Genomic DNA, 112435 nt, shown 5'->3' on the forward strand with positions numbered 1-112435 from the left:
TTCGGAAGCCCCCAGGCCATGACGTGCATATAAACGATAGCGAACCGAGCCCCCCGAGAGCATCGACAGACCGATGGCATTGCCGATGGCGAATGCCGTGAATCCGCCGAGGGCAAGAATTCGCGGCGCCAGCGTTACGCCGGCATAGCGGCTGGCCGACCATTCATAGCCGAGCAATATGATGAAGCCCACGACCGTCGCTGCCAGTGCGCCCAACAGTGCAGGTTTCGGTACTTCAAGAATCGAGTCGTGCAGAGCGTACAGATCGAGTTCGCTCAGCAGATGGCGACAGGCAATCAGCGCGATCGCGAACAACAGCAGGGTGACCGCCAGGCCGATGGGCTGGCGATACTTGCTGACCTGATCAAGCAAGCGCAAACGCTCGGGCTTGATGGGTTGTGTCGCTGTGACAGTGTCTTGTGGATCAGACGAGTTGGCGCGCATCAATCACCTCTTGGATTGTGCGCGACAGGATGGGGGTATCCAGCCAAGTTACCAATCCCTGTAGAAAAAAATAATCACAAATATTAACGCCTCTCGCCGGGTGTCGGCGATGGCAGGTCATCCGTCGTGGAGGATTCCGTCTGCGATCCAGCATAGTCTGATCTCAGCGCTTCAGTGATCCCGAACACTTCCCCACAGAGTGACAGGTCATTGTTGCGAAAGGACTTTTTCAACAGATACAAAAAAGGCCACTCTTTCGAGTAGCCTTTTTTGATGTTTGGTTGCGGGAGCCGGATTTGAACCGACGACCTTCGGGTTATGAGCCCGACGAGCTACCAGACTGCTCCATCCCGCGTCTGTGTGGCGGCATTCTATAGAGATACGCCTGTGTGTCAACCGTTAATCCGGAACCGGGTCAAATAAGCGTGAATAAGCGGCGAACGGTCGCAGGGGAGCGCTAAGTTTCGGAAGCAGAACGATTTCTCGGTTCCGGTGAAAAGAGGGGGCAAAAACAGGCGCGCACAAAAAAGGCCACTCTTTCGAGTAGCCTTTTTTGATGTTTGGTTGCGGGAGCCGGATTTGAACCGACGACCTTCGGGTTATGAGCCCGACGAGCTACCAGACTGCTCCATCCCGCGTCTGTGTGTCGGCATTCTACAGAGGATCGCCGGGCTGTCAACCTTCAATCTGGATAAAACCTGTTCTGGTTCAATCGGTTAGCTTGAAAGAACGCCAGTGTAATCGGCTGGGAGTCAGGCGTGGCAAGGCTTCCAGCTCTATCGCAGGCGGTCTTTCGATTGAGAAAATAAATTCATCTGCGACTTTTCCTACGGGCAGGAAAGAACATTCAGACTACTGGTGCTATATACAGGTGTCAGTGAGATACTGCCAACCCGGCCTGCCATGTCTCCTTTTCTACGCCATGAACACCGCTTTCATATGACCCAGCGAAAAATCATCCACGTCGATTGTGACTGCTTCTACGCTGCCATCGAGATGCGTGACGACCCGCGCCTGGCCGGAAAACCGCTGGCGGTGGGCGGGTCGGCGGATCGGCGCGGAGTGATTGCCACCTGCAACTATGAAGCGCGAGCGTATGGCGTGCGTTCGGCGATGTCTTCCGGGCACGCCTTGAAGTTGTGCCCGGACCTGACCATCGTCAAGCCGCGCATGGACGCCTATCGAGAAGCCTCGAAGGAAATTCACACGATCTTTCGCGATTACACCGACCTGATCGAGCCGCTTTCCCTCGATGAGGCCTACCTCGATGTGTCGGACAGTGCGCACTTCGGCGGCAGCGCCACACGAATTGCCCAGGACATCCGCCGACGGGTGTCCAATCAGTTGCACATCACGGTTTCGGCCGGCGTGGCGCCGAACAAATTCCTGGCCAAGATTGCCAGCGACTGGAAGAAACCCAATGGTTTGTTCGTCATTACGCCGGATCAGGTCGAGGACTTTGTCAGTGGCTTGCCCGTGAGCAAGTTGCACGGCGTGGGCAAAGTGACGGCCGACAAACTGGGCAGGCTCGGCATTGTCGATTGCTCGCATTTGCGCGAGTGGGACAAGTTGGCGCTGGTGCGTGAATTCGGCAGCTTTGGCGAACGACTTTGGAGTCTGGCCCGTGGGATCGATGAGCGGCTGGTGCACAACGACAGTCGGCGGCAATCGATCAGTGTCGAAAACACGTATGACGTGGATCTGCCGGATCTGGTGAGCTGCCTGGATAAATTACCGGAGTTGCTGGAAACCCTGGCGGGCCGCATGGCTCGGATTGACGACAGTTATCGACCGGGCAAGCCGTTCGTCAAAGTGAAGTTTCATGATTTTACCCAGACCACCCTTGAGCAGGCCGGGGCAGGGCGGGACCTGGGGAGTTATCAGTTGTTGCTGACCCAGGCGTTCAATCGCGGCGGAAAGCCGGTGCGGTTGTTGGGGATTGGGGTCAGGCTGGAGGATTTGCGCGGCGGGTTTGAGCAGATGGAGTTGTTTGAGCGATAACCTCTAAAAACAAAAGATCGCAGCCTTCGGCAGCTCCTGCGGAGGAAAAATACCGCGTAGGAGCTGCCGAAGGCTGCGATCTTTTAGGAGACTTAATTCGGTCCCGGATCCGCCACCAATCGCCCGGCATCCTTGGTCAATGACTTGAGGAATTCAGTCTGCAACTCCGGATCGTTGCGAGTCAGCTCGATCAGGCTCTGTTCCAGCTCGCTGGCTTCTTCTTCCAGGCCCAGCTCCGACAGACGTTTGACCCGGTGGACCCACTGGCTCACTTCGTCGTCTTCAAGATCGTCGTAAATCAGCCCATGGGCTTCAAGCAGTTTGCCGCGCAACGAGCTGCTGACCGCCAGGGTTGAGTCGGTATGCACATCGTCCTGACCATCTTCGACCTTGATCAGCAGCCGGCTCAGATGGTTGATGTCATGTTCGGCGAACGGGCTGTCCAGCAGGTTCAGGCGCAACACGCCATTTTTGTCAGTGCTCAGCTCGAACGTTTCCTTGCCGGCCTTGACCTCCACCGGGCGCTCACTCCACGGCAGGCTCGAGTATTCCGTGCGCTTGTCGAGCTGGACCTCATCGATACCCGCCAGGTTCTGCTGCGCACGACCGTGCGACGGCGCGTTCATGAACGGATTTAGCCCGGCAAAACCGTAACTGAACCAGTCCTTGGTCACGCTATCCGGCAAATTGCCGAGGGTGAACACGTTGACCACGTTCGCGCCGACACCAGCCACCACGGCCACCGCGCCCAGCGGGATCTCATAGATCTCCCGCCAGGGTTGGTAAGGCGTGTAGCGGTCGTAATGCCGCGTGACTTCGAACTCGGTGACTTCGAAGGTCTTCTGCTCGTGGATTTTCACCCGGCGTTGCGGCAGCTCAAGCACCTTGGGCTCACCGACATCGATCTGCAGGCTGTGGTCGAGCAATTTGCGCTCGACACGTTCCTCGTGCTCGCTGCGTTGCGACATGTGATTGGCACAGCCGCTGACCAGCAGGGTGCCGCACAGGGCGGCACCACCGAGGCCTAAGGTGTTTCGCTTGAACATGACTTCTCTATCTGGTGTCAGCGGCGGATACGGGCCTGGAGGAAGGACAGCACGTCAGCGACCGGCAGCGCTTGCGCCTCGGGCTCGGTGCGGCTCTTGTATTCCAGATTGCCTTCGGCGAGGCCGCGGTCACTGACCACGATCCGGTGAGGAATGCCGATCAGCTCCATGTCCGCGAACTTGATGCCCGGGCTGGTTTTCTTGTCGCGATCGTCCAGCAGCACTTCGAAGCCGGCCGCAGTCAGTTCTGCATACAGCTTGTCGGTGGCTTCGCGAACCTGCTCGGTTTCGTAGCGCAGCGGCACCAGGGCAACCTGGAATGGCGCCAGTGTGTCGCTCCAGATGATCCCGTTCTCGTCGTTGTTCTGCTCGATGGCGGCGGCCACCACGCGGGAAACGCCGATGCCGTAGCAACCCATTTCCAGGGTGACCGGCTTGCCGTTCTCGCCCAGCACTTCGCACTTCATCGCCTTGCTGTACTTGTTGCCCAGCTGGAAGATGTGCCCGACTTCGATGCCGCGCTTGATTTCCAGGGTGCCTTTGCCGTCAGGGCTAGGGTCGCCCGCCACGACGTTGCGCAGGTCGGCAACGGTCGGAACCGGCAGGTCACGCTCCCAGTTCACGCCGAAGTAGTGCTTGTCATCGATGTTCGCACCGATACCGAAGTCGCTCATCAGCTCGACGGAACGGTCGATGATGATTGGCAGCGGCAGGTTCAACGGGCCGAGCGAGCCGGCACCGGCGCCAATCGCGTCACGCAATTCGCTTTCCGACGCCATGACCAGCGGGCTGGCAACGCCTGGCTGGTTGGCGGCCTTGATTTCGTTCAGCTCGTGGTCGCCACGGATGATCAAGGCAATCAGCTTGCCTTTCTCTTCGGCGTGCACCACCAGGGTCTTGATGGTCTTTTCGATCGGCAGGTTGAATTTTTCCACCAGCGCGGCGATGGTTTTGGTCTCTGGTGTGTCGACCAGGCGCAGCTCTTCAGCCGGCGCCGGACGGGAGGTTTCCCGTGGCACGGCTTCGGCCTTCTCGATGTTCGCGGCGTAGTCGGAACCGTTGCTGAAGACGATGTCGTCTTCGCCGGATTCGGCCAGTACGTGGAACTCGTGGGAGCCGGCGCCGCCGATGGAGCCGTTGTCGGCTTCAACAGGGCGGAATTTCAGGCCCAGACGGGTGAACACGTTGCAGTACGCCTGGTGCATGCGGTCGTACGTGACCTGCAGCGAAGGCTGGTCAGCGTGGAACGAGTAGGCGTCCTTCATGATGAATTCGCGGCCGCGCATCAAACCGAAGCGGGGGCGGATTTCGTCACGGAATTTGGTCTGGATCTGATACAGGTTGATCGGCAGCTGTTTGTAGCTGCTCAGCTCGTTGCGCATCAGGTCGGTGATGACCTCTTCGTGGGTCGGGCCGGCGCAGAAGTCGCGACCGTGGCGATCCTTGAAGCGCAGCAACTCAGGGCCGTATTCTTCCCAGCGACCGGATTCCTGCCACAACTCAGCCGGTTGAGTACTCGGCATCAACACTTCGAGAGAGCCCGCGGCGTTCATTTCTTCACGAACGATGGCTTCGACCTTGCGCATCACTCGCAAGCCCATCGGCAGCCAGGTGTATAGGCCCGAGGCGAGTTTGCGGATCATGCCGGCGCGCAGCATCAGCTGATGGCTGATCACGACCGCATCGGAAGGCGTTTCTTTCTGTGTGGCGAGCAAAAATTGACTGGTGCGCATGGTTGGCCGTTGTCGGTTGCTGATGACGAGAAATGACGGAGCATTGTACGGGCGAGATCTGCTGGCGTACAGGCGTGCGGTCGGTGGTGTGGCTCGAGGGCAGGATTCTCCACGCCCTCGGCGAAGCGTCCTACGATTCTTCCGCGACCTGGGTCGGCACCGGTTCTGGCGTCGGTGTCGGGCCTTCGCGGCGGTTCTCCTGGAACCAGTGCAGGGCGATCAACAGCAGTGTCGGAACACCCAGCAACGCGGTGATCAGGAAGAAATTGTGATAGCCGAACTTTTCCACCATGACCCCGGAATAGCCGCCGATCAGGCGTGGCAGCAGGAGCATGATCGAGCTGAGCAGGGCGTATTGGGTGGCCGAGAACTTGAGGTTGGTCAGGCTCGACAGATAGGCGACGAACGCCGAGGTCGCCAGGCCCGAGCTGAAGTTGTCGAGGGAAATGGTCAGGATCAGCATGTTCAGGTTGGCGCCCATGTCGGCGAGCATCAGGAACAGGATGTTGGTGCCCGCTGACGCCACGCCGCCGATGAACAGGATCGGCAGGATGCCGAAACGCACGATCAGCAGTCCGCCCATGCCGGCGCCGACCAGGGTCATGATCAGGCCGAAGATTTTGCTGACGCTGGCAATCTGATCCTTGGTGAAGCCTTGGTCGATATAGAACACGTTGGCCATCACGCCCATTACCGTATCCGACATCCGATACGTGGCGATCAGTCCGAGTAGCAGCAGTGCCTGCCAGCGGTAACGCAGAATGAAGTCGTTGATCGGGGTGAGTACGGGCGCGAGGCCTCGGCGGCCTATGGCCGAAAGGCACAGCGCGGTGAGCGTGGTGTAGAGAATCGCCCGCAGGAACGCGCGATCTTCCAGCAGCAGGTCGAGCAGGCTCGTGCCTTGGAACAGCACGCTGGCGAAGTCGGTGTTGTAGAGCTGGGTAAACATGGCCGGCACGGACACCAGCAGCACGATCAGCACGAACACCGAGGCCAGTTGATGCGCAAAGCTGTAGCGCCCGGCCTGGAGTTGCGTGCGTAACGGCACTGGCGGTTCACGCATGAAAAACGAGGTGAGCAGCGCCGGAACCATCAGGGCACCGAACAGCAGGTAAGTGCCGGCCCATGCCGAATGCTTGTAGTTGAAACCGGTGGAGCCGAAGCCTTCGGCAAAGAACAGGGCGCCGGCAGTGGCCAGCAGCGCCGCGATCCGGTAGCCGGACATGTAGCTGGCGGCGAGGGCGGCCTGACGGGTGTCGTCGGCGATTTCCAGGCGATAGGCGTCGACCGCGATGTCCTGCGTCGCCGAAGCGAAGGCTACGACCACGGCGATTGCGATCAGCCAGGACAGATGTTTTTGCGGGTCGCAGAAACCCATCCCGATCAGGCCGAGGATTACCAGTGCCTGGGACAGCACCAACCACGAGCGACGGCGACCGAGCTTGCCAAGCAAGGGCAGGCGCCATTGGTCGAGCAGCGGCGACCAGACCCATTTAAAGGCGTAGGCCAGGCCGATCAGGCTTGCATAGCCGATGGTTTCGCGAGCCACACCGGCTTCACGCAACCAGACCGACAGTGTCGAAAACACCAGCATGTAGGGCAGGCCGGCGGCGAAACCAAGCAACAACAGCACAAGTGTTGAAGGGCTGGCATAGGCGGCGAGCGCGGCGCGCCAGGTTTTACGGGGCATGGGCTGAAGTCTGCCTCAAGATTACGGAAACAAAGCGCGCACTCTAACCGCTGTGCTCTACCGGGCGCCAGCCATGGCGCTGAATATCAACACGATTGTTCAGGACACTGATCCCTTCGGAGCGTAATCGCGCGCGCTGCTCATCCCCTGAGGGACTGCCCACCGGCAGGCTGATTCGACCGCCGGCGCCGAGCACGCGGTGCCAGGGCAGTTTGGTGTCGCCGGGCAACTGGCTCAGGGTACGACCGACCCAGCGCGCCGCGCGGCCGAGTCCTGCCAGTTCGGCCAGCTGACCATAACTCACGACTTTGCCCTCGGGCACCTGCGCCAGGGTCAGATAGAGCGCCGTGCGTCGGATTTGCGCGGCACTTTCTGTTTCGAGGGTGGGGTCAGTCACGTTCGGGCTTCCTGAAGAGGTTCGCATTACCGTCTGTAGAGTAAATCCTTGATCGCTTACTGAGAAATGAACTCGGTGGGAATAGTCGTGTCAGTCCAAGCTAGGGCCTTGTTCCTTGGGATAATGCCGACTTTTTTCGCAAACTTGAGCCTGTATTTGCTTATGGTGTCCAGAACCCTGCTGTGCCTCGCTGTCTTGAGCGCTTCCTCGTCCGTGCTCGCCGATACCGTCTGGTTGAAGAACGGTGACAAACTGAGCGGCAAGATCACGCTGTTTGACGGCGGCAAACTGTTGATTCAGACCGAGTACGCCGGCTCGGTGCCTATCGACTGGAAGCAGGTCAAAACCCTGGAAAGCGATCAGGAGTTGCTGGTCAAGCAGGAAACCTACAAAGGCGAGAAGGCCAAGTCGCTGCACGCGGCAGACGACGGCAAGGTGACGCTGGAAAACGGCGAGGCACCGAAGACGGTCGAGCTGGCGAGTATCCAGCAGATTCTCAAACCCAAGCCGGTCGTCGAAGATCTGGTCTGGAAAGGCAATATCGATGCGGCGCTGGATTACCAGCGGGCGGAAAAAGACACCGACGATTACGACATCGACTTCAAGACCACTGCGCGTCATGGCAGATGGCGGCATATCGCGGAAGGCGAGTACAACCGTGAATTCCAGGATGACGTGGTTACCACCGACAACTGGCGGGGCGAGTACTCCCTCGACCGCTTCCTGACCGAGAAATGGTTCTGGCAGGGCCGCGCGGTCTATAAGCGCGACAAGGTTGAAGAGCTCTCCCGTCAGCGCACCGTCGGTACCGGGCCGGGTTACCAGTTCTGGGATGACGAGCTGGGCGCATTCTCGCTGGGCTCGCTGGTCAACCGCACGGACTACCAGTTTGACGACGGCAGGAAAGAAAACTTCTATTCCCTGGCGATGAAGTGGGATTACAACCGCTACCTGATCGGCAAGAAGGTGGAGTTCTTCACCAATGGCGAAGTGGGCAAGCCGTTGTCGGGCGTGGCAGATTATGCGCTCGATGCGGAAGTGGGCCTGCGCTACAAAGTGACCGAGTGGGCGTCACTTAACCTGAAGGCCGAACGAGACATCATCAGCGGTACCGATGACGATGCCGATCTGGACAAGACCCGCTACACCGCAGGATTCGGTGTGGCCTGGTAAGCCACAAAAAATCGCAGCCCACGGGCTGCGATTTTTTTTGCCTGCAAAACACACAGGCACAAAAAAGCCCCGCTTTTAAGGGCGGGGCTTTTTACTAAAGCAAGTACAAGTTAGATAACTTGAACTTCTTCAGCTTGCATGCCTTTCTGACCGCGGGTAGCGATGAAAGAAACCTGTTGGCCTTCTTTCAGGCTTTTGAAGCCGTCGGATTGGATAGCTTTGAAGTGAACGAACAGGTCGTCACCGGATTGTGGAGTGATGAAGCCGAAGCCTTTTTCATCGTTGAACCACTTAACGGTACCAGTTTGGCGATTAGACATGGTGTAACTCCTTGAACAAAGATAACTGCGACACAGGAAGAACCCTGGCCGAGACTGAGTGCAAAGAGCAGGAAAAATTCTTGTAGATGGTTGGATCGAAATTCAACATATCGTGTAGAGATTCTCAGTGACACAAGCAGCACAGTGGCGCCACCTTAACCCTTTTTCCGGGACGTGCCAATGCTTCCTGCGAAGGTTTCTCTGTTTTCGTGACTGACGGTGCATCGTATTGCGGCGAAGCGCCGGAATTTACGGGGGATCGGCGAGAATTGCGCCACGGTCTTTGAACCCGAAGCGCGCGCCCGGTAAGATGCCGGACAGATTTTTTCCACCTCGCTATTCAGGACACCCGCCATGAGCATCAAATCGGACAAGTGGATTCGCCGCATGGCGCAAGAGCACGGCATGATCGAACCGTTCGTCGAGCGCCAGGTGCGCGGCAGCGACGATAGCCGTGTGATCTCCTACGGCGTGTCGAGTTACGGCTACGACGTTCGTTGCACTAATCATTTCAAGGTGTTCACCAACATTAACTCGGCTATCGTCGACCCGAAAAATTTCGATGCTGGCAGTTTCGTCGACATCCACAGCGATGTCTGCATCATCCCGCCGAACTCTTTCGCCCTGGCGAGCACCGTCGAGTACTTCCGTATTCCGCGCAACGTATTGACCATCTGCCTGGGCAAAAGCACCTACGCCCGCTGCGGCATCATCGTCAACGTGACCCCGCTCGAGCCTGAGTGGGAGGGGCACGTGACCCTGGAATTCTCCAACACCACCAACCTGCCGGCGAAAATCTACGCCAACGAAGGCGTGGCACAGATGCTGTTCCTTGAATCCGACGAAGAGTGCGAAGTTTCCTACAAGGACCGTGGCGGCAAGTATCAGGGCCAACGCGGCGTGACCCTGCCACGTACCTGATCGATTCATCTGGCAGCTAGCGGGAATTCTTGAGCGGGTAGACACTCTACTGGGTGTACTGCCCGGTTCGCGCACAGCGGACCAGGCCTTTGCTCAGGAGTGCTTTATGAAGATCGATCCGCGAATAAGTGCCGAACTGGCAAGGCTTGAGCCCAATCAGGTTGGCGTCTTGGCCTGGTCCTTGTTGGCACATCCGCCAATCAGCATGGCGGGGGGCATCCCCGGCCAGCCTGATCCCGATACCCCTAACGAACAACCCACCGAACCCGGCGAGCCGACCCTGCCGGATGAGCCGCCTCCCGCGCCGGTTGCCTGATTGACAGGTTGTAGACGAATGGCCAGTCAGCTGATGTCCTTGAAGACTTCAGCTGACTGGCCATATTTCGTTATCACCGATGACGAAAATCCTACAGCTGTCGTCCCTTTCGACCTGATACCCACCGGTGAACGCACCGAAGGCCGGAAGCAGGCTGATTTCCCCGGCAAATCTGAAGCACGCCAGCCGCAGGCTTTGCCGACCTCGACCGTTCAACCGATAGACCGGATGCACATGGCCAGCGAGCACGTGCCGCTGCGGATGCGGTTGAGGTTCGTGCTGCAACGCAAACGGCCCCAGTAGCAAAGGCTCAGGCACCACGCGAATGTTCAGCGACGCCGGTGGATCCCCGGCACGCTTGTCGTGATTTCCCCGAATCAGTGTCATGGGCAACTGGCAGTGTCGCGCTCTCCAGTCGGCCAAGGCCTTCAGCGTCTCGGTGGCATGGGAGCCGGGTCCGTGAAGAAAATCACCGAGGAAAATCAGCTGGCGGCAGGGCAGGGCCGCCAGCAATCCGTCGAGCACGGCGATATTGCTGGAGGTGGTGCCCCGGGGCACCGGCTGGCCGAGCGTTCGGTAGGCGGCGGCCTTGCCGAAATGCACGTCGGCAATCAGCAGGGCTTGTTGCGCAGGCCAGTAGAGGGCCTTTTCCGGCAACAACCATAGTTCTTCACCAGCCAGGCTTACGGGATAGGGCGTACTCATCAGACTTTTCCGGTTTCGGCAGTGTTCTCAAGGTCGCTGACCATGCGCCTGATGCGATCGGCGAGTTTTTCCGAACTCATGCTTTCGCGCATGCGTTCTACCAGCAGTGGAAACCCGAGGGGCGTAGGACGTTTGACCGGATGCACGTCGAGCCTGAGTCGACTGATGTGCTCCAGCGTCTTTTCCAGACGATGAATATCCAGCTCGTTGCGCAGGACTTCTTCCCCGGCCTGGGCCAGGAGCAGGTTCCCGGCGTCGTATTGCTTGAACACTTCGTAAAACAAACCACTGGAGGCCTGAACCTGGCGCGTACTTTTCGGGGCGCCGGGATACCCGGCGAACACGAGCCCGGCAATCCGTGCGATTTCCCGAAAGCGCCGCAGCGCCAGTTCGCCAGCGTTCAAGCTGGCGAGCACATCGTTCAATAACTGCTCGGGACTCAGCAGTCCGGGGTTCAGGACACTGGACCACTCCACACAGGTGGCGCTGAGCAATTCCAGCCCGTAATCGTTGACCGCAATGGAAAACGTCACCGCCTGTTGCTGACTGACACGCCATGCCAGCAGACTCGCCAGCCCCAAATGCACCTGGCGCCCGGCGAAGGGGTAGAGGAAAAGGTGCCAACCCTCACGGGATTTCAGCGTTTCAGCCAGCAGACTGTTCTCGGTTGGCAATCCCGACCAGCGCTGTTGCACCTCCAGTAACGGACGCAAGGCCTGCATTTCAGGACCGATGAACTCGCCCAGCGCCGCTGCACCGAAACGCTCGACTACCGCCCGGGCCAACTCGCTGGAAAGCGGCATGCGCCCACCGTTCCATCGTGGCACCGCGGCTTTTTTTACCGTGCTGCGTTTGACGTAAGCGGTCATGTTTTCCACGCGCACCAATTCGAGCAGTCGGCCGGCAAACAGAAAGCCATCGCCCGGTTTGAGACGTGCGATAAATCCTTCCTCGACGCTGCCCAGTTGCTTGCCCCCGCCGCCCTTGCTCCAGAACTTCAGCTGGATGCTTGCGTCGCTGACAATCGTGCCGATGCTCATGCGATGGCGCCGGGCCAAGCGCGCATCCGGCACGCGCCAGACACCCTGTTGATCCGGTTCAACGCGGCGATAATCCGGATACGCCGTCAGGGAAAGCCCTCCGTGGCGTACGAAAGCCAGCGCCCAGGTCCAGTCTTCCAGCGTGAGATCACGATAAGCCCAGGCCCCGCGGACTTCTTCATACAACTCATCGGGCAAAAAACCACCGCCCAAGGCCATGCTGACCAGATGCTGAACCAGCACATCCAGCGGTTTATGCGGCGATTCTCGGGGTTCGATCCGGCGCTGCGCCACGGCGTCCTGAGCGGCGGCGGCTTCGATCAACTCCAGGCTGTGCGTTGGCACGAGCGTCACCCGCGACACGCGTCCCGGTGCATGGCCGGACCGCCCGGCACGCTGCATCAGTCGCGCCACTCCTTTGGCCGAGCCGATCTGTAGCACCCGCTCCACCGGCAGGAAGTCTACGCCGAGGTCCAGGCTGGAAGTGCAGACCACCGCTTTGAGCTGACCGTCCTTGAGTGCGCGTTCGACCCAGTCGCGGGTGTCGCGTGACAGTGAGCTGTGATGCAAGGCAATCAAGCCGGCCCAGTCGGGGCGTGCTTCCAGCAGCGCCTGATACCAGATTTCGGACTGGGCACGGGTGTTGGTGAAGACCAGGCTTGCGGGGCTCGCATCCAGTTCCGCGACCACCTGCGGCAACATCTTCAACCCGATATGCCCGGCCCATGGAAAACGCTCGATGGCTGGCGGCAACAGCGTGTCGACGAGCAGCGCCTTGCGGGTTTCGCCCTGAACGCTAATGCCACCGCCTTGTGGGATTAGGACTTGTTCGGCGTGGGCCTGATTACCCAGCGTTGCGGAAACACCCCACACGATTAGTTCGGGATTCCACCGACGCAGGCGAGCGAGGGCGAGTTGCAGTTGTATGCCGCGTTTGTTGCCGAGCAATTCGTGCCATTCGTCCACCACCACCATACGCAAGGTCGACAGCGCGGTTTGCGCGTCGGCACGGGCGAGCATCAGGGTGAGGCTTTCCGGCGTGGTGATCAGCGCGGAGGGCAGCCGCCGGGTCTGCCGCGCGCGTTCGCTGCTGCTGGTGTCGCCGGTGCGCAGGCCAACACTCCACGGGAGCTGCAAGTCGCGCAACGGCGCTTCCAGTGCGCGGGCGGTGTCCGCGGCCAAGGCGCGCATGGGCGTTATCCACAGAACCGTCAGTGGTTCGGCAAGCGGTTTTCGTTTGCGGGATTTTTCAACAGGGGCGGCAGAGGCGAAGCGGTTGAGGGCGGCAAACCAGACGGCGTAGGTTTTGCCGGCACCCGTGCTGGCGTGCAGCAACCCCGATTGCCCTTGTTTGACCGCGGCCCACACCTGTTTCTGAAAGGCGAACGGTTTCCAGCCGCGAGTGGTGAACCAGTGCTTTGCGAAGTCGGAGGAGGTTCCCATGCCGGCGGTGTGCGCTCTGAACGTGTTCTTTCAGTGACCGCGGGGGGATGCGACAAGTTTAATTGCTTTGCTGTCGTGTCAGCGATTGACACGTTACCCCGTGGTAGCGAGCTTGCTCGCGATAGCGGTGTGTCAGTCACCTCATGTGGCGGATGACATGGCCTCACGCAAGCAAGCTGGCTCCCACAGGTTTATCGGCGACGTTTACTTGAGATTACCGCTGAGGAATTGCTTCAACCGCTCGCTCTTCGGGTTGCCCAGCACGTCTTCCGGCGCGCCTTCTTCCTCGACCAGTCCCTGATGCAGAAAAAGCACCTGGCTCGACACCTTGCGGGCGAAGCTCATTTCGTGGGTGACCATGATCATGGTCCGCCCTTCTTCGGCCAGCCCCTGGATCACCCTGAGCACTTCACCCACCAGCTCGGGGTCGAGCGCCGAGGTCGGTTCGTCGAACAGCATGACTTCCGGTTCCATGGCCAACGCTCGCGCAATGGCCACACGTTGTTGCTGACCCCCGGAAAGAAACGCTGGGTACTGGTCTGCCACGCGTGCAGCCAGGCCAACCTTGTCGAGATAACGACGGGCGCGGTCTTCGGCTTCCTGCTTGCTGCAGCCCAGCACCCGGCGCGGGGCCATGGTGATGTTTTCCAGCACCGTCATGTGGCTCCACAGGTTGAAGTGCTGGAACACCATGGCCAGGCGCGTGCGGATTTTTTGCAGTTCATCGGCGTCGGCCACGTGCATGCCGTGGCGGTCCTTGATCATGCGGATGTTCTGACCGTCCAGGGTCATGGTGCCGTCGTTGGGTTGTTCAAGAAAGTTGATGCAGCGCAGAAAGGTACTTTTACCCGAGCCGCTGGCGCCGATCAGGCTGATGACGTCGCCGGTGTTGGCCTTGAGTGAAACGCCTTTGAGCACATGATGATCGCCATAGCTTTTATGCAGGCCTTCGATGGTCAGTTTGTACATGGGGCATGCATCCTCAAGGCGAAAGTAGGTAACCGCTGCGATAGGCTTCGGTGCCCGCGACGTGGGCGATCACCATGCCGGCAGTGGCCATGCGCCGCAGCGAGCGGGCGTACATCAGCCCGGCGACGGTGCAGTGAACGGGGGTGACGCGGTCATTGACCGGGTCGATGATTTCGGCGACCCGTTGCCCGGCTTCGAGGTATTCCCCCGGCAGCGCTGTGAACACCAGCAAGCCGCCCACGGGCGTAGCCACCGGTTCGACGGCGGCCAGCGGCGTGGCGGGATACGGCAGCTCCGGCAGGGGCGCCGGTTCGCCGGCAATGGCGCCGTGGTGAATCAGGTAATCAAGCAACGCCTGGCAGTCGAGGCTGGCCAATGGATGATTGACGTCACCCTGGCCGCGCAATTCGACGGTCACCGAAAAACTCCCCAGCGGAATATCGAAATGCTCGCCGAAGCGCTCCTTCAACTGCCACCAGAGCAGGGTGAAGCACTCGTCGAACGACTGGCCGCCGGAATCGGTGGCCAGCAGACTCGCTTCGGCACCGATGTAACGGGCCAGCGGCTCGACCTGCGGCCAGGCTTCGGGCGTGGTGTAGAGGTGCGCGACCGCTTCGAAATCGCAATGCAGGTCCAGCACCACGTCCGCATCACAGGCCAGGCGTTGCAGGATCAGGCGCTGGGATTGCAGTTGAGTGCTGGCGGTCTGTCGCGCCAGCGCCTGACGCAGGCTGCTGCGGATCAGTTCGAGGTTGCGCTGCGGATCGTCGCCCAGTTGGCCTTCGATTTCGTTGCCGACTTCTTCGCTCAGATCGACGAACCAGCGGTTGAAGTTCTGGCCGCTTTCGAGCTCGTAGCGCCCCAGCGGCACATCCATCAGCACTTGTTCGAGGCCGACCGGGTTGGCCACCGGCACCAGCACGATTTCGCTGCGCAGGCGACCGGAGGCTTCGAGTTCCGCCAGGCGCTGCTTGAGGTGCCAGGCGACCAGCATGCCGGGCATTTCATCGGCGTGCAGGGACGCCTGGATATAGATCTTGCCCTGGGCCGTCGTCGGGCCGAAGTGGAAACTGTGAATCTGTCGTGCGGTCCCCGGCAGCGGGGCCAGCAGGTCATGTATCTGGTGGCGCATTTGCAAGAAGTCCTAGTGGGTCGGCCCGAGGAACGCCAGCCATCGGCGTTCGGCGAGGCGGAACAGTCCGACCAGCGCAAAGGTAACGGTCAGGTAGATCAGCGCGGCGATGCCGAACGACTGGAAGGTCAGGAAGGTCGCCGAGTTGGCGTCCCGCGCGACTTTCAGGATGTCCGGGACGGTCGCGGTGAACGCCACCGTGGTCGAGTGCAGCATCAGGATCACTTCGTTGCTGTAATACGGCAACGAGCGACGCAGCGCCGACGGCATGATCACGTAGGCATACAGCTTCCAGCCGGTCAGACCGTAGGCCTTGGCCGCTTCGACTTCACCATGGGCCATGCTGCGGATCGCCCCGGCGAAAATCTCCGTGGTGTAGGCGCAGGTGTTCAGGGCGAACGCCAGGATGGTGCAGTTCATCGCGTCGCGAAAGAACGCATCGAGTATCGGCTGCTCGCGCACGGCGGCCAGGCTGTAAATGCCGGTGTAGCAAATCAGCAGCTGGATATACAGCGGCGTCCCGCGGAACAGGTAAGTGTAGAACTGCACCGGCCAGCGAATGTAGAAATGCGGTGACACCCGGGCGATGGACAACGGGATCGACACCAGGAACCCGATGAAGATCGACGCGCTGAGCAGCCACAGGGTCATGGCCAGGCCTGTGATGTTGTAGCCATCGGTATAGAGGAAAGGTTTCCAGTATTCCTGCAGGAGTTCGATCATCGTACGGCCTCCCGGGAGCCGGCGGAGTAGCGGCGTTCAAGCCAGCGCAGGATGAAGTTGGAGGCGCTGGTGATCAGCAGGTAGATCAACGCGGCCAGCACCAGGAAGTAAAACAGCTGATAACTGCTTTTGCCGGCGTCCTGCGCGGCCTTGACCAGGTCGGCGAGGCCGATGATCGATACCAGCGCGGTGGCCTTGAGCATCACCATCCAGTTGTTACCGATGCCCGGCAGGGCAAAGCGCATCATCTGTGGAAACACCACGATCCAGAACCGCTGGCCACGCTTGAGGCCATAGGCGGTCGCCGCTTCGACCTGGCCCCGTGGCACCGCGAGAATCGCGCCACGAAAGGTTTCGGTGAAGTACGCGCCATAAATGAAGCCCAGGGTGATGACCCCGGCGCTGAACGGGTTGATCTCGATGTATTCCCATTCCATGAAGTCGGTGAGCGACGTCAACCAGGTTTGCAGGCTGTAAAAGATCAGCAGCATCAGCACCAGGTCTGGCACGCCGCGAATCAGCGTGGTGTAGATCTGTGCCGGAACGCGCACCAGTTTGACTTTTGACAGTTTGGCACTGGCGCCGAGCAGGCCGAGCAACACGGCCACCAGCAGCGACAACGCCGATAATTTGATGGTCATCCAGGTGCCTTCCATCAGCAACGGGCCGAAGCCCTTGAGGCTGAAGGCAGAGAGCCCCAGATTTTGTAAGAGGTTTTCGAACATAAATCAGCAACCTGATCGGATGAAAAAAGCGCCCATCGCGAGATGGGCGCCGGGCATTATTTGCCGCTGTACAGATTCAGATCGCCAAAGTGTTTCTTCTGAATGGTGGCGTAGGTGCCATCGTCGTGTAACGCTTTGATACCTTTATCCAAAAGTGCCTTGAGGTCTTTGTTACCTTTAGAGATACCGATAGCTGTTTTGGCTGGCAGCAATTCGCTGTCGACCGGCTTGCTGACTTCGTAGCCTTCGCCTTTAGGCGACTTCAAGAAGCCCAGTTCGGCTTGCAGCATGTCCTGGATTGCCGCATCGAGGCGACCGGACATCAGGTCCGAATACACCTGGTCCTGGTTCTGGTAAGCCTGGGTTTTCACGCCAGCCTTGTCCAGCACGGCCTTGGCGTAGGCTTCCTGGATGGTGCCTTGCTCGTAGCCTACGGTCTTGCCCTTCAGGGACGCGACGTCTTCGCTCAGGCCGGAACCTTTCTTGAACACGTAAGCGGTTGGGCCGGAGAACAGCTCGCTGGAGAAGTCGATGACTTTTTCGCGGGCCGGGGTGACGGTCATCGAAGAGATCACACCGTCGAATTTATTGGCCTTCAGGCCCGGAATCATGCCGTCGAAATCGCTTTCGACCCACTTGCACTTGACCTTCAGCTCGGCGCAGATCGCGTTCCCCAAATCGATGTCGAAGCCCACCAGGCTACCGTCGGCCGCTTTCGACTCGAACGGTGCATAGGAAGGGTCAACGCCGAAACGCAGTTCTTTGTATTCCTTGGCCAGCGCGGAGCCGGCAGCCATGCACAACGCCAGTGCAGAAAGGGTCAGCAATGCTTTTTTCATTATTCAATCCCTAAGAACCAATATGAGCGCTTGTGGCGCAGAATTATTGTTACTGGAAAGCGTAAGACCCATTGAAAGTAGCAATTTCCGAACCAGAGTGCCGAACAAGCGTTTTAAAAGGTGATACGAGAAATGGCAAGGCGGGATTTTTGCACGAAAACGGGCGTCGCAAACAGGTTGCACCAAATCAGGTCGGTCGGACGCAATCCTGTGGCGAGGGAGCTTACTCCCGCTCGACTGCGCAGCCGTCGTAAATCTCTGTAAACCGGGACCGCTTTGCGTTCCAGCGGGCGCAATCTCCCTCGCCACAAGGCCTCTTTCAGCCCAACAAATCCTGCAATGTGGCCAGGTTGTCAGCCTCTTCAACGGATTTATCCTGCCGCCACCGCAACATCCGCGGAAATCGCACCGCTATCCCGCTCTTGTGCCGCTTGGACAGGGCAATCCCTTCAAACCCCAGCTCAAACACGAGGCTCGGTTTCACGCTGCTGACCGGTCCAAATTTTTCGACGGTAGTCTTGCGCACAATGCTGTCGACCTGGCGCATCTCTGCGTCGGTGAGCCCCGAATAGGCCTTGGCGAACGGCACCAGAGTGCGTTCGCTGGCGTCCGGCGGGCCGTCCCACACGGCGAAGGTGTAGTCGCTGTAGAGACTGGCCCGACGGCCATGCCCGCGTTGCGCGTAGATCAGCACCGCGTCGACGCTGAACGGGTCGACTTTCCATTTCCACCAGACGCCCATGTCCTTGGTGCGGCCGACGCCATACAACGCATCGCGGGCCTTGAGCATCATGCCTTCGACGCCGAGGCGGCGGGAGGCTTCGCGTTGGCGGGCGAGGTCGAACCAGTCTTCCCCGGTGAGCACGGGGGAGGGCAGTAACACCGGGTTGCTGCAGTCAGCGATGACGTGCTCCAGTTGGGTGCGACGCCTGGCTTGAGGCTGGTTGCGCCAGTCTTCGCCCGCCCATTCCAGCAAGTCGTAGGCGAGCACAACCACCGGGACTTCTTCGAGGATTTTCTTGCCCAGGGTTTTACGGCCGATCCGCTGTTGCAGCAGGGCGAACGGTTGGACCGCGGGCGGCGTTGGCGCCAGTGGATCGAAGGCATCCTCGGTGTCCGGTGGCGCGGTTTTCCAGGCAACGATTTCACCGTCGATCACCGTGCCGTCGGGCAGGCCGTGGACCAGGCTGTCGAGTTCGGGAAAGCGTTCGGTGACCAACTCTTCACCGCGGGACCAGATCCACAGTCGGCCGTCGCGCTTGACCACTTGGGCACGGATACCATCCCACTTCCATTCCACTTGCCAGTGGCTGGCCGGGCCGAGCAACCCGTCGAACTGTTCGACCGGTTGGGATAGCGCATGCGCCAGAAAAAACGGATAGGGCTGACCGCCACGCTGAGCATGTTCATCCGACGATTCGGCCGCAATCAGCTTCAGGTAACTGGCCGCGCTCGGGCGATTGGACAGGTCGGTGTAACCCACCAAACGCTGGGCCACGCGTTTGCTGTCGAGCTGTGCCATCGCCGCCAGGGCGCGGGTCACCAACAACTTTGAGACGCCGACGCGGAAACTGCCGGTGATCAGTTTGATGCAGAGCATCAGGCTGGGGCGGTCCAGTTGCGACCAGAGTTTTGGCAACTGTTCGGCGAGCACTTCGGGAGATTCGCCGCGCAACGGCAGCAGTTTTTCTTCGATCCACACCGCCAATCCGTCGGTGGAGCTGTGGGGCGTTTCAGGCAGTACCAGCGAGATGGTTTCCGCCAGATCGCCGACCGCCTGATAACTCTCTTCGAACAACCACGGCGACAGGCCGGAGTACGCTACGGCGAGTTCTCGCAGGATGCGCACTGGCACCAGTTGGCGAGGGCGTCCGCCGGACAGAAAATACACCGCCCATGCCGCGTCTTCCGGCGCGGCCTGGGCGAAGTAATGTTGCATGGCCGCCAATTTGGCGTTGCTCGAGGTCGTGGCATCAAGTTCCGCATACAACTCGGCGAAGGCCTTCATGGCAGCACCTCGGTGCTCTCGGGGTCGGTGGTTGTAATGTCTTCTTCATCGTCGCCGTACTCGGTGGTGAACCCTTGGGCGTCGAGACCTTGTTCGCGCAGATGGCGCACCAGGACCGCCACCGAACCATGGGTGACCATGACGCGCTCGGCGCCGGTCTGCTCGATGGCCCAGAGCAGGCCTGGCCAGTCGGCGTGGTCGGACAACACGAAGCCACGGTCGACACCGCGCCGGCGCCGTGTGCCGCGTAAACGCATCCAGCCGCTGGCAAAGCCATCGCTGTAGTCACCGAAGCGGCGCATCCAGGTGCTGCCGCCAGCGGAAGGCGGGGCCAGAATGAGCGCGTTGCGCATCATCGGGTCGCTCTTTTTGACATCGCCGGCGTAGATCGTTGGCGGTAAATACACGCCGCTCTCGCGATACACCCGGTTGAGCGGCTCGACGGCACCGTGCACCAGAATGGGGCCGAGGCTGGCGTCGATGCCGTGGAGAATCCGCTGTGCCTTGCCGAAGGAATAGCAAAACAGCACGCTGGCCTTGTCTTCGACGGCGTTGGCTTGCCACCACTGATTGATCTCTGCAAACACCTGCGCCTGGGGTTGCCAGCGGTAGATCGGCAGGCCAAATGTCGATTCGGTGATGAAGGTGTGGCAGCGCACCGGTTCGAAAGGCGCGCAAGTGCCGTCGGGCTCGACTTTGTAATCTCCTGAAGCGACCCAGATCTCGCCGCCGTATTCCAGGCGCACCTGTGCCGAGCCGAGCACATGGCCGGCGGGATGAAAACTCAGGGTGACGCCGTGGTGCAGCAGCCGTTCGCCATAGGCCAGGGTTTGCAGGTTGATGTCCTGGCCCAGTCGCGCGCGCAATATCCCTTCGCCGGGGGCGGCCGCCAGATAGTGCTGGTTGCCGCCTCGGGCATGATCGCCGTGGGCGTGGGTGATAACCGAACGCTCGACCGGCCGCCACGGGTCGATATAGAAATCGCCGGCGGGGCAATACAAGCCTTCGGGACGCGCGATAACAAGATCCATGTTGTTACCAAAATGGAGGGACTTGTTAGCTATGAGGTTTGGCCGAGGTCAGAAGTTCTATGGATTTTTTGCAACGATCAAAAGCAAAAGATCGCAGCCTTCGGCAGCTCCTGCAGATGAACGCGAATCCACTGTAGGAGCTGCCGAAGGCTGCGATCTTTTGATCTTTTCTTTGCTCTTATTTTCCGGGTGTCAGCGTCAATCGCTTGGTCCCGTACACCTTGTCGTAGTTCTGCGGTTGCATCGGCAGACTCACGTATTGCCCCTTGAGCCACGGCTGCACGCTGTCGAGGTAATGGGGGCTGGCCGGATTACCGGACTGACCCGTGCCGTTCTGGCCCATCAGCGGTTCGGCCTGGCCGAAGTCGACGATGAAGCGCATGGCCGGCGCCAGCGTGGTGTTGAAATCCTGGCCCCAGGCGAACGCCGCGGTGTTCAGCGTAGTGTGATCGCCGCCGGCCGCGAGCGGGCCGCGCACGGTCTGGCCACTGGCGTTTTTCCACTCATAACGGTGCAATTTGCCCCACTGCCAGGCTTTGTGGTCGCCACCCAACTGGCTGTCGCCGGCGGTGATGGCGGCTGCAAGGCTGCGGGCGAGGATCGCCGGTTTGTCTTCTTTCTGCGGCGTGCGCGCGTCATCCCAGAACGGGCTGTCTTCACGGCCCAGCAGGTGATCGGCCTGGGCCGCGTAGGACAACTTGCCGTTGGCGATAAAGGCTTTCCATGCGGGGCTACTTTCCGGGCCCAATTCGTCGAGGAAAATTTGCTGGGCGCTTTGCTGCAGGAACAACTCGTAAATCGCCGCATCGGCGGAGGTCGGCGCGAGTTTTCCGTCGAACGCCATCAGGCGGGTCAGCGCTTCATGAGCCTTGCCGCGATCAGCGACCGGCAGCGCCTCGATAGCCTGTTTCAGCGGTTGGGCCATACCCGGCGCTGCAAACATCTTCTTCAGTTTGGCGGCGAAGGTGGTGGTCTGATCGTATTGCATGGCGATCACACTGCGCGTGTCGTGTTTGCCCGCGCCGGCCAGTTCGGCCATGCGTTCGCCGCGCTCCGGCGCCGACCACGAGTTGGACAGCTGCATGCCGTAGCCATGGGGAATGACCCGCTGGTTGGCGGTGCCGAGCCAGCCTTGCGCCGGATCCTGATCGTACGGGTGCAGCATCGGGTCAGCGTAACCGTCCCAGTCGTAACGACCTTCCCAGCCCGGCGACGGTAGCAGGCCTTCGCCTTCGCGGCGGTTCGGGTAACGGCCGGTGACTTGCCAGCCGATGTTGCTGGCGTCGGCGAAGACCAGGTTCAGCGTGATCGCGCGGATTTCACGGCTGGCGTCCGAGGCTTTCTCGACGTTCTGCGCCCGGGACAGGTCGAAAAACGCGTCCAGGGATTTGTCATCGGTGAAGTTCGGCGTCTGCAATGCCAGACCCAGGCCGTTATCCAACGCTGTGCCTTTGGCACTGTTGAGCAGCGGTCCGTGGCGGGTTTCGTACACCGCTTCGCGAATCGGCCGCTGGCCTTTGACGAAGTAGGTTTCGTTGCGAACGATGGCCGGCTGCCATTTGCCGCCGACTTCGTAGGAAAGTCCGTTGCCCTGGCGTTTGATTTTTTCCAGGAACAGGTCCTGGTTGTCGCCCATGACCGACGCCATGCTCCACGCCACTTTGCCGTTGAAACCGCCCAGCACCATCGGCAAACCGGCGATGGTCACGCCGGACGCCTGATATTTCGGCGTACGAATCTGCACGTAACTGAGCAACGACGGCACGCCCAGCGGCCCATGGCTGTCGCTGGCCAGCAGGCTTTTGCCGCTGCGGCTGCGTTGCGGGGCGATCGCCCAGTTGTTCGATGACGTGGCGCCCAGCAGATTCAGGTCGGACAGTTGAGCTGTGGCCTTGCTGATGCCGGCGAGCCCCGCAATTGCCCCGTTCAGCTTGAGGCCCTGAAGTTTTTCGGCTTCGGCCACGGGCAGTTTTTCGTCGGGAGCGGACGGTGTCAGCCAGGCGAGTTTGTCGGTGGTGACCGTTTGGGCCAGCACCAGCGAGGAAATTTCCTCGGGCAGGTTCGCCGATTGACTGAAGTTCAGCAGGCAGAAAATCAGCGCCGAGTCTTCCGGTTTCCAGTACTCGGGCTTGTAGCCGGTGGCCGCGAGGTCTGCCGGGAGCTTGTCGCGGTAGCGGAACAGGTAGGCGTTGACCCCGCGGGCATAGACTTCGAAGAAGCGTTTAAGGCGCGGCGACGAGGCCTTGTACAACTCACCGGCGCTTTTCTTCAGGTTGATGGCGCGCATGTAACGGTCGGCATCCAGCAGGTCCGAGCCGGACATCTCCGACAAACGGCCCTGGGCCAGCAGGCGCAGGGTGACCATTTGCGTGATGCGGTCGCTCGCGTGCACGTAACCGAGGGTGAACAGCGCGTCGTGGAACGTGCTGCTTTCGATCAACGGCATGCCCATGGCATTGCGGCGCACTGAAACGTTCTGCGCCAGACCCTTGAGCGGCTGCACGCCAGTCGTCGGCGGGAGGGTGTCCTGGGTGTTCCAGGTCTGACAACCGGTCAGGCTCAAAACACCGGCCACTGCTGCGGCAACGCCGAACCGGGGAAGAAAATGTGTGAGGGCTGGCGAGGCCATGGCAAAGCTCCTGCGGGGGTAGAGGCGCAATAAAGGCGCTACGTTAGAGAGCAGGAGGTGGCCGCGCAAGCGGGGTATAGGGTTATTTCAGGATTTGTCTGATAAACCGAGGTCAGCGATGTCCCTGTGGCGAGGGAGCTTGCTCCCGCTGGAGTGCGCAGCGCTCCCAAACCGGGCTCATCGGAAACAGAGGTGTCTGGATTGAGTCTGCTGCGCAGCCGGGCGGGAGCAAGCTCCCTCGCCACAGGGGTTGTGAACACGCTGAGGGGCTGTGGTGCTCCTCAGGGCTTGGGTGGGTTGATTTTCGCTGCAAGGGCATACGCCTTCATCGTCGCCGGCCGATCCTGGATGTGGTTGAACCAACGCAGAACATTCGGGAAATCCTCCAGATTCTGGCTCTGCCATTTGTGGGAAACGGTCCAGGGGTAGATCGCCATGTCGGCAATGCTGTATTCGTTGCCGGCGACAAACTCGTTGTTCGCCAGTTGCTTGTCGAGTACGCCGTAAAGGCGCGCCGTCTCATCGATGTAGCGCTTGATCGCGTAAGGGATTTTCTCCGGCGCGAACTGGCTGAAGTGATGATTCTGCCCGGCCATCGGCCCCAGCCCGCCCATCTGCCAGAACAACCATTGCAGCGCCTGCTGGCGACCGCGCAGGTCCTTGGGCAGGAACTTGCCGGTCTTTTCCGCCAGGTACAGCAGAATCGCCCCGGACTCGAACAGCGACAGAGGTTCCCCGCCATCGGCTGGCTCATGATCGACGATCGCTGGAATTCTGTTGTTCGGAGAGATTTTCAGGAAATGCGGCTGGAACTGTTCGTTCTGGCTGATGTTGATCGGGTGCACGTTGTAAGGCAGGCCGGCTTCTTCCAGGAAAATCGAGATTTTGTGGCCGTTGGGGGTGGTCCAGTAATACAGGTCGATCATGAAGTACTCCACATCAAGAGACATTGTCAGGAATGGACAGCAACCGCGGGCATCAGGTCGTCCTGTTTGCGATCGAAGGCTTGTCTGCAGGAGGAGGTGATGCTGAAGTGCGTGAAATTCAATGACCTTGCGTGAGAATAGTCGGCATGGAGCTCAAGACCAACGCGGCACTGATCATCATCGATCAACAAAAAGGCATCCTGGAGCCCCGGCTCGGCCGGCGAAACAATCCTCAGGCTGAGGCGCGGATTCTGGAAGTCCTGGGTTATTGGCGTGAAACCGGGCGCCCGGTGATTCACGTCCAGCATCTGTCGCGTTCGCCGGACTCGGTGTTCTGGCCGCAGCAGTCGGGCGTGGAATTTCAGGAGCGGTTCCAGCCATTGGCCGGCGAGCAGTTGATTCAGAAACAGGTACCGGATGCGTTTTGTGCAACGGGGTTGGAGTCGGGATTGCGCGAGGCGGGGATCGATCAGTTGGTCATCGTTGGCGTAGCGACCCACAATTCGGTGGAGTCCACGGCGCGAACGGCCGGGAATCTGGGGTTCGAGACATGGGTGGCGGAGGATGCGTGCTTCACGTTCGACAAGGCGGATTACTTTGGTAATGCCCGTTCTGCCGAGGACGTGCATGCCATGTCGCTGGGGAATCTGCAGGGGGAGTATGCGACGGTTGTCAGCACGGCGCAGTTATTGAACGCAAACTGAAAAGCCTGTGCGTTAACTGACAAATTGAAGGTGAACAGTACGGCTGCCATCGCGGGCAAGCCCGCGATAGCGATTCAAGAGGCGAAGAATTTTTTCGCCTGAAACATCAAGCGCCGTGGCACTTCTTGAATTTCTTGCCATTGCCGCACGGGCAAGGATCGTTACGGCCGACGTCTTTCAAGGCGTTGCGTACCGGTTCCTGGTGCGCGTGGCCGCAGTTCGGGCCGTGAACATGGCCATGGTCGTGATCATGGTGGTCGTGATGGTCATGATCGTGGTTGCAGTCAGGGCCATGGACGTGGGGTTGCTGGGTCATCGGGTGTGCTCCGGAATTAAATCGGCGGGGATTATCACGCCTTTGCGCGCCAGGTGCACGTAGTGCGCGATGAACACACCGGTTTCCAGCTCACCTTCAAGACGATAGGGGATGGGTTGCTCGGGTTTTTTCAACAGTTTCACCAGATCCCGCACCTTCGGCCACAGGTTGGTGCGGATCGGCACTTTGAAATACGCGCTGCGCCTGGGGCTGACCGTAAACCAGTGTTCATGCTCGCCTTCGGTCAGCAGCATGTCGCCCAGGTGAATCCGGTATTCGAGGCCGCGTACCGTCAGGTCGCTGTCTCGAGGGTTGTCGACGCGAAAGAACAACAGGAAGCGTTGCTCCATCAGCTTCGCCCGGACTACTTCGACCTTGACCAGATGCACTTGAGGTTCCGGCTCATCGTCGCTGAACCAGGACGCACAGCCGCCAAGCCCGAGAAACAGGAGCAGGGTGAGCAGAAAAAGTGCGAATCGCCTGGTGATCATGGTTGTGTTTCTCCCTTGACCCCCAGTCTAGCCCTTCACGGATCACTTCAGCTCGCGAAATACCCCGCACAACACTTCTTGAACTTCTGCCCGCTGGCGCAAGGGCAGGCATCGTTGCGCCCGGCCTTGAGGGGCACGGTGGGGTCGATGAAGTACCAGTGGCCGGCGTTCTGTACGAACGACGAACGCTCGCGGTGGCTGTGTTCGCCGCTGCCGTCGTGCCAGCGTGCGGTGAACGTCACGAACGCGTGTTCCGGCTGACCGCCGAACACCTCGGAGCTTTCCACCTCCAGGCCCAGCCAGGTGCTCTTGGCGCTCCAGTCACTGATGGACTGACGATCGAGGCCGGTCTGTTGTGCCGGCAGGGTGGTCGCCACCAGATAGTCAATCAGCCCCAGCACATAAGCGCTGTAGCGCGACCGCATCAAGGCTTCGGCGCAGGGCGCCGGGTGACCGGCATGGTAATGACCGCAGCAGGCGTCGAGCAGGGTGCCGCTGCCGCAAGGGCAAATGGATGTACTCATTGCGTTACCACCAATATTTCCCGAAGTTTTCCGGATTGGCCCAGAACCGTGAGTTGAGCCAGTCGGGCACTTGTTTGTAGTCAAGCAGATCGTAGGTGAACAGGGTCAGCACCTGATCGTCGCGCTGGAAACGTTCACTGGCTTGCAGGGCCAGGGAGAAAAAGTCCGTCTCCTGCCAGCCGCTGGCCGGCAAGTCCGCCAGCACCGCAATGCGACTGGCATTGAGGTTGCGGATTCCGCCGAGCAAATTCAGACCCTCGCGTTTGGGCAAGTGTTCGAGGCAGTCGACCACCAGCGCCAGATCGAAGCGGCGCGCCGCCAGCTCGACCGGCAACGGCCCGGGCGCGGCATGGGCGACGCAGGTGTCCGGGTGCGCGAGCTTGAACGCTTCAAGCGCGGGAAACTCACTGGCGCCGATCAGCAACAGGCGCGGCGGGGCGTAGCGATCGAGCAAAGCGGCCAGCGCCTGCTGCGGCGTGCGCGAAGAAATACCTGAAATCATCAAAGATCCTCAATCAGAGCGCCAAGACTAGCCTGCCCAAACGCCCAGATATAGAGCGGCTTAGCGCCAAAAGTGCCGATCACCCGTGAACACGGGACAAAACAGGCATGGCCTATTGCTGGCGGAGATTAAAACTCGGGTCTTTACTCCCTGAATCGGTTCTAAGCCGATCCCTCAGGAGAAAACTAGATGAGCATAGTTCGGACAGCATTACCCTTGGTTCTGCTAACCAGTGTGTTGACTGGTTGCGCAGGTTTGCAGAAAACCGACTGGCCGACCTGTGCGGCAGTCGGCGGTGTAGTCGGTGCAGGTCTCGGCGCGACCGAGAGTTCGGCATGGGCGGGGTATGGCGCGCTGGCAATCGGCGGTATGGCCGCAGCCTATTGCTGGGTTCACGGTGATGGCGACGAAGACGGCGACGGCGTGCCGGACAGCCGCGACAAGTGTCCGGGTACGCCTAAAGGCGTGCAGGTCGATGCCGATGGCTGCCCACCACCAGTCCCTGCGCCAGTGGTTGAAGAGGTGGTTGTGGTCAAGGAAGAAACCATCGTCATCCGCGATGTTCACTTCCAGTTCGACAAAGCCACACTCACTCCTTCCGACAAGCTGGTACTCGACAAAGTCGCCACTCGCCTGAAACAGGAATCTACCACCGCACGCCTGACCGTCACTGGCCATACCGACAGCGTGGGCAGCGATGCCTACAACCAGAAACTGTCTGATCGTCGCGCGCACTCGGTGGTTGATTACCTCGTCAAGGATGGCGTGCCGCGCAGTAGCTTCGTGTCTGTGACCGGTGCCGGTGAAAGCCAGCCTGTTGCCGATAACAAAACCGCTGACGGCCGTGCGTTGAACCGTCGTACCGAAATCAAGATCGAGCGTTGAGTCCCTTCCGCTCCGCGGCTTGTGCAGTCGCGGATGCGGGTCTTTACTCCTGTGTGACCGGCATCTGCCGGTAACACAGGAGCTTTCAACCATGAGCCTTCTCCCCAGAACCCTCTTGCCGGTGCTGCTGCTTGGCGGCGTATTGACCGGTTGCGCGACTCACAGCGATGGCACTGCCCCCCTCAATCAACGTACCTGGCCTGTCTGCAGCGTTATCGGCGGTCTGGTCGGTGGAGGCCTGGGCGCTCTGGAGAGTAGCGGCTGGGCGGCGGGCGGAGCGGCACTGGGGATCTTGACCGGGGGCTTGATCTGTTATGCCCAGGACGGCGATGAAGACGACGATGGTGTATTCGATCGACGCGATCGCTGCCCTGATACCCCGGCCAATACCCCGGTTGAACATCATGGTTGTCCGTTGCCGCAATACCCGGCCAGCGTGAAACCTGTGCAAACCGAAGTCATCACTCTGAGCGATGCGGGCGACGTGCTGTTTGCCTTCAATAATTCCGACCTGACGCCCTCGATGCAAAGTCAGCTGGACGCGCTGATGCCCACACTGCAAAGCGCCGATGTGGTGAGCATTAAAGTGATCGGCCATACCGACAGCGTAGGTTCGGACACTTATAACCAGGCGCTTTCAGAACGACGCGCCAGCAGCGTGGCGGCTTACTTGTTGGGCATGGGCCTGGCGCCGAACAAACTCACCAGCGAAGGCCGGGGCGAAAGTCAGCCCGTGGCTGATAACGAAACAGACGAAGGCCGCGCGAAAAACCGTCGCGTGGAATTGCACATCAATCGCTGAGCCACGTGATAGAGCCGTCGGACAGCCATTTCGGTTGTTCCGATGGCCATTCGGCGGCCTTCATGAAGAATTTTCCGTTGCCCTCTGGCTTATCCCGCGTGGAAGCCGTTACTGTGCGCGCAAAGAATAATTCTCAACGGGGGCGCGTATGAAGGTGTTTTGGGGGCTGGGGAAGCTGTTGACCCTGCTGTTCTGGCTGGTGGTCCTGGTCAATCTGATGACGCCGTTTGTCAATCCGCTGCACCTGTTGGTCAATCTGGCCGGCGGTCTGTTGGCGTTCCTGCATCTTCTCGAGGCGGTGTTCTGTTTCCGCAGCCTCAGAGGTCGTGCCCACCCTTGGCGCGATCGCTTGAAGATTGTCTTTTTCGGTGTTTTCCACCTGCAAACCCTTCCGGCTCCCGCCGTCTCTAAGGCATCCCATGCGTAAACTCTGTCTGCTCGCCGCTTTCATCAGCCCGCTCGCCTGCGCCCAAGTGATCAGCGTCGAAACCAACTCGCTGATGCGCCTGCCCAACACTGTCAGCACCATGCAGCTGGAACGCCTGGAAGTGGCCGATTACGGCACGCTGCTGATTCCCTCGAACGTGACCGAAGTCACCGTGGGCGAATTGCACCTGGGGCGTGAAGCGCGGATCGCCATCGTGCCGAGCGAAAATGCCCTGGAGTTGAAGATCAACCGTGCCGAACTCTCCGAAGGCAGCCAGATCACCGCTCGCGGCGCGCCGGGCACTTACCTCAAGGCAGCCCGCTCGGGGCGCAATCTGAACGTGCAGATCAAGGCACTGAACGCACCGCAGTTGTCGCTCGATGCACGCGGCGGCGCAGGGGCGCCGGGTTTTGTCGGTCTCGATGGCGCCAACGGTCAGGCGCCGGGGTGCACTTGGGGCCAGGCTGGCCGCGGAGCGGATGGCAGTAATGGCAGCGATGGTCAGCCAGGTGCGCCGGGCGCGCTGGTCAGGCTGGAAGTGCCGCGGGACTATCCGGCGGAGCAGATCAAGGTTCAAGTGGCGGGCGGCGCGGGTGGTCTGGCCGGTCCTGGCGGCAAGCCGGGGGCGGGCGGCAAGGCCAAGGGATGCCTGGTGTACAAGGCCGATGGCGGCAAGAGCGGCAAACCTGGCGTGGACGGCCAGCCGGGGCCTGCGGGTGCGGCGGGCTCGGTAACTGTTCAGCGGTTGTAAGAACCACCGAGAACCCTTGTGGCGAGGGAGCTTTGTGGCGAGGGGATTTATCCCCGTTGGGCTGCGAAGCGGCCCCAATCCGGACTCCGCGTTGCCTGGTTTTACGACTGCTTCGCAGCCGAACGGGGATAAATCCCCTCGCCACGGAGTCCCTTACCACAAAGTTGGCGAAGCCTTAGAACATCGGCCGCGCCGCGGCAATGGCTACCAACACCAACCCAACGATCAGATTGATCCCCACCAGCTTGCGAATCCGCCCCAGCACCGCAGCTCCCGTCGGCCAGTCCTGCGCCGCCACCGCCGTGCGCAACTCGGGCAACAGCAACGCCTGAATCCGGATAAACAGCGCCGTCATCACCACGTACAAGCCCATCATCACCTGCACATAACGTGGCGCGGCCTCAAAACCGGCGTATTGCAGATGGATCATGCCCACCCCGCTGATCGGCAACAGCACCACCGCCACCCAGACCCAGCGGAAAAAACCTTGAAACACTTCCACCCACAGTTTCAAGCGGGCAGGGCCTTCCAGCGCCTTCATCGCCGCAGGACGCAAGACCATCCACGCGAAAAACATGCCGCCGACCCACACCAGGGCGGACAGGAGATGCAGGGTGTAAACGATGCCAAAAGGTGTCATTGAGGTACTCCGTTCTGCGCGGGATTAATTAGCGGGGTATGATAGCCGCCGAACCGAACCACTGAAAATTTATCCAGCGTTTTTTGCGCCCGACAATCCATGATCAGCACCGAACTCAAAACCACGATCCAGGGCGCCTACTCGCGTTTTCTCGAAGCCAAGAGCCTCAAGCCGCGCTACGGCCAACGCCTGATGATCGCCGAAATTGCCAAAGTCCTCGGTGACATCGACACCGACGACGAAGGCCGGCGCAGTGGCGACCCCGCGATTGTCGCGGTGGAAGCCGGCACCGGTACCGGCAAGACCGTGGCCTACAGCCTGGCGGCGATCCCGACCGCGAAGGCTGCAGGCAAACGCCTGGTGATCGCCACGGCCACCGTGGCCCTGCAAGAACAGATCGTCTACAAGGATCTGCCCGACCTGATGCGCAACAGCGGGCTGAATTTCAGCTTCGCCCTGGCCAAGGGCCGTGGGCGCTACATGTGCCTGTCCAAGCTCGACATGTTGCTCCAGGAAGGTCACGCACAAACCGCCACGGCGCAGCTGTTCGAGGAAGAAGGCTTCAAGATCGAGGTCGATGAGGCCAGTCAGAAGCTGTTCACCAGCATGATCGAGAAACTCGCCGGCAATAAATGGGACGGCGACCGCGACAGTTGGTCCACCGCTCTGGAAGACGCCGACTGGGCGCGCCTGACCACCGACCACAGCCAGTGCACCAACCGTCATTGCCCGAACTTCGGCCAGTGCGCCTTCTACAAGGCCCGCGAAGGCATGGGCAAGGTCGATGTCATCGTCACCAACCACGACATGGTCCTGGCCGATCTGGCATTGGGCGGCGGTGCGGTTCTGCCGGACCCGCGCGACACCATCTACGTGTTCGACGAAGGTCACCACCTGCCGGACAAGGCCATCGGCCACTTCGCTCACTACACGCGTCTGCGTTCCACCGCCGACTGGCTGGAAACCACCGCCAAGAACCTCACCAAATTGCTTGCCCAGCACCCGCTGCCGGGCGATCTGGGCAAGCTGATCGAGCAGGTGCCGGAACTGGCCCGTGAGATCAAGACCCAGCAACAGTTCATGTTTTCTGCCTGCGAACAGGTCGCCGATTTCAAACCCGGCGAAGACGTCGAAGGTCGTGAACGGCCGCGTCACCGCTTCGTCGGTGGGGTGATTCCCGAGCACATGCGCGAAATGGGCGTTGAGCTGAAGAAAGGCTTCGCCCGTCTCACCGACCTGTTTACCCGGCTCACCGAATTGCTCAAGGAAGGCATGGACGGCGAGGTCAACATCGGCATCGCCAGCAACCAGGCCGAAGAATGGTATCCGCTGTTCGGCAGCCTGTTGTCGCGTTCTTCGGGCAACTGGGAATTGTGGGTCGCGTTCACCGCAGAAGACCCGGAAGACAACCCGCCCATGGCGCGCTGGCTGACCCTGGCCGAAAGCGGTTCGCTGTTCGACATTGAGGTCAACGCCAGCCCGATCCTCGCGGCGGAAATGCTCCGGCGCAACCTGTGGAACGTCGCTTATGGGGCCCTGGTGACCTCGGCAACGCTGACCGCGCTGGGCACTTTCGACCGTTTCCGCATGCGTGCCGGCCTGCCGAAAAAGGCCGTGACCGCCGTGGTCCCGAGCCCGTTCCATCACGCCGACGCGGGTGTGTTGCGGGTGCCCGACCTGAAAGCCGACCCGCGTGATGCGCCGGCGCACACCGCCGCCATCATCCGAGACCTACCGCAACTGGTCGAAGGTTCGCGCGGCACGCTGGTGCTGTTCTCCTCGCGCAAGCAGATGCAGGACGTGTTCGACGGCCTCGACCGCGACTGGCGCAAGCAAGTGTTCATTCAAGGCAACCTGTCGAAACAGGAAACCCTGAACAAGCACAAGGCGCGGGTCGATGGTGGCGATTCCAGCGTGCTGTTCGGCCTGGCGAGTTTCGCTGAAGGGGTCGACTTGCCTGGTGCTTACTGCGAACACGTGGTGATCGCGAAGATTCCGTTCTCGGTGCCGGATGATCCGGTCGAAGCGGCACTGGCCGAATGGATCGAAGCACGGGGCGGCAATCCGTTCATGGAGATCTCCGTCCCGGACGCCTCGCTGAAACTGGTCCAGGCCTGCGGTCGCTTGCTGCGGACCGAAGAAGACCGCGGCACCATCACGTTGCTCGACCGACGCCTGGTCACCCAGCGTTACGGCAAAGCGATCCTCAATGCGTTGCCGCCATTCCGTCGAGAAATTTCCTGATACAGCGGTGGGCAAATCTGCCTGCCGCGTTGTCTATCTCTCTGCCACCGCTTTTCCATTGGCCCATTGAGGTCGTTAGGGAGAATTTCGTTCTCATGATTCGCCGTTCCTTGCCCGCCGTATTTGCCCTGTTGTTCGCAACGCCCTTGTTGGCCGCTCCGGCAGGCCAGCAGACGCTGTTCAACTTTGTGCGCCCCGCCGACGTGGTCCAGGTGGCGACTCAGGACGCCAGCCTGCCGCAATCCAATGCCGAGCAAACAGCCGAAGGCGAAGTGCTGCGTCGGGTGACGTTCAACCCTGTGGCACAGCCAACCCTGCGTTTGACTCCGCAAACCGGTGCCTGGGACTGGTCGCAGTCGGCCATGATGAGCCTGCGGATACAGAGCGCGATGAATTGGGCCGTGACCCTCTATGTGAAAATCCAGAGCAACGATGGCAAGACGCTGATCAGTCGCGTCGACCTGCCGGCCGGTCCTGCGCAGACGCTGCTGGTGCCATTGGTCGCCACTTCACCGCTGAGCCTGGGCATGAAGGCCGGGCCGCCGATGCCGATGACCGTCGACGGTCAACGTATCCTGCTGGCCAGCAGCGCCGGCGAGCTGGAGCGCAGCCAGGTGGTGTCGGTGACCTTGTCGATGGATCAGCCGAAAGTCGCCCAAAGCATCCTGCTGGAACGCTTTGGCGTGCAGGACGGCGAGGCTGTGACTCAGGCCGTTTACGGCGGTCTGGTGGACGCTTTCGGGCAATCTACCCGGGCCAAATGGCCGGAGAAGGTCGGCAGCGACGAGCAACTCAAAAGCGCCGCCGCCAAGGAACAGCAACAAACCAAAAACTGGTTGGCCGAGCGCGAGAAGGCGTCGCTGGACAAATTCGGTGGCTGGATAAAAGGCCCGTCGTTCAAGGCCAGCGGCTTTTTCCGCACCGAGAAACGTGACGGTCGCTGGTACCTCGTGACGCCGGAAGGCCATCCGTTCTACTCGCTCGGGGTCAACACCGTTACCCCGGACGTCAACCAGACCTACATCGCCGGCCGCGAGTGGATGTTCGAGGCGTTGCCAAAACCCGACGAGCCGCTGGCCAGTCACTTTGGCGAAGGCGACAACCGTGGCGGCAATGGCGTCGATCAGGGCCGTGCCTATAACGCCGGTCGCTGGTACGACTTCTATGGCGCCAACCTGCAGCGTTTGTATGGCGCCCCTTGCGCACTGGGCAGCGACACCAAGGCCGGTGTCGCCGAAGCGGCCAAGGCCGACGCAGTTGAGGCGACGGTCGAAAAAGCCGCTGAGCAACCCGTCGTGCCTGCCACCGCCGAATCCGGTGTTGCCGAAGCCGCCAAGACTGGCGCAGAGGAAGCAAAGGTCGCGAAAGCGGTCGAGCAGAAACCCGCCGAGCCCTGCACCGCGGTGATTGATGAACAACGCTGGGCCAGCCACACCCTGGATCGCCTGCAAGCCTGGGGGTTCAACACCATCGGCAACTGGAGTGCCCCGGCACTGGCCAACGCTGATCGCCTGCCCTACACCTTGCCGCTGTCAATCGTCGGCGATTACGCCAGTATCAGCACGGGCACCGACTGGTGGGGCGGCATGCCCGATCCGTTCGACCCGCGTTTCGCCATGGCCACCGAGCGTGCCGTGGCCATCGCCGCCCGCGATCATCGCGATGATCCGTGGCTGATCGGTTACTTTGCCGACAACGAACTGGCCTGGGCCGGTCCCGGCGACGACCCGAAAGCCCGCTATGCGCTGGCCTACGGCACTTTGAAAATGACCACCGACGTGCCGGCCAAGCGCGCGTTCCTCAAGCAATTGCGCGACAAATACCGCAATCAGGCAGGCCTTTCCAAAGCCTGGGGCATCGACTTGCCGGCGTGGGAATTGATGGAAGATCCGGGCTTCGTACCGCCGCTGCCAAGCGCCGAGCATCCGGAAATCGAAGCCGACTTCAAATACTTCCAGAAGGTCTTTGCCGACACGTACTTCAAAACCATTTCCGACTCGCTCAAGTGGCACGCGCCGAACCAGCTGTTGCTGGGCGGTCGCTTTGCCATTAGCACGCCGGAAGCCGTGGAATCCTGCGCGCAGTATTGCGACGTGCTGAGCTTCAACATGTACACCCTGCAACCGCAGGACGGTTACGACTTCGCGACATTGCGCAGCCTGGATAAGCCGGTGCTGATTACCGAGTTCAACTTCGGCTCCGCCGATCGTGGCCCGTTCTGGGGTGGCGTGACGCAACTGGCCAAGGAAGAAGACCGTGGCCCGGCTTACGCCAACTTCCTGAAACAGGCGCTCGGTGAACCGTCGATTGTTGGCGTGCACTGGTTCCAGTACCTCGATCAACCGGTGACCGGCCGTCTGCTGGACGGTGAAAACGGCCACTTCGGTTTGGTGGGCGTTACCGATCTGCCGTTCCAGGGCTTTGTCGACAGTGTGCGCAAGAGCAACCTGGCGGCCGTTGATCAGCTGGGCAAAGAGGCCGAGAAGGCCAGGGCTGAGGCGGATAAAGCCAGTCACGATGCCGTGGGTGGGCGAAAAGCCGAAGCCGGCAAGGGCCCGGGGCAGGGCGCCGGGCAGGCGGGCGGGCATTCAGGCAAAGGCCATTAATCGCTGAGATCCCTGTGGCGAGGGAGCTTGCTCCCGCTGGACTGCGCAGCAGGCCTTTTTTGGGGCAGCTGCGCAGCCTAGCGGGAGCAAGCTCCCTTGCCACAAAGGGTTCTGATCATTTCCATGGGCAAACCGACCGCCCAGCCCGCCCCTGTTCCCAAAACCGCCAATGGCTGGAACAATGCGGGCCACTTTGTAGAGCTTTGTCCGAGGGAGTAGCGGGTGCAGATTCAGGGTCATTACGAACTCAGGTTCGAAGCGGTGCGTGAGGCGTTCGCCGCGTTGTTCGACGATCCCCAGGAACGTGGCGCAGCGCTGTGCATCCAGGTCGGTGGCGATACCGTTGTCGATCTCTGGTCCGGCACCGCCGACAAGGATGGCCATGAGGCCTGGCACAGCGACACCATCGCCAACCTGTTCTCCTGCACCAAGACCTTCACCGCCGTCACAGCCCTGCAACTGGTGGCCGAAGGCAAGCTGCAACTGGACGCCCCGGTTGCCCGCTACTGGCCCGAATTCGCCGCCGCCGGCAAGGAATCCGTCACCCTGCGTCAATTGCTCTGCCATCAGGCCGGTCTGCCGGCGCTGCGTGAATTGCTGGCCCCCGAGGCGCTTTACGACTGGCAGGCCATGGTCGATGCCCTGGCGGCCGAATCGCCGTGGTGGACGCCGGGCACCGCGCACGGTTATGCCGCGATCACCTATGGCTGGCTGGTCGGCGAGTTGCTGCGGCGGGCTGACGGTCGTGGGCCTGGCGAGTCGATTGTTGCCCGCGTCGCCAAACCGCTGGGGCTGGATTTCCATGTCGGTCTGGCGGATGAAGAATTCCAGCGCGTGGCGCACATCGCCCGCGGCAAGGGCAACGTCGGTGATGCCGCGGCCCAGCGCTTGCTGCAAGTGACGATGCGCGAACCGACGGCCATGACCACGCGGGCCTTCACCAACCCACCGTCGGTCCTGACCAGCACCAACAAACCCGAGTGGCGGCGCATGCAGCAACCGGCGGCCAATGGCCACGGCAATGCCCGCAGCCTGGCCGGGTTCTACGCCGGCCTGCTCGACGGCAGCCTGCTGGAAAGCGAAATGCTCGACGAGCTGACCCGCGAACACAGCCTCGGCGAAGACAAGACTTTACTGACCCGGACCCGTTTCGGCCTGGGTTGCATGCTCGATCAACCGGACGTCCCCAACGCCACTTACGGCCTCGGCCCACGTGCGTTCGGCCATCCGGGGGCGGGCGGTTCCATCGGTTTTGCTGACCCGGAGCACGATGTTGCCTTCGGTTTTGTGACAAATACACTGGGGCCTTACGTCTTGATGGATCCGCGCGCGCAAAACCTTGCGCGGGTACTGGCCACTTGTCTGTAAAACGCGCTCACGGGTTCCAGGGCCGGAACCTGAAGGCCTTTATGTTTTCCAAGCGTCTGTTTATCCGGGTCAAGCCGGCCTGATTTTTTATGACTTCATTTTTGTGGATATCCAATGTCATTCAATAAAACCACCCTCGCTTTGGCCCTGTGTGTCGCTGTTACCGGTTGTGCGCAGACTCCACAAAATGATTCGGATGGCAGCAGCTGGTGGCCGTTCGGTTCCTCCGACAAAGTTGCGGCAAAAGAGCCGGCGCCGGCGCCAGCACCTGTGAAACCAGTCGCTGCGGCTCCGGTGGCCAAGGCTGAAAGCTCCAGTCCCTGGTACTGGCCGTTTGGCTCTGAGGAAGTTCTGGACAAGAAGCCAGAGGTGAAACCTGAAGCCAAACCGGTCGAAGTGGCCAAGGCTGAGGCGCAAGCAGGTGGCAAATGGTGGTGGCCGTTCGGCGGCAAGGATCAGAGCACCGCTAAAGCTGTACCGATGCCGGATCCGAAAGTCACCCAGGCCTGGCTCGACGACTACGAACCGCGCCTGCGCGAGGCGATCAAGGACAGCAACCTGCAACTCGAGCGCCGTGAAAACGTGCTGGTGGTGACCGCGCCGGTAGAAGGCTCGTTCAACCCCGACCGCCCGGCCATGTTGCTGCCGGTCACCTTGGGGCCGTTCACTCGCGTGGCGAAAATCCTCGAAGTCGATCCGAAGACTGCCGTGCTGGTACTCGGTCACAGCGATACCTCGGGCGCCGCACCGGCCAACGTAAAACTGAGTCAGGAGCGGGCACAAGCGGTGGCGGCAATCTTCCGTCTCAGCGGCTTGCAGCGTGATCGTCTGATGTTGCGCGGCATGGGCGGCGAAGCCCCGCGTGCAGCGAACGACAGCACTGAAGGCCGTGCCTTGAACCGTCGCGTTGAACTGTTGGTGACCCCGCAAAACACCATGGTCGCGCTGCTGAGCAAATACAACATGCCAGCCCCGGCGCCGGTCAAACTGGTCGCAGCCCAGGACGTGAAGCCAGTGGTCAAGCCGGTCACTCCCGCACCTGCCGCGAAGAAAGCCGCTGTGCCTGCCGCGAAAAAAGCGCCGGCCAAGAAAGCTGCCGCCAAGAAGGCTCCAGCCAAAACAGCGACGCCGGCTAAAAAGACCGCGCCGGCCAAAGCCGCAGCAACTGACAAGAAAGTCGCTGCCGCCGATGCTGTGAAAAAGTGATTCGTTAACCAAAAGGAATGCGCCATGACCCAGGGCCTGGCTGATATGCGTCGCGACTACACCCGAGATGGCCTGACCGAGGCACAAGCCCCGAGCGAGCCGTTCGCGCTGTTTCACCACTGGTTCGCCGACGCGGTGAAAACCGAGCAGGCGCCGGTGGAAGCCAACGCCATGACCCTGGCCACCGTCGACCCGGACGGTCGGCCGCATTGCCGCATTCTGCTGCTCAAGGGCCTTGATGAACACGGCTTCACGTTCTTCACCAACTACGACAGCGCCAAGGGCCAGCACCTGGCCGCGAATCCGTTCGCAGCCATGACTTTTTTCTGGCCGGCCCTGGAGCGTCAGGTGCGCATCGAAGGTCGGGTGGTGAAAGTCACGCCTGAAGAGTCCGACGCCTATTTTCAGGTCCGGCCGTTGGGTAGCCGGCTTGGCGCCTGGGCTTCACCGCAAAGCCGCGTGATCGCCGATCGCGCCGAACTGGAAGCGCTGCTCAAGAACACCGAGCAACGTTTCAGCGATACACAGCCCCATTGCCCCGAGCACTGGGGCGGTTATCGCCTGCTGCCTGAGCGCATCGAATTCTGGCAGGGCCGTTCGAGCCGCCTGCACGATCGCCTCAACTACCGCCTACAGGGCGCCGACTGGATTCTTGAACGTCTGGCACCCTGAGCAGTCTACCGACCGGGATAGCCTGCTGCCGCGGCCTCCAGCCACTGCGGCAGGTCCCGACGCTTGATTTTCTGCGCTTGAGCGTTCGCCAGTTGCTGGAGCATGAAGACTTTCTTATGCTCGTCGTCACCAGCCAAGGCTAACGCGAGGTCGCGGTCCATCCAGCGTTTGATCCGTACGTACAACCACCCATGGAAGTACAGACCGGCGACAGTGGTGACGACAATGATGAAGTAATCCATGACAATTCCTGGTTCAGCGGCGCAGATACCATCATTTGCCGCTACTGTGTGCTGAGTTCGTGGAGGCGCCTGTACCTGGCCTGAATCAAACCAATTTTATCCGGGCGACGTCGTGACAGGCGTCAAGCAGCGGAGTTTAATGGCTACCTGTCCTTTGGAGTTGATGCTATGCGTAAGTCTGTTCTGCTGGTTGCTTCCTTTTCCACCATGGCGATGTTGCTCACTGGTTGCCAATCGAGCCTGACCGGTGACTCCTATTCCCGTGACGAAGCGCGTCGTGTGCAGACCGTTCGCATGGGCACCATCGAATCCTTGCGTCCGGTGAAAATCGAAGGCACCAAGACCCCGATCGGCGGCCTGGCCGGTGCGGCGGTTGGTGGTGTCGGCGGCAGCGCCATTGGCGGCGGTCGCGGCAGTATCGTTGCAGCGGTCATCGGCGCCGTTGCCGGCGGCTTGATCGGCTCGGCCACTGAAGAAGGCCTGACCCGCGCCCAGGGCGTGGAAATCACCGTTCGCGAAGACGACGGCAGCATGCGCGCCTATGTTCAGCAGGTTCAGGAGAATGAAGTGTTCCGTGTGGGTGAGCGGGTACGGATTGCTACTGTTGATGGGACTAGCCGCGTTTCGCACTAAGCGGAGTGGTTACAAAGAAAACCCCGATCAGGTGACTGGTCGGGGTTTTTATTTGGTTTTTCATGGCATCCCGGAGCAATACAGAAACGCCGATTTTGATTGGGGGCATATCCGTTTCTGCGGTTGCGGCTGCTGGCGGTTCCGCTTTTACAGCGGGTCACTTGGAGACGCGCCGATGGAGGCACTCACAAGTTGACGGACAGGCTCAGGGCGTGAGGGGGGCGACTACCGCCACAGCCCACCGAGGCGGCCTACCGGCCTGGCTGATCGTGGCGGTAGGACGCGTCTCGAATGACGCCAGGAGTCGTCTCTGTCGATCAGGCTGGCAGCGCGGCGTTCTTGCGACTCGACGCCGCCGTCACCGCGTAACCGATCAGTGCCGCCAGTATCGAACCGGTCAAGATCCCCATTCGGTCCATGCCGGCGTAGTCACTGACGCCCGGTTCAAACGCCAGAGAGCCGACAAAAAGACTCATGGTGAAGCCGATCCCGCAGAGGATCGCCACCCCCAGCACCTGACCCCAGTTGGCGCCTTGGGGCAGGGCGGCGATGCCGATTTTCACTGCCAGCCAGGTCAGGCCGAACACGCCGAGGGTCTTGCCCAGCAGCAGGCCGACCGCAATGCCCATCGGCACGTGGTGGGTGAAGCTTTCGACGGTCACGCCGCTCAGGGACAGGCCGGCGTTGGCGAAGGCGAACAGCGGGAGGATGCCGTAGGCCACCCATGGGTGCAGGGCATGTTCCAGGGTCAGCAGCGGTGAAGGTTCGGCGTTTTTCGTGCGCAGCGGGATGCAGAAGGCCAGGGTTACACCGGCCAGCGTTGCATGCACACCACTCTTGAGCACGCACACCCACAGGATCAAACCGATGATCATGTACGGCCCGAGCTTGACCACGCCGAACCGGTTCATCGCGATCAGCGCCACGATGCAGGCCGCCGCGAGCGCGAGTGACAGGGTCGACAGGGTGCCGGAATAGAAGATCGCGATGACAATGATGGCGCCGAGGTCGTCGATGATCGCCAGGGTCATCAGGAACAGCTTCAGTGACACCGGCACCCGTTTGCCCAGCAGGGCGAGGACACCGAGGGCGAAGGCGATGTCGGTGGCCATCGGGATGGCCCAGCCACCCAGCGCTGCGGGATTGTCGCGGTTCAGGAACCAGTAGAGCAGCGCCGGCACGACCATGCCGCCGATCGCGGCCGCGCCTGGCAGCACGATCTGCGAAGGTTTCGACAGCTGACCATCAAGGACTTCGCGTTTCACTTCCAGGCCGATCAGCAGGAAGAACAGTGCCATCAGCCCGTCGTTGATCCATAGCAACAATGGCTTGGCGATTTTAAGCGCGCCGATCTGGGCGACCACGGGGGTGTCCAGCAGACCGTTGTAGAGCCACGACAACGATGAGTTGTTAATGATCAGTGCCAAGGCTGCAGCGGCGATCAACAACAGACCGCTGGCAGCTTCCAACTGAAAGAAACGCGTGAAAGTGCTACGCAGAGGCAAGGTCGCTCTCCATCGAATTATCAAAAAGGTGGCACACCCTAACCCGTACCGTTGGTTGTTAAAACAAAAGTTATATTCTTTTTTGTTATATGCCGTTGCAGCCGAAAGATCGACACGGACCTGAGCCTAGCAGTTGTCGGACGTATTGAAGCTCAGCTGTATCTGTGCGGGATGTCGGATTTTTCCTAAGCTTCAGGGCTGAGCCTTGTGACAAGGCCGACTCAACGAGAAAACCACCATGAGCGACAGTCGACAGTGGGCCCGCGAAGCCATCCGCATCATCGAAGCCGACTTCCAGCGCAGCGCCGACACCCACCTCATCCCGTTAGCCCTGCCGGGTTTGCCGGGCATCGAGTTGTATTTCAAGGATGAGTCGAGCCATCCCACCGGCAGCCTGAAGCATCGGCTGGCGCGTTCGTTATTCCTCTATGCGCTGTGTAACGGCTGGCTCAAACCCGATGCGCCGGTGATCGAGGCGTCCAGCGGTTCGACGGCGATTTCCGAGGCGTACTTCGCCCGGTTGCTGGGCCTGCCGTTTATTGCGGTCATGCCGGCGACCACCTCAAAAGAGAAGATCGCGCAGATCGCTTTCTACGGCGGCAAGAGTCATCTGGTGGACGACCCGACGCAGATCTACGCTGAGTCCGAGCGCCTGGCGCGCGAGCACGACGGGCACTTCATCGATCAGTTCACCTACGCCGAACGCGCCACCGACTGGCGGGCAAACAACAACATTGCCGAATCGATCTTCCATCAGATGCGCTTCGAGCAGTACCCCGAGCCGAGCTGGCTGATTTCCAGCCCCGGCACCGGCGGCACCACCGCGACCCTCGGCCGTTACGTGCGCTATCGCCAGCATTGCACCCGCGTGCTATGCGCCGATGCCGAGCGTTCAGTGTTTTTCGATTACTACCTGACCGGCGATGCCAGCCTGCGCCTGGATCACGGTTCGCGGATAGAAGGCATCGGACGGCCACGGGTCGAGGCATCGTTCCTGCCGAAGGTGATCGATGCGATGGTCAAGGTACCGGACGATCTGTCACTGGCCGCCATGCATTACCTGGCGCAGCGCCTGGGGCGGCGTGTCGGCGGTTCGAGCGGGACCAACCTGATCGGCGCGTTGATGGCGGCCCAACAGATGGTAGCGGCGGGGGAGTCGGGGTCGATCGTGGCGATTCTGTGCGACGGCGGCGAGCGATATGAGACCAGTTACTACGATCAGGATTGGCTCAAGGCCCAAGGGTATGAGCTGAGTGGATTGATGGATATCGTGGCGGCGAGTGTCGAGCGGGGCGAGCCGCTGCCGGACACCGTGTTGCGCGCCAATATCTAAAAAAGCAAAAGATCGAAACCTCCGGCAGCTCCTACATAGAAATGCATGCTCATGCAGGAGCTGCCGAAGGCTGCGATCTTTTGATGTTAAGGCTTAAGCCTCCAGGCCAAGGATGTCGCGAGCCACTGCTTCGGCGATGCGGATCCCGTCCACACCTGCCGACAGAATCCCGCCCGCATAACCTGCACCTTCACCCGCCGGGAACAGGCCCTTCACGTTCAGACTCTGCATCGACTCGTTACGGGTAATGCGCAGCGGCGACGATGTACGCGTTTCGATTCCGGTCAACACCGCGTCATGCAGCGAGTAGCCACGAATCTGCTTCTCGAACGCCGGCAGGGCTTCGCGAATGGCTTCGATGGCGAAAGCCGGCAAGGCCAGCGCCAGATCACCCAGTGCAACACCTGGCTTGTAGGACGGTTCAACACTGCCCAGCTCGGTGGACGGTTTGCCCGCAATGAAATCGCCCACCAGTTGCGCCGGCGCTTCATAGTTGCTGCCACCCAGCACAAAGGCGTGGGATTCCAGGCGTTCCTGCAACTCGATACCGGCCAGCGGGCCGCCCGGATAATCGACTTCCGGAGTGATGCCGACGACGATCCCGGAGTTGGCGTTGCGTTCGTTACGCGAGTACTGGCTCATGCCGTTGGTCACGACGCGATTCGGCTCGGACGTCGCCGCGACCACGGTGCCGCCCGGGCACATGCAGAAGCTGTAGACCGAACGACCGTTCTTGGCGTGGTGCACCAGTTTGTAGTCGGCGGCCCCCAGCTTCGGGTGGCCGGCGTATTTGCCCAGGCGCGCGCGGTCGATCAGCGACTGCGGGTGTTCGATACGGAAACCCACCGAGAACGGCTTGGCTTCCATGAACACGCCACGACCGTGAAGCATGCGGAAGGTATCGCGGGCGCTGTGGCCGAGGGCCAGAATCACGTGTTTCGAATGGATCTGCTCGCCGCCGTTGAGCTCGACGCCCACCATTTGGCCGTCTTCGATCAACACGTCGGTGACGCGCTGCTGGAAGCGCACTTCGCCGCCCAGGGCGCGAATCTGCTCACGCATGTTTTCCACAACGCCGGTCAGACGGAACGTACCGATGTGCGGCTTGCTGACGTAGAGGATTTCTTCCGGCGCACCGGCTTTGACGAATTCATGCAGGACTTTGCGACCGATGAATTTCGGGTCCTTGATCTGGCTGTAAAGTTTACCGTCGGAGAATGTCCCCGCGCCGCCTTCACCAAACTGTACGTTGGACTCGGGGTTGAGCACGCTTTTACGCCACAGGCCCCAAGTGTCCTTGGTGCGCTGGCGAACTTCGGTACCGCGTTCGAGGATGATCGGCTTGAAGCCCATCTGCGCCAGCAGCAGCCCGGCGAAAATCCCGCACGGACCGAAACCGACCACGACCGGACGTTGCTCGAGATCGGCCGGCGCCTGGCCGACCACTTTGTAGCTGACATCCGGCGCCACGTTGACGTTTCGGTCATCGGCGAACTTGTGCAGCAACGCCGCCTCATCTTTCGCAGTGAGGTCGATGGTGTAGATGAAGCACAGTTCGGAGGACTTTTTGCGCGCATCGTAGCTGCGCTTGAACAAGGTGTAATCGAGCAGGTCATCACTGGCGATGCCCAGGCGCTGCACGATGGCAGGGCGCAGGTCTTCATCGGGATGGTCGATCGGCAGCTTGAGTTCGGTGATTCGTAACATGACAGGATCCGGTTCGCGGGGCGCACAACTGCGCCAAGGCGTTTGAAGCCCGCGATTATAAGCCTCAAAGAATGAATCCCGTGAGGCCTAAACGATCAGTCGTCGCGCGATCCGCCGAAATACCCGCAGCCACGTTGTACCTGGCCATCGATGCGCAATTCGGCGCTCATGTGCTGGACGCTGCCGGTGCTGCTGTCGACGCACCGTTGCGGCGCGACCCACAGTTCGATGTGCTGGTTGTTGGCTTCAGTGCTGAGGTTGAAGCGTCCATCACCCAGTTGTTCTTCAACATAAGGGACGGCCAATGGCGGTTGGCCCGCACGGTCGATGACCATGCCTTTGCCGCTGACTTTTACGTTCCACTCCGGACCGTGGCCGGCGGCACGCAGGATCAGCAATTTGAAATTCGGATCGTCGCACGCTGTGCCCGAGCGTTCGACGCGGTACAACTGCGCAAGATCCAGGCGGCTGCCCTCGACCCGGCCACGCACGTCGGCGAACAGTTTGCCCCGGTCATCGGCCAGGCTCGCGGCCTCCTGCAGGACGCTGGTGCCGCCGGTGTCGTTGACCACGAAACTGCGCTGCTCATTGCATGGCTGGAACAACAGCTTGCCGTCGGCTGCCGTCAGTTGACCCTGCATTCGGGTCTGGCCCACGTGGGAAGCACTTTCACGCGGGCCATCCAGCAACTGGCAGGCGGCGAACAGCGGAAGCAGGGCAACAAGGACTAAGGAACGGGCAACACGCATCTTTGGCTCTCCAGACAAGTGCCGCCACGTTACTCAGCCTGACCGTTCATCACAAGGGCTCAGCCCACATGAAAGGTCTGGCCCGTTTGCAGGCCTTCCACGCTTTTGGCGTAGGCCAGTGCCACATCGGCTGCGGGAACCGGTTTGTAGCCGCGGAAGTACGGTGCGTATTTGCCCATCGCTTCGAGCAGAACGTTAGGGCTTACCGAGTTCACCCGCAGACCGCGCGGCAGTTCAATCGCGGCGGCACGCACGAAGCTGTCGAGGGCGCCGTTGACCAGTGCAGCCGAGGCGCCGCTGCGAATCGGATCGTGGCTGAGCACGCCGGTGGTGAAGGTGAACGATGCACCGTCATTGGCGAACTCGCGGCCGATCAGCAGCAGGTTGACCTGGCCCATCAGCTTGTCTTTCAGACCCAGGGAGAAACTGTCTTCGGTCATTTCACCCAGCGGTGCAAAGGTCACGTTTCCCGCCGCGCAGACCAGCGCGTCGAACTTGCCGGTCTGTTCGAACAGTTTGCGAATCGAGGCGCTGTCGCTGATATCCACCTGCAGATCGCCGCTATTGCGACCGATGCGGATGATTTCGTGACGCTCGGACAATTCCTTGTCGATCGCCGAACCGATGGTGCCGCCTGCGCCAATCAAAAGAATCTTCATGCTGTTTATCCTCATGTGTGTTGAAAGTGGCTTCAGTCTAGAGTGGTTTTTTCTGCGGATAAGCGCGCTAATAGGCAACCTTTGGTTTTCAAATGGAAACAATCCATGAGCGAGATGGATGATCTGGCGGCGTTTGCGGTGTTGATCGAAGCGGGCAGTTTCACCCTGGCGGCGCGGCAACTGGGTTGCAGCAAAGGCCAGTTGTCCAAGCGCATCAGCCTGCTGGAGACGCGGTTTTCGGTGGTGCTGTTGCAACGCACCACCCGCCGCTTGAGTCTGACGGCGGCAGGGGCGGCGCTGTTGCCGCAGGCTCAGGCCTTGGTGGTGCAAGTGGAAAGGGCGCGCCAGGCATTGGCACGGTTGAAGGACGACATGGCCGGGCCGGTGCGGATGACGGTTCCGGTCTCGTTGGGGGAAACCTTCTTCGATGGCTTGTTGCTGGAGTTTTCCCACCAGTACCCCGAAGTGCAGATCGAACTCGACCTCGACAACAACTACCGTGATTTGTCCCGGGACGGTTTTGATCTGGCGGTGCGTTCCGATGTGGGCAATGACGAGCGTCTGGTGGCGCGGCCGCTGTTGGCCTGGCACGAACTGACCTGCGCCAGCCCGGCCTACCTTGAGCAGCACGGCGAACCGCTGACGCCGCAGGCACTCGCCGAACATCAGTGTTTACTCAACAGTCACTACAGCGGCCGTGAAGAATGGTTGTATCACCAGCAGCACGAGTTATTGCGCGTGCGGGTGTCGGGACCGTTCGCCAGCAACTACTACAGCCTGTTGAAGAAAGCCGCATTGGGTGGCGCGGGTATTGCGCGTCTGCCGTCCTACCTGCTGCAAAAGGAATTGGCTGACGGGCGTTTGCGCTGGCTCCTGCGTGACTATCAGACTCGTCGCATGCCAATGTACCTGGTGCATCCGTATCAGGGTGGGTTGCCCAAGCGCACGCAAGTGCTGGCGGATTATTTGATTGGGTGGTTCAAGCGCAGTGGGGAGGCACTGGACAGGCTTTAACGATAATGTCTGCCTCCCACAAGGGGCTTCATTGTTGGTGAGATTGTGCCAGGCATAAAAAAACGGCCCGCAGGCCGTTTTTTGTTTACCGCAAACGCTTAACCACCAAGGTACGCTTCGCGCACTTTCGGGTCGGTCAGCAGCGCTTCGCCGGTGCCTTGCATCACCACCCGGCCATTCTCCAGAACGTACGCGCGGTCAGCGATTTTCAGCGCCTGGTTAGCGTTCTGCTCCACCAGGAACACCGTCACGCCATCCTTGCGCAGTTGCTCGATGATGTCGAAGATCTGCTGGATGATGATCGGTGCCAGGCCCAACGATGGCTCGTCGAGCAGCAACAGCTTGGGCTTGCTCATCAGCGCACGGCCGATGGCGAGCATTTGCTGTTCGCCGCCGGACATGGTGCCGCCGCGCTGGGCAAAGCGTTCTTTCAGACGTGGGAAAAGTCCGAGAACCTTTTCCATCTGTTCCTGATAATCGCCCTTGTTGGTGAAGAATCCGCCCATGGACAGATTCTCTTCCACGGTCAGACGGGCAAACACCCGACGACCTTCCGGTACGACCGCAATGCTTTTACGCATGATCTGCGACGAGTCCTGGCCGACGAGCTCTTCGCCCATGTAGCGGATGCTGCCGCTGTGGGCTTGCGGCGAACCGCAGAGGGTCATCAGCAGGGTCGACTTGCCGGCGCCGTTGGCACCGATCAGCGTCACGATCTCGCCCTGACGGACTTCGACGTTGACGCTGTGCAGGGCCTGGATCTTGCCGTAGAAGGTGGAAACGTTTTCGAATTGCAGCATTTACGCTTCCCCCAGGTAGGCTTTGATCACTTCAGGATTGTCGCGGATCTGTTCCGGCGTGCCGTCGGCCAGAGGCGTGCCCTGGTTGATCACGACGATGTGGTCGGAAATGCTCATGACCAGTTTCATGTCGTGTTCGATCAGCAGCACGGTGACGTTGTGCTCTTCACGCAACATGCTGATCAGCGCCTTGAGGTCCTCGGTTTCCTTCGGGTTCAGGCCGGCGGCCGGTTCGTCGAGCATGAGGATCCGCGGACGGGTCATCATGCAACGGGCGATTTCCAGGCGGCGTTGCTGACCGTAGGCCAGGGTGCCGGCCGGGCGGTTGGCGAACGCCGTGAGGTTGACCTTGTCCAGCCAGAACTCGGCGAATTCCATCGCCTCGCGTTCGCTCTTGCGGAACCCCGGCGTCTTGAACAGACCGGACAGGAAGTTGGTGTTCAGGTGACGGTGCTGCGCGATCAAGAGGTTCTCGACCGCGGTCATGTCCTTGAACAACCGCACGTTCTGGAAGGTACGCACCACGCCTTTGAGGGCGATCTTGTGGCCGGGCAGGCCTTCGATCGGCTCGCCGTCCAGCAGGATGCTGCCGCCGCTCGGTTTGTAGAAACCGGTCAGGCAGTTGAACACGGTGGTCTTGCCGGCGCCGTTGGGGCCGATCAGCGCAACCACCTGTTTTTCCTTCACGGTCAGGGCTACGCCGTTGACCGCCAGCAAGCCGCCGAAGCGCATGCTCAGATTTTCGACTTTAAGGATCTCGCGGCTCATTTGCGCAGCTCCATGTGAGGACGTTGCATGGGCAGCAGGCCTTGAGGTCGCCAGATCATCATCAGCACCATCAAGGCGCCGAACATCAACATGCGGTACTCACTGAACTCACGCATCATTTCAGGCAGCAGGATCATCACCACGGCCGCGAGGATCACGCCCAGTTGCGAGCCCATGCCGCCCAACACGACGATGGCGAGGATGATCGCCGATTCGATGAAGGTGAAGGACTCCGGCGTCACCAGACCCTGACGGGCGGCGAAGAAGCTGCCGGCGAAACCGGCGAAGCTGGCGCCCAGGGTAAAGGCCGACAACTTGATGACCGTAGGATTGAGACCCAGTGCACGGCAGGCGATTTCGTCTTCACGCAACGCTTCCCATGCGCGACCGATCGGCATGCGCAGCAAACGATTGATGACGAACAGGGCGCCGAGGGCCAGCAACAGCGCAACCAGGTAGAGGAAAATCACCTTGTTGATCGAGTTGTATTCCAGGCCGAAGTACTCGTGGAACGTCTGCATGCCTTCGGCTGCTTTACGTTCGAAGGTCAGGCCGAAGAACGTTGGTTTCTCGATGTTGCTGATGCCGTTCGGGCCACCGGTGAGGCCGGTGAGGTTACGCAGGAACAGACGGATGATTTCACCGAATCCCAGGGTCACGATCGCCAGGTAGTCACCGCGCAGACGCAGGACCGGGAAGCCGAGCAGGAAGCCGAAGGTGGCCGCCATCAGGCCGGCGATCGGCAGGCAGATCCAGAAGCTCAAGCCGTAGTAATGCGACAGCAGTGCATAACTGTAGGCACCGACGGCGTAGAAACCGACGTAACCGAGGTCGAGCAGGCCGGCCAGACCGACCACGATGTTCAGGCCGAGGCCGAGCATCACGTAGATCAGCACCAGGGTGGCGATGTCCACCGCGCCGCGAGAGCCGAAGAACGGCCAGACCAGGGCACCGGCGATCAACGCAATGATGATCCAGCGCTGGGTGGTCGGCAGGGTCAGGAAGTTACTGGCCTTGGCCGGCATCAACGGCATGTTTGGCGAAGAGCGCCAGGCTGAGCTGATCTGTTGATCGAACAACACCCGCAGGAACATCAGCACCGAGCACACGGCGATGGTGATCAGCGTTGCAGTGCTGGTGCCGTGGACTTCCAGGTTGATACCGACGATGGTCAGTTTCAGACCGAGTACCGGGTAGGCAACCGCCCACACCAGCAAGGCGCTGAACAACGCCTGTTTAAGATTCCTAGTCATACTTTCTCAACCTCCGGACGGCCCAGCAGGCCGGTTGGCCGGAACAACAACACCAGAACCAATAGACCGAACGCCACGACGTCCTTGTACTGGTCGCCGAAGATATCGGCACCGAAGGCTTCCGCGACCCCAAGCACCAGCCCGCCGAGCATGGCGCCCGGGATGCTGCCGATACCGCCCAGTACCGCTGCGGTGAAGGCCTTGAGGCCGACGAGGAAACCGGCGTTCGGGTTGATCACGCCGTATTGCATGCTCAGCAGCACGGCGGCGATGGCGGCCAGTGCGGCACCGATGACAAAGGTCAGGGCGATGATGTTGTTGGTGTTGATACCCAGCAGGTTGGCCATCTTGATGTCTTCGGCGCAGGCGCGGCAGGCGCGACCCAGGCGAGAGCGGGAGATGAACAGCGTCAGGCCGACCATGGCGACCAGCGTCACCACGAACACCACGATTTGCATGTAGGAAATCAGCACTTCATGTGCGCCACCTGGCCCGATGGTGAAGTTGCCGGGGATCAGGTTGGGGATGGATTTGTCCTTGGAGTCTTGCGCCAGCAGAACCGTGTTCTGCAGGAAAATCGACATGCCGATGGCGGAAATCAGCGGGATCAGACGGTTGCTGCCGCGCAAGGGGCGGTAGGCGATCCGTTCGATGCTGTAACCGTAGGCACTGGTCACGACAATGGTCGCGAGGAAAGCGGCGGTCATCAACAGCGGAACACTGTCGAGTCCCATCATGGCCAGCCCGGCGATGGCGATGAACGCCACGTAGGAGCCGATCATGTACACCTCGCCGTGGGCGAAGTTGATCATTCCAATGATGCCGTAAACCATCGTATAGCCGATGGCGATCAGGGCATACGTGCTGCCAATGGTCAGACCATTAACCAGCTGTTGGAAGAAGTGATAGATGTCAGGCATTACAGCGCTCCTAAAAACCTGATACGCATTTCACTGGTGGAGTCATTTTCCCGCTCGAGCCCCGTGGATCTGCATCCACTTCGAACGCGAGGTTTGCCAGCGAACCGCTGATGACGGTTTTGAGATTTTCAGGTGGGGAGACTGGCGGATCACGCCAGCGCGGCCCAATACGTTCGTAAAACAAAGCCCACGGCACGCCGTGGGCTTTATTGGCAGTCAGTCAGGCAACGCCTTACTGAGGCTTGGCTTCAGTTTTTGGTTTGCCGAAGTGCCACTCGTAAACCACAAATTTGAAGTCTTTCAGGTCGCCCTTGTCGTCGAAGCTCAGGTCGCCGGTAGGCGTCTTGAAGGTGCCTGCGTGGATGGCAGCAGCCACTTTGGCGGTGTCTTCGGACTTGGCAGCCTTGATGCCTTCAGCGATCACTTCCACAGCCGAGTAGGCCGGGAATACGAACGGACCGCTCGGGTCTTCTTTCTTCGCTTTGAAGGCGTCAGCCAGGGCAACGTTGGCCGGATCCTGGTCGAAGGATTTCGGCAGGGTGACCAACAGACCTTCGGAAGCATCCTTGGCGATCTGCGAAATGGAGTCGTTACCCACGCCTTCCGGACCCATGAACTTGGCTTTCAGGCCTTTTTCCTGGGATTGACGCAGGATCAGGCCCAGCTCAGGGTGGTAGCCGCCGTAGTAGACGAAGTCGACGTTGGCTTGCTTGAGCTTGGCGATGATCGAGGAGAAGTCCTTGTCGCCGGCGTTTATGCCTTCGAACACGGCGACCTTGGTGCCTTTCTTCTCGAGGGTCTGTTTAACGGCGGTGGCGATGCCTTCACCGTATTGCTGTTTGTCGTGCAGGACAGCAACGATTTTCGGTTTTACGTGATCGGCAATGTAGTTACCGGCGGCAGGGCCCTGGGCGCTGTCCAGACCGATGGTGCGGAACACCATTTTGTAACCACGGTTGGTGATGTCCGGGCTGGTGGCAGCCGGGGTGATCATGATCACGCCTTCGTCTTCGTAGATGTCCGAAGCCGGTTGAGTGGAGCTGGAGCACAGGTGACCGACCACGAACTTGACGCCGTCGTTGACGACCTTGTTCGCGACAGCCACAGCTTGTTTTGGATCACAGGCGTCATCGTACTCAACGGCTTCGAGTTTCTTGCCGTCTACGCCGCCCTTGGCGTTGATTTGTTCGATGGCCATTTTGGCGCCACTGAACTGCATGTCGCCGTATTGGGCTACAGGACCGGTCTTAGGGCCGGCGATGCCGATCTTGATGGTGTCAGCTGCGAACGAATGGCTGGCAACCCCGGCCAGAACCATAGCGGCAAACAGTTTGGAAATCTGCTTAGTAGCCTTAGTCATAGTGCTCCACTCTTACTGTTGTAGTTTTTATAGTCCTGGCGCCGTAGCAGCAGAACCGGGTCAGATATCTTCGACATCCTCCGGAAAATGCCCCCGGCAACTGTACCGGTACAGTGTAGAGCGCCGATTGTTAGCCTGGGAAGCTGGCGCCAGGGGGCAAAATCAGGGGGTGTCGCTTTTTTGAAAGAAAAAGACAGAATTGCGGCGGGGGCTTCAGCTGAAATATCAGCAATCCTTGGCTTTCCTGCAGTTTTCAATCGGCGACTCAATTGCTTCCGGGTTTTTCTGTCAGACCACCAACGTTATCATCCACGTCGATTTCTTTTACGGACAGGACCCATGACTCAAGAACCTAGCACCCTCTATGCCAAGCTGCTTGGTGAAACCGCATCTATTACCTGGAAAGAGCTGGAGCCGTTCTTCGCCAAGGGTGCCCTATTGTGGGTCAGTCCTGAGCTGGATTTGATTGCGGCGGCGGAGGCTGTAGCGACCGATGACGGTGAGAAAGTGGCTGCCTGGCTGGCCGCCGACGAGGTCGCCAAGCTGTCTGAAACGCGGGCGCTGGATCTTTTTGAACGTGACCCGGAGCTGTGGGCAGTGGTGGTTTCGCCGTGGATTATGATCCAGGAAAGGGCGACGAAGTGAATCTCTGCACCGAATGAGTGCGCGAGTTCGCCGAACAAAAGTGTGTAGCCGAGTAGCGTGATGGCATGTTGCCGTAGAGAAAGGCCACAGGCGTGGCCAGCATCACGGTGACGTAAACGTAACGGGAACAGTTTATTGAGCAGCCGATGGGCTGCTTAATTGTTTCTGGATGTTGGATTTCGCGGTGAATGTGCCGCCGCCATCGCGAGCAGGCTCGCTCCCACAGTTAACCGCGTTTCTTCAGAAGAAATGCGATCCCTGTGGGAGCGAGCCTGCTCGCGATTGGGCGCGACGCGGTTTTAGAAGGTTTTACCAGTATGGTTATTGAGCGAAATAACCTTGGTCTTGCCGATCCGGTGACGGTAGATCTCGCGCAGATACTTGATCGCCTTCTTCACGCAATCACGCGACAGCCGAATGTCGTTGATCGAGACAAACTTGTCCTTGTCGCTGATCAGCTCGCGGTACTTCTTCTCGTACATCGGTTTGATCGCATACCAGTTGGTATCGAGAATCTTCGCCGGGTTTTCGAACTCGTTGAGCAAGTCGTCGATCAGGTCTTCGTCGAACTCTTCATTGATGATGAAGTCCAGGATCGAGTTATCCAGGGTATCGTCGAAGCGGTACGGGTTCTTCGCGAAGCAGCGCTTGATGAACGCGACGATCAGCGTCAGGAAATCGTCCGACAGGCACGGGCTCTTGGCGATCAATGTGGTCAGCGACAAGTTGGCCGACGCGCCGATCACCAGCGCGTAGCGCTTGAGCGTGGTGTTCGGGAACAGGCTGTTGAGGTGAGTCTTCAACCGGTTCAGGTCCATGTAGGACAGTTTGTAGTCTTTGGGCAGGGACACGATCGAGACCACCGACGAGCAGTTCTTGAAGAAGTGCAGGTCGTGCAACGCGGCCGCGTCATAACCGGAATTCTTGTACTGCTCCAGCGACGCCCGATAGCGCTTGGATTCGATCGGCAACAGGCTGATGCCTTCGATGGCCTGGGTGACTTTATTGAAGTGCGGCAGGTCGATGGAGCGGAAGAACAGGTCATCGATGTTCAGGCGCTGCGGTTCTTTTTCGAACACCTTGAACTTGTCGCTGCTCGGTGGCGGCGTTTCCGGTACCACGGATTCGGCGTAGGCAATCGCCACCGGGCCAGCCAGACTCATGAACAGGTCGTTGGCGTCGAGGCGAATGGTCTCGCCGATGTCGATGCCGGCGCGACGGAAATAGTTCTGGTCGTAGTCGGTCGTGACCGCCTGCGCCGTCAGGATGTTGAAGATCTGCTGCGAGATGTACTGGTTGGCGTGCTTTTCCATCGCGTTGACGTCGATGTTCTGGATGTTGCCGTCATCGCTTTCTTCGGCATACCGCATGATGTCGTTGGAGATCAGCATCATGGCGTTCCATGGGCGGATACGACCCATCACGCTCGCTTCGCTGCTGTCTTCGTTGGCGAAGTTGTAGGAGAAGTCCCACTCTTCCGACAGGTATTTGCACAGCAGACGACCGGCGTTGATGTGCAGCGCCTCGGACATTTCACTGCGGTGATCGGAAATGTTCGGCAGTACGCAAATGCCGCTGGTGAAGATCGGTTCGAAGACGAAGGAATGACCGCTCTTGCCGTCATGCTCGTCCATCGGTTTGGTGTCGAACGTCTTGTTCATGTACGAGTGCTGCTGGGCCAGGCCGAATTCCGACGCCATGCCCGAACCGGTACCGCCGCCGGCACTGAAGATCGAGAAATACAGGCGCGACTGGTTGGCCTTGATACCGCAGCTGTCGATCAGGTACGAGTGAATCATCTTCCAGTCAGGGCTGGAAAAACGCTGGGTGTCCTTGTTCAGGATGATTTTGGCCAGGTACTGGCCGAGGATCGGCGCGTTACCGGCACCACCGGCGTGGACTTCCGACAAGTCCATGATTTTCATTTTGCTGTAGTCGCGCAGGAAGCCGCTTTTTTCGCCCTTGCGCGAGAAACGGATGCGACCGGCGATGTCTTTGTCCAGGTCGCCGAGCATCACCAGCGGCTCGACCAGGAACACCGGTTTGGTGGCCTTGTTCGTCCCCAGGCGCAGGTTGTTGCGGATCCACTGGGCCGGGCTGTAGCCCTTTTCGGCGTAGCGTTTGTCCGGCGACAGGCGGTCTTCGTTGTTGAATTCGTTGAGGTAGAACTTGCGCGCGTTGTACACCAGCTCCGCGACGTCCAGCGCAATGTTCGAGCCGCAGCGACCGAGGCCGATCAGGCACACCGACGGGAATTCCTGGTCGCTGTGTTGCTCGTTATCGCCTTCCAGGTGCGGCGGGCGCGGGAATACCAGGTCGCGCAGGCCGTCGAGGTTATCGAGGATGCGGTCGGTGTTGGTTTCGGTGAAGTACAGGTATTGCTGAGTCGCCAGCGGGCGCGACGGCGTCAATGGCTTCGACGGTGCGGGGCTGTTCGCCGCGGGGCTCAGCGTCAGATCGGATATCGCAGTGGCCGGATTGTTTTTGGAAGTCATTGTGCGCCATGTACCTGGGCTGGTCGGTCGGGCGACTACTGTCGTCGAACCGTCACGGATGGGTTCTCGCGTCTTGTTTTCAGCGCGTCATTGGCCCAAGCGTCAGGGGGTGGCCTGAGCATCACTCGGGGGAATCCTTTCCTTAGTCATGATGAATCGGCCAATATTTGGCGATCTTTAATCGAAAAGAAGGCCAAATGATGTCAACGCTACCTTCGTTGGGTTTTGCCGGGATCGGCCTGATGGGTTTGCCGATGTGTCGGCGCTTGCTGGCGGCGGGTTATCCGCTGGCGGTGTGGAACCGTAATCCGGACAGGTGCGCGCCTTTGGTAGAAGCGGGAGCGCGGCAGGTGAAGACGCCCGCCGAACTCTGTCGGCACGCGGAGGTGGTGATGCTGTGTCTGGCGGACACGCCAGTGGTGCGCGAGGTGGTGTTTGGTCCGGGCGGGATTGCCGAGGGTGGGAAAAGCGGCCAGCTGTTGGTGGATTTTTCCAGCCTGGAACCCACCGCGACGCGGGAAATGTCAGCGCGGCTGGCCAGCCAGACCGGCATGAGCTGGCTGGACGCTCCGGTGTCCGGCGGTGTGGTCGGCGCCGAGGCCGGTAGCCTGGCCATCATGGTGGGCGGCGAAGCGGCGGACCTTGAGCGTGTCAAGCCTGTACTGCTGAACCTCGGCCAGCGCGTCACCCATATGGGCGCGGTCGGGGCGGGGCAGGTGACCAAAGTCTGTAATCAGATGATTGTCGCTTGCAACGCCCTGGTCATCGCCGAAGTGGTGGCGCTGGCCGAGCGTTCCGGTGTGCAGGCCAGCCTGATCGCCGAAGCCCTGGCAGGTGGTTTTGCCGATTCCCGACCCTTGCAGATCCTCGCCCCGCAAATGGCCGAAAGCCGCTTCGAACCCGTGAAATGGCACGTGCGCACGCTGCTCAAGGACCTCGACGCCGCGGTGAAATTTTCCCGTGAACAGGGCTCGGCCACGCCAGTCAGCGGATTGGCTGCGCAACTGATGCGCCTGCATGGGGCTCAGGGCTTTTTGCAAAAGGACCCGTCAACGTTAGTGCAGCTGTACCGCGAGCCAGATTCAAAGGAGTGAACCCGCGCGTATGTTTGCGTTGGTTGATCTCGTCCAGCACAGGACGCAACTCCGTCAGCGGCACCGGGCGACTGAGCAGGAAGCCCTGCACGAAATTGCAGCCGTTGCGCTCCAGAAACGCGTATTGCTCGGGGGTTTCGACGCCTTCGGTGACGACCTGCAAATGCAGCGTGTGGGCCATGACGATGATCGCCTGGACAATTTCCATGTCCTGGGTCGCATTGGGGATGTCCTGAAGGAACGAGCGGTCTATCTTCAGCGTGTTGAGCGGCAGGCGCTTGAGGTAAGCCAGCGATGAGTAGCCGGTGCCGAAATCGTCGATCGACAGCGAAACGCCGAGGGCGCGAATCTGGCGCAGCAACACCAGCGTCTCGGCGATGTTGTTCATCAGTGCGTTCTCGGTCACTTCCAGTTCCAGGCGCTGCGGCGCAATCCCGGTTGCCCACAGTGCCTGTTCGATTTCAGTGGCCAGCTCTTCACGCGCCAGGTTCAGGGGCGAGCAGTTCACCGCAATATGCAGGGTTTCACAGCCTTCGCGCGACAATGTGGCCAAGTCCTCACAGGCTTTGCGCAGGACCCAGTTGTCCAGCTCGGCGATCAGGCCGTTGGCCTCGGCAATGTCAATGAAGCGGTCCGGCGCCAGCAGTCCGTGAACCGGATGTTGCCAGCGGACCAGTGCTTCAAGCTTGCTGACCTGGCCGGTTTTCAGGTCCTGGACGGGTTGGTAGTGGAGCACCAGCCCGCTGTTTTCGCTGAGCGCCTGGCGCAGCTCTTCTTCCAGCTGCAATTCCAGCGTGGCACGGGTTTTCAGGTTTGAGCTGAAGAAATTCAGACCATTGCGACCGTTGCCCTTGGATTGGTACAGCGCCAGGTCGGCGTGTTTGAGCAGTTCTTCGCAAGTGGTGCCATCGTCGGGAAACAGGCTGATACCGATGCTGGTGGTCATCACCATGCGCCGCCCTGACAGCTCGATCGGCTCCTTCATTTTCAGCATGATGCGCTGGGCCATGTGCCGTGCTTCTTCGCGATCGCGCAGACTGATGAGCAGGCAGAACTCGTCACCACCGAAGCGCGCCACCACATTTTCGTGGCCGCGTACCGAACCCTTGATGTGCTGGGCCAGGACTTTAAGCAGTTCATCGCCGGCATCATGGCCGAGGCTGTCGTTGATTCGCTTGAAGTGGTCGATGTCGAGAAACATCACCGCCAGCATGCCGCCTTCATTGGTTTTCTGGAGCAGCCTTTCGGCGAAGATCTGGTTGAAGCCTCGCCGGTTGATCAGGTTGGTCAACGCGTCATAGTTCGCCACGTGTTGCAGCGAAAGGCGCGCCTGGTCCAGTTGGCCGAGCAGCGTGTTGACCCGTTGCAGGTCGCGTTCCTTGTACTGCAGTTTCTTGTCCGCCAATGCCGCGCTGATGCTGCTGCCGATGATCAGCAATGTCATCACCGCCACCGTCAGCCCCAGTTGCAGGTGATTGTTGTCACCGGGCAGTGTCAGCGGGCTGCCGGTTGGCAGCACCAGGTTGAAGGCGGCCATACCGGTGAAATGCATGCTGATAATGCCTGCCCCGAGTACCAGGCTGGCGCTGAACTTGACCAATTGATGGGTCGTGCCAGAGCCATTGCGCAGGCGACTCGACAGCAACAGTGCCGCGAAGCTGGCGGCAATGGCGATCACGATGGAGAGGGTGAACAACCCCGGCTGGTAATAGGTCATCGCATTCGAACGCATGGCCGCCATGCCCACGTAATGCATGGTGGCGATGCCCAGCCCGATGCAGATCGAAGCCTGGGCGTATTGCCAGATGTTCAGGTGAGGGTGACTGAGGACGAGCATCGCCAGCCACGAGGCGGACAGTGCAATCAGCAGAGAGGCAATGGTGATGGGCAGTTCGTAGTTAATCTCGACGGGCGCCTGAAACGCCAGCATGCCGATGAAATGCATGGCCCAGATCCCGCCTGCCAGGCAGGCGGAACCCACCCAGCGCCAGAGTCGTTGAGAGGCGGGATTTTCCGAATGACCGACTCGCTCGGCCATGTCCAGTGTGGCGAAACCGCCCACGCAGGCGACCAGATAGGCCAGTAGCACCAGAAAGGGGTCATGTGTGCAATTGAGGAAAACCTGCCCGTTTGCGGTCAGCTCGGTAATAAAACGCAAACCAAGCCACTCCATAGCATTCCTCGTCTTGTCCTGGCCGCGTCATGCACGCTGGCGAATGCTTGGGAGTATAGAACTCATAGAAAGGCCGCAAGCCGTAGTGGCATATTGATTTCGATCTTTTTGGAATGAGTTTTGGATTGCTTAGACATAAATTGTTGCATGCACCGCGCCGGGTTCCATGGGGCGGTATCAGCTTTACGAATAATTACAGACAGCTCTGGCGGGCCTGACTAGATTGCAGGTTCCGGGCTCGGATGCATCGGCAGTGAAGCCCCAATAACAATAAAAGAGACGGACCCATGCAGAACTCGACCCAAGCGGCGAATGCCTGGCGCATTCTGTTCCTGCTGTTCCTGGCCAATCTGTTCAACTTCTTCGACCGCACCATTCCCGCCATCATCATCGAGCCGATCCGAATGGAATGGAGCCTCAGCGATTTTCAACTGGGGATCATCGGGACTGCATTCACCATCGTCTACGCAATTGCCGGCCTGCCTCTGGGGCGGATGGCCGATACCGGCTCGCGGGCCAAACTGATGGGCTGGGGACTGGCAGCGTGGAGCGCGCTGACCGCCGTCAACGGGCTGGTGGGCAGTTTCTGGAGTTTCCTGATCGTGCGCATGGGCATCGGGATTGGTGAAGCCAGTTATGCACCTGCCGCCAATTCATTGATCGGCGACTTGTTCCCCGCCCACCGCCGCGCACGCGCGATGGGTATTTTCATGCTGGGCTTGCCACTGGGTTTGTTGCTGGCGTTCTTCACCATCGGCTGGATGGTCAAGGCATTCGATAGCTGGCGTGCACCATTTTTCATCGCGGCAGTGCCGGGGCTTGTCCTGGCGATCTTCATGTTTTTCATCAAGGAGCCGAAACGCGGCGCGGCCGAAAGTGTGCAGGTCTCGCAAGAGCGTGTGGACCGGCCGATCCGTCGGGTGCTGGCGGTGCCGACCTTTCTATGGCTGGTGATGGCGGGGTTGTGTTTCAACTTCGCCACCTATGCCTGCAACTCCTTCCTGGTGCCGATGTTGCAGCGTTATTTCCTGATGCCCTTGCATGAGGCCGCCGTGGCAACGGGCGTCATCGTCGGTGTGACGGGGCTGTTCGGCCTGACGTTGGGTGGTTGGGTCGCGGACAAGATTCACCAGCGCGTGGCCAATGGACGACTGCTGTTTGCAGCGTTCAGCCTGATCATCTCGACGGTGTGTACGGCTTGGGCGTTGCATGCGGGACGGATCGAAATCGGGGTATTCGTGGCGGTGTTCAGCGTCGGCTGGTTATTTGCCTACAACTTCTATACCTGCGTCTACACGGCGATTCAGGACGTGGTCGAACCTCGCCTGCGGGCGACGGCCATGGCGTTGTTCTTTGCCGGGTTGTATTTGCTCGGCGGTGGATTGGGGCCGGTGGTGGTGGGCGCTCTGTCCGATCACTTTGCGCACACGGCCATGCTGGCGGCTGGTGCCGGGCAGATGACCGAAGCGTTCAAGGCCGTCGGGCTGCATGACGCGATGTACCTGATCCCGGTAGCGCTGTTCCTGACGATGGTGTTTCTGTTTCTGGCATCGCGGTGTTTTGTGCGGGATGCGAAGCGGATGAAGGAAGGGTTGGTGGCGGTGGTTGAGCCTGGGGTTTCTGCTGTCACCGCATAACAGGAGCGAACAGAAAACCTGTGGCGAGGGAGCTTGCTCCCGTTGGGGCGCGAAGCGGCCCTGAAATCTCAACGCGACGACTGCTTCGCAGCCGAGCGGGAGCAAGCTCCCTCGCCACAATGGTTTGTCTCGAAGCATAAAAAGGCCCGCATCGCTGCGGGCCTTTTTGTTTATCGGTGGAGCAGGGGACTTAACCCGCCACCAACACCCGAATCGCTTCCAGTCGCAACGCAGCCTTGTCGAGCATGGCCAGGCCTTGCTCGCGCTGTTTGCGCAAGGCAACCAGTTCGCTGTCGCGTACGGTCGGGTTGACCGCTTGCAACGCCGTCAGGCGTGCCAGTTCTTCGTCGGTGTCGGCCGCCAGGCGACGCTGCGCCTCAGCCACACGCTCGGCGTGACGCGGGAAGATCTTCTCTTCACCGGCGTTGATCCGTGGCGTCAGCTGATCGCGCTGGGCCTGGATGAACTTGTTGGCGCTGGCGCGCGGCACGCTTTCCAATTGATCGTTCAGGGTTTCGAACGAGACCCGGGCCGACAGGTCGTTGCCATTGGCATCGAGCAGGCAGCGCAGCGCGGCCGGCGGCAGGTAACGGCCCAGTTGCAGCGAGCGCGGCGCAACCACTTCGCTGACGTAGAGCAACTCCAGCAACACGGTGCCAGGTTTCAGCGCCTTGTTCTTGATCAGTGCCACGGCGGTGTTGCCCATCGAACCGGACAGCACCAGGTCCATACCGCCCTGCACCATCGGGTGTTCCCAGGTGATGAACTGCATGTCTTCGCGAGACAGTGCCTGGTTGCGGTCGTAGGTGATGGTCACGCCTTCGTCGTCGCCCAGCGGGAAGCTGGCGTCGAGCATTTTTTCACTCGGTTTGAGGATCAGCGCGTTTTCCGAATGGTCTTCGCTGTCGATGCCGAAGGCGTCGAACAGGGTTTCCATGTAGATCGGCAGGGCGAATTGATCGTCTTGCTCAAGAATGTCCTCGACCAGCGCATCCCCTTCGCCAGCGCCGCCGGAGTTGAGCTCCAGCAAACGGTCACGGCCGGTGTGCAGCTCGGCTTCCAGACGCTCACGCTCGGCGCGGGCTTCGTCGATCAGCGCTTGCCACTCGCCATCGTCGGCGTTTTCCAGCAGCGGCAGCAGGCGCGGGCCGAATTGGTGCTGCAAGGCGTTGCCGGTCGGGCAGGTGTTGAGGAACGCGTTCAGCGCTTCGTGATACCACTGGAACAACCGCTCTTGCGGGCTGGTTTCCAGGTACGGCACGTGCAGTTCGATGATGTGCTTCTGGCCGATCCGGTCGAGACGACCGATCCGCTGTTCCAGCAGGTCCGGGTGCGACGGCAGATCGAACAGCACCAGATGGTGCGAGAACTGGAAGTTGCGACCTTCACTGCCGATTTCCGAGCAGATCAGCACTTGCGCGCCGAACTCTTCGTCGGCGAAGTAAGCGGCGGCGCGGTCACGCTCGAGGATGTTCATACCCTCGTGGAATACCGTGGCCGGGATGCCGGAGCGCACGCGCAGGGCGTCTTCCAGGTCCATGGCGGTTTCGGCGTGGGCGCAGATCACCAGCACTTTGGTGCGCTTGAGCATCTTCAGCGTATCGATGAGCCACTCGACGCGTGGGTCGAATTTCCACCAGCGCTCTTCTTCGTTGGCGTCCGGCTGGGCCTGGAAGCTGACTTCCGGGTACAGCTCGGCGTGATCGCCCAGCGGCAGTTCGAGGTATTCGTCGGGGCAGGGCAGCGGGTACGGGTGCAGTTTGCGTTCCGGGAACCCTTGCACCGCGGCGCGGGTATTACGGAACAGCACGCGGCCGGTGCCGTGGCGGTCGAGCAGTTCGCGGACCAGACGGGCGCTGGCTTCGGTGTCGCCATCGTTGACGGCGGTCAGCAGCGCTTCGCCTTCGTTGCCGAGGAAGCCGTGAATGGTCTTGTGCGCTTCAGGCGACAGGCGTCCTTTTTCCAGCAGCTCCTGAACGGCTTCGGCGACCGGGCGATAATTTTCGCTCTCGGCGCGGAAAGCGTGCAGGTCATGGAAACGGTTCGGGTCGAGCAGGCGCAGACGGGCGAAGTGACTGTCCTGGCCCAGTTGTTCCGGGGTTGCGGTCAGCAGCAATACGCCAGGAATGACTTCGGCGAGTTGTTCGACCAGCGAGTATTCCGGGCTGGCCTTGTCTTCGTGCCACACCAGGTGGTGGGCTTCGTCGACGACCATCAAGTCCCAACCGGCGGCAAACAGCGCGTCCTGAGCCTTCTCGTCTTCCACCAGCCATTCCAGCGCAACGAGTGCGAGCTGGGTGTCTTCGAACGGGTTGGCGGCATCGCTTTCGATGAAGCGTTCTTCGTCGAACAGCGCGACTTGCAGGTTGAAGCGGCGGCGCATCTCCACCAGCCACTGGTGCTGCAGGTTCTCTGGCACCAGGATCAGTACGCGGTTAGCGCGGCCCGACAGCAGTTGGCGATGGATCACCAGACCGGCTTCGATGGTCTTGCCCAGACCCACTTCGTCCGCCAGCAGGACCCGCGGCGCAATGCGGTCGGCCACTTCACGGGCGATGTGCAACTGGTGCGCGATCGGTTGCGCACGCACGCCACCCAGGCCCCAGAGCGAGGATTGCAATTGACGGCTGGTGTGTTCCAGCGTGTGGTAGCGCAGGGAGAACCAGGCCAGCGGGTCGATCTGCCCGGCGAACAGACGGTCGCTGGCCAGACGGAACTGAATGAAGTTCGACAGCTGGGTTTCCGGCAGGGTGACCACTTCGTTCTGTGCGTTGAGGCCGTGGTAGACCAGCAGGCCGTCGACGTCGTCGACTTCCTGGACAGTCAGTTTCCAGCCTTCGAAGTGAGTGATCGAGTCGCCCGGCGAAAACCGCACGCGGGTGAGGGGCGCATTCCGTAGCGCGTACTGGCGAGTGTCGCCAGTGGCCGGATAGAGCACGGTCAACAAGCGGCCGTCCTGTGCCAGAACGGTGCCCAAACCCAGCTCGGCTTCGCTGTCACTGATCCAGCGTTGCCCCGGTTGATACTGCTGCGCCATGCTGCCTGACTCCCACCTTGAAAAAGCGGGCTATCTTAACGGAATCGGCCCTCCAGACCAAAAGGTTTACGGCGTAGGAGCTGTCGAAGGCTTCGATTTTTTGATCTTGGGGAACGCTTGAGTTCTATGTTGTCCGATAAAGATCGTAGCCTGCGGCAGCTCCTGCAAGTGCCAATCAGGTCACAGTTTGCGACCGATGGCTCAAGTCGCCATCCCCGCAGCCGACAGCCTGCTCACAGGAGACAACTAATTATGCTGCCACCGATGCTCCCATTGAGTGCCGTGCCGATCACTTCCCAGCACGACCCGATCCGCCAGCGCCCGGATATTCCGCCCGTTGTGCCGGTGCAGGAAAGCTCCAACGAAAGCACGATCGATCTGCAACAGCGCGACCCGGAAGAGGCGGCATTTCAGCTGCGCGAGGAACAGCGCCGCAAGCAGGAACAGCAACGGCGTCGTCGTGAAGCCGATGAAGATCCTGATGTGCATCTGGCCATTCCTGGCACCGAACTCAACGCCGACAACACCGTGCCGGTCGCGCCGCTGATTGAAGACGAGCCGCGCCAGGGCTTGTGGGTCGACATTCAGATCTAAGCCTTGGAAAGTTGGTTGAGGGCGTTCAGCAATACCTCCATTTCTTCTTCGGTGTTGAGGTGACTGACGGCAATCCGTGCGATGCTTTCCAGTCCTCTTGCCTGCATGTCCAGTGGCGTATAGGCCACCCCATTGGCGCCGATGTTGACCCCCCTCAGCGCCAGTTGCTGCTTCAAATCGACACTGTCCCAACCCTTGAGCGTGAAGGCGATCAGGCCTGATTGCTGATCGGTGTCCCCCAGGTTGTGCAGCGTCAGCCCGCTGATAGTGCCGAGGCGTTCGCGCAGGTGCCGACACAGCCCATCGATCCGCTGACGAATGCGGGTCGCTCCCAGCCGGTTGAATTCCTCCAGCGCATTGGCCAATCCCGCCAGCAAGGCCACCGACACTTCGCTGGTTTCAAAGCGCCGCGCATCGTCGCGCACGGAAAAGCTTTCGCCGTCCCAGGGGGCGGACAGCACGTCCAGATGGCCGGGCACGAGTCGTTCGAGGAACCCCTGCCTGACATACATCAGCGCCGTACCTCGCGGACCACGAAGAAATTTGCGCCCGGCGCCCTTGAGCACATCGCAGTTCAGCGCCTGCACATCGCAGGGCAGTTGACCGAGTGCCTGGCCTGCGTCGATGAAGTAGGCAATCCCGTGCTGTCGCGCCACGGCGCCAATGGCCTCGGCCGGGTTGATCAGGCCGCCATTGGCCGGGAGCCAGGTCAGCGCGATCAGCTTTACCTTCGAGTCGATCATCTGCTTGAGGGCAGGGACGGATACCGCGCCTGCCTCATCGCAGGGAATCACCTCAAGCCGCGCGCCCGCGCTGACAGCCCGGGCCATGCAGGCCAGGTTGCCGCCCCATTCATGGCGCCCGACAAGAATCCGGTCGCCGACCCGCCATGGCCCCAACGCATTGAACGCCATACCCCACGCCGCCGAGCCGCTGCTGGCGAAGGCGATGCTTTCAGTGTTGGCGTTGAGCAATTTCGCGGCCGCGTGGCGGGCGCGGGCCTGGATGCTCTGGTCGGCGGCCTCCATCGGGCCGCCGGTGGCTTCGCGCTGCAACTGCTCGATCATCGCGTCGAGGGTGCCCTGGCTGGGCAAGGAAGCGCCGGCATGGTTGAAGTGAATCACGCTGTAGCAACCCGGTGTAGCCGCGCGCAAATGCTCCACCTCGGCACGATTCACGGCCGCAACTCGAATATTGCGTCGATTTCCACCGCCACGCCGCCCGGCAGGCTCGATACACCCACGGCCGTGCGTACATGCCGGCCTTTCTCGCCGAGAGCATTGACCAACAGATTGGACGCGCCATTGGCAACCGCACCGTGTTTCTGGAAGTCAGGAGCGCTGGCGATAAACACGCCCAGGCGGATGATGCGCACCAGTTTCGAGAGGTCATCGTTCAGCGCATTGCTGAGTTGTGCCAGCAGGCCCAGGGCAGCGAGTTCGGCGGCGTTAGCCCCCTCTTCATCGGAGATCGATTCGCCAAGTCGCCCGATGAACGCTGGTTTGCCGTCCTGCAAAGGAATCTGCCCGGAAATGAACAGCTGGTTCTGGCTGATCACATGATTGACGTAGTTGGCAATGGGCTGGCTCGGCGTCGGCAGGCACAGGCCCAGTTGCTGGACGCGGTGGGCGAGTGAATCGGTCATGGTGAGTCCTCCTGAATGAAGGCTTCAGCATGTTTGCGTCCGGGGAGCGCGACAAACGGATAGATCTAATTCGACGTATTCAAATAACTCATGCATGGGCCATTTCATACAGCCATTCACCGAAACATTCCGCTGCGTCGCTGGCAGGCCGATCGGGAGTGACCAGCCAATAACCGATTTCGCTGATGAAGGGCGGGGTGTCGAAAGCATCTACCAGCGCACCTTCCTTCAGTCGGCGTTCGATCAAATGACCACGACCCATGGCAATGCCCTGACCGGCCACGGCGGCTTCGACGACGATGTTGTAGTCGTGGAGCATCACGCTGGGGTAGTGGCTGAGGTCGATGCCATTGCGCGCGCTCCAGTCAGTCCACTCGAACGGTTGAAGGGATTTGGCCATCAGTAACGGGCCGATGCCGGTGCCCTGGGTTTTGAATGCGGGACTGCAAACCGGTGCCAGTGTTTCTGCCATGAAGCGGCGAGCCCGGACTTTCGGCCAGCCGCCCTTGCCATAACGAATCGCCAGGTCAACTTCGCCACCGCCAACGTCGGACAGTTCTACCGAAGGCAGCAGCTCGACATGGATGTGTGGATAGCGCGCGTTAAAGTCGGCCAGACGCGGCACCAGCCACAACGTGGCAAATGACGCGAGGAGGCCGATGCGCAGGGTGGTTTCATGATGATCGTTGCCGCGCAGTCCGCGGGTGGCCAGGGCAATGGATTCCAGGGCTGGCTGAATCTGCCGGTAGTACGCTTCGCCGGCTGGCGTCAGATCGATGGCCCGGGTGCGGCGGATAAACAGCCGCTGATTCAGATACTGCTCCAGTTTCTGCACTTGATGGCTGATTGCACTTTGGGTCACCGACAACTCATCGGCGGCCTTGATGAAGCTCAAATGGCGAGCCACGGCCTCGAAGGCGCGCAGGGCCATCAAGGGCGGCAGATCCTGGTGCAATTCCACGGCGCGGGTCCTTTGGGTCCATCGCAAAAACGCGATTGTGCGGTGAAAAAACCGCTTCGGTACATATTTTGTTAAGCCGTCGTTACGCGAGTGACTGGTCAGCGCCGGCGCCAGGCCGCATTATTGGCGCAATCCTGTCGAGCGATGCGGCAGTGTAATTTTCCTTCACGCGATGCACTGAACACCATGAGCCAAGACGACAAGCTGATCGACCTTAACGCCGAACGCGCCAAGCGAATTCACGACCTCAACGACAAACGCCTGAATGAAGTGCGCCAGGCATTCGAGCAAGCGATGCCTTTGGGTAAAGCGAAGAAAAAGCCAAAAAACAAACCGAAAAAGCGTTAATCCCCCTGCATCTGTTGATGTAGATCAGTTTTCCCCCTCCTTTGCGCCCTGTCTCGGGCGATATTGACCTCGATCAATTTTCTCTCCTGCCTGATTGGTTAACTTAGCCCCATCGCAACAGGGCAAGTCCAGGAGGCCAGTCATGTTTTTCGACAACGTGGTGATCGCCGGAGTGCTGACAGTCGGCCTCATGGTTCTGTTTTTTGCAGGGTTTGGATTTTTTATCTGGAAGGACTCGCACAAGCGGAAAAAACCGTAGGTCTTTCTTGATGCAATGAGCACGCAAGGCATTTTGGGCAACTTCGGTTGCCCTTTTTTTTGCGTGCGGGAAACGACCGTTGTGCGCTCCCACAGGGATTTTTGGTGTTTAGAGAATTGCAGGCATGAAAAAGGCGCGAACCTCACGGAACGCGCCTTTTTCGTAGCAGCGATCTATCAGCTGCCCAGTGCCTTCGACGCCAGCCAGAACAGGCCGGCCGACAGGGCCACGGTCGCTGGCAGGGTCAGGACCCAGGCCAGCAGGATGGTTCTGACGGTGCCGCCCTGCAGGCCGCTTTTGTTGGCGACCATGGTACCGGCCACACCTGAAGACAGGACGTGGGTGGTGGAAACCGGCAGGCTGAAGATGTTGGCCATGCCGATCAGGCTGGCGGTCGTGATCTGCGCCGACATGCCTTGGGAGTAAGTCATGCCTTGCTTGCCGATCTTCTCGCCGATGGTCAATACCACGCGTTTCCAGCCCACCATGGTGCCCAGGCCCAGGGCCAGTGCGACCGCCAGAATCACCCAGAACGGGGCATATTCGGTAGTGGTGGTCAGGTCTTTGCGCAGTTTGTCCAGGTCAGCCTTTTCACGGGCAGCGAGACCGGGCAGTTTGCCGACTTTCTTCGCCGTGTCATCCAGGCAGAGCAGGTAGCGGCGCACTTCGATACGGCTTTCCGCCGACAGCGAATGGTAGTCCGCGACGCCTTTAAGGGTGTCGAGCAGGGCGGTGATGGTCGGTTCGGTCTGTTGCGGGTTGCAACGGAATTTCTCCGGCAGATCACCATCCACGCTTTTGCCCAGGGCCAGGTATTCACCCAGCGTATCGGCATTGCGCTTGTAGAACTGGCTCAGGTGCAAAGTCGCATCGCGAGTGCGTTCGATCTGGTAGGTGGTGCTGCCCAGGTCGAGTACGAACTGTGCCGGAACGATACCGATCAGCACCAGCATGATCAGGCCGATACCTTTCTGACCATCGTTGGAGCCGTGCACGAAACTCACGGCCATGGCCGAAATCACCAGCACCAGGCGGTTCCAGAACGGCGGATGCTTCTTGTCGTCGATCTTGCGGCGCTGTTCCGGCGTCTTGTGCATCTTCGACAGTGGACGCCACCATTTAAGGCCGATCAGGATCAGCGCAGCGATCAGGAACCCGGCCATCGGCGAAAACACCAGCGAAGCCGCGATATCGATCGCTTTCTGCCAGTTGACGCCATCGGCCAATGGAATGTCGTTGATCAGGGCGTTGGCCAGGCCAACCCCGAGGATCGAACCGATCAGCGTATGGGAGCTGGAGGCCGGGATACCGAAGTACCAGGTGCCCAGGTTCCAGGTGATGGCGGCGGCAAGCAACGAGAACACCATGGCCAGTCCGTGACCGGTGTTCACATTGATCAGCAGTTCTACCGGCAGCAGGTGGACGATGGCATACGCCACGCCAACACCGCCCAGCAGCACGCCGAGGAAGTTGAACACACCGGAAAAGAACACGGCCAGATGCGGCGGCATTGCTTTGGTGTAGATAACAGTGGCCACCGCGTTTGCAGTGTCATGAAAGCCGTTGATGAACTCGAAGGCGAGGACAAAGGCGAGGGCGAGCAAGAGGCTCACAAGCACCCAAGCATCCAGTCCGCTGAATAAATCGATCATGAAGGTTTTCTGACCCGGTCGTAAGGGGGCGCGATTATGCCAGAAAAGACTGTAAATCGATGCACTAGCTGCTCATCGGTAACATTCTTCAACGAATTAGTAAGAGACGACGCCCTAAGTTTCGGGTGTTTAGCGGGTTTTGCAAGTCGTTGAATTGCCTTGAAAAGCCCGCAGGCACAAGGGTTTCTCTCGAAACGGTAAGAGAAGCAAAGACTTGTATGAAATTTCTGAGAAGAGGGCCAGACATGAGCCAATTGCCTCATCAGATAGATGAGGTAACCGCTGCCCGCTCGTAGCGGGCGCGAATGGCAACATCAATGCATCCCGCTTTTAACGGGGGCAGACGCAGGCCCTTGAAGGGAGTCAGGCCGAGGCGATCATGGCTCTTCGGCTTTGAGTTCCTTTTCCATCTTCTGCAGTTCTTGCGTGAAAGCCTGGTCCTGAACGGTGGCGCGTTTACGCCAGGGTTTGCGTTCCGGTTCGGGCTGAGCGGCGTAGGTGGTGACTTCCCCGCCGTAAACTTCCTTGTAACGTTGTTCCTGGCGCTCAAGTTCCGCGCGCAGTTCGTCTTTCGTCACAGTGCTACCTGTATAGGTTGAGATTAATTCTGGTAAATCGCGCTGCATCAAATGCACCGACCACGCTCGTCGAAAGGACAATGCCCGCAAAGGCATCGTTTTACGGCACGGCGATCAATACTTCCATGTTGCAGGCGGCCACGGCACCAGAGAAAAACAGCTGACGTAGCATCAGTTTCCTGTTTCAGCGAGCGCGCTGTCAGAGCATTTGAAATGAGCGTCAGGCGCTTGCTGCGGGCAGCAACGATGGAACATCGTGCTGCCGGATGACGGAACCGGCGAATAGAGAAACCGGTTCGTCACTGAATTGCATTATAGCGGTCGATTTGAAGAACACTATCGCCAAAGAGTTAAAAATGGATGTTCATGTGTGATCGTTTTATTACTTGCAAGTTTTTACCTTCACTTGGCCGCGCTGTCTTTCTGGCGTCATTAAGTCGAACAAGTTAGGACATTACATGGGGACTTTAACTCAGGGTTCAAGCCCGGGGTAAAACCATGTAATAGAGAAGGGCGCACACGTGTCCGACCAAGGCTCTATAACGGCAACCGATTGCGATTATCGGTCGAGGGTTCGATAATCGCCCAGTCTCGGCTGCCTTTGGCTTGTGTGTCGAATCGGAGCCGCCTGTAATAGCCGTCGCTGATCCGTGTGGGAAAAGGACCTGATATGAACGAGCAAATGCGCAATTCCTTCGCTTCAGTGGCGCCGCCTATCGTCGCGTCGCCCGCCAAGCGAATCCAGGCCCTGACCGGCGACCCGGATTTCATGACTTCACTGGCCCGAGGCCTGGCCGTGGTGCAAGCGTTCCAGGAGCGCAAACGGCACCTGACCATCGCCCAGATCAGTCACCGCACGGAAATTCCCCGCGCCGCCGTGCGACGTTGCCTGCACACCCTGATCAAACTCGGCTACGCCACCACCGACGGTCGCACCTATTCACTGCTGCCCAAAGTGCTGACCCTCGGTCATGCCTACCTGTCCTCGACCCCGCTGGCGGTCTCTGCCCAACCTTACCTCGACCGCATGAGCGAACAACTCCACGAGGCCTGCAACATGGCCACGCTGGAAGGCGATGACATTTTGTACATCGCTCGCTCGGCGACGACTCAGCGGCTGATTTCCGTCGACCTGTCGGTAGGCGGACGCCTGCCGGCCTATTGCACGTCCATGGGCAGGATTCTTCTCGCGGCACTGGATGACACGTCGCTGCGCGAGTACCTCGACCACGCAGACCTGCAAGCCAAGACCAGCCGCACCTTGCACACTCCCGAAGCGTTGCTCGAATGCCTGCAGGAAGTACGGCAGCAAGGCTGGTGCATCGTCGATCAGGAACTGGAACAAGGCCTGCGCTCGATTGCTGTTCCGGTGTACGACGCTTCCGGGCAAGTCGTGGCGGCGCTCAACGTCAGCACGCACGCCGGTCGGGTCAGCCGCAACGAGCTGGAGCAACGGTTCCTGCCGGGTCTGCTGGCGGCCAGCCGTAACCTCAGCGCCCAGCTGTTTGCCTAAGCTGTTCGATAATCGCCCAGACTCGCGTTTAACGAATTGACGCACTTTCCCCAGGCTCACTAATGTCGCGGCAGCGCCAGCTCAGGCTGGCACCTGTCCGACTGCGTTCTTGCGTGGAATAAAAATAATGAACCAGCCTCAGTCTGCTGTAGGTAACTGCCTCGACGTGCAGTCCTTCATCAATGCTCAACCCATCTCGCGCTACCAGTGGCGAGTGGTGATCCTGTGTTTCCTGATTGTTTTCCTCGATGGCCTCGACACCGCGGCCATGGGCTTCATCGCGCCGGCACTCTCCCAGGACTGGGGCATCGATCGCGCCAGCCTTGGCCCGGTGATGAGTGCGGCGTTGATCGGCATGGTCTTCGGCGCACTGGGTTCCGGGCCGTTGGCTGACCGCTTCGGACGAAAAGTCGTACTGGTGGGCGCGGTGCTGTTGTTCGGCGCCTTCAGCCTGGCCTCGGCCTACAGCAGCAACGTCGATCAGTTGCTGGTGTTGCGCTTTCTGACCGGCCTGGGCCTTGGCGCCGGGATGCCGAACGCTACGACATTGCTGTCGGAATACACCCCGGAGCGCAAAAAATCCCTGCTGGTGACCAGCATGTTCTGCGGCTTCAACCTCGGCATGGCCGGTGGCGGATTCATTTCGGCCAAGCTGATTCCGGCGTTCGGCTGGCACAGCCTGCTGTTGATCGGCGGAATTCTGCCGCTGATCCTTGCCGTCGTCTTGTTGTTCTGGCTGCCGGAGTCGGCGCGTTACCTGGTCGTGCGCAATCGCGGCACCGACAAAGTGCGCCAGGCGCTGGCGCCAATCGATCCGACGGTCGTCGCTCAAGCATCCAGCTTCAGCGTACCCGAACAGAAAACCGTGAAGGCCCGTAACGTGTTTGCGGTGATCTTCTCCGGCACCTACAGCACCGGCACCTTGTTGTTATGGCTGACCTACTTCATGGGCCTGGTGATCGTTTACCTGTTGACCAGTTGGCTGCCGACGCTGATGCGTGACAGTGGCGCGAGCATGGAACAGGCGGCATTCATCGGCGCGCTGTTCCAGTTCGGCGGCGTATTGAGCGCGGTGGGCGTGGGCTGGGCGATGGACCGGTTCAATCCGCACAAGGTCATCGGTACTTTCTACTTGCTGGCCGGGGTGTTTGCCTACGCGGTAGGGCAGAGCCTGGGCAACATCACGCTATTGGCAACCCTGGTGCTGGTGGCCGGGATGTGTGTCAACGGCGCGCAATCGGCGATGCCTTCTTTGGCGGCGCGTTTTTACCCGACTCAAGGTCGGGCGACCGGTGTGTCGTGGATGCTCGGGATTGGCCGGTTCGGCGCAATTCTGGGGGCGTGGATGGGCGCGACCTTGCTGGGGTTGGGCTGGAACTTTGAACAAGTGCTGACGGCGTTGGTGATTCCGGCGGCCTTGGCGACGACGGCGGTGGTGATCAAGGGCATGGTCAGTCATGCGGATGCGACCTGATTCTGGATTGAAATTGATCTTTTGACAGGCGATGGAGAACGATAGCGAGACAACAATATGTTCGATAAACGAACACTTAGTCGATTATCGGATTGTTTGGCGTTTTGCACAGGCTTAACCTTCAGTCATTCCGGCGCGCGCATCGCGTCGTTTCCTACCACTGTCGGTTCACAACAAAACGGGAGCCTGCCCCATGGCTGAAATCCTTTCGCTGCACGACGCGGTGAAGCAATTCGTCAACGACGGCGATACCGTCGCGCTCGAAGGCTTCACTCACCTGATCCCTACGGCGGCGGGTCACGAAATCATTCGTCAGGGCAAGAAAGATCTGACGCTGGTACGGATGACGCCTGACCTGATCTACGACCAGTTGATTGGCGCCGGTTGTGCTCGCAAGCTGATTTTCTCCTGGGGCGGCAACCCGGGTGTCGGTTCGCTGCACCGTCTGCGTGACGCAGTCGAGAAGCAGTGGCCGCACGCGCTGGAAATCGAAGAACACAGCCACGCCGACCTGGCAAATGCCTACGTCGCTGGCGCCTCCGGCCTGCCGTTCGCGGTGTTGCGTGCCTACGCCGGCTCCGACCTGCCGAAGGTCAACCCGCTGATCAAGAGCGTCACTTGCCCGTTCACCGGTGAAGTATTGGCGGCGGTGCCTTCGGTGCGTCCGGACATCACCGTGATCCACGCGCAAAAAGCCGACCGTAAAGGCAACGTGTTGCTGTGGGGCATTCTCGGCGTGCAGAAAGAAGCCGCACTGGCCGCCAAGCGTTGCATCGTCACCGTCGAAGAAATCGTCGACGACCTCAACGCACCGATGAACTCCTGTGTACTGCCGACGTGGGCCTTGAGCGCGGTTTGCCACGTTCCTGGCGGCGCGCATCCGTCCTACGCTCACGGTTACAACGAGCGCGATAACCGTTTCTATCAGGCCTGGGACCCGATTGCCCGCGACCGTGACACCTTCACCGCGTGGATCAACGAATACATCCATGGCTGCGCTGACTTCAGCGAGTTCCAGGCCAAGCTGGCCGCTGCATCGGACGCGAAGTAATGACTTACACCACCAATGAAATGATGACCGTCGCCGCTGCTCGCCGATTGAAGAACGGTTCGGTGTGCTTCGTCGGTATCGGGCTGCCGTCGAAAGCGGCCAACCTGGCGCGGCTGACGTCCTCGCCGGATGTAGTCCTTATCTACGAATCGGGTCCGATTGGTGCCAAGCCGAGCGTACTGCCGCTGTCGATCGGTGACGGTGAACTGGCGGAAACCGCTGACACCGTCGTGCCGACCGGTGAGATTTTTCGCTACTGGCTGCAGGGCGGGCGCATCGACGTCGGTTTCCTCGGCGCCGCGCAAGTCGACCGTTTCGGCAACATCAACACCACGGTGGTGGGTGACTACCACGCACCAAAAGTCCGTCTGCCGGGTGCCGGTGGTGCGCCGGAGATTGCAGGCTCGGCCAAAAGCGTCTTGATCATTCTTAAACAGTCGGCGCGCTCCTTCGTCGACAAGCTCGACTTCATCACCTCGGTCGGCCATGGCGAGGGCGGTGATTCGCGCAAGCGTCTCGGTCTGCCAGGCGCCGGTCCGGTTGGCATCATCACCGACCTGTGCATCATGGAACCGGAAGCGGGTACTCATGAATTCGTGGTCACTGCGTTGCACCCTGGCGTGACCCGTGAGCAAGTGACCGCCGCGACAGGTTGGGCCATTCGTTTCGCCGAGACAGTTGAAAACACCGCCGAGCCCACCGAGGTCGAACTGAAAGCGCTAAGGGATCTGGAAGCCCGCACCGCTGCCGCCCACGGCCAAGCACCTGGAGAAGCGTGATGCGTGATGTTTATATCTGCGACGCGATTCGCACCCCCATCGGCCGTTTCGGCGGTGGCCTGTCGACGGTTCGCGCCGACGATCTGGCCGCCGTGCCGATCAAGGCGTTGATGGAACGCAACCCTTCGGTGGACTGGAATGCAGTGGACGAGGTGTTCCTCGGCTGCGCCAACCAGGCCGGCGAAGACAACCGCAACGTGGCGCGCATGGCGCTGCTGCTGGCGGGCCTGCCGGAAACGATTCCGGGCGTGACCCTCAATCGCCTCTGTGCTTCGGGCATGGATGCCATCGGCACCGCGTTCCGTGCCATCGCCAGCGGCGAAATGGAACTGGCGATTGCCGGCGGCGTCGAGTCGATGTCCCGCGCGCCGTTCGTGATGGGCAAGGCGGATGCGGCGTTCTCGCGCAACATGAAGCTGGAAGACACCACCATCGGCTGGCGCTTCATCAACCCGTTGATGAAAGCCCAATACGGTGTCGATGCGATGCCGCAGACCGCGGACAACGTGGCGGACGATTACGAAGTGTCCCGCGAGGATCAGGACGCTTTTGCACTGCGCAGTCAGCAGCGGACAGCCGCCGCGCAAGCGGCAGGATTTTTCGCTGAAGAAATCGTCGAAGTGCGCGTTGCCCACAAGAAGGGTGAAACCGTCGTCAGCCAGGACGAGCATCCTCGCGCCGACACGACGCTGGAAACCCTGGCCAGACTGAAACCGGTCAATGGTCCCGAAAAAACCGTCACCGCCGGCAACGCGTCGGGTGTGAACGACGGTGCTGCAGCGCTGATCCTGGCCTCGGCCGAGGCGGTGAAAAAACACGGTCTGACCGCTCGCGCCAAAGTGCTGGGCATGGCGAGTGCCGGCGTTGCACCGCGGGTCATGGGCATCGGCCCGGTCCCGGCGGTGCGCAAGCTGACTGAGCGCCTGGGCCTTGCCGTCGGCGATTTCGACGTGATCGAACTCAACGAAGCCTTCGCCAGCCAAGGCTTGGCGGTGTTGCGAGAACTGGGGCTGGCGGACGACGCGGCTCAGGTCAACCCGAACGGTGGTGCCATTGCCTTGGGCCATCCGTTGGGCATGAGCGGTGCGCGTCTGGTGCTGACGGCGCTGCATCAGCTGGAAAAAACCGGTGGCAAGAAAGGTCTGGCGACCATGTGTGTCGGCGTCGGCCAGGGGCTGGCCTTGGCGATCGAACGCGTCTGACGCGCAGCTGTGATAATAAGAACTGAGGAAAGCGAAATGACTGACAAGCCTGGTTACCGTCGCCCGCAGGAAGGCACCCAGCCGGACTACCTGCACCCGACTTATCAATCGACCAACCTGCGCTCGCCGTCCAAGCCGTTGGTGTTTCTGCCCCATTCGTTGTCGGAAATTACCGGCCCGACGGTCGGTGCCGAGCGCGTCAGCGAGAAGGACAACGACCTGACCGCGCAGCACACGGGCGAGCCATTGGGCGAACGCATCATCATTCACGGCCGCGTGCTGGATGAAAACGGTCTGCCGGTGCCGGGGATTCTGGTGGAGATCTGGCAGGCCAACGCCGCCGGGCGCTACAACCATGCCCGCGACCTGCATGACGCACCGCTGGACCCGAACTTCACTGGCACCGGCCGCACGGTGACCGACGCCGATGGCTGGTATCAATTCCAGACCATCAAGCCCGGCGCTTACCCGTGGGGCAACCACCACAATGCCTGGCGTCCGGCGCACATCCATTTCTCGCTGTTCGGGCCGAGCATTCTGACGCGGCTGGTCACGCAGATGTATTTCCCCGGCGACCCGCTTCTTGCGTATGACCCGATCTACAACTGCGTGCCGGACACCCGCGCCAAAGAGCGCCTGATCGCCGTTTTCGACCTGGAAAAAACCATCCCTTCCTACGCCCTCGGTTATCGCTGGGACATCGTCTTGCGCGGCCGCGATGCCACGCCGATGGAGAAATAAGATGACGCTGACTGCGACCACGTCCCACACCGTCGGGCCGTATTACCACATCGGCCTGACCTGGCTGAACCGCGAAAACCTGACCGTCGAGCAAACCCTGGGCGAGCGCGTGGCGATCACCGGGCAAGTCGTCGATGGCAACGGTGACATCGTCAACGACGCCATGCTGGAAGTCTGGCAGGCCAACGCCGCGGGCAAGTACGACCACCCCGAAGACGATCAAGACAAACCCCTGGACCCGAACTTCGAAGGCTTTGGCCGGATTCCGGTGGATGCCGAAGGGCGCTTCCGCTTCACTACGATCAAGCCGGGCACGGTGCAAGGGCTGAAAGGCACGACCCAGGCGCCGCACCTGGTGGTGCTGGTGTTCGCTCGCGGGTTGGTGAAGCACTTGCTGACGCGGATTTATTTTGAGGGCGAGCCGGCGAACGTATCGGATCCGCTGCTGGAGTGCGTGCCGGCTGAGCGTCGCGGTACCTTGCTGGCGAAGCAGGATGCGAGCGGTGTGTATCAGTGGAATGTGATTTTGCAGGGCACCGACGCCGAGACGGTGTTCTTCGATTATTGAGTGAAAGCACTACACCTGTGGCGAGGGAGCTTGCTCCCGCTCGGCTGCGAAGCCGTCGTAAAACCGGCTGGCGAGTGACAGAGCACGTTTGAAGGTTTTGGGCTTGCTCCGCAAGCCAGCGGGAGCAAGCTCCCTCGCCACCGGATGTGTAGCAGGCTTCTGATGAGTGATCTGTGGAACGGGACTGTTGCAAAGTGTGTCTAGACTGTCACTGTCCCCAAAGAGTGAAGAACAATGACAACCCCAACCGCGATTCCAGCGCATTACACCGGCGAAGAGCGCAGCAAGCGGATCTTCGCGATTGTCGGCGCCTCGTCCGGCAACCTCGTCGAATGGTTCGATTTCTACGTCTACGCCTTTTGCGCGATCTACTTTGCGCCCGCGTTTTTTCCGTCCGATAACCCGACCGTGCAACTGGTCAATACGGCAGGCGTGTTCGCCGCCGGGTTCCTGATGCGACCGATCGGCGGCTGGATTTTCGGCCGTGTCGCGGACAAGCACGGGCGCAAGAATTCGATGCTGATTTCGATTCTGATGATGTGCTTCGGCTCGTTGCTCATCGCGTGCCTGCCAACCTACAAGGACATCGGCGTCTGGGCGCCGATCATGCTGCTGTTCGCCCGTTTGCTTCAGGGCTTGTCAGTGGGCGGCGAGTACGGCACCACGGCGACCTACATGAGCGAAGTTGCGCTCAAGGGCCAGCGCGGTTTCTTTGCCTCGTTCCAATACGTGACGTTGATTGGCGGGCAACTGCTGGCGGTGTCGCTGGTGGTGATCCTGCAACAGTTCCTCACCGAAGATGACCTGCGTGCCTACGGCTGGCGGATCCCGTTTGTGGTCGGTGCGGTGGCCGCGTTGATTTCGTTGTTCCTGCGTCGCTCGCTGAAAGAAACCACCAGCAAGGAAATGCGCGAGAACAAAGACGCCGGCAGCATCCGCGCGTTGTTCCGCGACCACAAAGCCGCATTCATTACCGTGCTGGGTTACACCGCCGGGGGCTCGCTGATTTTCTACACCTTCACCACGTACATGCAGAAATACCTGGTGAACACCGCCGGCATGCACGCCAAGACGGCGAGCTACATCATGACCGGCGCGCTGTTCCTTTATATGTGCATGCAGCCACTGTTCGGCATGCTCGCCGACAAGATCGGCCGACGTAATTCGATGCTGTGGTTCGGTGCCTTGGGTACGTTGTTCACCGTGCCGATTCTATTGAGCCTGAAAAGCGTCAGCAGTCCGTTCCTGGCTTTTGTGTTGATCACCGTGGCGCTGGCAATCGTCAGTTTCTATACCTCCATCAGCGGTCTGGTGAAAGCTGAAATGTTCCCGCCGGAAGTGCGCGCATTGGGCGTAGGCCTGGCGTACGCGGTGGCGAATGCGATCTTCGGCGGCTCGGCAGAATACGTGGCGCTGAGCCTCAAAGCCGTAGGCATGGAAAACTCTTTCTACTGGTACGTCACGGTGATGATGGCGGTGGCGTTCCTGTTCAGCCTGCGCTTGCCGAGACAGGCGAAATACCTGCATCACGACCTTTGATCCATCTGCGTGGGCCGCACCGGCCCACGCCTTCAGGGACTGTTTATGAACCAGCGACCGGGCAATCAATTGTTCGATGCCTATTTCACTGCCCGCGATATGCGTGAGGTGTTTTGCGATCAGGGCCGGGTTCAGGCCATGCTCGATTTCGAAGCGGCGCTGGCTCGGGCCGAGGCGAAGGTTGGCTTGATTCCGCAGACGGCTGTGGCGTCTATCGAAGCCGCCTGCCGCGCCGAACATTTTGATTTCGCGGCCCTCGGCGAGGCGATTGCCACGGCCGGCAATTCGGCGATTCCGCTGGTGAAAGCGTTGGGCAAGCAGATCGCAACCACCGACGCCGAAGCCGAGCGCTATGTGCATCTGGGTGCGACCAGTCAGGACGTAATGGACACTGGCCTGGTGTTGCAACTGCGCCGGGCGCTGGAACTGATTGAAGGCGATCTGGCACAACTGGGCGAAACGTTGGCGACCCAAGCGTTACGCTTCGTCGCCACGCCGCTGGCCGGGCGCACCTGGTTGCAACATGCGACACCGGTCACCCTGGGCATGAAAATCGCCGGTTGGCTGGGCGCGGTCACCCGCAGCCGGCAACGCCTGCAAGCGCTCAAACCGCGTTTGCTGGTGCTGCAATTCGGCGGCGCCTCCGGAACCCTCGCGGCCCTCGGCTCACAGGCGATGCCGATTGCCGAAGCGCTGGCCGGGGAACTGCAACTGACCTTGCCCGACCAGCCCTGGCACACCCAGCGCGATCGTCTGGTGGAGTTCGCTTCGGTACTGGGATTGATCGCCGGCAGCCTCGGCAAACTCGGCCGCGACATCAGCCTGTTGATGCAGACCGAAGCGGGCGAAGTGTTCGAACCGTCGGCGCCGGGCAAGGGCGGCTCTTCGACCATGCCGCATAAACGCAACCCGGTGGGAGCTGCGGTGCTGATCGGTGCCGCTACGCGCGTGCCCGGTTTGCTCTCGACCCTGTTCAGCGCGATGCCGCAAGAACATGAGCGCAGTCTGGGCCTGTGGCATGCCGAGTGGGAAACCCTGCCGGAGATTTGCTGCCTGGTGTCCGGCAGCCTCAAACAAGCGTTGCTGGTGGCGGACGGACTGGAAGTGGACGTCGAACGCATGGCCCGCAACCTCGACCTGACCCAGGGCCTGGTGTTGGCCGAAGCGGTGAGCATCGTCCTTGCGCAACGGGTCGGCCGCGACACCGCACACCATCTGTTGGAACACTGCTGCAAACGCGCCGTGGCCGAGCAACGGCAATTGCGTGCGGTCCTCGGCGACGAGCCGCAAGTGACCGCCGAACTCTCACCTGCTGAACTCGATGATCTGCTGGATCCCGCGCACTACCTCGGTCAATCCCGTACATGGGTCGAGCGAGCGGTGGCTGAACATTCTGCGTTGACTGCCTGAAGGAGATTGCTGTGGCTTTCGTACAACTCGCCGAGGGCGAACTGAATTACCAACTCGACGGACCTGAAAACGCGCCGGTGCTGGTGCTGTCCAACTCGCTGGGCACCGACCTGCACATGTGGGACACGCAGATGGCGGCATTCACCGAGCATTTCCGGGTGCTGCGTTTCGACACGCGCGGGCACGGCAAATCGCTGGTCACACCGGGGCCGTACACCATCGAGCAACTGGGCCGTGACGTGCTCGCGTTGCTGGATGCGTTGCACATCGAAAAAGCGCATTTCTGCGGCCTGTCGATGGGAGGGCTGATCGGCCAGTGGCTGGGCATCCATGCCGGTGATCGATTGAACAAACTGGTGGTGTGCAACACCGCGGCGAAAATCGGCGATCCGTCGATCTGGAACCCACGTATCGAAACCGTGCTGCGTGATGGCGCGGCGGCCATGGTCGCGCTGCGCGATGCGTCGATTGCGCGTTGGTTCACCGCGGATTTCGCCCAAGCCAATCCTGCGGCGGCGAAGAAAATTACCGACATGCTCGCGGCCACTTCGCCAGAAGGTTATGCGGCCAATTGTGCGGCGGTACGCGATGCCGATTTCCGTGATCAGCTGTCCTCGATCAAGGTACCGTTGCTGGTGATCGCCGGCACTGAAGACGCCGTAACGCCGCCATCCGGTGGACACTTTATCCAGGAACACGTGCAGGGCGCCGAATACGCCGAGTTCTACGCCGCGCACCTGTCCAACGTTCAGGCCGGTGCTGAGTTCAGCAAGCGGGTGCTGGCGTTTCTGTCAGCTGATTGAGGGGATTGCTGTGGACGAGAAACAACGTTACGACGAGGGCCTGAACGTCCGCCGTGCCGTGCTCGGCGACGCCCATGTCGACCGCAGCCTGAACGCGCTGACCGAGTTCAACTCGGAGTTTCAGGAAATGATCACCCGCCACGCCTGGGGCGACATCTGGACGCGTCCGGGCCTGCCACGGCACACCCGCAGCCTGATCACCCTGGCCATGCTGATTGGCATGAACCGCAATGAGGAACTCAAGTTGCACTTGCGCGCCGCCGCCAACAACGGCGTGACCCGCGGCGAGATCAAGGAAGTGATCATGCAGAGCGCGATCTACTGTGGCATCCCGGCGGCGAATGCGACGTTCCACCTGGCGGAGTCGGTTTGGGATGAGTTGGGGGTTGAATCGCGGGAGTGACTCCTCGCGATGTGGGGTGTTTGATCTGACGCCATCGCGGGCTTGCCCGCGATGGCGATGGTGAGGTTTACAAAAGGCTGATCGGATAGCTGACGATCAACCGGTTCTCATCGAACTCGTTGTTGCTGTAGTCGCGGCGTATGGTCGAGTTGCGCCATTTGACGTTCAGGTCCTTCAGCACGCCGCTCTGCACGGTGTAGCCCAGTTCACTTTCGCGTCCCCATTCCTTGCCGTCGGTGACGGTGCCGGTGTGGACGTTGTCGCCGCTGATGTAGCGGTTCATCAGGGTCAGGCCGGGAATGCCGAGCGCGACGAAGTTGTAGTCATGACGCACCTGCCAGGATTTTTCCTGGGCGTTGTCATAGCTGGCGTTGTAGCTGTCGTTGGCCAGGGTGCCGCCGCTGGTGCCGTTGACCCGCATCCAGGCGCTGTCGCCGGTGAGTTTTTGCAGGCCGACGTAGAAGGTGTTGCCGCCGTACCTGGCGGAGAACATCCCTGACCAGGTCTTGTTGTCCAGATCACCGGCGCGGGCACTGCCGTCATCCTTGCCGTAGAAGAAGCCGAGATTGGCGCCCAGGGTCCAGTCGCCGATGGGTTGGGTGTGAATCAGGTTGAGGTATTGCTGACTGTAGATGTCCTTGAGCTCGGCGTTCCACAGGCCGATTTGCGTGCGCTTTTCGTTGAACAGGTATTCGCCGCCCTGGAAGTTGAAGCGGTCCGAGGTGAACGCCGCTTTGCCGGTCATCGACATATCGCTCATGCTGCTGTCGTCACGCGGGCTGTTTTGGCGAAACTGACCGCCGTAGAGCGTCAGGCCATTGATCTCCTTCGACGTGATCTGGCCGCCGCGAAAGGTTTGCGGCAATGAGCGACCATCGTCCGAACGCAGGATCGGCAGCACCGGCATCCATTCGCCGACCTTCACTTCGGTCTGCGACAGCTTGGCCTTGAACGCTACGTTGGTGCGACCGAAGCTGTCTGCCGGGCGACCGTCGTGATCCAGCGGCAGCAGTTGCGTACCGCCGGTGCCTTTACCGCCGTCGAGCTTCACCGAGTACAGCCCCAGCACATCCATGCCGAACCCGACGGTGCCCTGGGTGAACCCGGACTTCGCGTCGAGGATGAAACTTTGCGTCCACTCTTCAGCCTTGCCCTGGGCCTTGGTCGGGTTGGTGAAGTTGCGGTTGATGTAGAAGTTGCGCAGGTTGAGGTTGACCTTGGCACCTTCGACAAAACCTGACTCTTCGGCCGTGGCGGGAAGGGCCGCGCCGGTCAGCGCGATGGCGATCAGGCCGGGAAAGACGTACTGCGCAGTGGAAGGGGTCATGTGCTCGGGTCTCTCTGATTCTTGGGGATGAAACGGGTTGATGCCGCAACCGACGGGTTGCAGACAAAAGCTTCGGATTCGAACGGAACGGGACGAGATCAGCCGGACAGGGCAGGGCGCGGGGGCATGGTGTAGAACCTGTTGTTATTGGTTTTGTGAGGCGAATGGTGCGGGGAATGAACTGGATGGTTCAATCGGGGAAAGCGGGTTTTGGGCGGTTATCGAACGCAAGATTGGGCAGGGGAATTGGTGTTGTTTGCGCCGGCTCATCGCGGCCAATGTGGTCGGCACACCCTTTCCCGCAGCCAACAAAAAGCCCACCAAAAGGTGGGCTTCTTATTTACGGCGTGATCAGAACAATTTCAGCTTCGGCGCTTCTTCTTTCAGCGGCTCGACTTTCGCCGTCTGCTCATTCCAGCCACCGCCCAGTGCCTTGTACAGATTCACGGCGCTGGTCAGTTGCGCCAGGCGATCGGTGATCAGCGCCTGTTGGGCACTGAACAGCTGACGCTGGGCATCGAGGAAGGTCAGGTTGCTGTCGACGCCAATGCGATAACGACGCTCGGCCAGACGGTAGTAGTCCTGGTTGGCGGTGACGAAATCACGCTGGGCCTGCAACTGCTCGGTGTAGGTCTGGCGGGCGGCCAGGCCGTCGGCGACTTCCTGGAAGGCCGTTTGAATGGACTTCTCGTAGTTCGCCACGCCGATGTCTTTCTGGATTTTCGAGTAATCCAGGCTGGCGCGCAGGCTGCCGGCGTTGAAGATCGGCAGATTGATTTGCGGCTGGAACAACCACGTACCCGAACCACCCTTGAACAGGCCGGAGAGGTCAGGGCTCAGGGTACCGGCGTTGGCGGTCAGGCTGATGCTCGGGAAGAACGCCGCCCGTGCCGCGCCGATGTTGGCGTTGGCCGCTTTCAGGTTGTATTCGGCCTGAAGGATGTCCGGACGACGTTGCAGCAAGTCCGACGGCAGGCCGGGCGGTACGTCGCTCAGCAGGTCGTCAGACAGCGGCTTGGCTTCTCGCAGATTGGCCGGGATGCCAGTGCCGAGCAGCAGCACCAGGCTGTTTTCATCCTGGGCAACCTGACGCGTGTAACGGGCCAGTTGTGCACGGGCGTTTTCCACCGAGGTACGCGACTGAGCCAGATCCAGGGCCGAAGCTACACCCACTTCGTTGCTGCGGGAGGTGAGCTTGTAGCTCTCCTCGAACGCACCGAGGGTGTCTTGAGTGAGCTTGCGCAGCTCTTTGTCAGCCTGCCAGGTCAGGTAGGCATTTGCCACGCTGGCGACCAGGCTGATTTGCGTGCTGCGACGGCCTTCTTCAGTGGCGAAGTATTTCTGCAGCGCTTCTTCGCTCAGGCTGCGAACCCGACCGAACAGGTCGAGTTCATAAGCGCTGATGCCGACGGTGGCGGAGTAGGAACTGGTGATGCCTGCCTGACCGGTCTGCGATGCATCCGCCGGTACCCGCTGACGGCTGCCGGTGCCATTGGCCGACACGGCCGGGAACAGGTCCGCACGCTGGATGCGGTACTGCGCCGCGAACGCATCGATGTTCAGCGCCGCGACACGCAGGTCACGGTTGTTTTCCAGGGCGACCTGGATCAGCTGTTGCAACGCCGGGTCATGGAAAAACTGCTTCCAGCCCTGTTCGGCGGCGGCCTGTGCAGGCGCCTGGGTCGGCGAATACGCCGGACCTTGCGGGTACTGCGCTGCCACCGGTGCTTCAGGCTGCTGATAATCGGGTATCAGCGAGCAGCCGCTCAGCACGAAGGCCGCGACTGCGATGGAGAGTAGCGACTTGCTCATTAGCCAGCCTCTTTAGAAGGTTCAATAGCGTCGTCCTGATCGGCGGTTTTACGCTGACCAATCGACGACACGGTGACAAAGAAAAGTGGGACCCAGAAGATCGCCAGAACCGTGGCCGTGATCATACCGCCAATAACGCCGGTTCCGATCGCATGTTGGCTGCCTGAACCGGCACCAGTGGAAATCGCCAGTGGCACCACGCCGAGGACGAAAGCGAGCGAGGTCATGATGATCGGTCGCAAACGCATGCGGCAGGCTTCGATCGCCGCGTCGCGCAGGCTGCGCCCTTGCTCATGCAGTTCCTTGGCGAATTCGACGATCAGGATGGCGTTTTTCGCCGCCAGACCGATCGTCGTCAACAGGCCCACCTGGAAGTAAACGTCGTTCGACAGGCCGCGCAGACTGGTGGCCAACAGTGCACCGATGATCCCCAACGGCACCACCAACATCACCGCGATCGGGATCGACCAGCTTTCGTACAGCGCTGCCAGACACAGGAACACCATCAGCAGCGACAGGGCGTAAAGCGCCGGTGCCTGTGAGCCGGACAGCCGTTCTTCGTACGACAGACCTGTCCAGGAAATACCGACACCGGCCGGCAGTTTTTTGGCCAGGGCTTCGACTTCCGCCATGGCTTCACCGGTGGAGTAGCCCGGCGCCGGGGCACCGAGGATTTCCATCGCTTCTACGCCGTTGTAACGCGAAAGCTTCGGCGCCCCGTAGATCCACTGCCCCTTGGCGAAGGCGGAGAAGGGCACCATGGTGCCTGCGCTGTTACGCACATACCATTTCTTGATGTCTTCCGGGCTCATCCGCGAACCGGGTTGGCCTTGCACGTAGACTTTCTTCACCCGACCACGGTCGATGAAGTCGTTGACGTAGCTACTGCCCAAGGCAATCGACAAGGTGCTGTTGATGTCAGAGAGAGTAATGCCCAGCGCGCTGGCCTTCTCGTCGTCGATTTCCAGCTGATATTGCGGCTCGTCGTTCAGTCCGTTCGGACGCACCTGGTAAAGCACCTTGCTCTGTGCCGCCATGCCGAGGAACTGGTTGCGAGCTTCCATCAACTTCTCGTGACCGATACCGGCGCGGTCTTGCAGGAACACATCGAAACCGGTGGCGTTACCCAACTCCAATACCGCAGGTGGCGCGAAGGCGAACACCATGGCATCGCGGAAGGTGAAGAAGTGTTGCTGGGCACGGGCGGCGAGTTTGAACACGCTGTTTTCCGCATCCCGCTGATCCCACGGCTTGAGCATGATGAACGCCAGGCCCGAGCTTTGGCCGCGACCGGCGAAGTTGAAGCCGTTGACGGTAAACACCGACGCCACGGCGCTCGATTCCTTGTCCAGCAGGTAAGAGCGCATTTCATCGATCACCACCTGCGTGCGCTGGGCGCTGGAACCGGCCGGGGTCTGCACTTGGGCAAACAGAACGCCCTGGTCTTCTTCCGGAAGGAACGCCGTTGGAATACGGGTGAACAGCCAGATCATGCCGACGACAATGATCAGGTAGGCCAGCAGGTATGGCGCCTTGTGCGCCAGCATGTTGCCCACGCCCCGCTCGTAGCTTTTGACGCCACGGTCGAAGCTGCGGTTGAACCAGCCGAAGAAGCCGCGTTTTGGTGTGCCGTGCTCGCCTTTCGGAATGGCCTTGAGCATGGTCGCGCAAAGCGCCGGTGTGAAGATCAGGGCAACCAGCACCGACAGGGCCATGGCGGACACGATGGTGATCGAGAACTGCTTGTAGATCACACCCGTGGAGCCACTGAAGAACGCCATCGGCAGCAATACTGCCGACAGCACCAGGGCGATACCGACCAATGCACCCTGGATCTGCCCCATGGATTTCTTGGTGGCCTCCTTGGGTGACAGGCCTTCTTCGCTCATGACCCGTTCGACGTTTTCCACCACGACGATGGCGTCATCCACCAGCAGGCCGATGGCCAACACCATGCCGAACATGGTCAGGGTGTTGATGCTGAAACCGAACGCCGCGAGGATGCCGAACGTACCCAGCAATACCACCGGCACCGTCATCGTGGTGATGACCGTGGCGCGGAAGTTTTGCAGGAACAGGAACATCACCAGGAACACCAGCACGATCGCTTCGACCAGGGTTTCAACCACACCCTTGATCGATTCGGTCACCACCGGTGTGGTGTCGTACGGGAACACCACTTCCATCCCTTGCGGGAAGAATGGCTTGAGCGTGTTAATGGTGTTGCGTAGCGCTTTGGCCGTGTCGAGGGCGTTGGCACCGTTGGCCAGTTTCACCGCCAGGCCGGAAGCCGGTGCACCGTTGAACTGAGCGTTGATGCTGTAGTTTTCACCGCCCAGACCCACATCGGCGACATCGGACAGACGCACTTGCGAACCGTCCTTGTTGACCTTGAGCAGGATCTTGTTGAACTGCTCGGCGGTCTGCAGACGGGTCTTGCCGATGATGGTGGCGTTCAACTGCTGCCCGGGCGCGGCAGGCAGGCCGCCCAGTTGACCGGAGGACACCTGGATGTTCTGCGCCGCGATAGCCGCTTTCACATCCACTGGCGTCAGGCTGAAGTTGTTCAGCTTGGCCGGGTCGAGCCAGACACGCATCGCGTACTGGGAACCGAAGACCTGGAAGTCACCGACACCGGCGGTCCGCGAGATCGGATCCTGCATGTTCGACACGATGTAGTTGGACAGGTCGTCCTTGGTCATGCTGCCGTCGCGCGACACCACGCCGATCACCAGCAGGAAGTTCTTCACTGACTTGGTCACGCGAATACCCTGTTGCTGCACTTCTTGCGGCAGCAGCGGGGTGGCCAGGTTCAGCTTGTTCTGGACCTGGACCTGCGCGGTATCGGAGTTGGTGCCTTGCTCGAAGGTCGCGGTGATGGTCATGCTGCCGTCGGAGTTACTTTCCGAGGAGACATAACGCAGGTTGTCGATACCGTTGAGCTGCTGCTCGATGACCTGCACCACGGTGTCCTGCACGGTTTGTGCGGACGCGCCTGGGTAAGTCACCTGAATTGCAATGGCCGGAGGCGCAATGCTCGGGTATTGGTTGATCGGCAGTTTGAGGATCGATAGAGCCCCGACCAGCATGATCACCAGGGCTATGACCCAGGCAAAAATCGGACGGTCGATAAAAAATCTGGACATGGTTTACTCCCCTTTGCCGCTGGAAGCCTTGCTAGCTGCCTGTGCGGGGGCCGGGTTCTTTGCGCCAACGTTAGTCGCCTCGGTGGCCTTGACTTCAATGCCAGGTTTGACGAATTGCAGTCCTTCGGTGATCAGGCGGTCGCCGGCCTTCAGGCCGTCTTCGATCAGCCATTGGCTGCCGACAGTGCGGCTGGCCTTGAGCTGACGCAGTTCGACCTTGTTGTCCGGACCGACGACCAGCGCGGTCGGGGTGCCTTTGAGGTCGCGGGTCACGCCTTGTTGCGGTGCCAGAATGGCGGCGGCGTTGACGCCGGCCTGAAGCTGGGCGTGAACGAACATGCCAGGCAGCAGGGTGTGATCCGGGTTGGGGAACACCGCACGCAAGGTCACGGAGCCAGTGGTCTGGTCAACCGAGACTTCGGAGAACTCGAGCTTGCCGTCCAGCTTGTACTGGCTGCCGTCTTCGAGGGTCAGCTTGACCGCGGCCGAGTTGTCGCCGGCCTTTTGCAGGCGACCGCTTTCCAGTTCGCGGCGCAGTTCAAGCAGCTCCACGGAAGACTGGGTGACGTCGACGTAGATCGGGTCGAGTTGCTGGATCACCGCCATGGCGTCCGCTTGACCGCTGGTGACCAGAGCGCCTTCGGTCACGTTGGAGCGGCCGATGCGACCGGACAGTGGCGCGTACACTTTGGTGTAGCGCACATTGATCTGGGCGCTTTGCAGCGCGGCTTCCGATTGCAACCGGTTGGCCAGGGCCGTGTCGTATTCCTGACGGCTCACCGCCTGTTCGTCGACCAGTTGCTTGTAGCGATCGGAGATCGATTTGGTCTGCTGCAGATTGGCTTCGGCGCTTTTCAACGTGGCTTCATAGACGGCTGGATCGATCTGATACAGCTGCTGACCGGCCTTGACGTCGCCGCCTTCCTTGAACAGGCGCTTGAGAATGATGCCATTGACCTGAGGGCGAACTTCGGCGATGCGATAGGCGCTGGTGCGGCCCGGCAGCTCGGACGTCAGGGTAAAGGCTTGGGGTTGCAAGGTTACAACGCCGACCTGAGGGGGTGGCGCGGCCGGTGCCGCTTCTTCCTTTTTGCATCCGCTGAGCAGCGATGCCAAGGCGACGGCAGTGACCAGAGCGGTAACAGCTGGCTTGAATTGCATGAAAATCCTCGGGTCAGGCGCGCAAATTGCGCACTAGAAATGTGTAAGGGTAAAAAATGTGCGCTGAGTGGATAAGTAGCTTGCTAAGGAATATACTTACGTTCATGGTTGTTTGTAAATACCTTGGCTGCGTACCCACATCGTTACAAAAGCCGTTTCAAAGGTTCGAATTGTAGGCCGGGGACGACACCCAAGAGCGTTCGCCCCACTTTTATTCAGCGGATGTTCAGGCATCGCTGAAGCACCCTGATTGAGGTTGTACTGCCATGGTCCGTCGTACCAAAGAGGAAGCTCAGGAAACCCGTAGCCAGATACTCGAAGCGGCAGAAAAGGCCTTTTACGAACGGGGCGTAGCACGCACCACGCTGGCGGACATCGCGACGCTGGCGGGCGTGACGCGCGGGGCCATCTACTGGCATTTCAGTAACAAGGCGGATCTGGTGCAGGCCATGCTCGATACATTGCATGAGCCGCTGGATGAAATGGCCAAGGCGAGTGAAAGCGAAGATGAACTCGACCCACTGGGTTGCATGCGCAAGCTGCTGATTCATTTGTTTCATCAAGTTGCCCTGGACCCGAAAACCCGACGCATCAATGAGATTTTGTTTCACAAGTGCGAATTCACCGATGAAATGTGCGATCTGCGCCAGCAGCGCCGGGAGGTCAGCCTCGATTGCAATGTGCGTATCGGCCTGGCCCTGAGTAATGCGGTGAATCGGGGGCAGTTGCCGGACAACCTCGACACGGCCCGCGCGGCCATCAGTCTGCATGCCTACATCGATGGCATTTTGTATCAATGGCTATTGGCGCCCGACAGCTTTCAACTGCATACCGAAGCCGAGCGTTGGGTCGATGCAGCGTTGGACATGCTGCGCCTGAGCCCCAGCCTGCGCAAATGAAACAAAATGCTTAATTGGATCCGAATCTGTCAATAGACGCGGGCGAAGATCAACACGTCGCCCGCGTTGTTGTGATGGAGTGCTTTTATATACGGACGCGCTCCGGGATGACAGGTAGCGAGCTACGTATTTTGTAGGAAATTTGTGTCGCAGATGTGAAAAGGTGAGAGTGATCCCGAATGGTCGCTGCTTCAGCCGAGCGTGATTTCCACTTCGAAGCTGAACGGTTCTTCCTCTGCCATGCGGGTGATTCTGGTTGAACAATCGATCCTGGATGAGCCAATGGAAGTGACGGTATTTTTTACCGTTGCCCTGTGTCTTGGCGAAATGACGCCGAAGGATTTGTTCATGATCATGCCCAGGTCAAAACGGACCCCGACGTTCTGATCGATAAAATCAACGAACTGATTGAACATGATTTTATTTTTGGGCCAAGGGTAACCGTACGTATAGGCGAAATCGGATTTCAATGCGGTTTTTGTGCGAGGGGGAAGCTGGAAAGACTGGCGCTCTGATGTGTGCAAAGGCAGGCTGGTTTGTGCAATTTTAAAAGTGTGCGGCGTGTTGTTAATGAGCTTGACGATCACGCGAGTGGCCTTCGTGCTTTTATCTTCATTTCGCCACAGCTCGATGCTCTGTTTCAGCGCACGCTCTGACTCAATCCCTTCAAGAAAGTCGATTAACTCGACCTTGGCGACCCCGATCAACTCGTCCAGTGCCTGCTGATTTTCCTCGCTGAAAAACAGCGGTGTCAGGTTGTACAGTGTGCCAATGGAGGTGTAGTTGAAAAACGATAGCAAGTCTTCGTGCGGGTTACTGGTTTGTTTGATGTCGTTCATATCGATTCCTTTCGATCAAATTAGGGGACGCTGAAAGTAACCTCGCTCTAAGTTCTGCTGCAATGAAGAGGTTGTTTCATGAGTTGAGCGTTATTAAATAAAAAACCCCAGGTATTTCTACCCGGGGCTTTTTTATACAGGCAGGACTTACATCATTGGATAGTCGATATAACCCACCGGACCTTTGGCATAAAACAATTCCGTACGTGCTTCGTTCAGCGGTGCATCGGCCTTCAAACGTGCAGGCAAGTCCGGGTTGGCAATGAACGGCACACCGAAGGCGACCGCGTCAGCCTTGCCACTGGCCAGCCAGGCGTTGGCGCTGTCCTTGGTGAAGCGTTCGTTGACGATGTAGGGGCCGCCGAAGGCTTCTTTCAATTGTGGGCCAAGGCTGTCGCCGGCTTCTTTTTCGCGCGAGCAGATGAACGCAATGCCACGTTTGCCCAGCTCGCGAGCGACGTAGGTGAAAGTCTCGGCCAGGTTGTCGTCGCCCATGTCATGGGAGTCGGCGCGCGGTGCCAGGTGCACACCGACGCGGCCGGCGCCCCAGACTTCGATCGCTGCGTCAGTCACTTCCAGCAACAGGCGAGCACGATTTTCCAGGGAGCCGCCGTAGTTGTCGGTGCGCTGGTTGGTGCTGCTTTGCAGGAATTGGTCGAGCAGGTAACCGTTGGCGCCGTGGATTTCCACGCCGTCAAAACCGGCCGCCTTGGCGTTTTCTGCACCGGTGCGATAGGCGTCGACGATATCGGCGATTTCAGCGGTTTCCAGAGCACGCGGCGTTGGGTAGTCGGCCAGTGGGCGAACCAGGCTGACGTGACCCTTTGGCTGGATGGCGCTCGGTGCGACCGGCGCTTCACCGTTCAGGTACGACTCGTGGGACACCCGGCCAACGTGCCACAGTTGCAGGAAGATCTTGCCGCCCGCGCCGTGGATCGCTTTGGTCACGTTGGCCCAGCCGCGCACCTGGTCGTTGGACCAGATACCCGGAGTATCAGGGTAGCCGACGCCCATCGGCGTGACCGAGGTGGCTTCGCTGAGGATCAGGCCGGCCGAGGCACGTTGCACGTAGTACTCGGCCATCAGCGCGTTCGGCACTCGGCCTTCGTCGGCGCGGCAGCGGGTCAGCGGCGCCATGATGATGCGGTTGGCCAACTCGAGGTCGCCCAGTTTGATCGGATCGAAAATAGTCGTCATGAAATGCACCCTCGTGAGGTATCAGTGAGTCAGTTGGTAGCAGAGGCCAGTTCGGGATTACCGCTCTGACGGAAAGTAATCAGGGTCACCAGCAGGGCGAGTACCGCCAGTGCGGCGGCCGCGAGAGGTACGCTGGTCAGGCCGTAGCCGTGGGCGATGACGCTGCCGCCGACCCAGGCGCCGAGTGCGTTGCCGACGTTGAACGCGCCGATGTTCAGAGTCGACACCAGGTTCGGTGCAGCCTTGCCGTAGGTCACCACGTTCACTTGCAGGGCTGGCACGGCGGCGAAGCACGCGGTAGCCCAGAGGAACAGGGTGATTTCGGTCGGGATCAGTGCAACGCTGGTCCAGGTCAACACGGTGGAGACCACCGCCATGCTGATGAACACGCCGATCAGCGTCGCCGCCAGGCCTTTGTCCGCCAGCTTGCCGCCGATGATGTTGCCGACGGTCAGGCCCAGGCCGATGAGCATCAGGGTCCAGGTCACGCCGCGTGGCGAGACTCCGGTCACTTCGCCCAACAGCGGTGCGACGTAGGTGAACAAGGTGAACACCGATGCCGCGAACAATGCCGTCATGCTCAACGACAGCCAGATGCCGGCGCCTTTGAGTGCGCGCAGTTCGGCGCGCATGTCGAGTTTTTCTTCGTCGCGCTTGGCTGGCAGGAAGCGGATCAGGCCGATCAGGGCAATTACGCCGATCACGGTCACGGCCCAGAAGGTCGAGCGCCAGCCGGCGTGTTGACCGAGCGCGGTGCCCAGTGGCACGCCGAGGACATTGGCCAGGGTCAGGCCGGTAAACATCAGGGCCACGGCCGAAGCGCGTTTGTTCGCCGGGACCAGGCCTGCTGCCACCACCGAGCCGATGCCGAAGAAGGCGCCGTGGCAGAGGGCAGTCACCACCCGGGCAAACATCAGTACGTTGTAGTCACTGGCCACGGCGCAGAGCAGATTGCCGATGATGAAGATGCCCATCAACGCCACCAGGGCGGCCTTGCGTGGCAGCTTCGCGGTGGCCAGTGCCATGAACGGCGCACCGATGGCCACGCCGAGGGCGTAACCGGTCACCAGCCAGCCGGCACCGGGGATCGACACGCCGAGGTCGGCCGCCACATCGGGCAGCAGGCCCATGATGACGAACTCGGTGGTGCCGATGGCAAAGGCGCTCAAGGCCAGAATGAGGAGCGAGAGGGGCATGGGTGATTCCTTATCGGCGTACTGACGTAAAGGGTCAGAGCTCTTTGCTGAAGGTGCTGAGGAATGCCTGGATGGTTTCCTCGTTGCGTTTGAAAAAGTGCCACTGGCCGACTTTGCGGCTGCTGATCAGGCCCGCGCGTTGCAGGGTCGCCAGGTGAGCGGACACCGTGGACTGCGACAAGCCGCAGCGTTGATCGATCTGACCGGCGCAGACACCGTGCTCATTGCTGTGAGACTGATCGGGAAATTCGACGTCCGGGTTTTTGAGCCAGTGCAGGATTTCTCGCCGTACCGGGTGTGCCAGGGCTTTTATTATTTCGTCGAGGTCGAGGTTCATGGTGTGGGGGCTCGTGATGTGAATAACGCTATATCGCGATGGACCGAACTTTAAATCGTTAGTTCGCGATATGCCAATATGATTTTGCTCTGATAACCGTGTAAATCGGTATATCGGGTTATAACGATACGATGAGTGTAAAGACCAGCCTGGGCAGTGCTAAGCTGCGCCCATGAACTATCTCGCACATCTTCACCTCGGTGGCCAGCGCCCCGGTCAATTGCTCGGCAGTCTGTATGGCGATTTCGTCAAGGGTCGGCTGCAGGGGCAGTTCGACCCGGAGGTCGAGGCGGCCATCCAGCTGCATCGCAGCATCGACGTGTTTACCGACCGCCATCCGTTGGTGGATGTGGCACTGTCGCGGTTTTCCCTGACCCGCCGGCGTTACGCCGGGATCGTGCTCGATGTGTTTTTTGACCATTGCCTGGCGCGGGACTGGACGCTGTATGCCGACCGGCCACTGGCGCTGTTCACCCGCGACGTGTATCGGGTGCTGTCCAATGAGCCGCAATTGCCGGAGCGATTGGCAAGGATCGCGCCGCACATGATGGCAAATGACTGGTTGGGTTCTTACCGGGAGTTCGACGTGCTGGAGCAGGTTTTGCGGGGGATTTCGCGGCGGCTGACCAAGCCTGAGGAGTTGGCGGCGGCGATGCAGGAGTTGCGGGTGTTGTATGAGCCGTTGAGCGAGGATTTTCGGTTGTTCTACCCTCAACTTCAGCTCTTTGTGCAGAAACATCCAGCAAAATAAGCCCTGCTCGCGATTGCGGTCTGTCATCCAACATAGTTGTCGACTGATACACCGCTATCGCGAGCAGGCTCGCTCCCATAGGGGATTTGTGTTTTTCCGGGGGAATTGCGTCAGGCCGCGATGGCAGGCCGCATCGGAACCTGCTGTTTCTCCGGAATCGCCCCAAACAACGCCTTCTGCACCGCCTGCTGTGCTTCAAACGCCAGCGCCGCCCTTTCGCGACCTTCACAAGCGATCGGCTTGAGCAGATGAATCTCCACCTCACCCCGATCATTGGCAAACAAGCGCATCAGGTGCGAGAGCAAATCATCGTCGCCAATGAACGGTGCCAGCGAGTCCACTTGACTCTCGCGCAGATAACGAATCGCTACCGGCTGCAGCTTCACTTGCGAATCAATCGCCGCCGACAGCAAGCGACCATGAAAGGTGCGCAACGAACGGCCATCGGTGGTGGTGCCCTCCGGAAACATCAGCAACGCATGTTCCTGTTCCAGATGACGGGTCATCTGTTTGCGGATCAACTGGCTGTCGCCTGAACCACGACGGATAAACAGGCTGCCAGCCTTGGCCGCCAACCAGCCCGCTACCGGCCAGGTACGCACTTCGGCTTTTGACAGAAACGACAGCGGCGTCAGCATGCCCAGCAGCGGGATGTCGGTCCAGGACACATGGTTGCTGACCCAGAGCATCGATTCCTTCGGCAATTCACCGTGCACGGTCACGCGAAAGGGCAGGGCATTGGCCAGCCGCGCCATGAAGAAACGCGACCAACGCTGACGGCGGACCATCGAATGGGCGATGCCCAAGCGTTCGAACAGCCCAAAGATGCTGGCCATGCTCAAGCCCAGCGCAACCACCACCAACACTCGCGCAATCCGCGCGTACACCCGCAGACGGCTCATTACACAGCCGCCTTGAAGTGCTTGGCGTAGCGCGGGCAGAGTTCGTCGCGCTTGAGCAGGATGAACACGTCGGCCACCTGGAAATCTTCATCCCAGCACGGCTCGCCGCAGATCTTCGCACCGAGGCGCATGTAGGCCTTGAGCAGCGGCGGCATTTCCGCGATGACGTTGGAGGGGATGTCTAAAACAGGCAGCGGTTTTTTCGGTTCGGCGCGCAGGTTTTCGGTGCACAGGTAACGTTCGCGCAGACGCTGCATGATCGCGTGGGCCTGGATGCCGCCGTCCTGCATCGGGATGCTCGCGCAACCCATCAAATAGCTGTAGCCGCCCTGGTTCAGGACTTCGGCCAGTTCACCCCAAAGCACGGCGATGGTGCCGCCGTTGCGGTAGGCCGGGTCGACGCAGGTGCGACCGATTTCAAGGATCGGGCCTTTGAGGTGGACCAGGCCGTGCAGGCTGAATTCTTCTTCGCTGTAAAACCTGCCCAGGCTGCTGGCGGCGGTGTGGTCGAGCAAGCGAGTGGTTGCCACCAGGCGTCCGGTGTTCAGGTCACGCACGCCGATATGGGCGCAGTGAACATCATAGTCATCCATGTCCAGACCCAGTTCCGCGCCCTTCAGCTTGGCGTTGAACTCGCCGCTGAACACGTTGAAGCGCAAAGCCTGGGCTTCCTGCAAGGCCTCGGCGCCCACCAGGCGTTCGGCTTGCAGGCGGCGTTCGTTGCCGGTGTCGCTGATGCGGGCGATCTGAGTCATTGCGAATCTCCGTGCGGGCTGGTCACCCGTCTTGGGTTAGAGCCGATCGACTTTCTTTATGCGGCCGTGTTGTGCAAAGTCAGGCTATGTAGCCCCGGTGTCATCGCCATGAAGCTTTGGTGATGCTTATATGACAGCCCATGAGGAGCCTCTTATGCCCTGGCAAACCCTGTTGAAACGTCGCGATCGCTTGCCCGCCAACCCGGACCTCGCAGAGGGTTTCGCGACCTTGTTGCAGCAGTTGGGCGCGGTCTCGCCGTTCGAGCTGGCGGTGGTTGGTGGACGTCTGATGGCAACACCGGGGCTGGCCTTTCTGGTGGGTTATCAGGCGGCGTTGCGCATGCTCTGGCCGAGCGCGCCGCCTAGCCTCGGCGCGTTGTGCGCGACCGAACAGCGCAGCCTGCGGGTGGCGGACATGCAGACACGTCTGACTGACCTGCGCCTGAGCGGGCGCAAGGATTTCGTCACCGCCGGCGATGCCGCGGACTGGCTATTGATTGCCGCCCGCAGTGAAGGACCCGGCGAGGCTCCGCGCTTGAGCCTGGCCGTCGTTTATCCCGGCGAACCGGGTGTGCGGGTGGAAAAGCTCCCGGCGATCCCGCTGATGCCGGACATCAGCCACGGTCGGTTGTTTCTCGAGAGCGCCTTGTGTGAATTGCTGGCGGGGGATGGCTGGGACGCGTACGTCAAACCGTTCCGGACGCTGGAAGATGTCTATGTGCTGAGCGCCATGACGGCGTGGTTGTATGGGGTGGGTCAGGACAGTGACTGGCCGCAGGGCTTGTCATTGCGTTTGCTGGCGCTGTTGGCCGGGTGCGCGGAAGTCAGCCGGCAGGCGCCGAACAACCCGGCCGGGCATGTGTTGTTGGGCGGGTTGTTTGCGCAGTTTGAGGGGTTGAAGGTTGAAGTGAATCAAGCGTTGGCCGATGGACCGCCGGAGTGGGCGGTGATGTGGCAGCGGGATCAGGCGGTGATGGATCTGGCGGCGGGGGCACGGGGGAAGCGGTTGGCCAAGGCACTTGCCGGATATTCGCTGAATTGACCGCGATGGCGGGCGGCACGGTCAACACAAGCTTCAAAACTGTCATCAACCTCGACTAGGCTCAGCAGGTTCAACTTTTCGAGCCCCCTCCATGTTCAAAGGCTTGCCCCTGCTGTTCATGCTGCTAAGTCTCACAGCCCAGGCCGAAAACTGGCCCGCCGAGCAATGGTCCACCGGCCCGGCCCTCAGCGGCCCGGCCATTCAAGCCCTGGAAACCTACGCCTTCCCACCCCGCGACGAGAGCGACCGAAAAGGTATCCGCACTGACGCCTTGCTGGTGATCCGCGACGGCCAGTTGATTTACGAACGCTACGCCGGCCCGACCACTGCCGAGACGCCGCACCTGACCTGGTCGGTCAGCAAAAGCCTGATGGCCGCGGTCCTCGGCGTGGCCTATGGCGAAGGCCTGTTCAGGCTCCAGGACCCGGTGCTGAAATACTATCCGGCGCTGACAAACCACCCGGCAATCACCCTGGCCGATCTGCTGCACTGGGCCTCCGGCCTGGACTGGCAGGAAGACTACGAATACGCCCCGCTGAAGTCGTCGGTGGTGGCGATGCTTTACACCCGCGGTCATCGCGATATGGCCGCATTCACGGCCGATCACGCCGAGTATGCGCAACCCGGCCAGACCTTTCGGTATTCCAGTGGCGACAGCAATCTGCTGGCCGCCGCGCTGAAAAACATCGTCGGCCCGGCCCGGTATGCCGACTATCCATGGACTGCGCTGTTCGAACCCTTGGGCATTCGCCACGCCGTTTGGGAAACTGACGCCACGGGTACTTTCGTCGCCTCGTCATACGCCTACCTCACCGCGCGCGACTTGGCGCGAGTCGGCCTGTTGATGGCTCGCGACGGTCGTTGGGGCGACCGGCAATTGCTGCCCAAGGATTGGGTCGCCTTCAACCTCCAGCCTTTCGACCGCTATCGAGCCCATCAGGACGAGGCGGTGCCGGGCGGTCATTGGTGGCTCAATCGTGCCGCGGAGGGTGCCGCACAACCCTGGCCCGATGCCCCCGCCGACACCTTCGCCGCACTCGGGCATTGGGGCCAGGCGATGTACGTGATCCCCAGTGAGCACCTGGTGATCGTGCGTTACGGCGATGATCGCGACGGCAGTTATCGACACAACGAACTGCTCAGACTCGCGCGCCTGGCATTCGCCGGGAAGGTGCAGCCATGAATCGCCGCCCTTTTGTCCGCCGCCGACCGTTCAGCTCGCTGGGGTTGATCCTGCTGATCGCCTTGCTCGGCTGGATCTGGCAGGAACGGGTGGCGCTGTGGGCGTTCCCGGACATCATCAGCGCCTACACCGCAAAGGAATACTGCTCGTGCCGCTATGTGATGAATAACGACGTCGAGTATTGCCATGGCTATGTCAAACAGTGGCTGCCTACCAGCAGCTTTACCGATGACCCCGCCAGAAAACGAATTACCGTCAGCGGGATGGGGCGCAGCAACAGCGCCGAGTGGGTCGGCGAACGCCAGGGCTGTCGGTTGATGCCTTGATCAGATCGCAGTCTGCGGCAGCTCTTACAGGGATTGTGTGTCCACCCATGCAAACAGTGATGTAACCCGATCTTGTAGGAGCTGCCGCAGGCTGCGATCTTTTGATCTTCGCGGTTTGCAATGCGCTCACGGGCGGTTAAGGTTCGTGCAGGTTTATTTCCCCACGAGTCTTTATGTTCAAGCGGTCCCTTATCCAAACCCTGGCCTTTGTGCTGCTGACCGGAGCCACACTCTCGGCCCAGGCCAATTGGTACCTGGACGGCGAGTCTTCACGGCTGTCGTTCGTCAGCACCAAAAACGCCAACATTTCCGAAGTGCAGCGCTTTCTGGTGCTGCATGGCAAGGTCAGTCCCAAAGGCCTGGCCGAGGTGGAAGTCGAGCTGGAATCGGTGAACAGCGGCATCCCTTTGCGTGACGAACGCATGCGCAAGGAACTGTTCGAGATCCAGACCTTCCCCGAAGCCTTGATCACCGCGCAGATTGATCTGCGCCCGATCAACGACCTCGCGCCCGGTGCGCAACTCGAATTGCGTTTGCCGGTGACCGTCAATCTCCATGGCAAACAACACGACTACAACGCCGAACTGCTGGCGACCCGTCTCGATGACCGGCGCTTTCAGGTGGTGACGCTCGAACCGCTGGTGATCAACGCCGCGGATTTCGATCTGGCGCCAGGGCTGGACAGTTTGCGCAAGCTCGCCGGTTTGTCGGCGATCAGTCTGTCGGTGCCGGTGGGTGCGGTACTGATTTTCACGGCGCGCTGACATGGCCGGCGCGATTTTTCCCTGGCGTGAAGGCAACAGCTTCGAGCTGCTGATCGACGGTCCGCAGTTTTTCCCGCGCATGCTGGTCGCCATCGCTCGCGCAGAGGAACAAGTCGAACTGGAGCTGTACCTGGTGGAGGCGGGCGCCTGTGCCGAGGCCATGGTTCAGGCATTGGTCCAGGCCGCCGAGCGGGGAGTTCGTGTGCGCTGCCTGTTCGATGATTATGGCAGCCTCGCGTTTACCCTGACCTTGCGTCAGCGGCTGATGGCGGCGGGCGTGGAGCTGCGTTTCTACAATCGCCTGAGCTGGCGGCGCTGGGTCGGCAATTTCTATCGCGATCATCGCAAACTGTTGCTGGTCGATCAGAGCATGGCGGTGGTCGGTGGCACCGGTGTCACCGATGAGTTCTGGACGCCAGGCGAAGACACCAGCGAATGGCATGAGGTGATGGTGGAAATTACCGGCCCTCTGGTCATCGACTGGCAGTTGCTGTTCGACCGCCAATGGATCGCCAACCGCCACCGCCGCGCTTGGAAACCTGCTGCGCATTTCGGCCTGCCACGATTGCCGCGCGTGCCGTCCACAGGCGAGGGCATGGGCCGGGTGGCGTATGCCGACGCCCGTCAGCACCGCGACATTTTGCAATCGCTGGTTCGTGCGCTGAACAGCGGACAAAAGCGAATCTGGCTGGCCACACCGTACTTTCTGCCGACGTGGAAAGTCCGCCGCTCGTTGCGTCGGGCCGCCGGTCGAGGCGTTGATGTACGTTTGCTGCTGACCGGGCCGCGCACCGATCACCCCTCGGTGCGCTACGCCGGGCATCGCTACTACCCGCGATTGCTCAAGGCCGGGGTGCAGATTTTCGAATACCAGCCGTGTTTCCTGCACCTGAAAATGGTGCTGGTCGATGACTGGGTGAGCATTGGTTCGTGCAATTTCGATCACTGGAATCTGCGTTTCAACCTGGAAGCCAACCTTGAAGCACTGGACCCCGGGTTGACGCGGGCGGTGGCGGCGAGTTTCGAACGGGACTTTGCGTTGAGCCAGGAGGTGAGCCTGGAAGCATGGAAACGCCGACCGTTGTGGCGACGTGTGAAGCAGAGGGTGTGGGGATGGGTGGATCGGTTGGTGGTGAATCTGCTGGATCGACGGGGCTGAACCCAGTCTCCTCAACACCCCAAAACCACTGTGGGAGCGAGTCTGCTCGCGATGAGGCCATAACATTCAACATCATTGTTGACTGTCAGGCCGCCATCGCGAGCAGGCTCGCTCCCACAGGTTTTTGTGGTGTTTGAATAATTACAGCAATTCAAAACTCTGCTGCGTCACGTCCTGGGAGTCCAGGCCGATCTGCACGTTGAACTTGCCTGGCTCCGCCGCGTACTTGAGCTGGGCATTGAAGAACTTCAGGTCATCCTCGGTGATGGTGAAGTGCACGACTTTCTGCTCACCGGCCTTGAGCGTGATTTTCTGGAAGTTCTTCAGTTCCTTGATCGGCCGGATCATCGAGCCGGTGACGTCCTGGATGTACAACTGCACCACGGTTTCGCCATCACGCTTGCCGGTGTTTTTCACCATGACGCTGGCGTCGAGCTTGCCGGTCTTGTTCAGCGTGGTCGATGACAGGGCCATGTCGGTCAGGCTGAAATCGGTGTAGCTCAGACCGAAGCCGAACGGGAACAGGGGACCGGTGGTGTCATCGAAATACTGCGAGGTGTAGTTGCCCGGTTTGCCCGGTGTGAATGGCCGGCCAATGCTCAGGTGGTTGTAGTAGGTCGGAATCTGGCCCACCGAACGCGGGAAGGTGATCGGCAGTTTGCCCGACGGGTTGTAGTCGCCGAACAGCACATCGGCGATGGCGTTGCCGCCTTCGGTGCCGCTGAACCATGTTTCCAGGATTGCGTCCGCCTGGTCTTTCTCTTCGAGAATCGACAGCGGACGGCCGTTCATCAACACCAGCACCAGCGGCTTGCCGGTGGCTTTCAACGCCTTGATCAGATCGCGCTGGTTGGCCGGGATGTTGATATCGGTGCGGCTCGACGATTCGTGGGACATGCCACGGGACTCGCCCACCGCTGCCACCACCACATCGGCATCCTTGGCGGCTTTCACTGCTTCGTCGATCAGCACTTGCGCCGAACGCGGATCGTCCACCACTTCCGGGGCGTCGAAGTTGAGGAAGTTCAGGTAATCCAGGACCTTCTTGTCGCTGGTGATGTTGGCGCCACGGGCGTAGATCAGCGTCGATTTATCGCCCAGCGCGCGGGTCATGCCGTCAAACAGAGTGACCGATTGAGCCGGACGGCCAGCGGCAGCCCAACTGCCCATCATGTCGATCGGTGCTTTGGCCAGCGGACCGACCAGCATGATTTTCGCGGTTTTCTTCAGCGGCAGGGTTTCGCCATGGTTCTTCAGCAGCACCAGGCTGCGGCGCGCAACGTCGCGGGCCTCGGCACGGTGCAGGCGGCTGTCGGCGTAAGTGTCGGCCGGATCATCCTCTGCCTTGCCGATGCGCAGGTACGGGTCCTTGAACAGGCCCATGTCGTACTTGGCTGCGAGCACTTCGCGGACGGCGTTATCGATGTCTTTCTGTTCGATCTCGCCCGCCTTCAACAGCCCCGGCAGCTCTTTGCCGTACAGGGTGTCGTTCATGCTCATGTCGATGCCAGCCTTGATCGCCAGCTTCGCGGCTTCACGACCATCACGAGCGACGCCGTGCTTGATCAGCTCGAAAATCGCCCCATGGTCGCTGACTGCCAGGCCCTTGAAGCCCCATTCCTTGCGCAGCAAGTCGTTCATCAGCCAGGTGTTGGCCGTGGCGGGTACGCCATTGATCGAGTTCAACGCGACCATCACGCCGCCGGCACCGGCGTCAATCGCCGCGCGGTACGGCGGCAGGTAGTCCTGGTACATCTTGACCGGGCTCATGTCGACGACGTTGTAGTCACGACCACCCTCGACCGCGCCGTACAAGGCAAAGTGCTTGACGCTGGCCATGATGCTGTCGGCTGCGTTCGCGCCAGTGCCCTGAAAAGCCTTGACCATCACGCCGGCGATGCGCGACACCAGATAAGTGTCTTCGCCGAAGCCTTCGGAAGTCCGACCCCAACGCGGGTCGCGGGAGATGTCGACCATTGGCGCGAAGGTGATGTCGAGGCTGTCCGCCGCGGCTTCCTTGGCGGCGATGCGCCCGGACAGGCCGATGGCGTCCATGTCCCAGCTCGACGCCAGCGCAATCGGGATCGGGAAAATGGTGCGATGGCCGTGGATCACGTCATAGGCGAAGAACATCGGGATCTTCAACCGGCTGCGCATGGCCGCGTCCTGCATCGGACGGTTTTCCGGGCGGGTGATGGAGTTGAACGTGCCGCCGATGTTGCCAGCGGCGATTTCCTTGCGGATCATCTCCCGAGGCATTTCCGGGCCGATGCTGATCAGGCGCAACTGGCCGATTTTTTCATCGAGGGTCATTTGCTTCATCAGGTTGCTGATGAAGGCGTCCTTGTTCTCCAGGGGTGCGGGGGTCGTGGCGGCCAATACGTTATGACTGGCCAGGCTGACGAACAGGCCCAGCAAACACAGCTTCTTCATGAATGGTTTTCTCTAAAGCCTAAACGGCGGGGAATACGCGCCGGTCAGCCAAAATTTAGGGAGCGACTATTGTTGTTCAGGTAAATGCAGCACACTTCTGCGTGTCTTTGCGCTGGGGCATCTTTTAGCCCATTGGCTCGATGCAATCCAGTGGCGGCGGCAGATTATGCCCCAAGAGGCGGTCCAGAAGGTCGCTGGTTGTTTTTTCAACGGAATGTACAAGGGAGCGTCAAACCAGATGAATGTACGACACCACACTCGGTCAAGCCTGCGGATCGCAGCCTTGATGTTGCTGACCACGTTGCTGGCCGGTTGCGGCATCAACAACATTCCGACCCTCGACGAACAGGCCAAGGCCGCCTGGGGCCAGGTGCAGAACCAGTATCAGCGTCGCGCCGACCTGATCCCCAACCTGGTGGAAACCGTCAAGGGCTACGCCAAGCATGAAGAGGAAACCCTGACCGCGGTGATCGAAGCCCGGGCCAAGGCCACGTCGATCCAGGTGGATGCCAGCACCCTCGACAATCCCGAGAAGCTCAAGCAGTTCCAGCAAGCGCAGGATCAGCTGACCGGCGCCTTGAGTCGACTGATGGTGGTGTCCGAGCGCTATCCGGACCTCAAGGCCAACCAGAATTTCCTCGCGTTGCAATCGCAACTGGAAGGCACCGAGAATCGCATCGCCGTGGCGCGTCGTGATTTCATCCTCGCGGTGCAGAAGTACAACACCGAAATCCGTACTTTCCCGGGGCGCTTGTGGCACACCGTGATGTACAGCGACCTGCCGATTCGTGAAACCTTCGAAGCCACCAGCCCCGGTGCCGAGAAAGCACCGGAAGTGAAGTTCTGACCGGCCTGATGCATTACCACGGATGAGGTTGCCAATGCGTTTGTTGAAAGTGGGCCTGGCGCTGTTGCTTTGGGTGTTTGTCGCCACGGCGCAAGCCGAGCTGAAATTTCCGGAGCTGACCGGGCGGGTGGTGGATAACGCCCAATTGATTGAACCCTCAGTGCGCGAGCAGTTGACGCAACAGCTCAACGCCCATGAAAAAGCCACCGGTGAACAATTGGTGGTGGTGACGTTGCCGGACCTGCAGGGCACTGACATTGCAGACTTCGGCTATCAGCTCGGTCGCCACTGGGGCATCGGGCAGAAGGACAAGAACAACGGTGCGCTGCTGATCGTCGCTCGCGACGAGCGCCGGTTGCGGATCGAAGTCGGTTATGGCCTGGAAGATCGCCTGACCGATGCGCAGAGTTCGGTGATCATCAACCAGGTGATCACCCCGGCATTCAAGACCGGCAACTTCAGCAAGGGTATCAGCGACGGGGTCGCGGCGATGCTGGTGGTACTGGGAGGCAGTCCGCTGGATGAGCCGTCGACGGTGTACGACTCCGGCGGCAATCAGGAGAGTGACTTCGTTTCGCGGCATCCCGGGGTGTTTGTGTTCCTGGTGTTGCTGTTCATCCTGACGATATTCGTCTTGCAGATGTTCGGGATCCTGCCGGCTGGCCGAGGTGGCTCGGGCGGCTCGAGTGGTGGTTTCGGCGGTGGTGGATTTGGCGGCGGCGGTGGAGGCGGGGGCTTCAGCGGCGGTGGGGGCAGTTTCGGGGGCGGCGGTTCGTCGGGCGGCTGGTGATAACAACAATGAACGGGCATTCGTAAAATGGCACTACTGACTGAACACGAACAACGCAAAGTCGCCGAGGCAATTGCCCGGGTCGAGCGCGACACCGACGCCGAACTGGTGACCGTGCTCGCGGCCCGCGCCGACGACTATGCGTACATCCCGCTGCTATGGGCCAGCTTGCTGGCGCTGGTGATGCCGGGTGTCGTGCATTACCTGACCGGATGGCTGACCATGCACAGCCTGCTGCTGGTGCAATGGGTCACCTTCATCGTGTTGTGCCTGGTGTTCCGTATTCCGAAAGTCACCACCCATTTGATCCCGCGCTCCGTACGACACTGGCGCGCCTCGAACCTGGCGCGTCGGCAGTTTCTGGAGCAGAACCTGCACCACACCGTGGGCAGCACGGGCATGCTGATTTTCGTTTGCGAGGCCGAGCGTTATGTGGAAATCCTGGTGGATGAAGGGATTTCCAAACGGCTGGACAACAAGAACTGGGACGCGATTGTGGCGGCGTTCACCCAGCAGGTGAAGCAGGGGCAGACGTTGCAGGGGTTTGTGACGTGTGTCGAAGCGTGTGGCGAATTGCTCAAGGTGCACGTGCCGGTGACGCATGTGAGGAATGAGTTGCCGAATCGGTTGGTGGTGTTGGGCTGATACACCTTCTGTGGTGAGCGGGCTTTTGTGGCGAGGGAGCTTGCTCCCGCTCGGCTGCAAAGCAGTCGTAAAACCTGAGAACTCGGTCTGACTGATGAATCGAATGGGGCCGCTTCGCGACCCAGCGGGAGCAAGCTCCCTCGCCACAGGGGACTCGACTCGCTCAGGATTCGCACCGTTCGGTAAATAACTGCGTGTCCCGAACGGCCATCCCCCCTAAAATACCCGCCATTCCCGATTCGCTCCGCCCGAGGCCGTTTTTTTCATGTCCGTCATCGCCACTCCCGCCAGCCTCGCGCCGGATCACCACGCCCAGTTCATCGACCTGCTGCAAACCAGCCTCGACGCCAACGCCTTCATCAAGCTGGTGCTGGCCAAGTACGTCGGCACCGAAGCGGATCTGCAACGGCTGATCATCAAGCAACTGACCGTCAAGGATCAGCCCTGCCTGTCCTTCGTCTACCGCTACAAGACCCGCGACATCACCAAGAACCTGCCGCTGGTCGAAGGCGTGGCGACCATCGCCGCGTTATTGCCGGCCTCGTTCAAAAATGCGCATTTGTTGTCGCTGACCGACGAAGCCCAGCTCGAATACAGCAAAAAGGGCAAGTCTTCGCTGTTCAAGAGCAAACCTCAGCAATTGCGCGAAGTGCCGTCTGCCGAGCACAACCGCGAGAAGAATCGCTTTCTCGACCTGAGCCGGCCGTTTCTCACCGACCTCGGTGTGACGAACAGCAAGCACGAGCTGATCCCGGCGATGTCGCGCAAGTGGAAGCAGATCAACAAGTTCATCGAAGTCTTCAGCCATGCGCTGACCACCTCGCCGCTGGCGCTGGACAAACCGGTGCGGGTCGCGGATTTCGGTTCGGGCAAGGGTTACCTGACGTTCGCGATCCACGATTACCTGCGCAACACCTTGAACGCCGAAGGCGAAGTGACCGGCGTCGAGCTGCGTGAAGAGATGGTCACGCTGTGCAACGCCGCCGCCGCGAAACTGGAGCATCCGGGCCTGGTGTTCAAGTGCGGTGACGTGCGCAGCGTCGCACCGAGCGAGCTGGACGTGATGATCGCGCTGCACGCCTGCGACATTGCCACGGACTATGCGATCCACACGGGCATCCGCTCCGGCGCGTCGATCATCATGTGCTCGCCGTGCTGCCACAAGCAGATCCGCCTGCAAATCCAGAGCCCGGCGCTGCTCAAGCCGATGCTGCAATACGGACTGCACCTGGGCCAGCAAGCGGAAATGGTCACCGACAGTTTGCGAGCGCTGTTCCTCGAAGCCTGCGGTTATGAAACCAAGGTGTTCGAGTTCATCTCACTGGACCACACCAACAAGAACAAGATGATCCTGGCGGTCAAACGCGCCGAGCCGGTGGACCCGGCCCAGCTGTTGGTGAAGATTCAGGAGCTGAAGGATTTCTACCACATCAGCGAACATTGCCTCGAAACCTTGCTGCGGGCCGACGGCTATTTGAGCTGAACCCCGGCCGGTAACGTGCCCGGTTGCGCCGGGCGCACAGCGGTCTTGCGTCCGAGCATCACCGTCACGATCACCCCGGCAGCAAACAGCCAGGTGATCGGCTCGATGTGTTCACCAAAGAACAACGCCGAGAACGCGATGGTGAAGAAAATCTGTAACAACTGAATCTGACTGACCCGGGCAATGCCGCCCATCGCCAAACCGGCGTACCAGGCAAAGAAACCGATGAACTGCGAGAACAGCGAGACGTAACCAAACGCCCACCAGGTCTTGGCCGAAATCTCGCCCTGGTGTTGCAGCGCCAAGTACACCACCGGCCCGATCAACAGCGGTGTCGACAGCACCAGCGCCCAGCAGATCACCTGCCAGCCGCCCATTTCCTTGGCCAAGCGGCCACCTTCGGCATAACCCAGACCGCCCACGGCAATCGCGCCGAGCATCAGCAAATCACCGGCCTGAATGCTGCCGGCGCCGCTGATCAACGCGTAACCCAGCACCAGCGCGCTGCCCAGCGCGGCACAGGCCCAGAAGGCTTTCGACGGTCGTTCGTGGGACAACCACGCGGCGTACAACGCCACGCACAGCGGTTGCAGGCCATTGACCAAAGCGCCGTGGGACGCAGGCAACGTTTGCATCGCCCAGGCCGAGAGCACCGGGAAACCGAGGATCACCCCGGCGATCACCAGTGCCAGGCCTTTGACCTGTTTCCAGGTTGGCCATTTTTCCCGGCGCCACAGTAACAATATCGCGGCCGGAATGGCCGCGAACAGCGCACGACCCAAGCCGTTGAGCAGCGGATGGAGTTCCTGCACGACGATCCGTGTGAAGGGCAGAGTGAGGCTGAAAATCACAACGCCAAGCAGGCCGAGGGCCATGCCGGTGTTTTCGCGCGAGGACATGATGGGGACCGGAATTCAGGGTGATGGGAGATGGCTTCATCTAGCCACAAACCTCAGGGATAGCTCTGTTACAGCTGGGCGCAGAGTTATCCGTACAGTTGCGAGTAATCCCGGTGGTGAGGGAGCAAGCTCCCTCGCCACAAAAGCTCATTGTTCGTAGTAGCTGGTTATTACCCACTCTCACGGATAAGGACTACCTTGAATACTCCTACGCATTTCCCAGAGGAGTCCTCCCCATGGCTGCCAAGAAAATCCTGATGCTGGTCGGCGATTACGTCGAAGACTATGAAGTGATGGTGCCATTCCAGGCCTTGCTGATGGTCGGTCACACGGTGCACGCCGTCTGCCCGGACAAATCCGCCGGCCAGACCGTGCGCACGGCGATCCATGACTTCGAAGGCGACCAGACCTACAGCGAAAAACCCGGCCACCGGTTTGCCCTGAACTTCGATTTTGCCAAGGTCGCCGAAGCCGACTACGACGCGCTGCTGATCCCCGGCGGTCGTGCCCCGGAATACTTGCGCCTGAACGAAAAAGTCCTGGATCTGGTGCGCGCCTTCGACAAGGCCGGCAAGCCGATCGCCGCCGTGTGTCACGGTGCACAATTGCTGGCAGCGGCAGGTGTCCTTGAAGGTCGCGAGTGCAGCGCCTATCCGGCCTGCGCGCCGGAAGTGCGCCTGGCGGGCGGCACGTTCATCGATATCCCGGTGACGGAAGGTCACGTTCAAGGCAATCTGGCTACTGCTCCGGCCTGGCCGGCCCACCCGAGCTGGCTCGCCGGTTTCCTCGGCTTGCTGGGCACCAAAATCACGCTGTAACGAGGGACGATTCCATGTGCGAGCTCTACGTCAAAGCCGATCCGATTCTCTACGAATCGCGCTCCCGCTCGCTGCGCATCTGCGGGGTGGTCACCACCCTGCGGCTGGAGAATCAGTTCTGGGACATCCTCAGCGAAATCGCCGAGGTCGATGGCATGACCACCAACCAGTTGATCACCAAACTGTATGAAGAGGTGATGGACTACCGCGGCGAAGTGGTTAATTTCGCCTCCTTCCTGCGGGTGAGTTGCACGCGGTATTTGAGTCAGCGGCGCGTGCAGGCGCCGGAGTTGTCGGTGGTGCGGACGGCTGCGAAGTAGCACAAACCGTGTTGCCACATTCGCGAGCAAGCCCACTCCCACATTTGATCGCATTCCAAATATGGGAGCGGGCTTGCTCGCGAAGGGGGCCGTACAGGCGACAAAAATACAGGGCTGGTCTTTACTCTGAAGCGCGAAACCTCTCAATCGCCAAGGAGAAAGAGCATGTCTGGATGGTATGAGTTAAGCAAAACCAGCAACGGCCAGTTTCGCTTCGTGCTGAAAGCGGCGAATGCCGAAACCATTCTGAACAGCGAGCACTACACCACTCGCAGCGCCGCCGAAGGCGGCATAGCCTCGGTGCAGAAGAACAGCCCGCTGGATGAGCGCTATGAGAAAAAGACCACCAAGGACGGTCAGCCGTACTTCAACCTCAAGGCTGGCAATCACGAAATTATCGGCAACAGCGAAACCTATTCCTCTGATGCCGCCCGGGACAAAGGCATCGCGAGCGTGAAGGCCAACGGCCCGACGACGGTGATCAAGGACAAGACCTTGCCGGTGCTCTGATCGCACCCTTCAAACCCAATGCAAATCCACTGTGGGAGCTAGCTGTGATCTCTCTGTAGGTTGTTCACTCGGGGCTTTTCCGGGAAATTGGAGGTGCGAACCAAACCAAGCACCCGGAGGCCCCGAGTGAACGCTCATAAAAATGCCCGATTAACCGTTTCCGGTCGAGCCCTTCTTGTTCAACGAATCCTTAAGGAAGGCCTGAGACCTGTTGAGGTAGCTCAGTCTCAAGGAGTCAGTGTTCGCACTGCCTACAAGTGGCTTAATCGCTATCGAGCTGAAGGCGAGGAAGGACTGCAGGATCGTTCGTCCCGGCCCAAGTTCTGTCCGCACGCGCTTCCTGAGATGCGCCAGGAACAAGTGCTTGAGCTACGTCGCCAGCGAAAAACCTATCGCCAAATCAGCCAGGACTTGAAGGTGGGACACAGCACTGTGGGCAGGTTATTGAGCCGTAACGGCCTCAACCGTTTGGCATACCTGGAACCGCCACCGCCAGTGATTCGCTACGAATACTCTCAGCCCGGAGGTCTGCTTCACCTGGACATCAAGAAGCTGGGGCGTTTTAACAAACCAGGTCATCGAGTGACGCGAGACCGCCTAAAAGGCCGCTCTTACCATGTCGGTTGGGAATACGCCCATGTTGCCATCGACGATAACAGTCGAGTGGCACACAGCGGTTTGTACGCAGACCAAAGTGGGCGTAGCGCCTGCCTCGCGCTGATCCGGGCCCTGCGCTACTACGCAAGCCTTGGCGTTTGCTTCGAGCGGGTAATGACCGATAACGGCCCTTGCTACAAGTCCGGACGTTTCAAGCGTCTATGTCGGCGGCTGGGGCTTAAACACATCTATACCAAACCTTACACGCCACGAACGAATGGCAAGGCAGAGCGATTTATCCAAACCGCTCTGCGCGAATGGGCCTACGCCAGAAGTTACGAAAGCTCAGACCAACGTGCGACCTACCTGACGTCGTGGTTGCACGAGTACAACTGGCATCGCCCGCATGCCAGCCTGAGTTATTTGCCACCAATTAGCCGAATAGCATCCGTGAACAACGTGGTGGGTTTACACAGCTAGCCTGCTAGCGATGTCTGCTTAACATTCGACGAAGATGTTGAGTGTCAGGCCGCTATCGCTGGCAGGCTTGCTCCCACATTGGTTTTTGTGTGTGCCCGGGGATCAGCGCAATGCTTTCAACAAGCCTTGAAGCTGACCAAGCCCAGCCTCACCGAGCGCAAACACCGGCAACCGCGGATCACCCGCCTCCAGCCCGGTCGCGCGCAAGCCGGCCTTGATGGTCGCCGGCAACCCACCTTTCAAAATGAAATCCAGCAGCGGCAACTGGCGATAGAACAGGTCACGCGCCGTGCTCAAATCGTTGGCCAGGACCGCTTCATACAGCTCCAGGTTGAGCTGCGGAATCAGGTTCGGCGCCGCCGTGCACCAGCCCTTCGCACCTGCCGCGAAGGCTTCCAGCGCCAGCGGATTGCAGCCGTTGTAGAACGGCACCTGACCTTCGCCGAGCCGTTGCAGTTGGTGCATGCGCTGGATGTCGCCGGTGCTCTCCTTGACCATGGTCACGTTATCCACGGTGTTGACGATGCGCAGGATCAGGTCCACCGACATGTCGGTGCCGCTGGTGGCCGGGTTGTTGTAGAGCATGATCGGTACGCCGATGCTGTCGCTGATGGCGCGGTAGTGGGCGAGGATTTCCGCTTCGCTGAGTTTCCAGTAGGACGTCGGCAGTACCATCACCACATCGGCGCCGTGGGCTTCGGCAAACCGTGCGCGGCGCACGGCTTTGGCGGTGGTCAGGTCGGACACGCTGACGATGGTCGGCACTCGTTTGGCCACGTGCTTGATACTGAATTCGGCGACCTGATCCCATTCCGCATCGCTGAGGTAGGCACCTTCGCCGGTGCTGCCCAGCGGTGCGATCGAGTGGACGCCGCCGTCGATCAGGCGGTCGATGGAACGCCCGAGCGCGTCAAGATCAACGCCTTCGCCATTGGCGGTGAACGGAGTGATGGTGTAGCCGATGATGCCGTGAATCGTTGGGGTCGACATGGCGACGCTCCTCTTCAAAGTGAGTGGGGTCAGTTCAGGCAATCGGCGTGTTGACGCAGGTTCTGCCGAGCGTAGTAGTTGAAAGCGGCGCCATGGCGCTTGGGTTTCGAGATCCAGTCATGGGCTTCACGACCCAGCTCCGCAATGATCGGCTTGATGGTCCCGGCGCTCATCGCCAGCAGCTGCAGCCTGGCGGCGCGTTCAATCAGTTGCGCGATGACACAGGCTTCCTCGATGGTCGTGCCCGTCGACAACTGGCCGTGGTGGGAAAGCAGGATCGCCCGTTTGTCGCCGAGTGCACCGGCAATCAGTTCACCTTCTTCGTTACCGACCGGCACACCCGGCCAGCCTTCGAGAAAGGCGCAATCGTCGTAGAGCGGGCAGAGGTCCATGTGGGAAATCTGCAGCGGCACTTCCAGCATCGACAGCGCCGCGACGTGGGTCGGGTGCGTGTGGATGATGCAGTTCACGTCCGGCCGGGCGCGGTACACCCAGCTGTGGAAACGATTGGCCGGGTTGGGCATGCCGTGGCCTTCAAGCACTTCCAGGTCTTCGTTGACCAGCAGAAGGTTGCTGGCGGTGATTTCGTCGAAACCCAGGCCCAGTTGTTGAGTGTAGTAAGTGCCCGGTTGTGGGCCGCGGGCGGTGATTTGCCCGGCCAGGCCGGAGTCGTGACCGTTCTCGAACAGAATACGGCAGGTCAGGGCCAGCTTTTGCCGGTCGGTCCACGTATTATCCGCCAGGGTATTTTGCATCTGGGTCAGTGCTTGCTTGACCAGTTGCTCTTTGGGTAGTGCTAAGGTCTTCGCCATATCAGTGTCCTCGGGTGTTTCACGCAAATGACACTAACGAGGCTATATGACACATTGTGTCATTGGCAAGCGCAAATCGTCGCCTCCTTGATGGGTTAATCGATCTCCATGTCTATCCGTTTGAAATTATTGAGAAAAAAACTAGGCGTGACGCTCGAGGCCTTGGCCGAAAAATCCGGCATGACCAAGAGCTATCTGTCAAAAGTCGAGCGTGGGCTGAATACGCCGTCCATCGCGGCCGCGCTGAAACTGGCTAAGGCGCTGAACGTCAAGGTCGAGGAATTGTTCTCCGAGGACAGCGTCAGCCTCGATAGCTACAGCCTGGTGCGCAGCCATGAGCGCCAGTCGTTGGCGGCCAATGACGAAAGTCCTGGTTATGCGGTGCTGGCGCATCAGGTGAGTGAGCGCAGTCTGTTGCCGTTTATCATTTATCCGCCGTTCGAATTCGCGGACAAAACCTTCAAGGAACACTTGGGGGAAGAGTTTCTGTTCGTCCACGAAGGGCAGGTGGAAGTGGATTTCATGAGCGAGCGCGTGCTGCTCGAGCGGGGGGATGCGCTGCACTTCAATGCGCAGAAACCGCACCGCATCCGCTCGGTAGGCGAGGTCAAGGCGCAGTTGCTGGTGGTGGTGCATAGCGCGGAAGAATGATTAGGCGCCTTGGTGGCGAGGGAGCTTGCTCCCGCTGGGCTGCGAAGCGGCCCCCTGCTTTTTTCAGAGAGAAAGCATCGTCCAGTTTTGTGGCTGCTGCGCACCCGAGCGGGGGCAAGCTCCCTCGCCACGGGTACGGTGTTTGCTTCAGACCTCGACGGGAACGGTCAGCTTTGGATTGCCAAGCGCATGCGTCTTCGAATCAAAAAACCGCAGTTCTGATCCGGTCCCTTCAAACACCTTCGCGTAATGCCGCTTCTGATGCTGGATAAACGCTTTGCTGCGCGGATAAATCGACACCGCCACCACCTTCGGTTTCGCCTGGCGTAGCGCATGAACGATGTGGCTGTCCTGCTCACCCAACGCGTGGCCAAAGACGCACAACCCCTCGCCATGCCCCAAAAGCTGGTCATAGCAAAACGACAAATAATCCGAACTGCGGATGGTCTTGAGCTTGTCCGCGCTCGGCCCTTCGTTCACAAACAAGGGCACGTCATCCAGCGTCTTGATCGTGTTGTTGATCGCGAAACTGCCCAGCAACGTGCCCTCGGTCGACATCAGTTTGCGCGCCGTGCCGTCCTGATTGCGCACCAGATGCAAACCGCCGTGCAGGTACAGCAAGCGGGTTTTATCGGTCGCCGTGGCGCTCAGGTCAAAAACCGGCTCGGTGCCCTGGAAGAGGTCAGTGATGGCATCAGGCTGGTGTTGAATGGCCCAGTAGTTGAGCAAGTCGTAATTGGTGGTCAACACCGTCCGGTAACACCCCAGTTCCTGACTGATCGTCGCCAGCGTCGAGGGCACCACCAGCCGCCACGGGATGTGCACCGCGTGCACGGTGTTGATCAGCGCTTCCTTGATCGCATAGTAGCGATTGCGCGGCGCGGCGGAGCTGACAGCCAGGGCCTTGTTCACGCGGCTGGTGGTTTTCAGAGCGCCCAGCACCTGCTCGAAACTGCGTGTCTGCATCGCATCGAACACACTCAGTTCGGACTGGCTCAGTGGCTTTTCTTCCACGGTGCGGGCGTTTTCGAACAGCGAGTCGTAGCCGAAATCGTCCCAAACCGCACGGCTGGCACCGTTGCCCACCAGCAGGCCGCTGATCGAGGTGGTGGCGCGCAAGGCGTTCCAGTCTTCAAGCTGGGCATCGACATCCTGGAAATCGGTCATTGCGGTCGTTGTCTCAAAAAAGCAAAAGGTCGGATGGGCGGCGACTTTATCACGACCCGGACTTGAGCCAGATCAAGTTAGCGTTTGGTCGATGAGGCGATCCTGTGAGTATTCGCCGAATCGAACAGCCGATACGGTCCTAGCCCTGGAGATTCGCCATGAGCAGCACGTTTTTCATCCCCGCCGTGAACATCATGGGTATTGGTTGCCTCGACGAAGCCATGGACGCGATTGGCAAGTACGGCTTTCGCAAGGCGCTGATTGTTACTGACACCGGGCTGGCCAAGGCCGGCGTGGCGGCGAT

106 protein-coding genes and 2 tRNA genes (2 of these 108 running past the window's edge) are annotated in these 112435 nt (G+C 60.2%); 51 read left to right on the forward strand and 57 right to left on the reverse strand.

Annotated elements, in window-relative coordinates:
• The 3 genes from mprF to B723_RS11740 all read right to left on the reverse strand — a co-directional run.
• A protein-coding gene (mprF, locus tag B723_RS11730) for a bifunctional lysylphosphatidylglycerol flippase/synthetase MprF (RefSeq protein ID WP_017336777.1) crosses the window boundary here: on the reverse strand, positions 1–444 show its beginning. 2199 nt of this gene lie to the left of the window's left edge; 444 of the gene's 2643 nt are visible here — the first part of the coding sequence; its start codon is at positions 442–444; its stop codon lies beyond the left edge, outside the window.
• Between the two features lie 278 nt (positions 445–722).
• Positions 723–799 (reverse strand) — tRNA-Met (locus tag B723_RS11735).
• 206 nt (positions 800–1005) lie between these two features.
• Positions 1006–1082, reverse strand: a tRNA-Met gene (locus B723_RS11740).
• A gap of 301 nt (positions 1083–1383) precedes the next feature.
• Here B723_RS11740 and dinB point away from each other — a divergent pair.
• On the forward strand, positions 1384–2445 hold the full coding sequence (dinB, locus tag B723_RS11745; RefSeq protein ID WP_017336778.1) for a DNA polymerase IV: 1062 nt from the start codon (positions 1384–1386) through the stop codon (positions 2443–2445).
• 92 nt (positions 2446–2537) lie between these two features.
• On the opposite strand, the gene B723_RS11750 is transcribed toward dinB, so the two are convergent.
• The 4 genes from B723_RS11750 to B723_RS11765 form a co-directional block, all read right to left on the reverse strand.
• The gene (locus tag B723_RS11750) at positions 2538–3491 is read right to left on the reverse strand and encodes a hypothetical protein (RefSeq protein WP_017336779.1); all 954 of its coding nucleotides are present in this window, start codon (positions 3489–3491) and stop codon (positions 2538–2540) included.
• 17 nt (positions 3492–3508) lie between these two features.
• Positions 3509–5224, reverse strand: coding sequence for a proline--tRNA ligase (locus tag B723_RS11755; protein WP_017336780.1), 1716 nt, complete (start codon positions 5222–5224; stop codon positions 3509–3511).
• A gap of 130 nt (positions 5225–5354) precedes the next feature.
• Positions 5355–6914: an AmpG family muropeptide MFS transporter gene (locus tag B723_RS11760; protein ID WP_017336781.1), complete on the reverse strand. Its 1560-nt coding sequence runs from the start codon at positions 6912–6914 to the stop codon at positions 5355–5357.
• A 43-nt stretch (positions 6915–6957) separates the two neighbouring features.
• Positions 6958–7338, reverse strand: a complete 381-nt coding sequence (locus B723_RS11765) for an MGMT family protein (RefSeq protein WP_238588318.1) — start codon at positions 7336–7338, stop codon at positions 6958–6960.
• 135 nt (positions 7339–7473) lie between these two features.
• On the opposite strand from B723_RS11765, the gene B723_RS11770 reads away from it, so the two are divergent.
• Positions 7474–8484 carry a DUF481 domain-containing protein gene (locus tag B723_RS11770; protein WP_017336783.1) on the forward strand — a complete coding sequence of 337 codons (1011 nt, stop codon included), beginning with the start codon at positions 7474–7476 and terminating at the stop codon, positions 8482–8484.
• Between the two features lie 110 nt (positions 8485–8594).
• Here the strand turns inward: B723_RS11770 and B723_RS11775 are convergent, their stop codons facing one another.
• Entirely contained in the window at positions 8595–8804 is a 210-nt protein-coding gene (locus tag B723_RS11775) for a cold-shock protein (RefSeq protein WP_002554837.1), read from the reverse strand.
• A 354-nt stretch (positions 8805–9158) separates the two neighbouring features.
• On the opposite strand from B723_RS11775, the gene dcd reads away from it, so the two are divergent.
• Together dcd and B723_RS11785 are read left to right on the forward strand one after the other, a co-directional pair.
• Positions 9159–9725, forward strand: coding sequence for a dCTP deaminase (gene dcd, locus B723_RS11780; protein ID WP_007904652.1), 567 nt, complete (start codon positions 9159–9161; stop codon positions 9723–9725).
• A 106-nt stretch (positions 9726–9831) separates the two neighbouring features.
• Positions 9832–10041 carry a hypothetical protein gene (locus tag B723_RS11785; protein WP_017336784.1) on the forward strand — a complete coding sequence of 70 codons (210 nt, stop codon included), beginning with the start codon at positions 9832–9834 and terminating at the stop codon, positions 10039–10041.
• Positions 10042–10089: 48 nt separating this feature from the next.
• Here the strand turns inward: B723_RS11785 and pdeM are convergent, their stop codons facing one another.
• The 11 genes from pdeM to B723_RS11840 form a co-directional block, all read right to left on the reverse strand.
• Positions 10090–10746, reverse strand: coding sequence for a ligase-associated DNA damage response endonuclease PdeM (pdeM, locus tag B723_RS11790; RefSeq protein WP_017336785.1), 657 nt, complete (start codon positions 10744–10746; stop codon positions 10090–10092).
• Positions 10746–13229: a ligase-associated DNA damage response DEXH box helicase gene (locus tag B723_RS11795; RefSeq protein WP_017336786.1), complete on the reverse strand. Its 2484-nt coding sequence runs from the start codon at positions 13227–13229 to the stop codon at positions 10746–10748. The genes pdeM and B723_RS11795 overlap by 1 nt, the downstream gene beginning before the upstream one ends.
• 204 nt (positions 13230–13433) lie before the next feature.
• Positions 13434–14198, reverse strand: a complete 765-nt coding sequence (locus B723_RS11800) for an ABC transporter ATP-binding protein (RefSeq protein WP_017336787.1) — start codon at positions 14196–14198, stop codon at positions 13434–13436.
• A gap of 13 nt (positions 14199–14211) precedes the next feature.
• Entirely contained in the window at positions 14212–15330 is a 1119-nt protein-coding gene (locus B723_RS11805) for a succinylglutamate desuccinylase/aspartoacylase family protein (protein WP_017336788.1), read from the reverse strand.
• A 12-nt stretch (positions 15331–15342) separates the two neighbouring features.
• Positions 15343–16053, reverse strand: a complete 711-nt coding sequence (locus tag B723_RS11810) for an ABC transporter permease (protein WP_017336789.1) — start codon at positions 16051–16053, stop codon at positions 15343–15345.
• Positions 16050–16778 carry an ABC transporter permease gene (locus tag B723_RS11815; RefSeq protein WP_017336790.1) on the reverse strand — a complete coding sequence of 243 codons (729 nt, stop codon included), beginning with the start codon at positions 16776–16778 and terminating at the stop codon, positions 16050–16052. The genes B723_RS11810 and B723_RS11815 overlap by 4 nt, the downstream gene beginning before the upstream one ends.
• Positions 16779–16834: 56 nt before the next feature.
• Positions 16835–17617, reverse strand: a complete 783-nt coding sequence (locus tag B723_RS11820) for a transporter substrate-binding domain-containing protein (RefSeq protein ID WP_017336791.1) — start codon at positions 17615–17617, stop codon at positions 16835–16837.
• Between the two features lie 319 nt (positions 17618–17936).
• Positions 17937–19625 (reverse strand): ATP-dependent DNA ligase, encoded by a 1689-nt coding sequence (locus tag B723_RS11825; RefSeq protein WP_017336792.1) that lies wholly within the window; start codon positions 19623–19625, stop codon positions 17937–17939.
• Complete coding sequence (locus B723_RS11830; RefSeq protein WP_017336793.1) at positions 19622–20656, reverse strand: ligase-associated DNA damage response exonuclease; 1035 nt, start codon at positions 20654–20656, stop codon at positions 19622–19624. Before B723_RS11830 ends, B723_RS11825 begins: the two co-directional genes overlap by 4 nt.
• A 178-nt stretch (positions 20657–20834) precedes the next feature.
• On the reverse strand, positions 20835–23285 hold the full coding sequence (locus tag B723_RS11835; RefSeq protein WP_017336794.1) for a penicillin acylase family protein: 2451 nt from the start codon (positions 23283–23285) through the stop codon (positions 20835–20837).
• Positions 23286–23566: 281 nt separating this feature from the next.
• On the reverse strand, positions 23567–24211 hold the full coding sequence (locus B723_RS11840) for a glutathione binding-like protein (protein ID WP_017336795.1): 645 nt from the start codon (positions 24209–24211) through the stop codon (positions 23567–23569).
• A gap of 146 nt (positions 24212–24357) precedes the next feature.
• Between B723_RS11840 and B723_RS11845 the strand changes: the two genes are divergently transcribed.
• A complete protein-coding gene (locus B723_RS11845; RefSeq protein WP_017336797.1) occupies positions 24358–24915 on the forward strand; it encodes a cysteine hydrolase family protein in 558 nt (185 codons plus the stop codon).
• A gap of 106 nt (positions 24916–25021) precedes the next feature.
• Here the strand turns inward: B723_RS11845 and B723_RS11850 are convergent, their stop codons facing one another.
• From B723_RS11850 to B723_RS11865, 4 genes are read right to left on the reverse strand one after another with little or no spacing between them, the layout of a single operon-like run.
• On the reverse strand, positions 25022–25231 hold the full coding sequence (locus B723_RS11850; protein WP_007906737.1) for an SEC-C metal-binding domain-containing protein: 210 nt from the start codon (positions 25229–25231) through the stop codon (positions 25022–25024).
• Positions 25228–25722 carry an LEA type 2 family protein gene (locus tag B723_RS11855; protein ID WP_017336798.1) on the reverse strand — a complete coding sequence of 165 codons (495 nt, stop codon included), beginning with the start codon at positions 25720–25722 and terminating at the stop codon, positions 25228–25230. The genes B723_RS11850 and B723_RS11855 overlap by 4 nt, the downstream gene beginning before the upstream one ends.
• 47 nt (positions 25723–25769) lie before the next feature.
• Entirely contained in the window at positions 25770–26246 is a 477-nt protein-coding gene (locus tag B723_RS11860) for a YchJ family protein (RefSeq protein WP_017336799.1), read from the reverse strand.
• Positions 26247–26250: 4 nt separating this feature from the next.
• Entirely contained in the window at positions 26251–26748 is a 498-nt protein-coding gene (locus tag B723_RS11865) for a DUF6231 family protein (protein WP_017336800.1), read from the reverse strand.
• A gap of 189 nt (positions 26749–26937) precedes the next feature.
• Here B723_RS11865 and B723_RS11870 point away from each other — a divergent pair, with 189 nt between their 5' ends.
• The 4 genes from B723_RS11870 to B723_RS11885 all read left to right on the forward strand — a co-directional run bounded on the left by B723_RS11870 (position 26938) and on the right by B723_RS11885 (position 29613).
• The gene (locus B723_RS11870; protein WP_017336801.1) at positions 26938–27633 is read left to right on the forward strand and encodes an OmpA family protein; all 696 of its coding nucleotides are present in this window, start codon (positions 26938–26940) and stop codon (positions 27631–27633) included.
• Between the two features lie 91 nt (positions 27634–27724).
• The gene (locus B723_RS11875) at positions 27725–28435 is read left to right on the forward strand and encodes an OmpA family protein (RefSeq protein WP_017336802.1); all 711 of its coding nucleotides are present in this window, start codon (positions 27725–27727) and stop codon (positions 28433–28435) included.
• A gap of 148 nt (positions 28436–28583) precedes the next feature.
• Positions 28584–28862: a DUF1145 domain-containing protein gene (locus B723_RS11880; protein WP_017336803.1), complete on the forward strand. Its 279-nt coding sequence runs from the start codon at positions 28584–28586 to the stop codon at positions 28860–28862.
• Positions 28855–29613 (forward strand): collagen-like triple helix repeat-containing protein, encoded by a 759-nt coding sequence (locus B723_RS11885; RefSeq protein ID WP_017336804.1) that lies wholly within the window; start codon positions 28855–28857, stop codon positions 29611–29613. The genes B723_RS11880 and B723_RS11885 overlap by 8 nt, the downstream gene beginning before the upstream one ends.
• Positions 29614–29788: 175 nt before the next feature.
• Here the strand turns inward: B723_RS11885 and B723_RS11890 are convergent, their stop codons facing one another.
• Positions 29789–30253 (reverse strand): CopD family protein, encoded by a 465-nt coding sequence (locus B723_RS11890; RefSeq protein WP_017336805.1) that lies wholly within the window; start codon positions 30251–30253, stop codon positions 29789–29791.
• 99 nt (positions 30254–30352) lie between these two features.
• On the opposite strand from B723_RS11890, the gene dinG reads away from it, so the two are divergent.
• The 5 genes from dinG (at position 30353) to pdxH (ending at position 38349) form a co-directional block, all read left to right on the forward strand.
• The gene (gene dinG, locus B723_RS11895; RefSeq protein WP_017336806.1) at positions 30353–32497 is read left to right on the forward strand and encodes an ATP-dependent DNA helicase DinG; all 2145 of its coding nucleotides are present in this window, start codon (positions 30353–30355) and stop codon (positions 32495–32497) included.
• 95 nt (positions 32498–32592) lie between these two features.
• Positions 32593–35103, forward strand: coding sequence for a beta-galactosidase (locus B723_RS11900; RefSeq protein WP_017336807.1), 2511 nt, complete (start codon positions 32593–32595; stop codon positions 35101–35103).
• Between the two features lie 222 nt (positions 35104–35325).
• Positions 35326–36471 (forward strand): EstA family serine hydrolase, encoded by a 1146-nt coding sequence (locus tag B723_RS11905; protein ID WP_017336808.1) that lies wholly within the window; start codon positions 35326–35328, stop codon positions 36469–36471.
• Between the two features lie 114 nt (positions 36472–36585).
• Entirely contained in the window at positions 36586–37677 is a 1092-nt protein-coding gene (locus B723_RS11910; RefSeq protein ID WP_017336809.1) for an OmpA family protein, read from the forward strand.
• Between the two features lie 24 nt (positions 37678–37701).
• A complete protein-coding gene (gene pdxH, locus B723_RS11915; RefSeq protein WP_017336810.1) occupies positions 37702–38349 on the forward strand; it encodes a pyridoxamine 5'-phosphate oxidase in 648 nt (215 codons plus the stop codon).
• 5 nt (positions 38350–38354) lie between these two features.
• Here pdxH and B723_RS11920 read toward each other — a convergent pair whose 3' ends face one another.
• Complete coding sequence (locus B723_RS11920; protein ID WP_017336811.1) at positions 38355–38591, reverse strand: hypothetical protein; 237 nt, start codon at positions 38589–38591, stop codon at positions 38355–38357.
• 168 nt (positions 38592–38759) lie between these two features.
• Here B723_RS11920 and B723_RS11925 point away from each other — a divergent pair, with 168 nt between their 5' ends.
• Positions 38760–39224, forward strand: coding sequence for a glycine zipper 2TM domain-containing protein (locus B723_RS11925; protein WP_017336812.1), 465 nt, complete (start codon positions 38760–38762; stop codon positions 39222–39224).
• 317 nt (positions 39225–39541) lie between these two features.
• On the opposite strand, the gene nhaA is transcribed toward B723_RS11925, so the two are convergent.
• Positions 39542–40729 (reverse strand): Na+/H+ antiporter NhaA, encoded by a 1188-nt coding sequence (nhaA, locus tag B723_RS11930; protein ID WP_017336813.1) that lies wholly within the window; start codon positions 40727–40729, stop codon positions 39542–39544.
• Between the two features lie 238 nt (positions 40730–40967).
• On the opposite strand from nhaA, the gene B723_RS11935 reads away from it, so the two are divergent.
• The gene (locus B723_RS11935; protein WP_017336814.1) at positions 40968–42062 is read left to right on the forward strand and encodes a PLP-dependent cysteine synthase family protein; all 1095 of its coding nucleotides are present in this window, start codon (positions 40968–40970) and stop codon (positions 42060–42062) included.
• A 93-nt stretch (positions 42063–42155) separates the two neighbouring features.
• On the opposite strand, the gene B723_RS11940 is transcribed toward B723_RS11935, so the two are convergent.
• The 3 genes from B723_RS11940 to B723_RS11950 all read right to left on the reverse strand — a co-directional run bounded on the left by B723_RS11940 (position 42156) and on the right by B723_RS11950 (position 45177).
• The gene (locus B723_RS11940) at positions 42156–43769 is read right to left on the reverse strand and encodes an NAD(P)/FAD-dependent oxidoreductase (protein ID WP_017336815.1); all 1614 of its coding nucleotides are present in this window, start codon (positions 43767–43769) and stop codon (positions 42156–42158) included.
• A 95-nt stretch (positions 43770–43864) separates the two neighbouring features.
• The gene (locus tag B723_RS11945) at positions 43865–44518 is read right to left on the reverse strand and encodes a COG3650 family protein (protein WP_017336816.1); all 654 of its coding nucleotides are present in this window, start codon (positions 44516–44518) and stop codon (positions 43865–43867) included.
• 59 nt (positions 44519–44577) lie between these two features.
• Positions 44578–45177, reverse strand: coding sequence for a short chain dehydrogenase (locus B723_RS11950; protein ID WP_017336817.1), 600 nt, complete (start codon positions 45175–45177; stop codon positions 44578–44580).
• Positions 45178–45282: 105 nt separating this feature from the next.
• On the opposite strand from B723_RS11950, the gene B723_RS11955 reads away from it, so the two are divergent.
• Entirely contained in the window at positions 45283–46191 is a 909-nt protein-coding gene (locus B723_RS11955; RefSeq protein WP_017336818.1) for a LysR family transcriptional regulator, read from the forward strand.
• Between the two features lie 98 nt (positions 46192–46289).
• On the opposite strand, the gene B723_RS11960 is transcribed toward B723_RS11955, so the two are convergent.
• The 5 genes from B723_RS11960 to B723_RS11980 form a co-directional block, all read right to left on the reverse strand.
• Positions 46290–46991, reverse strand: a complete 702-nt coding sequence (locus tag B723_RS11960; protein ID WP_017336819.1) for an ABC transporter ATP-binding protein — start codon at positions 46989–46991, stop codon at positions 46290–46292.
• The gene (gene livG, locus B723_RS11965; RefSeq protein WP_017336820.1) at positions 46992–47759 is read right to left on the reverse strand and encodes a high-affinity branched-chain amino acid ABC transporter ATP-binding protein LivG; all 768 of its coding nucleotides are present in this window, start codon (positions 47757–47759) and stop codon (positions 46992–46994) included.
• Positions 47756–49012 (reverse strand): high-affinity branched-chain amino acid ABC transporter permease LivM, encoded by a 1257-nt coding sequence (locus B723_RS11970; RefSeq protein ID WP_017336821.1) that lies wholly within the window; start codon positions 49010–49012, stop codon positions 47756–47758. The genes livG and B723_RS11970 overlap by 4 nt, the downstream gene beginning before the upstream one ends.
• Complete coding sequence (gene livH / locus B723_RS11975) at positions 49009–49932, reverse strand: high-affinity branched-chain amino acid ABC transporter permease LivH (RefSeq protein ID WP_017336822.1); 924 nt, start codon at positions 49930–49932, stop codon at positions 49009–49011. The genes B723_RS11970 and livH overlap by 4 nt, the downstream gene beginning before the upstream one ends.
• Positions 49933–50164: 232 nt before the next feature.
• On the reverse strand, positions 50165–51292 hold the full coding sequence (locus B723_RS11980) for a branched-chain amino acid ABC transporter substrate-binding protein (RefSeq protein ID WP_017336823.1): 1128 nt from the start codon (positions 51290–51292) through the stop codon (positions 50165–50167).
• 339 nt (positions 51293–51631) lie between these two features.
• On the opposite strand from B723_RS11980, the gene B723_RS11985 reads away from it, so the two are divergent.
• Positions 51632–51937 carry a DUF2288 domain-containing protein gene (locus B723_RS11985; protein ID WP_017336825.1) on the forward strand — a complete coding sequence of 102 codons (306 nt, stop codon included), beginning with the start codon at positions 51632–51634 and terminating at the stop codon, positions 51935–51937.
• A gap of 299 nt (positions 51938–52236) precedes the next feature.
• Here the strand turns inward: B723_RS11985 and B723_RS11990 are convergent, their stop codons facing one another.
• On the reverse strand, positions 52237–54432 hold the full coding sequence (locus B723_RS11990; RefSeq protein ID WP_017336826.1) for a hypothetical protein: 2196 nt from the start codon (positions 54430–54432) through the stop codon (positions 52237–52239).
• Between the two features lie 197 nt (positions 54433–54629).
• Here B723_RS11990 and B723_RS32150 point away from each other — a divergent pair, with 197 nt between their 5' ends.
• Entirely contained in the window at positions 54630–55526 is an 897-nt protein-coding gene (locus B723_RS32150; RefSeq protein ID WP_017336827.1) for an NAD(P)-dependent oxidoreductase, read from the forward strand.
• Here B723_RS32150 and B723_RS12000 read toward each other — a convergent pair.
• The gene (locus B723_RS12000) at positions 55417–57699 is read right to left on the reverse strand and encodes a putative bifunctional diguanylate cyclase/phosphodiesterase (protein ID WP_017336828.1); all 2283 of its coding nucleotides are present in this window, start codon (positions 57697–57699) and stop codon (positions 55417–55419) included. The genes B723_RS32150 and B723_RS12000 overlap by 110 nt on opposite strands.
• A gap of 287 nt (positions 57700–57986) precedes the next feature.
• Here B723_RS12000 and B723_RS12005 point away from each other — a divergent pair, with 287 nt between their 5' ends.
• Positions 57987–59336 (forward strand): spinster family MFS transporter, encoded by a 1350-nt coding sequence (locus B723_RS12005; protein ID WP_017336829.1) that lies wholly within the window; start codon positions 57987–57989, stop codon positions 59334–59336.
• Between the two features lie 190 nt (positions 59337–59526).
• On the opposite strand, the gene rapA is transcribed toward B723_RS12005, so the two are convergent.
• A complete protein-coding gene (rapA, locus tag B723_RS12010) occupies positions 59527–62373 on the reverse strand; it encodes an RNA polymerase-associated protein RapA (protein WP_017336830.1) in 2847 nt (948 codons plus the stop codon).
• A 252-nt stretch (positions 62374–62625) separates the two neighbouring features.
• On the opposite strand from rapA, the gene B723_RS12015 reads away from it, so the two are divergent.
• Positions 62626–62967, forward strand: a complete 342-nt coding sequence (locus tag B723_RS12015) for a hypothetical protein (RefSeq protein WP_017336831.1) — start codon at positions 62626–62628, stop codon at positions 62965–62967.
• Here B723_RS12015 and B723_RS12020 read toward each other — a convergent pair.
• The 3 genes from B723_RS12020 to B723_RS12030 form a co-directional block, all read right to left on the reverse strand.
• On the reverse strand, positions 62964–64145 hold the full coding sequence (locus B723_RS12020; RefSeq protein WP_017336832.1) for an aminotransferase class V-fold PLP-dependent enzyme: 1182 nt from the start codon (positions 64143–64145) through the stop codon (positions 62964–62966). The genes B723_RS12015 and B723_RS12020 overlap by 4 nt on opposite strands.
• Complete coding sequence (locus B723_RS12025; RefSeq protein ID WP_017336833.1) at positions 64142–64612, reverse strand: RidA family protein; 471 nt, start codon at positions 64610–64612, stop codon at positions 64142–64144. The genes B723_RS12020 and B723_RS12025 overlap by 4 nt, the downstream gene beginning before the upstream one ends.
• Before the next feature lie 88 nt (positions 64613–64700).
• Entirely contained in the window at positions 64701–65573 is an 873-nt protein-coding gene (locus B723_RS12030) for a LysR substrate-binding domain-containing protein (protein WP_017336834.1), read from the reverse strand.
• A 186-nt stretch (positions 65574–65759) separates the two neighbouring features.
• Here B723_RS12030 and B723_RS33435 point away from each other — a divergent pair, with 186 nt between their 5' ends.
• Both B723_RS33435 and ccoM read left to right on the forward strand, forming a co-directional pair.
• A complete protein-coding gene (locus tag B723_RS33435; RefSeq protein ID WP_007998358.1) occupies positions 65760–65921 on the forward strand; it encodes a hypothetical protein in 162 nt (53 codons plus the stop codon).
• Positions 65922–66063: 142 nt separating this feature from the next.
• Entirely contained in the window at positions 66064–66180 is a 117-nt protein-coding gene (ccoM, locus tag B723_RS33975) for a cytochrome c oxidase subunit CcoM (protein ID WP_007906619.1), read from the forward strand.
• Between the two features lie 176 nt (positions 66181–66356).
• Here the strand turns inward: ccoM and B723_RS12040 are convergent, their stop codons facing one another.
• The gene (locus B723_RS12040; RefSeq protein ID WP_017336835.1) at positions 66357–67832 is read right to left on the reverse strand and encodes an inorganic phosphate transporter; all 1476 of its coding nucleotides are present in this window, start codon (positions 67830–67832) and stop codon (positions 66357–66359) included.
• Between the two features lie 377 nt (positions 67833–68209).
• Positions 68210–68410 (reverse strand): hypothetical protein, encoded by a 201-nt coding sequence (locus B723_RS12045; RefSeq protein ID WP_007935837.1) that lies wholly within the window; start codon positions 68408–68410, stop codon positions 68210–68212.
• Between the two features lie 670 nt (positions 68411–69080).
• Here B723_RS12045 and pcaR point away from each other — a divergent pair.
• The 11 genes from pcaR (at position 69081) to pcaC (ending at position 79893) form a co-directional block, all read left to right on the forward strand.
• Positions 69081–69923 (forward strand): pca regulon transcriptional regulator PcaR, encoded by an 843-nt coding sequence (pcaR, locus tag B723_RS12050; RefSeq protein WP_008025635.1) that lies wholly within the window; start codon positions 69081–69083, stop codon positions 69921–69923.
• Positions 69924–70050: 127 nt separating this feature from the next.
• Positions 70051–71397 (forward strand): MFS transporter, encoded by a 1347-nt coding sequence (locus tag B723_RS12055; RefSeq protein ID WP_017336836.1) that lies wholly within the window; start codon positions 70051–70053, stop codon positions 71395–71397.
• Between the two features lie 193 nt (positions 71398–71590).
• A complete protein-coding gene (locus tag B723_RS12060; RefSeq protein ID WP_017336837.1) occupies positions 71591–72448 on the forward strand; it encodes a CoA transferase subunit A in 858 nt (285 codons plus the stop codon).
• Entirely contained in the window at positions 72448–73227 is a 780-nt protein-coding gene (locus B723_RS12065) for a CoA-transferase subunit beta (RefSeq protein ID WP_017336838.1), read from the forward strand. Before B723_RS12060 ends, B723_RS12065 begins: the two co-directional genes overlap by 1 nt.
• Entirely contained in the window at positions 73224–74429 is a 1206-nt protein-coding gene (gene pcaF / locus B723_RS12070) for a 3-oxoadipyl-CoA thiolase (protein WP_193393005.1), read from the forward strand. The genes B723_RS12065 and pcaF overlap by 4 nt, the downstream gene beginning before the upstream one ends.
• 36 nt (positions 74430–74465) lie before the next feature.
• Positions 74466–75170 carry a protocatechuate 3,4-dioxygenase subunit beta gene (pcaH, locus tag B723_RS12075; RefSeq protein ID WP_017336840.1) on the forward strand — a complete coding sequence of 235 codons (705 nt, stop codon included), beginning with the start codon at positions 74466–74468 and terminating at the stop codon, positions 75168–75170.
• Position 75171: 1 nt separating this feature from the next.
• On the forward strand, positions 75172–75738 hold the full coding sequence (pcaG, locus tag B723_RS12080) for a protocatechuate 3,4-dioxygenase subunit alpha (RefSeq protein WP_017336841.1): 567 nt from the start codon (positions 75172–75174) through the stop codon (positions 75736–75738).
• A 234-nt stretch (positions 75739–75972) separates the two neighbouring features.
• Positions 75973–77277 (forward strand): MFS family transporter, encoded by a 1305-nt coding sequence (locus tag B723_RS12085; RefSeq protein ID WP_017336842.1) that lies wholly within the window; start codon positions 75973–75975, stop codon positions 77275–77277.
• 45 nt (positions 77278–77322) lie between these two features.
• Positions 77323–78687, forward strand: coding sequence for a 3-carboxy-cis,cis-muconate cycloisomerase (locus B723_RS12090; RefSeq protein WP_017336843.1), 1365 nt, complete (start codon positions 77323–77325; stop codon positions 78685–78687).
• Between the two features lie 11 nt (positions 78688–78698).
• On the forward strand, positions 78699–79490 hold the full coding sequence (gene pcaD / locus B723_RS12095) for a 3-oxoadipate enol-lactonase (RefSeq protein ID WP_017336844.1): 792 nt from the start codon (positions 78699–78701) through the stop codon (positions 79488–79490).
• Between the two features lie 10 nt (positions 79491–79500).
• Positions 79501–79893 carry a 4-carboxymuconolactone decarboxylase gene (gene pcaC / locus B723_RS12100; protein WP_017336845.1) on the forward strand — a complete coding sequence of 131 codons (393 nt, stop codon included), beginning with the start codon at positions 79501–79503 and terminating at the stop codon, positions 79891–79893.
• Positions 79894–79960: 67 nt separating this feature from the next.
• On the opposite strand, the gene B723_RS12105 is transcribed toward pcaC, so the two are convergent.
• The 4 genes from B723_RS12105 to emhA form a co-directional block, all read right to left on the reverse strand.
• On the reverse strand, positions 79961–81220 hold the full coding sequence (locus tag B723_RS12105) for an OprD family porin (protein ID WP_017336846.1): 1260 nt from the start codon (positions 81218–81220) through the stop codon (positions 79961–79963).
• A 351-nt stretch (positions 81221–81571) separates the two neighbouring features.
• A complete protein-coding gene (emhC, locus tag B723_RS12110; protein WP_017336847.1) occupies positions 81572–83032 on the reverse strand; it encodes an efflux RND transporter outer membrane subunit EmhC in 1461 nt (486 codons plus the stop codon).
• Positions 83032–86178, reverse strand: a complete 3147-nt coding sequence (gene emhB / locus B723_RS12115) for an efflux RND transporter permease subunit EmhB (RefSeq protein ID WP_017336848.1) — start codon at positions 86176–86178, stop codon at positions 83032–83034. The genes emhC and emhB overlap by 1 nt, the downstream gene beginning before the upstream one ends.
• 3 nt (positions 86179–86181) lie before the next feature.
• Entirely contained in the window at positions 86182–87339 is a 1158-nt protein-coding gene (gene emhA / locus B723_RS12120; RefSeq protein WP_017336849.1) for an efflux RND transporter periplasmic adaptor subunit EmhA, read from the reverse strand.
• A gap of 266 nt (positions 87340–87605) precedes the next feature.
• Here emhA and emhR point away from each other — a divergent pair, with 266 nt between their 5' ends.
• Positions 87606–88238 (forward strand): efflux system transcriptional repressor EmhR, encoded by a 633-nt coding sequence (gene emhR / locus B723_RS12125; RefSeq protein ID WP_017336850.1) that lies wholly within the window; start codon positions 87606–87608, stop codon positions 88236–88238.
• Positions 88239–88429: 191 nt separating this feature from the next.
• On the opposite strand, the gene B723_RS12130 is transcribed toward emhR, so the two are convergent.
• The 4 genes from B723_RS12130 to B723_RS12145 all read right to left on the reverse strand — a co-directional run bounded on the left by B723_RS12130 (position 88430) and on the right by B723_RS12145 (position 91807).
• Entirely contained in the window at positions 88430–89077 is a 648-nt protein-coding gene (locus B723_RS12130; protein ID WP_017336851.1) for a hypothetical protein, read from the reverse strand.
• Positions 89078–89224: 147 nt separating this feature from the next.
• Entirely contained in the window at positions 89225–90274 is a 1050-nt protein-coding gene (locus B723_RS12135) for an alkene reductase (protein ID WP_017336852.1), read from the reverse strand.
• Between the two features lie 29 nt (positions 90275–90303).
• Positions 90304–91470: an MFS transporter gene (locus tag B723_RS12140; RefSeq protein ID WP_017336853.1), complete on the reverse strand. Its 1167-nt coding sequence runs from the start codon at positions 91468–91470 to the stop codon at positions 90304–90306.
• Positions 91471–91504: 34 nt separating this feature from the next.
• Entirely contained in the window at positions 91505–91807 is a 303-nt protein-coding gene (locus B723_RS12145) for an ArsR/SmtB family transcription factor (RefSeq protein ID WP_017336854.1), read from the reverse strand.
• A 172-nt stretch (positions 91808–91979) separates the two neighbouring features.
• Between B723_RS12145 and B723_RS12150 the strand changes: the two genes are divergently transcribed.
• Complete coding sequence (locus B723_RS12150; RefSeq protein ID WP_017336855.1) at positions 91980–92558, forward strand: ACP phosphodiesterase; 579 nt, start codon at positions 91980–91982, stop codon at positions 92556–92558.
• A gap of 110 nt (positions 92559–92668) precedes the next feature.
• On the opposite strand, the gene B723_RS12155 is transcribed toward B723_RS12150, so the two are convergent.
• Positions 92669–93460, reverse strand: coding sequence for a lysophospholipid acyltransferase family protein (locus B723_RS12155; RefSeq protein WP_017336856.1), 792 nt, complete (start codon positions 93458–93460; stop codon positions 92669–92671).
• A complete protein-coding gene (gene olsB, locus B723_RS12160) occupies positions 93460–94215 on the reverse strand; it encodes an L-ornithine N(alpha)-acyltransferase (protein WP_017336857.1) in 756 nt (251 codons plus the stop codon). Before olsB ends, B723_RS12155 begins: the two co-directional genes overlap by 1 nt.
• 154 nt (positions 94216–94369) lie before the next feature.
• Between olsB and B723_RS12165 the strand changes: the two genes are divergently transcribed.
• From B723_RS12165 to B723_RS12185, 5 genes are all read left to right on the forward strand, one after another.
• Positions 94370–95257 carry an acyl-CoA dehydrogenase family protein gene (locus tag B723_RS12165; protein ID WP_017336858.1) on the forward strand — a complete coding sequence of 296 codons (888 nt, stop codon included), beginning with the start codon at positions 94370–94372 and terminating at the stop codon, positions 95255–95257.
• A gap of 91 nt (positions 95258–95348) precedes the next feature.
• Complete coding sequence (locus tag B723_RS12170; RefSeq protein ID WP_017336859.1) at positions 95349–96440, forward strand: serine hydrolase domain-containing protein; 1092 nt, start codon at positions 95349–95351, stop codon at positions 96438–96440.
• Positions 96437–96766, forward strand: a complete 330-nt coding sequence (locus B723_RS12175; RefSeq protein ID WP_017336860.1) for a hypothetical protein — start codon at positions 96437–96439, stop codon at positions 96764–96766. The genes B723_RS12170 and B723_RS12175 overlap by 4 nt, the downstream gene beginning before the upstream one ends.
• Before the next feature lie 173 nt (positions 96767–96939).
• The gene (locus B723_RS12180) at positions 96940–97530 is read left to right on the forward strand and encodes a YceI family protein (RefSeq protein WP_017336861.1); all 591 of its coding nucleotides are present in this window, start codon (positions 96940–96942) and stop codon (positions 97528–97530) included.
• 1 nt (position 97531) lies between these two features.
• Positions 97532–98689: a phospholipase D-like domain-containing protein gene (locus tag B723_RS12185; protein ID WP_017336862.1), complete on the forward strand. Its 1158-nt coding sequence runs from the start codon at positions 97532–97534 to the stop codon at positions 98687–98689.
• Positions 98690–98830: 141 nt separating this feature from the next.
• Here B723_RS12185 and bglX read toward each other — a convergent pair whose 3' ends face one another.
• Positions 98831–101122 (reverse strand): beta-glucosidase BglX, encoded by a 2292-nt coding sequence (gene bglX, locus B723_RS12190; RefSeq protein ID WP_017336863.1) that lies wholly within the window; start codon positions 101120–101122, stop codon positions 98831–98833.
• Positions 101123–101360: 238 nt separating this feature from the next.
• Between bglX and B723_RS12195 the strand changes: the two genes are divergently transcribed.
• From B723_RS12195 to B723_RS12210, 4 genes are all read left to right on the forward strand, one after another.
• The gene (locus B723_RS12195; protein WP_017336864.1) at positions 101361–101969 is read left to right on the forward strand and encodes a LemA family protein; all 609 of its coding nucleotides are present in this window, start codon (positions 101361–101363) and stop codon (positions 101967–101969) included.
• 34 nt (positions 101970–102003) lie between these two features.
• The gene (locus B723_RS33905; protein WP_017336865.1) at positions 102004–102759 is read left to right on the forward strand and encodes a TPM domain-containing protein; all 756 of its coding nucleotides are present in this window, start codon (positions 102004–102006) and stop codon (positions 102757–102759) included.
• Between the two features lie 27 nt (positions 102760–102786).
• Positions 102787–103404, forward strand: coding sequence for a TPM domain-containing protein (locus B723_RS12205; protein WP_017336866.1), 618 nt, complete (start codon positions 102787–102789; stop codon positions 103402–103404).
• 265 nt (positions 103405–103669) lie between these two features.
• Entirely contained in the window at positions 103670–104887 is a 1218-nt protein-coding gene (locus tag B723_RS12210) for a class I SAM-dependent methyltransferase (protein WP_017336867.1), read from the forward strand.
• Here the strand turns inward: B723_RS12210 and B723_RS12215 are convergent.
• Complete coding sequence (locus tag B723_RS12215) at positions 104875–105786, reverse strand: DMT family transporter (protein WP_017336868.1); 912 nt, start codon at positions 105784–105786, stop codon at positions 104875–104877. The genes B723_RS12210 and B723_RS12215 overlap by 13 nt on opposite strands.
• A 236-nt stretch (positions 105787–106022) precedes the next feature.
• Here B723_RS12215 and B723_RS12220 point away from each other — a divergent pair, with 236 nt between their 5' ends.
• From B723_RS12220 to B723_RS32155, 4 genes are all read left to right on the forward strand, one after another.
• Positions 106023–106604, forward strand: a complete 582-nt coding sequence (locus B723_RS12220; protein WP_017336869.1) for a DJ-1/PfpI family protein — start codon at positions 106023–106025, stop codon at positions 106602–106604.
• A 14-nt stretch (positions 106605–106618) separates the two neighbouring features.
• Entirely contained in the window at positions 106619–106924 is a 306-nt protein-coding gene (locus B723_RS12225) for a ribbon-helix-helix domain-containing protein (protein WP_017336870.1), read from the forward strand.
• Positions 106925–107089: 165 nt separating this feature from the next.
• A complete protein-coding gene (locus tag B723_RS12230) occupies positions 107090–107434 on the forward strand; it encodes a YegP family protein (protein WP_017336871.1) in 345 nt (114 codons plus the stop codon).
• Positions 107435–107560: 126 nt separating this feature from the next.
• Positions 107561–108511 (forward strand): IS481 family transposase, encoded by a 951-nt coding sequence (locus B723_RS32155; protein WP_080995117.1) that lies wholly within the window; start codon positions 107561–107563, stop codon positions 108509–108511.
• Between the two features lie 102 nt (positions 108512–108613).
• On the opposite strand, the gene B723_RS12240 is transcribed toward B723_RS32155, so the two are convergent.
• Both B723_RS12240 and B723_RS12245 read right to left on the reverse strand, forming a co-directional pair.
• Positions 108614–109501 (reverse strand): dihydrodipicolinate synthase family protein, encoded by an 888-nt coding sequence (locus B723_RS12240; protein WP_017336873.1) that lies wholly within the window; start codon positions 109499–109501, stop codon positions 108614–108616.
• Between the two features lie 29 nt (positions 109502–109530).
• On the reverse strand, positions 109531–110313 hold the full coding sequence (locus B723_RS12245; protein WP_017336874.1) for an aldolase: 783 nt from the start codon (positions 110311–110313) through the stop codon (positions 109531–109533).
• 108 nt (positions 110314–110421) lie between these two features.
• On the opposite strand from B723_RS12245, the gene B723_RS12250 reads away from it, so the two are divergent.
• Positions 110422–110964 (forward strand): helix-turn-helix domain-containing protein, encoded by a 543-nt coding sequence (locus tag B723_RS12250; protein WP_017336875.1) that lies wholly within the window; start codon positions 110422–110424, stop codon positions 110962–110964.
• 147 nt (positions 110965–111111) lie between these two features.
• Here the strand turns inward: B723_RS12250 and B723_RS12255 are convergent, their stop codons facing one another.
• Positions 111112–112131, reverse strand: coding sequence for a DUF4917 family protein (locus B723_RS12255; protein WP_017336876.1), 1020 nt, complete (start codon positions 112129–112131; stop codon positions 111112–111114).
• 158 nt (positions 112132–112289) lie between these two features.
• On the opposite strand from B723_RS12255, the gene yiaY reads away from it, so the two are divergent.
• A protein-coding gene (gene yiaY / locus B723_RS12260; RefSeq protein WP_017336877.1) for an L-threonine dehydrogenase crosses the window boundary here: on the forward strand, positions 112290–112435 show its beginning. Its footprint extends 1003 nt past the window's final position; only the first 146 of its 1149 coding nucleotides appear in the window; it begins with the start codon at positions 112290–112292; the stop codon falls past the right edge of the window.

It is taken from the genome of Pseudomonas fluorescens NCIMB 11764 (genome assembly GCF_000293885.2).
In the GTDB taxonomy this organism is placed as follows: domain Bacteria; phylum Pseudomonadota; class Gammaproteobacteria; order Pseudomonadales; family Pseudomonadaceae; genus Aquipseudomonas; species Aquipseudomonas fluorescens_B.

What these genes read in the sequence shown, in the direction of transcription:
- B723_RS11950 (WP_017336817.1), bottom strand. Translation starts at nt 45,177, where the DNA reads ATGAAGATTCTTTTGATTGGCGCAGGCGGCACCATCGGTTCGGCGATC.
- B723_RS12150 (WP_017336855.1), top strand. Translation starts at nt 91,980, where the DNA reads ATGAACTATCTCGCACATCTTCACCTCGGTGGCCAGCGCCCCGGTCAA.
- B723_RS12065 (WP_017336838.1), top strand. Translation starts at nt 72,448, where the DNA reads ATGACTTACACCACCAATGAAATGATGACCGTCGCCGCTGCTCGCCGA.
- B723_RS11810 (WP_017336789.1), bottom strand. Translation starts at nt 16,053, where the DNA reads ATGATCGAACTCCTGCAGGAATACTGGAAACCTTTCCTCTATACCGAT.
- B723_RS12250 (WP_017336875.1), top strand. Translation starts at nt 110,422, where the DNA reads ATGTCTATCCGTTTGAAATTATTGAGAAAAAAACTAGGCGTGACGCTC.
- B723_RS12180 (WP_017336861.1), top strand. Translation starts at nt 96,940, where the DNA reads ATGTTCAAGCGGTCCCTTATCCAAACCCTGGCCTTTGTGCTGCTGACC.
- B723_RS11835 (WP_017336794.1), bottom strand. Translation starts at nt 23,285, where the DNA reads ATGGCCTCGCCAGCCCTCACACATTTTCTTCCCCGGTTCGGCGTTGCC.
- B723_RS11925 (WP_017336812.1), top strand. Translation starts at nt 38,760, where the DNA reads ATGCGTAAGTCTGTTCTGCTGGTTGCTTCCTTTTCCACCATGGCGATG.
- B723_RS11775 (WP_002554837.1), bottom strand. Translation starts at nt 8,804, where the DNA reads ATGTCTAATCGCCAAACTGGTACCGTTAAGTGGTTCAACGATGAAAAA.
- B723_RS11870 (WP_017336801.1), top strand. Translation starts at nt 26,938, where the DNA reads ATGAGCATAGTTCGGACAGCATTACCCTTGGTTCTGCTAACCAGTGTG.
- B723_RS12240 (WP_017336873.1), bottom strand. Translation starts at nt 109,501, where the DNA reads ATGTCGACCCCAACGATTCACGGCATCATCGGCTACACCATCACTCCG.
- B723_RS11890 (WP_017336805.1), bottom strand. Translation starts at nt 30,253, where the DNA reads ATGACACCTTTTGGCATCGTTTACACCCTGCATCTCCTGTCCGCCCTG.
- emhC (WP_017336847.1), bottom strand. Translation starts at nt 83,032, where the DNA reads ATGAGCAAGTCGCTACTCTCCATCGCAGTCGCGGCCTTCGTGCTGAGC.
- pdeM (WP_017336785.1), bottom strand. Translation starts at nt 10,746, where the DNA reads ATGAGTACGCCCTATCCCGTAAGCCTGGCTGGTGAAGAACTATGGTTG.
- dinB (WP_017336778.1), top strand. Translation starts at nt 1,384, where the DNA reads ATGACCCAGCGAAAAATCATCCACGTCGATTGTGACTGCTTCTACGCT.
- B723_RS32150 (WP_017336827.1), top strand. Translation starts at nt 54,630, where the DNA reads ATGATGTCAACGCTACCTTCGTTGGGTTTTGCCGGGATCGGCCTGATG.
- B723_RS11885 (WP_017336804.1), top strand. Translation starts at nt 28,855, where the DNA reads ATGCGTAAACTCTGTCTGCTCGCCGCTTTCATCAGCCCGCTCGCCTGC.
- B723_RS11845 (WP_017336797.1), top strand. Translation starts at nt 24,358, where the DNA reads ATGGAGCTCAAGACCAACGCGGCACTGATCATCATCGATCAACAAAAA.
- B723_RS12205 (WP_017336866.1), top strand. Translation starts at nt 102,787, where the DNA reads ATGGCACTACTGACTGAACACGAACAACGCAAAGTCGCCGAGGCAATT.
- pcaR (WP_008025635.1), top strand. Translation starts at nt 69,081, where the DNA reads ATGAACGAGCAAATGCGCAATTCCTTCGCTTCAGTGGCGCCGCCTATC.
- B723_RS12225 (WP_017336870.1), top strand. Translation starts at nt 106,619, where the DNA reads ATGTGCGAGCTCTACGTCAAAGCCGATCCGATTCTCTACGAATCGCGC.
- emhA (WP_017336849.1), bottom strand. Translation starts at nt 87,339, where the DNA reads ATGCAATTCAAGCCAGCTGTTACCGCTCTGGTCACTGCCGTCGCCTTG.
- B723_RS11985 (WP_017336825.1), top strand. Translation starts at nt 51,632, where the DNA reads ATGACTCAAGAACCTAGCACCCTCTATGCCAAGCTGCTTGGTGAAACC.
- B723_RS11815 (WP_017336790.1), bottom strand. Translation starts at nt 16,778, where the DNA reads ATGTTCGAAAACCTCTTACAAAATCTGGGGCTCTCTGCCTTCAGCCTC.
- pdxH (WP_017336810.1), top strand. Translation starts at nt 37,702, where the DNA reads ATGACCCAGGGCCTGGCTGATATGCGTCGCGACTACACCCGAGATGGC.
- B723_RS11750 (WP_017336779.1), bottom strand. Translation starts at nt 3,491, where the DNA reads ATGTTCAAGCGAAACACCTTAGGCCTCGGTGGTGCCGCCCTGTGCGGC.
- B723_RS11830 (WP_017336793.1), bottom strand. Translation starts at nt 20,656, where the DNA reads ATGGATCTTGTTATCGCGCGTCCCGAAGGCTTGTATTGCCCCGCCGGC.
- B723_RS12220 (WP_017336869.1), top strand. Translation starts at nt 106,023, where the DNA reads ATGGCTGCCAAGAAAATCCTGATGCTGGTCGGCGATTACGTCGAAGAC.
- B723_RS11755 (WP_017336780.1), bottom strand. Translation starts at nt 5,224, where the DNA reads ATGCGCACCAGTCAATTTTTGCTCGCCACACAGAAAGAAACGCCTTCC.
- bglX (WP_017336863.1), bottom strand. Translation starts at nt 101,122, where the DNA reads ATGAAGAAGCTGTGTTTGCTGGGCCTGTTCGTCAGCCTGGCCAGTCAT.
- B723_RS11945 (WP_017336816.1), bottom strand. Translation starts at nt 44,518, where the DNA reads ATGCGTGTTGCCCGTTCCTTAGTCCTTGTTGCCCTGCTTCCGCTGTTC.
- B723_RS11785 (WP_017336784.1), top strand. Translation starts at nt 9,832, where the DNA reads ATGAAGATCGATCCGCGAATAAGTGCCGAACTGGCAAGGCTTGAGCCC.
- ccoM (WP_007906619.1), top strand. Translation starts at nt 66,064, where the DNA reads ATGTTTTTCGACAACGTGGTGATCGCCGGAGTGCTGACAGTCGGCCTC.
- B723_RS11825 (WP_017336792.1), bottom strand. Translation starts at nt 19,625, where the DNA reads ATGAAGGCCTTCGCCGAGTTGTATGCGGAACTTGATGCCACGACCTCG.
- B723_RS11955 (WP_017336818.1), top strand. Translation starts at nt 45,283, where the DNA reads ATGAGCGAGATGGATGATCTGGCGGCGTTTGCGGTGTTGATCGAAGCG.
- B723_RS11770 (WP_017336783.1), top strand. Translation starts at nt 7,474, where the DNA reads ATGGTGTCCAGAACCCTGCTGTGCCTCGCTGTCTTGAGCGCTTCCTCG.
- B723_RS12185 (WP_017336862.1), top strand. Translation starts at nt 97,532, where the DNA reads ATGGCCGGCGCGATTTTTCCCTGGCGTGAAGGCAACAGCTTCGAGCTG.
- B723_RS12195 (WP_017336864.1), top strand. Translation starts at nt 101,361, where the DNA reads ATGAATGTACGACACCACACTCGGTCAAGCCTGCGGATCGCAGCCTTG.
- B723_RS12060 (WP_017336837.1), top strand. Translation starts at nt 71,591, where the DNA reads ATGGCTGAAATCCTTTCGCTGCACGACGCGGTGAAGCAATTCGTCAAC.
- B723_RS11850 (WP_007906737.1), bottom strand. Translation starts at nt 25,231, where the DNA reads ATGACCCAGCAACCCCACGTCCATGGCCCTGACTGCAACCACGATCAT.
- B723_RS11920 (WP_017336811.1), bottom strand. Translation starts at nt 38,591, where the DNA reads ATGGATTACTTCATCATTGTCGTCACCACTGTCGCCGGTCTGTACTTC.
- olsB (WP_017336857.1), bottom strand. Translation starts at nt 94,215, where the DNA reads ATGACTCAGATCGCCCGCATCAGCGACACCGGCAACGAACGCCGCCTG.
- B723_RS12105 (WP_017336846.1), bottom strand. Translation starts at nt 81,220, where the DNA reads ATGACCCCTTCCACTGCGCAGTACGTCTTTCCCGGCCTGATCGCCATC.
- B723_RS12135 (WP_017336852.1), bottom strand. Translation starts at nt 90,274, where the DNA reads ATGACGACTATTTTCGATCCGATCAAACTGGGCGACCTCGAGTTGGCC.
- B723_RS11805 (WP_017336788.1), bottom strand. Translation starts at nt 15,330, where the DNA reads ATGCGCCACCAGATACATGACCTGCTGGCCCCGCTGCCGGGGACCGCA.
- B723_RS11900 (WP_017336807.1), top strand. Translation starts at nt 32,593, where the DNA reads ATGATTCGCCGTTCCTTGCCCGCCGTATTTGCCCTGTTGTTCGCAACG.
- B723_RS12245 (WP_017336874.1), bottom strand. Translation starts at nt 110,313, where the DNA reads ATGGCGAAGACCTTAGCACTACCCAAAGAGCAACTGGTCAAGCAAGCA.
- B723_RS12210 (WP_017336867.1), top strand. Translation starts at nt 103,670, where the DNA reads ATGTCCGTCATCGCCACTCCCGCCAGCCTCGCGCCGGATCACCACGCC.
- B723_RS11980 (WP_017336823.1), bottom strand. Translation starts at nt 51,292, where the DNA reads ATGACTAAGGCTACTAAGCAGATTTCCAAACTGTTTGCCGCTATGGTT.
- B723_RS11760 (WP_017336781.1), bottom strand. Translation starts at nt 6,914, where the DNA reads ATGCCCCGTAAAACCTGGCGCGCCGCGCTCGCCGCCTATGCCAGCCCT.
- B723_RS11990 (WP_017336826.1), bottom strand. Translation starts at nt 54,432, where the DNA reads ATGACTTCCAAAAACAATCCGGCCACTGCGATATCCGATCTGACGCTG.
- B723_RS11820 (WP_017336791.1), bottom strand. Translation starts at nt 17,617, where the DNA reads ATGAAAAAAGCATTGCTGACCCTTTCTGCACTGGCGTTGTGCATGGCT.
- dinG (WP_017336806.1), top strand. Translation starts at nt 30,353, where the DNA reads ATGATCAGCACCGAACTCAAAACCACGATCCAGGGCGCCTACTCGCGT.
- B723_RS12230 (WP_017336871.1), top strand. Translation starts at nt 107,090, where the DNA reads ATGTCTGGATGGTATGAGTTAAGCAAAACCAGCAACGGCCAGTTTCGC.
- B723_RS12055 (WP_017336836.1), top strand. Translation starts at nt 70,051, where the DNA reads ATGAACCAGCCTCAGTCTGCTGTAGGTAACTGCCTCGACGTGCAGTCC.
- B723_RS12165 (WP_017336858.1), top strand. Translation starts at nt 94,370, where the DNA reads ATGCCCTGGCAAACCCTGTTGAAACGTCGCGATCGCTTGCCCGCCAAC.
- B723_RS11860 (WP_017336799.1), bottom strand. Translation starts at nt 26,246, where the DNA reads ATGAGTACATCCATTTGCCCTTGCGGCAGCGGCACCCTGCTCGACGCC.
- B723_RS12015 (WP_017336831.1), top strand. Translation starts at nt 62,626, where the DNA reads ATGCTGCCACCGATGCTCCCATTGAGTGCCGTGCCGATCACTTCCCAG.
- B723_RS12170 (WP_017336859.1), top strand. Translation starts at nt 95,349, where the DNA reads ATGTTCAAAGGCTTGCCCCTGCTGTTCATGCTGCTAAGTCTCACAGCC.
- B723_RS12255 (WP_017336876.1), bottom strand. Translation starts at nt 112,131, where the DNA reads ATGACCGATTTCCAGGATGTCGATGCCCAGCTTGAAGACTGGAACGCC.
- B723_RS12025 (WP_017336833.1), bottom strand. Translation starts at nt 64,612, where the DNA reads ATGACCGATTCACTCGCCCACCGCGTCCAGCAACTGGGCCTGTGCCTG.
- B723_RS11855 (WP_017336798.1), bottom strand. Translation starts at nt 25,722, where the DNA reads ATGATCACCAGGCGATTCGCACTTTTTCTGCTCACCCTGCTCCTGTTT.
- B723_RS11910 (WP_017336809.1), top strand. Translation starts at nt 36,586, where the DNA reads ATGTCATTCAATAAAACCACCCTCGCTTTGGCCCTGTGTGTCGCTGTT.
- B723_RS11875 (WP_017336802.1), top strand. Translation starts at nt 27,725, where the DNA reads ATGAGCCTTCTCCCCAGAACCCTCTTGCCGGTGCTGCTGCTTGGCGGC.
- B723_RS11765 (WP_238588318.1), bottom strand. Translation starts at nt 7,338, where the DNA reads ATGCGAACCTCTTCAGGAAGCCCGAACGTGACTGACCCCACCCTCGAA.
- B723_RS12005 (WP_017336829.1), top strand. Translation starts at nt 57,987, where the DNA reads ATGCAGAACTCGACCCAAGCGGCGAATGCCTGGCGCATTCTGTTCCTG.
- B723_RS33905 (WP_017336865.1), top strand. Translation starts at nt 102,004, where the DNA reads ATGCGTTTGTTGAAAGTGGGCCTGGCGCTGTTGCTTTGGGTGTTTGTC.
- B723_RS11940 (WP_017336815.1), bottom strand. Translation starts at nt 43,769, where the DNA reads ATGTTACGAATCACCGAACTCAAGCTGCCGATCGACCATCCCGATGAA.
- emhR (WP_017336850.1), top strand. Translation starts at nt 87,606, where the DNA reads ATGGTCCGTCGTACCAAAGAGGAAGCTCAGGAAACCCGTAGCCAGATA.
- B723_RS12175 (WP_017336860.1), top strand. Translation starts at nt 96,437, where the DNA reads ATGAATCGCCGCCCTTTTGTCCGCCGCCGACCGTTCAGCTCGCTGGGG.
- pcaH (WP_017336840.1), top strand. Translation starts at nt 74,466, where the DNA reads ATGACTGACAAGCCTGGTTACCGTCGCCCGCAGGAAGGCACCCAGCCG.
- B723_RS11800 (WP_017336787.1), bottom strand. Translation starts at nt 14,198, where the DNA reads ATGTACAAACTGACCATCGAAGGCCTGCATAAAAGCTATGGCGATCAT.
- dcd (WP_007904652.1), top strand. Translation starts at nt 9,159, where the DNA reads ATGAGCATCAAATCGGACAAGTGGATTCGCCGCATGGCGCAAGAGCAC.
- pcaG (WP_017336841.1), top strand. Translation starts at nt 75,172, where the DNA reads ATGACGCTGACTGCGACCACGTCCCACACCGTCGGGCCGTATTACCAC.
- B723_RS12140 (WP_017336853.1), bottom strand. Translation starts at nt 91,470, where the DNA reads ATGCCCCTCTCGCTCCTCATTCTGGCCTTGAGCGCCTTTGCCATCGGC.
- emhB (WP_017336848.1), bottom strand. Translation starts at nt 86,178, where the DNA reads ATGTCCAGATTTTTTATCGACCGTCCGATTTTTGCCTGGGTCATAGCC.
- B723_RS12215 (WP_017336868.1), bottom strand. Translation starts at nt 105,786, where the DNA reads ATGTCCTCGCGCGAAAACACCGGCATGGCCCTCGGCCTGCTTGGCGTT.
- B723_RS11865 (WP_017336800.1), bottom strand. Translation starts at nt 26,748, where the DNA reads ATGATTTCAGGTATTTCTTCGCGCACGCCGCAGCAGGCGCTGGCCGCT.
- B723_RS11840 (WP_017336795.1), bottom strand. Translation starts at nt 24,211, where the DNA reads ATGATCGACCTGTATTACTGGACCACCCCCAACGGCCACAAAATCTCG.
- B723_RS12130 (WP_017336851.1), bottom strand. Translation starts at nt 89,077, where the DNA reads ATGAACGACATCAAACAAACCAGTAACCCGCACGAAGACTTGCTATCG.
- B723_RS33435 (WP_007998358.1), top strand. Translation starts at nt 65,760, where the DNA reads ATGAGCCAAGACGACAAGCTGATCGACCTTAACGCCGAACGCGCCAAG.
- rapA (WP_017336830.1), bottom strand. Translation starts at nt 62,373, where the DNA reads ATGGCGCAGCAGTATCAACCGGGGCAACGCTGGATCAGTGACAGCGAA.
- B723_RS11960 (WP_017336819.1), bottom strand. Translation starts at nt 46,991, where the DNA reads ATGCTGCAATTCGAAAACGTTTCCACCTTCTACGGCAAGATCCAGGCC.
- B723_RS12090 (WP_017336843.1), top strand. Translation starts at nt 77,323, where the DNA reads ATGAACCAGCGACCGGGCAATCAATTGTTCGATGCCTATTTCACTGCC.
- B723_RS12155 (WP_017336856.1), bottom strand. Translation starts at nt 93,460, where the DNA reads ATGAGCCGTCTGCGGGTGTACGCGCGGATTGCGCGAGTGTTGGTGGTG.
- B723_RS11795 (WP_017336786.1), bottom strand. Translation starts at nt 13,229, where the DNA reads ATGGGAACCTCCTCCGACTTCGCAAAGCACTGGTTCACCACTCGCGGC.
- B723_RS12145 (WP_017336854.1), bottom strand. Translation starts at nt 91,807, where the DNA reads ATGAACCTCGACCTCGACGAAATAATAAAAGCCCTGGCACACCCGGTA.
- B723_RS12085 (WP_017336842.1), top strand. Translation starts at nt 75,973, where the DNA reads ATGACAACCCCAACCGCGATTCCAGCGCATTACACCGGCGAAGAGCGC.
- B723_RS11970 (WP_017336821.1), bottom strand. Translation starts at nt 49,012, where the DNA reads ATGACTAGGAATCTTAAACAGGCGTTGTTCAGCGCCTTGCTGGTGTGG.
- B723_RS12040 (WP_017336835.1), bottom strand. Translation starts at nt 67,832, where the DNA reads ATGATCGATTTATTCAGCGGACTGGATGCTTGGGTGCTTGTGAGCCTC.
- livH (WP_017336822.1), bottom strand. Translation starts at nt 49,932, where the DNA reads ATGCCTGACATCTATCACTTCTTCCAACAGCTGGTTAATGGTCTGACC.
- B723_RS11935 (WP_017336814.1), top strand. Translation starts at nt 40,968, where the DNA reads ATGAGCGACAGTCGACAGTGGGCCCGCGAAGCCATCCGCATCATCGAA.
- livG (WP_017336820.1), bottom strand. Translation starts at nt 47,759, where the DNA reads ATGAGCCGCGAGATCCTTAAAGTCGAAAATCTGAGCATGCGCTTCGGC.
- B723_RS12000 (WP_017336828.1), bottom strand. Translation starts at nt 57,699, where the DNA reads ATGGAGTGGCTTGGTTTGCGTTTTATTACCGAGCTGACCGCAAACGGG.
- B723_RS11880 (WP_017336803.1), top strand. Translation starts at nt 28,584, where the DNA reads ATGAAGGTGTTTTGGGGGCTGGGGAAGCTGTTGACCCTGCTGTTCTGG.